Annotated in this window: 86 protein-coding genes (1 of these 86 only partly in view); 39 read left to right on the forward strand and 47 right to left on the reverse strand. The window is 63.4% G+C overall.

Annotation, left to right across the window (positions count from 1 at the left end):
- Positions 1-304, reverse strand: partial view of a shikimate dehydrogenase gene (gene aroE, locus EH209_RS21545; RefSeq protein WP_126664875.1) — the beginning only. Its footprint begins 497 nt before the window's first position; 304 of the gene's 801 nt are visible here — the first part of the coding sequence; its start codon is at positions 302-304; its stop codon lies off the left edge, out of view.
- Positions 305-2,677: 2,373 nt separating this feature from the next.
- Between aroE and EH209_RS21550 the strand changes: the two genes are divergently transcribed.
- From EH209_RS21550 to gfo6, 8 genes are all read left to right on the forward strand, one after another.
- Positions 2,678-4,210 carry a family 43 glycosylhydrolase gene (locus tag EH209_RS21550; protein WP_126664876.1) on the forward strand — a complete coding sequence of 511 codons (1,533 nt, stop codon included), beginning with the start codon at positions 2,678-2,680 and terminating at the stop codon, positions 4,208-4,210.
- Positions 4,211-4,489: 279 nt separating this feature from the next.
- Positions 4,490-5,362 (forward strand): fumarylacetoacetate hydrolase family protein, encoded by an 873-nt coding sequence (locus tag EH209_RS21555; RefSeq protein WP_126664877.1) that lies wholly within the window; start codon positions 4,490-4,492, stop codon positions 5,360-5,362.
- Between the two features lie 204 nt (positions 5,363-5,566).
- Positions 5,567-6,850 (forward strand): extracellular solute-binding protein, encoded by a 1,284-nt coding sequence (locus tag EH209_RS21560; protein WP_126664878.1) that lies wholly within the window; start codon positions 5,567-5,569, stop codon positions 6,848-6,850.
- A gap of 66 nt (positions 6,851-6,916) precedes the next feature.
- On the forward strand, positions 6,917-7,879 hold the full coding sequence (locus EH209_RS21565) for a carbohydrate ABC transporter permease (protein WP_126664879.1): 963 nt from the start codon (positions 6,917-6,919) through the stop codon (positions 7,877-7,879).
- Positions 7,880-7,881: 2 nt separating this feature from the next.
- Positions 7,882-8,814, forward strand: coding sequence for a carbohydrate ABC transporter permease (locus EH209_RS21570; protein WP_126664880.1), 933 nt, complete (start codon positions 7,882-7,884; stop codon positions 8,812-8,814).
- 3 nt (positions 8,815-8,817) lie between these two features.
- Positions 8,818-9,963, forward strand: coding sequence for an ABC transporter ATP-binding protein (locus EH209_RS21575; RefSeq protein WP_126664881.1), 1,146 nt, complete (start codon positions 8,818-8,820; stop codon positions 9,961-9,963).
- A gap of 1 nt (position 9,964) precedes the next feature.
- Positions 9,965-11,110: an ABC transporter ATP-binding protein gene (locus EH209_RS21580; protein WP_126664882.1), complete on the forward strand. Its 1,146-nt coding sequence runs from the start codon at positions 9,965-9,967 to the stop codon at positions 11,108-11,110.
- Positions 11,111-11,860: 750 nt separating this feature from the next.
- Positions 11,861-12,934, forward strand: a complete 1,074-nt coding sequence (gfo6, locus tag EH209_RS21585) for a D-xylose 1-dehydrogenase Gfo6 (protein ID WP_126664883.1) — start codon at positions 11,861-11,863, stop codon at positions 12,932-12,934.
- 202 nt (positions 12,935-13,136) lie between these two features.
- Here gfo6 and EH209_RS21590 read toward each other — a convergent pair whose 3' ends face one another.
- Complete coding sequence (locus tag EH209_RS21590; protein WP_126664884.1) at positions 13,137-14,648, reverse strand: family 43 glycosylhydrolase; 1,512 nt, start codon at positions 14,646-14,648, stop codon at positions 13,137-13,139.
- A 517-nt stretch (positions 14,649-15,165) separates the two neighbouring features.
- Here EH209_RS21590 and EH209_RS21595 point away from each other — a divergent pair.
- Positions 15,166-17,598 carry an alpha-L-arabinofuranosidase gene (locus tag EH209_RS21595; protein ID WP_249038878.1) on the forward strand — a complete coding sequence of 811 codons (2,433 nt, stop codon included), beginning with the start codon at positions 15,166-15,168 and terminating at the stop codon, positions 17,596-17,598.
- A gap of 140 nt (positions 17,599-17,738) precedes the next feature.
- On the opposite strand, the gene EH209_RS21600 is transcribed toward EH209_RS21595, so the two are convergent.
- Entirely contained in the window at positions 17,739-18,566 is an 828-nt protein-coding gene (locus EH209_RS21600) for an SDR family NAD(P)-dependent oxidoreductase (RefSeq protein WP_126664885.1), read from the reverse strand.
- Positions 18,567-18,770: 204 nt separating this feature from the next.
- Between EH209_RS21600 and EH209_RS21605 the strand changes: the two genes are divergently transcribed.
- Positions 18,771-19,928: a sialidase family protein gene (locus EH209_RS21605; protein ID WP_126664886.1), complete on the forward strand. Its 1,158-nt coding sequence runs from the start codon at positions 18,771-18,773 to the stop codon at positions 19,926-19,928.
- Between the two features lie 39 nt (positions 19,929-19,967).
- Here the strand turns inward: EH209_RS21605 and EH209_RS21610 are convergent, their stop codons facing one another.
- A complete protein-coding gene (locus EH209_RS21610) occupies positions 19,968-22,643 on the reverse strand; it encodes a glycoside hydrolase family 2 protein (protein ID WP_126664887.1) in 2,676 nt (891 codons plus the stop codon).
- Between the two features lie 279 nt (positions 22,644-22,922).
- On the opposite strand from EH209_RS21610, the gene EH209_RS21615 reads away from it, so the two are divergent.
- The gene (locus EH209_RS21615; protein ID WP_126664888.1) at positions 22,923-24,026 is read left to right on the forward strand and encodes a M24 family metallopeptidase; all 1,104 of its coding nucleotides are present in this window, start codon (positions 22,923-22,925) and stop codon (positions 24,024-24,026) included.
- Positions 24,027-24,207: 181 nt separating this feature from the next.
- Here EH209_RS21615 and EH209_RS21620 read toward each other — a convergent pair whose 3' ends face one another.
- From EH209_RS21620 to EH209_RS21630, 3 genes are read right to left on the reverse strand one after another with little or no spacing between them, the layout of a single operon-like run.
- Complete coding sequence (locus EH209_RS21620; RefSeq protein ID WP_126664889.1) at positions 24,208-25,071, reverse strand: carbohydrate ABC transporter permease; 864 nt, start codon at positions 25,069-25,071, stop codon at positions 24,208-24,210.
- A complete protein-coding gene (locus EH209_RS21625) occupies positions 25,064-25,990 on the reverse strand; it encodes a carbohydrate ABC transporter permease (RefSeq protein ID WP_126664890.1) in 927 nt (308 codons plus the stop codon). Before EH209_RS21625 ends, EH209_RS21620 begins: the two co-directional genes overlap by 8 nt.
- 9 nt (positions 25,991-25,999) lie before the next feature.
- A complete protein-coding gene (locus tag EH209_RS21630) occupies positions 26,000-27,304 on the reverse strand; it encodes an extracellular solute-binding protein (protein WP_126664891.1) in 1,305 nt (434 codons plus the stop codon).
- A gap of 320 nt (positions 27,305-27,624) precedes the next feature.
- Between EH209_RS21630 and EH209_RS21635 the strand changes: the two genes are divergently transcribed.
- Positions 27,625-28,767 (forward strand): ABC transporter ATP-binding protein, encoded by a 1,143-nt coding sequence (locus EH209_RS21635; protein WP_126664892.1) that lies wholly within the window; start codon positions 27,625-27,627, stop codon positions 28,765-28,767.
- Between the two features lie 276 nt (positions 28,768-29,043).
- Here EH209_RS21635 and EH209_RS21640 read toward each other — a convergent pair whose 3' ends face one another.
- The gene (locus EH209_RS21640) at positions 29,044-30,375 is read right to left on the reverse strand and encodes a sialidase family protein (RefSeq protein ID WP_126664893.1); all 1,332 of its coding nucleotides are present in this window, start codon (positions 30,373-30,375) and stop codon (positions 29,044-29,046) included.
- Positions 30,376-30,654: 279 nt separating this feature from the next.
- Between EH209_RS21640 and EH209_RS21645 the strand changes: the two genes are divergently transcribed.
- Positions 30,655-31,116 carry a universal stress protein gene (locus tag EH209_RS21645; protein ID WP_126664894.1) on the forward strand — a complete coding sequence of 154 codons (462 nt, stop codon included), beginning with the start codon at positions 30,655-30,657 and terminating at the stop codon, positions 31,114-31,116.
- Between the two features lie 107 nt (positions 31,117-31,223).
- On the opposite strand, the gene EH209_RS21650 is transcribed toward EH209_RS21645, so the two are convergent.
- The 3 genes from EH209_RS21650 to EH209_RS21660 all read right to left on the reverse strand — a co-directional run bounded on the left by EH209_RS21650 (position 31,224) and on the right by EH209_RS21660 (position 34,475).
- Positions 31,224-31,748: a hypothetical protein gene (locus EH209_RS21650; RefSeq protein WP_249038879.1), complete on the reverse strand. Its 525-nt coding sequence runs from the start codon at positions 31,746-31,748 to the stop codon at positions 31,224-31,226.
- 436 nt (positions 31,749-32,184) lie between these two features.
- The gene (gene melA, locus EH209_RS21655) at positions 32,185-33,504 is read right to left on the reverse strand and encodes an alpha-galactosidase (RefSeq protein WP_126664896.1); all 1,320 of its coding nucleotides are present in this window, start codon (positions 33,502-33,504) and stop codon (positions 32,185-32,187) included.
- Between the two features lie 104 nt (positions 33,505-33,608).
- Positions 33,609-34,475: a fumarylacetoacetate hydrolase family protein gene (locus EH209_RS21660; RefSeq protein ID WP_126664897.1), complete on the reverse strand. Its 867-nt coding sequence runs from the start codon at positions 34,473-34,475 to the stop codon at positions 33,609-33,611.
- A gap of 110 nt (positions 34,476-34,585) precedes the next feature.
- On the opposite strand from EH209_RS21660, the gene xacF (EH209_RS21665) reads away from it, so the two are divergent.
- Together xacF (EH209_RS21665) and EH209_RS21670 are read left to right on the forward strand one after the other, a co-directional pair.
- Complete coding sequence (xacF, locus tag EH209_RS21665) at positions 34,586-36,025, forward strand: 2,5-dioxovalerate dehydrogenase (RefSeq protein ID WP_126664898.1); 1,440 nt, start codon at positions 34,586-34,588, stop codon at positions 36,023-36,025.
- 378 nt (positions 36,026-36,403) lie between these two features.
- On the forward strand, positions 36,404-37,810 hold the full coding sequence (locus EH209_RS21670; protein WP_249038880.1) for a GntP family permease: 1,407 nt from the start codon (positions 36,404-36,406) through the stop codon (positions 37,808-37,810).
- Between the two features lie 404 nt (positions 37,811-38,214).
- Here EH209_RS21670 and EH209_RS21675 read toward each other — a convergent pair whose 3' ends face one another.
- From EH209_RS21675 to EH209_RS21685, 3 genes are all read right to left on the reverse strand, one after another.
- Positions 38,215-39,444, reverse strand: a complete 1,230-nt coding sequence (locus EH209_RS21675; RefSeq protein WP_126664899.1) for a mandelate racemase/muconate lactonizing enzyme family protein — start codon at positions 39,442-39,444, stop codon at positions 38,215-38,217.
- 81 nt (positions 39,445-39,525) lie between these two features.
- Complete coding sequence (locus tag EH209_RS21680; RefSeq protein ID WP_126664900.1) at positions 39,526-40,569, reverse strand: zinc-dependent alcohol dehydrogenase; 1,044 nt, start codon at positions 40,567-40,569, stop codon at positions 39,526-39,528.
- Positions 40,570-40,702: 133 nt separating this feature from the next.
- Entirely contained in the window at positions 40,703-40,954 is a 252-nt protein-coding gene (locus EH209_RS21685) for a HalOD1 output domain-containing protein (protein WP_126664901.1), read from the reverse strand.
- 246 nt (positions 40,955-41,200) lie between these two features.
- Between EH209_RS21685 and EH209_RS21690 the strand changes: the two genes are divergently transcribed.
- A complete protein-coding gene (locus EH209_RS21690; RefSeq protein ID WP_126664902.1) occupies positions 41,201-41,974 on the forward strand; it encodes an SDR family NAD(P)-dependent oxidoreductase in 774 nt (257 codons plus the stop codon).
- A gap of 18 nt (positions 41,975-41,992) precedes the next feature.
- Here EH209_RS21690 and EH209_RS21695 read toward each other — a convergent pair whose 3' ends face one another.
- Both EH209_RS21695 and EH209_RS21700 read right to left on the reverse strand, forming a co-directional pair.
- Positions 41,993-42,865, reverse strand: a complete 873-nt coding sequence (locus tag EH209_RS21695; RefSeq protein WP_126664903.1) for an SMP-30/gluconolactonase/LRE family protein — start codon at positions 42,863-42,865, stop codon at positions 41,993-41,995.
- A 97-nt stretch (positions 42,866-42,962) separates the two neighbouring features.
- A complete protein-coding gene (locus EH209_RS21700; protein ID WP_008895716.1) occupies positions 42,963-43,724 on the reverse strand; it encodes an IclR family transcriptional regulator in 762 nt (253 codons plus the stop codon).
- Between the two features lie 704 nt (positions 43,725-44,428).
- Here EH209_RS21700 and EH209_RS21705 point away from each other — a divergent pair.
- A complete protein-coding gene (locus EH209_RS21705) occupies positions 44,429-46,339 on the forward strand; it encodes a glycoside hydrolase family 127 protein (RefSeq protein ID WP_126664904.1) in 1,911 nt (636 codons plus the stop codon).
- A 27-nt stretch (positions 46,340-46,366) separates the two neighbouring features.
- On the opposite strand, the gene EH209_RS21710 is transcribed toward EH209_RS21705, so the two are convergent.
- Entirely contained in the window at positions 46,367-48,256 is a 1,890-nt protein-coding gene (locus tag EH209_RS21710) for an ABC transporter ATP-binding protein (protein WP_126664905.1), read from the reverse strand.
- Positions 48,257-48,527: 271 nt separating this feature from the next.
- On the opposite strand from EH209_RS21710, the gene EH209_RS21715 reads away from it, so the two are divergent.
- Positions 48,528-50,036, forward strand: a complete 1,509-nt coding sequence (locus tag EH209_RS21715; protein ID WP_126664906.1) for an alpha-N-arabinofuranosidase — start codon at positions 48,528-48,530, stop codon at positions 50,034-50,036.
- Positions 50,037-50,145: 109 nt separating this feature from the next.
- Here the strand turns inward: EH209_RS21715 and EH209_RS21720 are convergent, their stop codons facing one another.
- Positions 50,146-50,610, reverse strand: a complete 465-nt coding sequence (locus EH209_RS21720; protein WP_126664907.1) for a universal stress protein — start codon at positions 50,608-50,610, stop codon at positions 50,146-50,148.
- 247 nt (positions 50,611-50,857) lie between these two features.
- On the reverse strand, positions 50,858-52,303 hold the full coding sequence (locus tag EH209_RS21725; protein WP_126664908.1) for an MATE family efflux transporter: 1,446 nt from the start codon (positions 52,301-52,303) through the stop codon (positions 50,858-50,860).
- Between the two features lie 1,040 nt (positions 52,304-53,343).
- On the opposite strand from EH209_RS21725, the gene EH209_RS21730 reads away from it, so the two are divergent.
- The 6 genes from EH209_RS21730 to EH209_RS21755 all read left to right on the forward strand — a co-directional run bounded on the left by EH209_RS21730 (position 53,344) and on the right by EH209_RS21755 (position 59,435).
- Entirely contained in the window at positions 53,344-54,897 is a 1,554-nt protein-coding gene (locus tag EH209_RS21730) for an ABC transporter substrate-binding protein (RefSeq protein ID WP_249038881.1), read from the forward strand.
- 82 nt (positions 54,898-54,979) lie between these two features.
- The gene (locus tag EH209_RS21735) at positions 54,980-55,993 is read left to right on the forward strand and encodes an ABC transporter permease (RefSeq protein WP_126664910.1); all 1,014 of its coding nucleotides are present in this window, start codon (positions 54,980-54,982) and stop codon (positions 55,991-55,993) included.
- Between the two features lie 13 nt (positions 55,994-56,006).
- On the forward strand, positions 56,007-56,999 hold the full coding sequence (locus tag EH209_RS21740; RefSeq protein ID WP_126664911.1) for an ABC transporter permease: 993 nt from the start codon (positions 56,007-56,009) through the stop codon (positions 56,997-56,999).
- A 2-nt stretch (positions 57,000-57,001) separates the two neighbouring features.
- Positions 57,002-58,054 carry an ABC transporter ATP-binding protein gene (locus tag EH209_RS21745; RefSeq protein ID WP_126664912.1) on the forward strand — a complete coding sequence of 351 codons (1,053 nt, stop codon included), beginning with the start codon at positions 57,002-57,004 and terminating at the stop codon, positions 58,052-58,054.
- Positions 58,047-59,171, forward strand: a complete 1,125-nt coding sequence (locus tag EH209_RS21750) for an ABC transporter ATP-binding protein (RefSeq protein ID WP_126664913.1) — start codon at positions 58,047-58,049, stop codon at positions 59,169-59,171. Before EH209_RS21745 ends, EH209_RS21750 begins: the two co-directional genes overlap by 8 nt.
- Before the next feature lie 51 nt (positions 59,172-59,222).
- Entirely contained in the window at positions 59,223-59,435 is a 213-nt protein-coding gene (locus EH209_RS21755; RefSeq protein WP_126664914.1) for a hypothetical protein, read from the forward strand.
- 23 nt (positions 59,436-59,458) lie between these two features.
- Here EH209_RS21755 and EH209_RS21760 read toward each other — a convergent pair whose 3' ends face one another.
- The 4 genes from EH209_RS21760 to EH209_RS21775 form a co-directional block, all read right to left on the reverse strand.
- Positions 59,459-61,657, reverse strand: coding sequence for an alpha-L-arabinofuranosidase C-terminal domain-containing protein (locus tag EH209_RS21760; RefSeq protein WP_126664915.1), 2,199 nt, complete (start codon positions 61,655-61,657; stop codon positions 59,459-59,461).
- A 523-nt stretch (positions 61,658-62,180) separates the two neighbouring features.
- Positions 62,181-63,881, reverse strand: a complete 1,701-nt coding sequence (locus tag EH209_RS21765; RefSeq protein ID WP_126664916.1) for a thiamine pyrophosphate-binding protein — start codon at positions 63,879-63,881, stop codon at positions 62,181-62,183.
- Positions 63,882-63,963: 82 nt separating this feature from the next.
- Positions 63,964-64,635 (reverse strand): carbohydrate-binding family 9-like protein, encoded by a 672-nt coding sequence (locus tag EH209_RS21770; protein ID WP_126664917.1) that lies wholly within the window; start codon positions 64,633-64,635, stop codon positions 63,964-63,966.
- A gap of 884 nt (positions 64,636-65,519) precedes the next feature.
- Positions 65,520-66,458 carry a dihydrodipicolinate synthase family protein gene (locus EH209_RS21775; RefSeq protein ID WP_126664918.1) on the reverse strand — a complete coding sequence of 313 codons (939 nt, stop codon included), beginning with the start codon at positions 66,456-66,458 and terminating at the stop codon, positions 65,520-65,522.
- A 217-nt stretch (positions 66,459-66,675) separates the two neighbouring features.
- On the opposite strand from EH209_RS21775, the gene EH209_RS21780 reads away from it, so the two are divergent.
- Genes EH209_RS21780 through EH209_RS21790 form a run of 3 tightly spaced genes read left to right on the forward strand, consistent with a single transcriptional unit; the run spans position 66,676 to position 69,343 of the window.
- Complete coding sequence (locus EH209_RS21780; protein WP_126664919.1) at positions 66,676-67,863, forward strand: UxaA family hydrolase; 1,188 nt, start codon at positions 66,676-66,678, stop codon at positions 67,861-67,863.
- Positions 67,860-68,180, forward strand: coding sequence for a UxaA family hydrolase (locus tag EH209_RS21785; protein WP_126664920.1), 321 nt, complete (start codon positions 67,860-67,862; stop codon positions 68,178-68,180). The genes EH209_RS21780 and EH209_RS21785 overlap by 4 nt, the downstream gene beginning before the upstream one ends.
- Positions 68,177-69,343 (forward strand): UxaA family hydrolase, encoded by a 1,167-nt coding sequence (locus EH209_RS21790; protein WP_211338407.1) that lies wholly within the window; start codon positions 68,177-68,179, stop codon positions 69,341-69,343. Before EH209_RS21785 ends, EH209_RS21790 begins: the two co-directional genes overlap by 4 nt.
- A gap of 111 nt (positions 69,344-69,454) precedes the next feature.
- On the opposite strand, the gene EH209_RS21795 is transcribed toward EH209_RS21790, so the two are convergent.
- The 7 genes from EH209_RS21795 to EH209_RS21825 all read right to left on the reverse strand — a co-directional run bounded on the left by EH209_RS21795 (position 69,455) and on the right by EH209_RS21825 (position 80,157).
- Positions 69,455-71,653: an ABC transporter ATP-binding protein gene (locus EH209_RS21795; RefSeq protein ID WP_126664921.1), complete on the reverse strand. Its 2,199-nt coding sequence runs from the start codon at positions 71,651-71,653 to the stop codon at positions 69,455-69,457.
- 1 nt (position 71,654) lies between these two features.
- On the reverse strand, positions 71,655-72,773 hold the full coding sequence (locus EH209_RS21800) for an ABC transporter permease (RefSeq protein WP_126664922.1): 1,119 nt from the start codon (positions 72,771-72,773) through the stop codon (positions 71,655-71,657).
- Positions 72,770-73,762 carry an ABC transporter permease gene (locus tag EH209_RS21805; protein ID WP_204749866.1) on the reverse strand — a complete coding sequence of 331 codons (993 nt, stop codon included), beginning with the start codon at positions 73,760-73,762 and terminating at the stop codon, positions 72,770-72,772. Before EH209_RS21805 ends, EH209_RS21800 begins: the two co-directional genes overlap by 4 nt.
- Positions 73,763-73,948: 186 nt before the next feature.
- Positions 73,949-74,143, reverse strand: coding sequence for a hypothetical protein (locus EH209_RS21810; RefSeq protein WP_008895695.1), 195 nt, complete (start codon positions 74,141-74,143; stop codon positions 73,949-73,951).
- Between the two features lie 80 nt (positions 74,144-74,223).
- Entirely contained in the window at positions 74,224-76,038 is a 1,815-nt protein-coding gene (locus tag EH209_RS21815) for an ABC transporter substrate-binding protein (RefSeq protein WP_126664923.1), read from the reverse strand.
- Positions 76,039-76,280: 242 nt separating this feature from the next.
- On the reverse strand, positions 76,281-78,095 hold the full coding sequence (locus tag EH209_RS21820; RefSeq protein ID WP_126664924.1) for an ABC transporter substrate-binding protein: 1,815 nt from the start codon (positions 78,093-78,095) through the stop codon (positions 76,281-76,283).
- Positions 78,096-78,345: 250 nt separating this feature from the next.
- A complete protein-coding gene (locus EH209_RS21825) occupies positions 78,346-80,157 on the reverse strand; it encodes an ABC transporter substrate-binding protein (RefSeq protein ID WP_126664925.1) in 1,812 nt (603 codons plus the stop codon).
- A gap of 208 nt (positions 80,158-80,365) precedes the next feature.
- Between EH209_RS21825 and EH209_RS21830 the strand changes: the two genes are divergently transcribed.
- Complete coding sequence (locus EH209_RS21830) at positions 80,366-81,130, forward strand: SDR family NAD(P)-dependent oxidoreductase (protein ID WP_126664926.1); 765 nt, start codon at positions 80,366-80,368, stop codon at positions 81,128-81,130.
- A 137-nt stretch (positions 81,131-81,267) separates the two neighbouring features.
- Here EH209_RS21830 and EH209_RS21835 read toward each other — a convergent pair whose 3' ends face one another.
- From EH209_RS21835 to EH209_RS21845, 3 genes are all read right to left on the reverse strand, one after another.
- Positions 81,268-81,960, reverse strand: a complete 693-nt coding sequence (locus tag EH209_RS21835) for a rhamnogalacturonan acetylesterase (protein WP_126664927.1) — start codon at positions 81,958-81,960, stop codon at positions 81,268-81,270.
- 206 nt (positions 81,961-82,166) lie between these two features.
- Positions 82,167-83,153: an LLM class flavin-dependent oxidoreductase gene (locus EH209_RS21840; RefSeq protein ID WP_126664928.1), complete on the reverse strand. Its 987-nt coding sequence runs from the start codon at positions 83,151-83,153 to the stop codon at positions 82,167-82,169.
- Between the two features lie 145 nt (positions 83,154-83,298).
- The gene (locus EH209_RS21845; protein WP_126664929.1) at positions 83,299-84,396 is read right to left on the reverse strand and encodes a Gfo/Idh/MocA family protein; all 1,098 of its coding nucleotides are present in this window, start codon (positions 84,394-84,396) and stop codon (positions 83,299-83,301) included.
- Between the two features lie 163 nt (positions 84,397-84,559).
- Here EH209_RS21845 and EH209_RS21850 point away from each other — a divergent pair, with 163 nt between their 5' ends.
- Positions 84,560-85,219, forward strand: a complete 660-nt coding sequence (locus EH209_RS21850; protein WP_126664930.1) for a ThuA domain-containing protein — start codon at positions 84,560-84,562, stop codon at positions 85,217-85,219.
- A 104-nt stretch (positions 85,220-85,323) separates the two neighbouring features.
- Complete coding sequence (gene dgoD / locus EH209_RS21855; RefSeq protein WP_126664931.1) at positions 85,324-86,499, forward strand: galactonate dehydratase; 1,176 nt, start codon at positions 85,324-85,326, stop codon at positions 86,497-86,499.
- A 56-nt stretch (positions 86,500-86,555) separates the two neighbouring features.
- On the opposite strand, the gene EH209_RS21860 is transcribed toward dgoD, so the two are convergent.
- From EH209_RS21860 to EH209_RS21880, 5 genes are all read right to left on the reverse strand, one after another.
- Positions 86,556-88,262 carry an RICIN domain-containing protein gene (locus EH209_RS21860; RefSeq protein ID WP_229380309.1) on the reverse strand — a complete coding sequence of 569 codons (1,707 nt, stop codon included), beginning with the start codon at positions 88,260-88,262 and terminating at the stop codon, positions 86,556-86,558.
- A gap of 383 nt (positions 88,263-88,645) precedes the next feature.
- Complete coding sequence (locus tag EH209_RS21865) at positions 88,646-89,920, reverse strand: pectate lyase family protein (RefSeq protein WP_126664932.1); 1,275 nt, start codon at positions 89,918-89,920, stop codon at positions 88,646-88,648.
- A 206-nt stretch (positions 89,921-90,126) separates the two neighbouring features.
- Positions 90,127-90,849: a ThuA domain-containing protein gene (locus tag EH209_RS21870; protein WP_126664933.1), complete on the reverse strand. Its 723-nt coding sequence runs from the start codon at positions 90,847-90,849 to the stop codon at positions 90,127-90,129.
- 54 nt (positions 90,850-90,903) lie between these two features.
- Positions 90,904-91,977: a pectinesterase family protein gene (locus tag EH209_RS21875; RefSeq protein WP_126664934.1), complete on the reverse strand. Its 1,074-nt coding sequence runs from the start codon at positions 91,975-91,977 to the stop codon at positions 90,904-90,906.
- A 232-nt stretch (positions 91,978-92,209) separates the two neighbouring features.
- Positions 92,210-92,362 carry a hypothetical protein gene (locus tag EH209_RS21880; RefSeq protein ID WP_249038883.1) on the reverse strand — a complete coding sequence of 51 codons (153 nt, stop codon included), beginning with the start codon at positions 92,360-92,362 and terminating at the stop codon, positions 92,210-92,212.
- Between the two features lie 691 nt (positions 92,363-93,053).
- Between EH209_RS21880 and EH209_RS21885 the strand changes: the two genes are divergently transcribed.
- Positions 93,054-94,298, forward strand: a complete 1,245-nt coding sequence (locus EH209_RS21885; RefSeq protein WP_126664935.1) for a mandelate racemase/muconate lactonizing enzyme family protein — start codon at positions 93,054-93,056, stop codon at positions 94,296-94,298.
- Between the two features lie 60 nt (positions 94,299-94,358).
- Here the strand turns inward: EH209_RS21885 and EH209_RS21890 are convergent, their stop codons facing one another.
- Positions 94,359-95,294, reverse strand: a complete 936-nt coding sequence (locus EH209_RS21890) for a dihydrodipicolinate synthase family protein (protein ID WP_126664936.1) — start codon at positions 95,292-95,294, stop codon at positions 94,359-94,361.
- Between the two features lie 129 nt (positions 95,295-95,423).
- Between EH209_RS21890 and EH209_RS21895 the strand changes: the two genes are divergently transcribed.
- The 5 genes from EH209_RS21895 (at position 95,424) to EH209_RS21915 (ending at position 101,059) form a co-directional block, all read left to right on the forward strand.
- Positions 95,424-96,557 (forward strand): mandelate racemase/muconate lactonizing enzyme family protein, encoded by a 1,134-nt coding sequence (locus tag EH209_RS21895; RefSeq protein ID WP_126664937.1) that lies wholly within the window; start codon positions 95,424-95,426, stop codon positions 96,555-96,557.
- Between the two features lie 145 nt (positions 96,558-96,702).
- Positions 96,703-98,634 (forward strand): ABC transporter ATP-binding protein, encoded by a 1,932-nt coding sequence (locus EH209_RS21900; protein ID WP_126664938.1) that lies wholly within the window; start codon positions 96,703-96,705, stop codon positions 98,632-98,634.
- An 84-nt stretch (positions 98,635-98,718) separates the two neighbouring features.
- Entirely contained in the window at positions 98,719-99,183 is a 465-nt protein-coding gene (locus tag EH209_RS21905; protein WP_126664939.1) for a universal stress protein, read from the forward strand.
- Positions 99,184-99,262: 79 nt separating this feature from the next.
- Positions 99,263-100,099 (forward strand): NAD-dependent epimerase/dehydratase family protein, encoded by an 837-nt coding sequence (locus EH209_RS21910; protein WP_126664940.1) that lies wholly within the window; start codon positions 99,263-99,265, stop codon positions 100,097-100,099.
- A gap of 108 nt (positions 100,100-100,207) precedes the next feature.
- Complete coding sequence (locus EH209_RS21915) at positions 100,208-101,059, forward strand: MBL fold metallo-hydrolase (protein WP_126664941.1); 852 nt, start codon at positions 100,208-100,210, stop codon at positions 101,057-101,059.
- 339 nt (positions 101,060-101,398) lie between these two features.
- On the opposite strand, the gene xacF (EH209_RS21920) is transcribed toward EH209_RS21915, so the two are convergent.
- Positions 101,399-102,850, reverse strand: a complete 1,452-nt coding sequence (xacF, locus tag EH209_RS21920; protein WP_126664942.1) for a 2,5-dioxovalerate dehydrogenase — start codon at positions 102,848-102,850, stop codon at positions 101,399-101,401.
- 142 nt (positions 102,851-102,992) lie between these two features.
- Between xacF (EH209_RS21920) and EH209_RS21925 the strand changes: the two genes are divergently transcribed.
- The gene (locus tag EH209_RS21925) at positions 102,993-103,262 is read left to right on the forward strand and encodes a hypothetical protein (RefSeq protein ID WP_126664943.1); all 270 of its coding nucleotides are present in this window, start codon (positions 102,993-102,995) and stop codon (positions 103,260-103,262) included.
- Positions 103,263-103,393: 131 nt separating this feature from the next.
- Here the strand turns inward: EH209_RS21925 and EH209_RS21930 are convergent, their stop codons facing one another.
- On the reverse strand, positions 103,394-103,828 hold the full coding sequence (locus EH209_RS21930; RefSeq protein ID WP_126664944.1) for a PPC domain-containing DNA-binding protein: 435 nt from the start codon (positions 103,826-103,828) through the stop codon (positions 103,394-103,396).
- A gap of 158 nt (positions 103,829-103,986) precedes the next feature.
- On the opposite strand from EH209_RS21930, the gene EH209_RS21935 reads away from it, so the two are divergent.
- Positions 103,987-104,988 (forward strand): Gfo/Idh/MocA family protein, encoded by a 1,002-nt coding sequence (locus EH209_RS21935; RefSeq protein WP_126664945.1) that lies wholly within the window; start codon positions 103,987-103,989, stop codon positions 104,986-104,988.
- Positions 104,989-105,054: 66 nt separating this feature from the next.
- On the opposite strand, the gene EH209_RS21940 is transcribed toward EH209_RS21935, so the two are convergent.
- The 6 genes from EH209_RS21940 to EH209_RS21970 form a co-directional block, all read right to left on the reverse strand.
- Positions 105,055-106,143, reverse strand: a complete 1,089-nt coding sequence (locus EH209_RS21940) for a lactonase family protein (RefSeq protein WP_249038884.1) — start codon at positions 106,141-106,143, stop codon at positions 105,055-105,057.
- Between the two features lie 25 nt (positions 106,144-106,168).
- Positions 106,169-108,640 carry a methyl-accepting chemotaxis protein gene (locus tag EH209_RS21945; protein ID WP_249038885.1) on the reverse strand — a complete coding sequence of 824 codons (2,472 nt, stop codon included), beginning with the start codon at positions 108,638-108,640 and terminating at the stop codon, positions 106,169-106,171.
- Positions 108,641-108,860: 220 nt separating this feature from the next.
- Positions 108,861-109,928 carry a Gfo/Idh/MocA family protein gene (locus EH209_RS21950; protein ID WP_126664946.1) on the reverse strand — a complete coding sequence of 356 codons (1,068 nt, stop codon included), beginning with the start codon at positions 109,926-109,928 and terminating at the stop codon, positions 108,861-108,863.
- A gap of 793 nt (positions 109,929-110,721) precedes the next feature.
- A complete protein-coding gene (locus EH209_RS21960) occupies positions 110,722-112,278 on the reverse strand; it encodes a glycoside hydrolase family 28 protein (protein ID WP_126664947.1) in 1,557 nt (518 codons plus the stop codon).
- A gap of 251 nt (positions 112,279-112,529) precedes the next feature.
- Positions 112,530-113,960, reverse strand: coding sequence for a family 4 glycosyl hydrolase (locus tag EH209_RS21965; protein ID WP_126664948.1), 1,431 nt, complete (start codon positions 113,958-113,960; stop codon positions 112,530-112,532).
- An 85-nt stretch (positions 113,961-114,045) separates the two neighbouring features.
- Entirely contained in the window at positions 114,046-114,228 is a 183-nt protein-coding gene (locus EH209_RS21970; protein ID WP_126664949.1) for a hypothetical protein, read from the reverse strand.
- A gap of 347 nt (positions 114,229-114,575) precedes the next feature.
- Here EH209_RS21970 and EH209_RS21975 point away from each other — a divergent pair, with 347 nt between their 5' ends.
- Positions 114,576-114,806: a hypothetical protein gene (locus EH209_RS21975; RefSeq protein WP_126664950.1), complete on the forward strand. Its 231-nt coding sequence runs from the start codon at positions 114,576-114,578 to the stop codon at positions 114,804-114,806.
- Positions 114,807-115,343 lie beyond the last annotated feature (537 nt).

A 115,343-nucleotide genomic window follows, 5' to 3' on the forward strand; every position in this document is an offset into this window, starting at 1 on the left:
TCATGTCGGTGTTGTACCCGACGGGCCCGCTTTCGGTGAAGTCGATCGTGTTGACCGCTCCGACCCGGCGGATCTGTTCGTCCGGCTCGGTGAATTCGAAGGCGTCGTGTTTGAACGGTAGCGTGACGGTCAGACCGTCGATCCCGAGTGCTTCCGCGCCGCGGAACGCCTCCTCGATCCGGTCCGGATCGGCCTCGAAGGTGACGTACTTGGCGTCGATTCCGCGCTCGCGAAAAGCGGCTTCGTGCATCGGCGGCGACAGTGAGTGCTCGACGGGACTCCCGATGATACCGTAGACGTCCATACGACCCCTGCTATGGCGAGAAAAATAATCATGACGATTTGCCGTGATGGGGAGCGAAACGGCGACTGTCATTCCTTAAACCATCAAAGCCGATCCTTTTCTGATAGGTAGTCCCCATAATATTCTAACATTTGGGCCAGCATAGAAACACACCTTTGTAGAGATATTGGAAGATACCACAGATAAGATCCAAAGCACTTAGTTACAAATCATTCCTCGAGATATCGGTGGGTCTTGTGCTGTGTTATTTAGATCGACTGATTCCACCAGTACGCGTAGCTTTACGATCACATCTCGGCAGTTGATGGATCGACGTCCCTGAAATCATATCCAATCTATCATATGTATCATTTTACCTCTATAGAATAACATTCGATAGCGTTTTGATTCCCACGTTTCGTATCGAAATCGGTGGTCGCGATCGTGAAGTACAGCGTTGAACCGCGGAGTTGAATTGGCGAGAACGCGGCGTCACTGGTGTCGTATTTATCATGAAACACTGAGAACAGTTACGGTATATATTGTCAATTGAGTCGAATAGAGCTAAGTATGGTGGAAACCGTTCAGTTTAGATCAATAGCGGTATACTGCCAGTAGGGCCGATCGGTGTGTCGAATCACGGTTTTGTCGAGCGCTACGTGAGTTTGCCGTCTTCCACCCGCTGGCTACGAATTAGCTTTCCGCATCAGTTATGATCTGTCGACCGTGCTCGTTCGACACCGACACATCGGATATGTGTCTAGTATTTATATATGATGGTTTCACAAATACCCAATTGCCTCAACTCGCGCGGTGTCACCTCGTGCTCTACAAAATCTACCCGAATCGAAAGTAGACGGCGCCACTCACAAGCCACATGACAGGATGTCACGAGACGACTGCGACAGCGGAGCCTCGTCGCTATCCTCGCCTGAATTCGGCTGCTTCGACCCGCTCGAGCGTTTTCTCCGACCCATGGAGCAGACGGATATCGCTTCGATGTTGTCGAAGCGGCGGCTCGAACGGTGGCCATCGCAGCGGCGCCGAAAATCGGCTGTTATCGATCAGTTCGGCCGGTTTGGAACGAACGCAATGGGAACACTACTGACTCCGGTAATCTCACCGTACTGTTCTTGGCGCTTCGTCCGTCAGATACGCGATGTCGAGATGGACGAATCACTAGTCGGCACCGCGTCGTGGCGGATGTCCGCAGTGCGGGCAACTCGAGGGGTGCTGTCGGAGCACGATCGATTGGGAACATCGGGAGCACTTGTACTCCATATCGGCGGAAACATCGGCAATCACTAAAGTGTTACTACGACAATCGTCGTATTCAGAGCGATTGACCAGTGTTTGGGCCCGACTTCCGCCCGTCGATAGCATCTCTCGGAACGAGACGATGGTGACGCAGCGTAGCGACTGAGCGAAGCGTGAATATCCGTGTCCGAACCGGCAGCTAGTGTGCGTCGGTAGTGTGCCGCGAGCGAGTTGCGACGTCGTGATGGTATCTGTCCGGACTGGATTTGACGCGTTCGGTAGCGAGCGATGAGCCCGGTTAGCGAGTTGGGTCGTCAGAACATCGGTTCGATGAGCTACGACTGCGTGTTGTTCGCGAGTACGATGAGATGTGCACCGATCTTCGACGACCCTACCGTAGGGGGTCGGCGAATACCTATGAACATGCCGATTCTCGGTGCATCTCGTTTCGATGGGCTGACTCGAGTTAGTCGTCCGAGCACAGTCGGTCGGGATCGATCGATGCGACTTGATCGAGCACGCGCGACGATCCTCGTTGGGTCAGTTCGTCCATCCTGGCTACCCTCGCTCGTACCCATCTTCCGGTTGCCTCTCCGTTCATCGTGTCGATACAGGTCATATAGAGAATGGCGTTCTATATTCCAGAGTTCTTGTTCAGAATATCTTAACGCATCGTATATGGGCGCATAAAAATGTCAACACGGACACGCCCCCTCTCTTAGTGAGACAACGACTGATCGGCATCGATTCATTACACCAATACGGTTGTAAAACAGTACGTATTACGGTGAGCACCGGCTTTCACTGAATATCGCAATCGGACTTCGTCAAGCTCGGGCTGCCTCCACCTCTAGCGCACTGTGAAGCGTTTGATCGACCACGTCGTTGATCGTCGTATACTCAAATTGATTGATGGCAGGTAACATGCCCCGTGGCATATTACTCGCTTCTGTTCTTTGTATGAGAATACTGCACTCTGATGGAGAATCTCTTGGCGCTCGTTTGGAGAGCCGATCTCTCCGAATAGGGTGAATCCCTTAAAATATATACTCTGTATTTCTTAATACTATCTGAACTAAATAAATTATTGCATTGTTATATAATCTATAAGTGTCTGAATGTGCGATATCGATTCGCATGACGGAGACTCATGATTGCAATGAACCGAATCGACGCAGCGTACTACGAACACTCGGCGCCGGAGCGATCGGCACCGCGGGCATCCTCGGAGCTAGCGGATCGGGAAGTGCCGATCACGGCGGAGACCACTACTACAACCCGCTGTACGAGCCGCATTTTCCGGATCCGGAAGTCCACCGCGCCGCCGACGGTACGTGGTGGGCGTACGGAACGAACATGAATCGAGAGAACACCGAGGACGAGTTGCTCGTTCCGATCCTCTCCTCGACGGATCTGGTGAACTGGACTTACGAGGGCGAGGCGTTCGACACGCGACCCGGTTGGACCGATGGCTCGATCTGGGCCCCGGACATCCACTATTACAACGACGAGTGGATCATGTTCTACTCGCTCGAGCCGCGGCCGTGGGAAAGCGGCGAGTTCGGTATCGGCCTCGCGACGTCCGAGACGCCGAGGGAGCCGTTTACCGATCACGGACAGGTCATCGGGGACGGCGATACGGGCGGCGGAACCATCGACGCCTACTTCGTCGAGTATCAAGGGACACCGTACCTCTTCTGGGGGAGCTTTCAGGGGATCTACGTCGCGGAGCTTACGCCCGACCTGCGGGACGTCGATATGACGACGGTCACGCAGGTCGCTGGCGACGCCTACGAGGGGACGATTCACCACGAGCGCAACGGCTATCATTACCTGTTCGTTTCGACGGGGACCTGCTGTGAAGGCCACAGCAGCACGTACGAGTACGAAGTCGGTCGCTCCGAGTCGTTCTTCGGTCCGTACGTCGACCAGAACGGCGTCGACCTGATGGAGTACGACAAGCACAACCAAGGGACGCCGGTCCTCACCGGTACCGATCGGTTCCCGGGTGCGGCCCACGGGGACATCACGACGTACGACGACGGCTCGGAATGGCTGCTCTATCACGCGTACGACGCGGACGATCCGGAGTTTATCGACGGCGTCCCGCGGCGCGTGCTCATGATGGATCGGATCGACTGGGTAGACGGGTGGCCGGTGATCGGCTGCGACGGGACGCCGAGTGAGGTCACACCGGTACCGGGCAGCGGCACGCACTGCGGCGATACTGGTGACGGAACGCTCTCTGCGGGAACGTACCGAATCTCGAACCAAAACAGCGGGCTGTTGCTGGAGGTCGGGGATGCAGACACCAGCGAGGGAGAGAACGTCAACCAGTGGTCGGATACCGGGCATCCGTGCCAGGAGTGGGAGCTAATCGAACACGGCGACGGGACCTACCGGCTGGAGAACGGCCACTCCGGACACGCGTTGTCGGTGGCGGACGGGTCGACGAGCGAGGGTGCGACGCTGGTCCAACGCGCCTGGGCGACCGCCGCCGATCAGCGCTGGCATCTTATCCAGGCCGCCGACGGCTCGTATCGACTCGAGAACGACGCCAGCGGATACGTCGCGGACGTGCTGGAGGCATCGACTGACGACGGCGCTGACGTCATCCAGTGGAGTTGGCTGGGTGGCGATAATCAGCGGTGGCACTTCGATCCAGTCTGACCGATCGGCGGCTCTCGACTCACCTATTCCCACCCCATCGGTCTTCCGTGCGATCTGGAACGCCGTGCTCCGGAAGAGTAGTGCGGTTTCAGACGGTCAGCGCAGAACCACTCCGTACGTCCCAGACGGAAACTCGAGGCGGACGCCGTTGAATGGGGAAACTGAGGCACGATGGCGAGAGAGGGTCGTTTTCCACGTACCCGTGTCGTACGTGGATAGTCTCAACTCGAGGATCCTGGCACCAGAGCTAATACCGTCGGGTAGAAAGGACGTAGCGACATGCGTTACTACCAGCTCCGCGAGGGAAGCGCCCCTCGTCTCGTCGTGAAAACGGAAGGATCGCTGTACGATCTCACCGCCGCAACGGACCAGCTACGGACGTTCGAGGATCTCCTTCGGGCAGCGGCGATCGCGAAGGAATCGATCGACGCGATCGCCGACCGACTGCGCGGGGATGCGACCGTTCTCTCGTCGGACGTCTTGGACGAAACCGCTCCGTCAACGCCCGTTTCGTCGGGTGAGGTGTGGGCGGCAGGCGTCACGTACCGTATCAGCGAGGAGGCGCGCAAAGCCGAAAGCGGGATGCCGGAGATGTATCTCGACGTCTACGAGAGCGACCGTCCGGAGGTGTTCTTCAAGGCGACGCCGAGTCGAACCGTCGGCCCCGACGAGTCGGTCGGCATCCGCGGCGACTCCGAGTGGGACGTCCCCGAACCGGAGCTGGGGGTCGTCCTCTTCGAGGACGAGATCGTCGGCTACACAGTCGGAAACGACATGAGCAGCCGATCGATCGAGGGCGAGAACCCGCTCTACCTCCCGCAGGCGAAAGTGTACGACCGGTGCTGTTCGATCGGGCCCTGCGTCCGTTCGGCCGAATCGATCGACGATCCACACGATCTCGAGATGTGGATGACGATCAGCCGCGACGGCGAGGTGCTGTACGACGAGTCGACGCGGACGAACGAGATGGAACGCTCCGTCGAGGAACTGGTTGACTGTCACGTTGCACACGACGCCGTTCCCGACGTTTCGGTCCTGCTCACCGGGACGTCGTTGGTTCCCGACGAGGAGTTCACGCTCCAGGAGGGCGACGAGGTCAGTATCGGCCTCGAGGAGATTGGCACGCTCTCGAACACCGTCGTCGAGGTCTGAACGAATGACGTCGAACGTCGAATGAGTAGCCCAGCCGATCGAATCAGCGGAGTGCACCGTCGTGACCTCGTTCGTGCCCTTTCGCGTTTCAATCTGAAATCCGCGAAACGCCGCCGATGAGGCGCTCTTATTTGCGCCTTTATCGGAGTAGAATACACTTGGCCCGATAACTTTATTAATGTGTGTGAAAACATGTCGATTAGCATGGTCAAGAATAACAAACTGACTAATGGACTCGATAGACGAACGTATCTCGGTGGGATTGCGGCGGGTGCTGTGGCCGGATTAGCGGGCTGTACGGATAGCGAAGACGACGGACTCGAGGTGCTTCACGGCTGGACCGGTGGCGACGGAGCGGCTGCGATCGAGACGCTTATCGAGGCCTTCAAGGAGGAACACTCCGATATCGACGGGACCTTCGAACCCGTCGGCGGCGACGGGAACGTCGAACTGAATACAGCCGTCCTGCAGCGGTTGACGAACGAGAACCCGATGAGTTCCTTCGCCAACTGGCCGGGCAACAACCTCAAGCGGTACGAGGGCGTCCTCATGGATCTCGAGGAGGACGTCTGGGAGGCAGAGGGACTGAAGGAGAACATGCAGGAGCGCGCCGTCGAACTCTGTACGTACAACGATAAGATGCCGGCGGTGCCGATCGGCTCCCATCGGATGAACAACCTGTTCTACAACACGGCCGCCTTCGACGAGGCGGGGATCGATGCAGAGAGCCTCGATAGCATGTCCGACCTCATGGACGCCCTCGAGACGATCGATCAGGACACCGATTACATCCCGTTCGCTCACGGGATGCGGTCGGCGTTCCTCGGCTTGCAGACGTGGGTTCAGATCCTCTCGAGCCAGTCCGGAGTCGACGCCTACACGAACTTCATCGAGGGCAACGGCGACAGAGACGCCGTGATCGACGCGCTGGAAACGCTCCAGGAGATTCAGGAGAACTACATCTCCGACGACGCGTCGTCGATCGGCTACACGCAGGCCGCCCAGAAACTGATCGCTGGCGAGGCCGCGTGTATTCACGGTGGGAACTGGCAGTACGGGATGTATCGGTCCGACGACTACGACTTCGAGTTCGGCGAGGACTGGGACTGGATCCCCTTCCCCGGAACCGAGGGAACGTACTTCTACCACCTCGACTCCTTCGTCGTCCCCGACGACAATCCGAGCTCGGAGGAGACAATCGAGTGGCAGAAATTCATCGGCACAGCGGAGGCGCAGGTCGAGTTCAACAACCTCAAGGGATCGGTGCCACTTCGGACGGACATCGAACCGGACGAGTTGACGGACTTCCTGGCGATAACCTACGAGGACCTTCTCAACTCCGAAGAGTATCCGCCGACGCTCGCACACGGCCTCGCGGTCGAGCCCAAACAGCAAAACAACTGCGAGGGGGCGATCGGCGACCACTTTATGGATCCGTACGACGCCGACGCAGCGGCGGACGCCCTGCTCGATGCCGTCTCCAAATAACGGAACTCGCGCTATGAGACTGACACGCCACAACAACCGTATTACTAAACCGAAGGAGAAAGGTAGATGACAACACACAACACAACTGAAACTACGGAATCGGCGGCGGATCCGTCTGAGGAGGGGATCGATTGGCAAACGAAACTCCGGTATTTCCTCAACAGCGACTTCGTTCGTTCATCGCCGTACTGGGGGATCCCGTTTATTATCATGGGGATTGCCGTGTACGGCGGAATCGGCTACAACCTCGCGATTTCCTTTACAGACTACGCGGGAATCGCCCGACCGTCGTTTTCCAGCCTCGATCTGGAGATGTACCGGAGAGCGCTTGCGGACGAATCGTTCCGGGCCGCTGCGTTCCAAAACTTCGTCCTGCTCGTTGGCTTCACGTCGATTTCACTGGGGCTTGGACTGTTCCTCGCGGTCCTCCTCGATTACGGGATCAGATACAAGGAGACGATTCAAACGATCTATCTCCTTCCGATGGCCCTCTCGTTCGTCGTGACGGCACAGCTCTGGTTGTGGATGTACAGCCCCGGGAACGGCGTGTTGAACGTCTTCGTCACGGCGCTCGGATTCGACTCGATCGACTGGTTGGGAGACCCGCGGATCGCGCTCGCAGCCGTGATCTTCGCGCTGGTCTGGCAGTTCAGCGGGTACGCGATGGTCGTCTTCTTGGCCGGACTCCAGTCGCTTCCCGACGACCAGTTCGAGGCGGCGAAAGTCGACGGCGCGAGCACGACTAAGACGTACATTCGGATCATCATTCCCCAACTCAAGCAGGCGTCCGTCGGCGCCGCCGTCGTCCTGATGTTGTTCGCTCTCAAGGCGTTCGACTTCCTGTACGCGATCACCGGCAACTACCGACCGCCGAACGGGACTGACATCCTGGCGACGCTGATGGTTCGCGAAGCGTTCCAGTACGGACAGTGGGCCTACGGTGCGGCGATCGCGACGATGCTGCTCTTACTCTCGCTCGCCGTCATCGCGCCGTATCTCATCTTCCAGCACCGACAGGGGTCGCTCTGACAATGTCACAATCAACATCCGACACCAACCTCGATGTCGCATCGGTCGTCGAAGACGTTAATCTCAGACGAGTCGGCCACTACACGATAGTCATCCTCTTCCTCGGGTTCTTCCTCCTCCCGCTGATAACGGGGATCATGACGGCACTGAAAACGAGCACCGCCGTCGCCAACACGCTCCCGTTCATGCCGCCGCTGGGCGACGGCTTCACGCTGGCAAATCTCGAGTACGCGTTCAACCGCCTCTCGTATGCGTTCGTCAACTCGCTGCTGATGGCGATTCCAGCGACGATCATCAACGTCTTGCTCGCGAGCATGGCGGCGTTCGGACTCACAATGGTCCGATGGCGCGGCCAGCTGGGGATTCTAGTCCTGTTCCTGATCGGGATCTTCGTCCCGTATCAGGCCGTTCTGGTGCCGCTGGCGCGGTTCTGGAACAACATCTTCCCGATCGCGGACATGCTGGAGCCGGTGTTTGCTATCGTGCCGCTGATTCAGGGCTATCACTCGGCTCTCGTGCCGCTGATCATCACGCACGTCGCCTACGGGATCCCGATCTGTATGCTCCTGTTCCGGTCGTATTACCAGAGCCTCCCGAACTCGCTGGTCGAGGCGGCCAAAATCGACGGTGCGAGCATCACGAAGATCTACCGACGCATCATCCTGCCGATCTCGAAACCGATGTTCGGCGTCGTCTTCATCTACCAGTTCACGCAGATTTACAACGAGTTCCTGTTCTCGTTTACCCTAATCACGAGTGCGAACTCGTCGGAGGCGCCGATCACGCTGATCATTCCGACGATCGGGACGTCGACGTCCGGTATCGACTTTGGGATTCGGATGGCGGCGGCGTTCCTCGCGGCGCTGCCGACAATCATCCTGTACGTCGCGTTTGCCGAGCAGTTCGCGAAAGGACTGGAAACGGAGAGTGCATAATCCATGGGACGAATCCAATTTGATTACCTGACGAAGCAGTTCGGCGAGACGGTCGCCGTCGAAGACCTGACGTTCGACATCGAGGACAGCGAATTCCTCGTGTTGGTCGGCCCCTCCGGCTGCGGGAAGTCGACAACGCTGCGGATGTTGGCCGGCCTCGAGACGCCGACGTCCGGGGACCTCTACATCGCCGACGAGCACATGAACTATCGCGTTCCGCAGAACCGCGATATCGCGATGGTGTTCCAGGATTACGCCCTCTATCCGCATATGACCATCCACGAGAACATCCGGTTCGGTCTGGAAGAGGAACCGGGATACACCGAGGCCGAGCGGGACGAGCGAGTCGAGGACGTCGCCGAGACCCTCGGCATCGACGACCTGCTGGATCGAAAGCCGGGCGAGCTCTCCGGCGGCCAGCAACAGCGGGTCGCGCTCGGGCGAGCGATCGTTCGCGATCCCGAGGTCTTCCTGATGGACGAACCGCTCGCGAACCTCGACGCGAAACTCCGGACCCAGATGCGGACGGAACTCCAGCGCCTACAGGAGGAGCTGGACGTGACGACGGTCTACGTGACCCACAATCAGACGGAAGCGATGACGATGGGCGATCGGATCGCCGTGTTGAACGACGGTCGGCTCCAGCAGGTGGGCGAGCCGCTCGAGCTCTATCACGCGCCCGAAAACCAGTTCGTGGCCGGCTTCATCGGCGAGCCCATGATGAACTTCCTCCACGGGGATCGATCCGAGGAGGGATTCGTCGGTGAATACATCGAGTATCCGTTCGACGAGCGCCTCGATCGGTCCGTCGGCGATACCGACGACCTCGTCCTCGGGGTTCGACCCGAAGCGATCGACGTTCGCCACGCCGACGAATCAGCGTCGCAGAGCCTCGGCCCGCACGAGTTCCGGATGACCGTCACCGTCACCGAAACCCACGGCGACCAGAACGTCGTGACCCTCACGCACCCTGAGGACGAGGCGAACCACGGCGCCGTCTGCGCCGTCACCGACGGGATGCACATCGTCAACGCCGGCGAGTCGGTTATCGTCACCGTCGAACCGGATGCCGTTCACGTCTTCGACGGCGAAACCGGCGAAGCGCTTTGCAACCGGCGGCTCGAAACCGCGCGCGAACTCACGATCTAACATGGCACGCTTAGAAATCGACGACGTAACCAAGGAGTACCGGAGCGGAGAGTCGAGCGTCGTTGCCGTTCAGGACATCGCCGTCGAGGTTCCCGACGGGGACTTCCTCGTCCTCGTCGGCCCCTCCGGCTGCGGGAAGTCGACGACGCTGCGGATGATCGCCGGCCTCGAGGAGATCACCGAGGGGGAGATCAGACTCGGCGGCCGAACGCTCAACGACGTCTCGGCACAGGAACGGGACATCGCGATGGTCTTCCAGTCGTACGCGCTGTACCCCCACAAAACCGTCCGGTCGAACATGTCCTTCGGGCTCGAGGAATCGACGGATCTCTCCGATTCCGCGATCGCCGAGACGGTCGAAGAGACGGCGGCGATGATGGGAATCGAAGACCTGCTCGACCGCAAGCCGGGCGAGCTTTCGGGCGGCCAGCAACAGCGGGTCGCACTCGGCCGAGCGATCGTTCGGGACCCGGACGTCTTCCTCATGGACGAACCCCTCTCCAATCTCGACGCGAAGCTGCGCGCCGAGATGCGAACGGAGCTCCAGCACCTGCAGGAACAGCTGGACGTGACGACGGTCTACGTGACCCATGACCAGACGGAGGCGATGACGATGGGCGACCGGATCGCCGTCCTCGACGAGGGCGAACTCCAGCAGGTCGGTACCCCGCTCGAGTGTTACCACGAGCCGAACAACCTGTTCGTCGCGAGTTTCATCGGTGAACCGTCGATGAACTTCTTCGACGGAACGCTCGAGAACGACGCGCTCGTCACCGACTACTTCGAGTATCCGTTATCCCAGGAGTCGCGCCGCGACCTCGAGTCGGGAGGCGATCTCGTCCTCGGCATCCGGCCGGAGGACGCCCGAATCGGCGACGCCCAGCAGAGCGACCGGCGGTTCGAGGCCGAGGTCCTCGTCGTCGAACCGATGGGGAACGAGAACATCATCCACCTGCAGTTCGACGGCATGGCAGTCGACGACGAGTTCGTCGTGACGACCGAGGGCGTTCCGAACGTGAGCGCCGGCGACCGCGTCGGCGTCGAGTTTCCCGAACCGGCGATCCACCTCTTCGACGGCGCCAGCGGCGACGCGATCAAGAACCGGGACCTCTCGTTCACCGGGACCCCGGATGCGGTGCTGCCGTAGCGCCGGATCCTCGAGACGCTCGTTTGGCGAGCGCCTCGTCGGTTAGCGTGCATGCGCAATAGGTAGCTATTCTTTCGCGTTCACCTCGATGACCGAACTCGAGCGGCGCGACCGCACGAACTGCCAGGAAGGATAGGGGCAGTCAAGCGGAAATTTCGTCACCAGGTTTTGATAGCAGGTTTACAGCAATTGATCAGTTATCTCTAGAGATCGCTGTTGTCGGTTCAACCACGGCTTCTATAGAGACCCAGACAGAACGGTTTGTAATGATCGATCAGTAGGTAACAGAACTATAGTCAGCTTCCTTCAGATCCCGTTCTCTATAACTGGACTATGGTTCTCGGTACCACTTAGTAGACTTTCCCGGTAGTGTCGGTCCATCCGTCTACTGAGACCAGTTATTTACAGTAGTACTACTGTATATGTTGGTGGTTGTCTTCGTACTGCGAACGTTCCGCCCCTGAGAGTGCTCCTAGCCCCACAATTTGTGAAAGAGGACTACCACCCATACCAGCGGAACACTGTTCTATATAGTAGAACCGCTGTAGTCTTACACGCCGTTTCGATTGTGCGCTCGGTTCCAGACGCTGCGCGGGGACCGCCGGCGCTGATCGGCGTCTCGGTCAGGTGCCTCGAGACGCACCCACCGGTCTCGAGTTTGTCGTCAGGACCGGTGCGACGATATCGCTGTGTACCCCGCTACACAGCCCTACCGGGCGTTTTTTATCGGATCGGGAATTACCGTGTGCCATGATCGATTGGATCGATAGTTACGAAGACCGCACGTGGCAAACGACCGACGATGGAACCGTCAGATACGCCCTCATCGGACTGGGCTGGTGGACGATCGACGTCGCGCTTCCGGCGATCGAATCCTCCGATCTGGGCGAGGTCACGGTCCTCGTCAGCAGTTCGACGGAGAAGGCCTCACGGCTCGCCGAGGAGAACGACGTTCCGGAGGGGATCAGCTACGACGAGTTCCACGACGGCGCGGCCAGCGACGAGTACGACGCCGTCTACATCGGGACACCGAACGCCTATCACCTCGAGTACGCCGAGACCGCGGCCGAACTGGATAAGGCGATTCTCTGCGAGAAACCGATGGAATCGACTGTCGAGCGCGCCGAGTCGCTGGTCGAGACCTGCGAGTCGGCTGACGTGCCGCTGATGATCGCCTACCGGATGCACACCGATCCGGCGGTCCAGCGGGCGCGCGAGCTGATCGCGGACGGGTTCATCGGCGAGCCGGTATCGGTCTACGGGCACAACAGCCAGCCGCTGCTCGAGATGATCCCCGATCCGGACCAGTGGCGCCTCGATCCCGACCTGAGCGGGTACGGGACGTCGGTGATGGATCTCGGCATCTACTCGATCAACACGACCAGATTCCTGCTCCGCCGGGATCCCGTCAGCGTGCAGTCCCAGATGGTCTCGAACCACGAGGCGTTCGACGACGTACCAGACGAGCGCTCCTCGTCGCTGTTCGTCTTCGAGGACGACGTCCAGATGATCTCGACGTCGAGCCAGCACGCCCACGAGGACACCCACCTCAAGATCACGGGCACGGAGGGACAGATCGATCTTCGGCCCGCCTTCCACGGCAAGTGTTCGCTGCACCTCTCGCGGGGCGACATCTCGGTCACGATCGACCACGAGAGCTTCGACGCCGAACGCGAGATGGAAGAGGAGTTCGACTACTTCGCCGACCGACTCCTCGGCGACGCCGAGATCTACCCCGACGGCCGTCACGGCCTACAGGACATGCGGATCATCGAAGCCGTCCACGAGTCCGCCGAGCGGGGCGAACCGGTCGACATCGAGTGAACGTACGCGGTACGGCGGCCGGAAGACGGCGGTAGCCGGACGGTCGGCGGTCGACGGCGGGACGCCGTCCCGCCTCGTCGCGCTTGGTATTCTATTTCGTTCTCGCGGTCGGACGAACGCGTCTCAAGGAGGAGGGGGAGGGCTCAAGGCTGGGAAAACGACTATCCGCGGCGACGTCGCGGGTTCCGCGGAATCGGTGCCGTTACACCAGATCGAACGTCCACCGCTGGTTCGCGCCGCCGTTCCACGACCACTGGATGACGTCGGCGCCGTCGTCGGTCGACGCGCCGTCGACCTCGGCGACCTTTCCGCTGTTCGCGTTCTCGATGCGGTAGGTGCCGTCGCCGTTGTCGATAATGTGCCAGTCCTGGGTCGCGTTCCCGGTGTCGGCGTACTGCTGGACGGTCGCCCCGTCGCTCGTGTCGGCGCCGGCTACTTCCATGAGCTTGCCGCTGTTGACGTTTCGAAGGTGGAACGTCTCGTGGTCGTCCGTCTCGACCACGTCCCACTGCTGACAGGCGTGGCCGGTATCGACGTACTGCTGGACGTTATCGCCGTCGCTCGTCCCGGCGCCGGCGACCTCGAGGCGCTTGCCGCTGTTGACGTTCGTGATCGCGTAGGTTCCTTCGCTGATTCCGATACCGCTGGTGACGTTGCCGCAGTCGTAGTAGCCGGTGCTCGGCATCGGGCTCTGCGTGCTCGGTGTCCCGTCGCAGGCGACGACCGGCCAGCCGTTCTCCCACTGGATTCGATCGATCATCATGGTTCGTGTCTCCCGGTCCGCCGTGGCCTCGACGTGGTAGAGCATCCACCAGTCGCCGTTCTCGTCCCGAATCGCGGTGTTGTGACCCGGACCGGTGAACTCGTCCGTTCCGTTGAGGACCGACACGCCGCTTCGGTGCTCGTTCAGGTCGCGCAGGTCGGTCCCGTTCTGGTTGTAGTAGGGACCGAAGAACGACTCGGAGCGGCCCACTTCGACCTCGTAGGTACTGTCGTACCCCTCACAGCAGTGGCCGGTCGAGTAGAACAGGTAGTAGTAGCCGTTCTCCTCGATGACCATCGGACCTTCGCGGTTGTCACCGGCCAGATGGAACGTCGTCCCCGGGACGTAATCCATCCCGTCGTTCGTGAGTTCGACGCCGTAGAACCCGTAGAAACTCCCCCAGACGATGTAGGGGGTTCCGTCGACGACGCGGAACTCCGAATCGATGCAGTTGGTCATCCCGAGATCTTCGGCCCTGAACACCGGTCCGTGGTCCTCGAACGGGCCGTCCGGCGTGTCCGAGGTCGCGACGCCGATCCCGGGGTTGTTCTGACTCCCCCACGTCGAGTAGGAGTAGTAGAGGTAGTACTGGCCGTTGTAGTAGTTGATGTCGGGCGCCCAGACCCCCGCGTCCGGATCGTCCCGCCAGTCGGGGTAGCTGTCGAACGCCGAATCGATGTACGTCCAGTTCACTAGGTCGTCCGAAGTCGCTATCGGAACGATGTCCTCGGGCGTCTCGGTCCCGTACGCATAGTAGGTGCCGTCGCCGGCCTGAATGACGGTCACGTCGCCGAACCCGACTGGCCCGACCGGATTGTGGTAATGAGTCGAACTCTCGTCGGCGACCGTCGTCCCGCTCGTCGCGACGACGCCCGCGCCGAGCGCACCGGCGCCGATCGTCTTCAACACGTTTCGTCGATTCAATCCTGCGTGATCATGACTATCAACCATGCGGGACTAGGTATCCGAACCTATCTATAATAATTTTTTTCTCATAGCATAGACAAGAAGAACTGACGAGAGATCCGACGGTTCGCCGTCGAAATCCGCAGACCTCGCGGCGATCTGCGGCCGTCTTCAGTCGGTCGACGTCGGCCGGGCCGATGGCGACGTTCTACTCTCCGTCGAGAAGCACTCTCGAATTCAGAACGGCTAATTTCGCCTCACAGTCGATTAGACGATCGTAGAGGGCGTATTTTGTTCGATCGATTGCGATCGCCGCGACACGGGTATGGAGAGAACAGCGTTTGATAGAACGAACCGATTTCACTACTCGGCTCGAATATCTCAAGCATACGCTGACTGTTCAGAATACGTATGGTAGTCATTGGAACACGCAGCCGGCAGGGGTGTACAATCGATGGAAACCGACGATGGAGACGTGTATCTTTGATAATGTTTCTTCCGGTAATACCTAAAACATATACTTTCGAAGAATACTTAATGAATGGCAATGGAGAATGTTTTCATGGTTCGTGGTAACAACCACAGATCCGCTGGCAGTCGTACCGACGCCGATGACAGTAGCGGGATCGTCTCCCGTCGACGCTTCCTGACGCTCCAGTCGATGATCGTGGCCGGTGCCGCGACCGGAACGGCGGCGGCCGATTCCCACACCAAGTCCGGCGAGGGAATTCAGAACACCGTCTCGCTGGATCTTTCGGAACGAACCGAAGAAACGGTTTCCGACCAGTTGTTCGGCCGGCTCTGCGAGCACTACGAGTCGGGGACGATCTACCCCGGCGTTTACTCCGAGCACGTCAAGAACAACTCGTTCTATCCCAGAACGTGGTCGGAAGACGATCACTTCGGCCCGAAGACGCGCTTCGATCCCGACTCGATCGCCCGCCACGAGAACGTCCCGTTCCCGTGGGAACCCATCGACGGCTCCGGCGTCTCCTTCGAGCAGCCCGAGGGCGGCGTCGCCGCCGTCGATACGACGAATTACCAGCGGATTTCCCTCGAGGATGCCCGCGGGGGAATCTCACAGAAGATCGTCCTCCCGGACTTCCGCACGCTGGGCTACGATCTCTCCGTCTCGGTGCGCGGTGACGGTCTCGAGTCGGTCACCGCCGCCATCACGACGCTTGACGGCGAAACTCTCGCGACCGCCGACGTCGACGTCACCGACGACTGGACCCGCCACGAACTCGCGCTCGAACTGAGCGAGGCCAGCGGCGATCAGTACGTCGCCGGCTCGGTCGCGAACGTCGACACTCCCTACGGGGAGTACGTCCTCGAGTTCACCGCCGAGGGGAGCGGCCGCGTCGATCTCGACTGGATCATGCTCGCGGCCGACGACGCGATCAACGGCAAGTTCAACCCGTCGACCGTCGAGTTGATGCGCGAGCAGAACGCGACCTGGTTGAAGTGGCCCGGCGGGAACTTCACGAGCCAGTACAACTGGCGCGACGGTATCGGCCCGCTCGAGGAACGGCCAATGCGGTTCAATCACGCGTGGGGTGGCGTCGATCCGAACTACTTCGGCATCGACGAGTACCTCGAGCTGTGTGAGATCGCAGATCTCACGCCGCGACTGACCGTCGGCTGGTGGGATAATCCGGGCGAATGGGCCTCCGAGAGACAGATCCTCCCCGAGGACGCCGCCGACTGGGTCGAGTACTGTAACGGGTCGGCGGGGACGGAGATGGGCGCGCTGCGCGCCGAGAACGGTCACCCGGAGCCGTACGACGTCGAACACTGGGAGGTCGGTAACGAGGTGTGGGGGCCGTGGCAGCGCGGCCACACGGCCGATCCCTCGGAGTACGCGAGCGGCTCCGAGGAGCGGATCGGGTTCAACGAGTACTACGACGCGATGATGGCGACCGACGACTCGATCACGATCCTCGCGGACGGGATGGATCCGGGCTACGACGAAGCGGAGACGCCGGATCCCGACGAGTGGAACAGCACGCTGTTCGAGGAGTCGGGCGACCGCCTCGACGGACTGGACCTGCACCGCTACAACTGGGGCATCGAGGACCAGGACGCGAGGGACGCGTGGTTTGACGAGAACGACGCGGACGCCATCGACTACAACGAGGTACTGGTCATGTTCCCGACGCAGTTCGGGGCGTTGATGGACGACCTCAGCGCCGAAGCCGCCGACGCGGGGATCGAGGACTTCCGGATCAACGTCGGCGAGTACGGACTCTTCCCGTCGGTCGACGAGGGCGATCCGTACCCCGGCCCGGAGACGATGCCGGGAGGCTCCTATATCGCGGGCATGCTCAACTCGTTCATCCGGCAAAGCGAGACGGTCGTCGAGGCGTCCCAGACGTGGGTGCCCGTGCGCATGTTCCCGCCGGAGTTCACCGATGCGCCGTCGGATCCGAACCCGCTGGCGCCGGCGGGATCGGTGTTCGGCCTCTACTCGGCAGTGTTCGAAACCAACGCCGAGTGGCACGCGATCGAGACCGAGATCGACGGCGACGGCCGGGACATTCCCGACACCGGCCCGCGCATCGACCCCATGGCGGACGTCCCCTACGTCGACGCCGCCGCCATGCAGAACAAGCGGGGCAAGGAGTTGTGCGTCTTCCTCACGAATCGGAACCTCCGGGAGCGCGGCAAGGTCACGATCGAGCTCCCCGAGAAATACGCCGGTAAGTCCGTGGCGATCACGCGCCACCGGGCGACCGCGTCCGAGCGACCGCTGCCACACGAGTTCCAGGAGTCGTGGGAAGAACCGGACGTCTACGAAGTGGTCCAGTCCATCGAACGCGTCGACCGCGACGGCTCCCTCACGCTCGAGGTCGAGCCCGCGTCGGTCGTCCGACTCCTCGTCGACAACGACCACGGCCGTCCCGCGACGTTCGGCAACGACGGCGTGTGGTCTGGCCTCAACGGCAGCGACGATGACCGCCATCGGCCGGGCGAGGGAGTGGACTGCGGTCGATAGCTGTTCGACGCGTACGACTGGTCTCGAGGCCGAAAGTCACACGACGGGTGAACGCCGACCGTCTCAGCGGCTGACGAGTACTGGGACATCACTCCCCGAAGAATCGCTCCAACGAATCGAGTACGGACGCTACGAACCGATTACAGGATCTGGTAGCCGCCATCTACGTACAGGAGATGGCCGGTGACGTAGCTAGCCTCGTCGGAGGCGAGGAACAGGTACGACCCCGCGAGGTCTTCGGGAGTCCCCATGTGGCCCATCGGAATCTCGGGATCGATCCCCTGGGCGTTGAGATCCGGGAGGTCGGCGTCGTTGAGGATGAACCCGTCGCCGAGCTCCCGGTCGAAATCGGGGTTGCCGGCGCCGAACGTCGTTTCGATGATCCCCGGGGCGACGGCGTTGACCCGGATGTCGTGGCGGGCGAGCTCGAGCGCTGCAACGCGGGTGAGCATCATGACCGCGCCCTTCGAGGCGTCGTACATCGAGTGGCCGACCTGTGCGTACTCGGAGCTGATCGAGGCCGTGTTCACGATCGAGCCCGGCTCCTCCCGTTCGAGCATGTCTCGAGCCGCCGCCCGACAGCCGGCGAAGACGCCGCGGACGTTGATCGCGAACACCTGATCGAACGCGTCGGCGTCGGTTTCGATGAGCGACGCCTCGCGGTAGATGCCGGCGTTGTTGACCATCACGTCGACGCCGCCGAACTCCCTGGCGGCCTCGACGACCGCGCCGACGTCCTCCGGATCGGAGACGTCGGTCTCGACGAACTCGGCTCGGCCGCCGTTGTCCTCGACGAGTTCGTGGGTCGGCGCCGACTCGCCGTCCTCCTTCGGTTCTTCGCGGATGTCTGCGACGATCACCGTCGCGCCGGCCTCGCCGAATCGGCGAGCGACTTCGCGGCCGATACCGGACGTTCCGCCGGTCACGATCACGGTCTCGTCGGAGAAGTCGTACGTGATTTTTCCCATACCCTATGCTGTCGTTACCAGTCACTTAATTATTACTTCGACCGATCGAGGGCTCCCGGACTCGAGTCCCGATCGTCGATAGCTGTCGTCGATATCACTCGAATTTATGTAATCGGAGGCGAATGTAGACGTCGTGAGTCAACCGAGTAAACGGATCGGAACCGATCCGGCAGTACCGACTGCGAGGGGACGGGTGGGATCCAGATGACGATCGACGGGAACCGAACCGGGAACGCGCTCTACACGCCGCCGCCGGACGCTCCTGGCGTCGGTGCGATGTACCCTCGCGTCGTTCGCTTGGACTGCGACGACGCCGAGGGCGAGACGCTGCTCGCGACCTTCGAGCAGTACGGGACCGGCGACGACGAGTCGGAGCAGCCGTACTTCCCGCTCTACCGCAGCGAAGACGGCGGTCGAACGTGGTCGCGGTTCTCCGAGATCCGTGACACGCAGAACGGGTGGGGGCTCCGGTTCCAGCCGACGCTGTTCGAACTCCCCGAGTCGATCGGGCCCTGGTCGGCGGGGACGATACTGGCCGCGGGGAACGCCATCCCGGAGGACCGATCGCGGACGAAAATCGACGTCTACGCGAGCGAGGACGGCGGCCGGAACTGGTCATACGTGAGCACGGTCGCGACGGGCGGGAAAGCCGTCCCGCGGGTCGGCGCGACGCCGGTCTGGGAGCCCGAGTTCGCGATTGACGCCGACGGGGACCTCGTCTGCTACTTCGCCGACGAACGACACCGCGAGGAGGGATACAACCAACTCGTCGGCCACCGGGTCTCCGGCGACGGCGGCCAAACGTGGGGCGAGGAGACGTTCGACGCGGCGATACCCGACGGCGAGCAGCGCCCGGGCATGCCCGTCGTGACGAAACTCCCCGACAGCCGCTACGCGATGGTCTTCGAGATCGTCGGGCCGAAATACGAGGGCGGGATCTTCATCAAGACGTCGCCGGACGGCCGCGACTGGGGCGATCCGGCCGATATCGGCTTCCCGGTGCAGACAGAAGAGGGGTACCAGCTCACGAACGGTCCCTACATCACGTGGACGCCCGCCGGCAGCGACGAGGAGACCGTGCTCGTCTCGGGGAAGACCCTGCGCGATTCGGACGGGAACCAGGCTCCCGGAAGCGGCCGGACGCTCCTCGCAACGACCGATTTCTCTGAATTCGACTCGTGGGAGGCTGTGTCCGCGCCGCTCCAGTTCGAGGACGCGATCGACGTCGGCCACGAGACAGTCGGGTGGACGACGCCGTTACTGCCGTCGCCGGACGGTGACCGGCTCCTGCAGCTGACCTCGACGTCTGTCGAGGGTGAACGCTGCGAGATCAGCTACGCCGCCGAGTCGCTCGAGTTCTGACGCTCGAGCGTTCGGTTAGAACGGAAACAGGGGGCGGACTCAGCTGCACTCCTCAGACGCGAGGTTCTCGAATAGTGCGGCGAGGGCCGCCGTCCCGACGGGCTGTGCTCCGTACGCGTCCGTGATCCGGAACGTGAACGCGCCGACGCGGCCGTCACCGACCTCGCGAACGGCGATCGCCGCCGATCGGTTCGCGATCCAGCCTTCGACGTAGCCGATCGACACGTCCCCCGCCGAGACGTCGGCGACCACGTCGTAGGGGTAGAGCCCGTCCAGTTCCCAGCCGGGGACGGTACCCACGTACTCGGCGAGGGTCTCGTCGGCGCAGTAGAACAGCGACGCCACGAGGTTCCAGCTCTCGTCTTCCGGCAAACTGCGGTACTCGAAGAACTCCTCGTCCGCCATATGGCCGCTCTCGTCGGGGATGAGTACGGCGGTACCGCCGCTTTCGACGTACGCTCGAACGGCGGCATCGGGACGGACCACCAGCGACACGTCGACGGTCTCGTCGAGGCTCGAGACGACCTCGAAGCCGGTTTCGGCTAGACCGTCAGCGAGTCCCTCGGCGTCGGTGTACACCGTCGTCTCGCCGTCGACGCTGGAATCGGGGTCAGGAACGACGGTAATCGGTTCCCCGTTCGTCGGCGCGCTCGGCAGCGAGACCGTCAGTTCGTCCTCGTGGACGCCGTCGACGGACGGGACGTCGACCGTAATCGCGTTTTCGACGCGTTCGACGCCGAACCCGTCGAGTGCCACGTCGACCGTGCCCGATGCTCCGAAGACAGACCACTCGAGCGAACCCTCGACGGCGTCGGTGGTGTCGTTGCTGACGACCACGTCGGCGGTCAGCCTCCCGCCCGACGAGACGGCGTGAGCGTCCGGCTCGACGCTGACGAGGACCGCGTCGTTTATCCGAGCGAAATCGTCGTGGAACGCCTTCTCCTCGCGGCGGTAGTCCAGGACCCCGTTGAACTCCCATTCGATGTCGGAGAACTCGGTGAGCACGTATCCGGCGACGTCCTCGCGGGTGCGCATCCGTTCGATGACGTCCTTGATCGAACGGAACTCGCGGCGCTGCCACGCCTCGGCCATCGCCGACCAGTCCTCGAAGGCGTCCGAGAGGGCCGACTCCTCGAACCGGTCGGACGCTCCCGCGGGACGCTTGATCGGGTCGTCGAAGAACTCGTAGTCGAGCCACGGCGGTTCGCCGCCGTAGTACTCCTCGATCGCGGGCAGATCGCACATCCCCCACGTCCCGAACTCGGAGACGATTCGGGGCGCATCCGCCGGATCGGTCTCCGTCGCGCCGTAGTTGGCCGCCGGATCGGACGCCATCGACTCGAGGTCGTCTTCCCACGCGGCCGCGCGGTCCGGGCTGACGAAGTACCGGTGGTAGTCGTTCACGTCGGTCGCCACGTGGGCCCAACCGGAGTTGTCGCAGATGAGCCGCGTGGGATCTCGTTTCCGGGTCGATTCGTAGAGCTCTGCGAGGTACCGCTGTTTCGCTTCGTCCACCCACAACGACGTCTCGTCGTCGAGTCCTTGGGGGTTTCCGATCCCCCATTCCTCGTTGTACAGACTCCAGATGATCACGCTGGGGCGGTTGTAATCCCGGTCGATCATGCCCTTGATCTGCTCGCGGACCTCCCGCCTCGAGCGATCGGTGTGAACCGTCGGATTCGCGGGCTCCTCCCAGACGAGGATCCCGAGCCGGTCCGCGAGTTCCAGAAAGTCGGGGTGGGCCGGCTTGATGTGCTTTCGAAGCAGGTTGAACCCGAGGTCCTTCGCCGTGCGGATCTCGGCTTCGAACACGTCGTTGTCGAACGGTCGGTAGAGCGTCTCCGGGTAATACCCCTGGTCGAGCGCCCCCCGCACGGAGAGCGGGTCGCCGTTGAGGTACAGGCGACCGTCGCAGGACTCGACGCTCCGCATGCCGAAGTAGTCCTCGTCCCGATCGACAACTGCGCCGTCGTGGGACAATTCCACGACGATATCGTACAGCACCGGCGTCTCAGGCGTCCAGTACTCGGGGTCGTCGATGGCCAGCACTGCGGTTCCCGAACCCGCGTCTACGTCGACGTCCGATTTCGCGACTACCGCTTCATCTCGTTCGATCGTCACGGCGGCGGTCAGGCCGTCCGCGCCCTCGGGCGCCGCCTCGAGATCGATCCGTACCGTGTCGTCCTCGAGATTCGGCGTCGCGCGAACGTCGGTGACGCGCCGCGTCGGGACGGTCGCCACCGCCACGTCCTGCCAGATCCCGCTGACGCGCTGGTACCACGGCGCGCCCTGCTTGCCGTGGGGGAGCTCGCTGATATCTTCGGGATCGGTCACCGCGACGACGACCGCGTCCTCACCGTCGGTCACCGCCTCCGTGATATCCAGCTCGAAGGGCAGATAGCCGCCACGGTGCTCCCCGACTCGCTCGCCGTTTACCCATACCGTCGCCTCGTAGTCGACGGCGCCGAATCGGAGGATCGTGCGGTCGCCGTCGGATCGCGGGAGGGCAGTGTACCGGCGGTACCACGCGGACCCGGTGTACTCGCGGTACTCGTCGTGCTCTTGCCAGCTGTGGGGAACGTCGACGGTGCAGCGCCGATCGGGCCAGGTCGCGTCCGGAGCGTCCCAGCCAGCGGCGCGTCCGTTGGACGCCGGGTCGGTGACGAACTCCCACAGCCCGTTTAGCGTTCTCGTTTCTCGGTAACTAGCTGTCATCGGTGGTCTGCGTCCGTACTATCGAACCGGCTGCGGGTGGTTGTCCAACGTTCGGGCGTCCGGTTCGTCCATCGGGAAGATAGCGTGTCACAATCTAACATTCACGATCATCGTTTGCGCCACGGTCCCATATATCTCTTCCTCCGCCGTCCGTACTGAGAAGCCGCGGTCTCGCGATCGGACTAGGCACAGAATACGTTCTCGAGGCCGATTGGTTGGCTACAACTCGAACGAGCCGTATCCACAACGATTTATTGGCCGCCCCTCGTTGCGAGGGATATGACGGCGGTACGCGACCAGAAACTGACGCGCCTAGACGAGTACATGACCGAGCGGGAACTGTCCGAACTCTGGTTCCTGCGGCCGGCGAACTTCGCGTGGCTGACCGACGGCGGGAACTCGACCGTCGATCGCGCGGCCGACGTCGGCGTGGCCGCGCTCGGCTACGACGGCGACGCGGTGCGAGCGCTCACATCGAACAACGAGGCTGATCGATTCCGCGAGGAGGAACTCCCGTCAGGGGTTCCCGTGGAGACGTTCGACTGGCACGAGTCCTCGCTCGGCGAGGCGGTGGCGCGTGCGAGCGCCAACGGAGCCGGCGCGGACGTCCCGACGGTACCGGGACTCGAGTCGATCGACGCCTCGCAGCTGCGGCTTCCCTTTACCGATCGCGACCGGCAGGTCCTCGAGCGGGCTGGCCGAGCCACCGCCGACGCGGTCGAAACGGTCGCCCGCGAGGTATCGCCGGACGACACCGAGCGCGCCGCGGCGGGACGCCTTCGCGACGAACTCTGGGACCGGGGCCTCGAGTCGCCCGTCGTCCTCGTCGGCGGCGCCGAGCGCTCGCAACGGCACCGCCACTTCACGCCGACGGACGAGCCGCTGGGCGACTACGCGCTGCTCACCGTCGTCGCGGTCGGACGCGGCGTCAACATTGCCGTCACCCGGACCGTCGACTTCGACGCGCCCTCGTGGCTGCGCGAGCGCCACGACGACGCGAGCCGCGTCGCGGCGACGGCGATGGCGGCGACGCGGGACGCGGCGACGGCCGACAGCGACACCGCCGGCGACGTCTTCGCCGCGATCGAGCGGGCGTACGCGGCCGTCGGCTGGAAGGGCGAGTGGCAGCAGCATCATCAGGGCGGGTCGATCGGGTTCGAGAGCCGGGAGTGGATCGCAACCCCGTCGAACGACGCGCCGGTCGAAACGCCCGCGCCGTACGCCTGGAACCCGACCGTCCAGGGGGCGAAGACCGAGGACACCGTCCTGATCTCGTCGACCGACATCGACGTGGTCACCGATACCGGCTCGTGGCCCACCGCGGAGTACGCGGCCGTCGACGACGATCTGCGCCTCGAGTTACCGACGCCCCTCTCCAGATAAGCCACGGCGCTCATGGAGCGGTTCTCAGCGGATCCGGCATCGCGTAACGACCCCGCGAGTCCATGTTTTGCGGACGGAAAATTCGTCGAGTGACGGTCCGATCGGGAACGTCAGTTCAGTTCAGTTCGGGCACCGCGTGAAAACGGGAACAGGAGCCAGTGAACGTCCGGGAGAGTACCACTTACCCGGTCGTACCGGTCCCCTGAATTTGGACGGCGCGGACGATCTCCCCCTGGAAGAAGAGGTAGACGATGAACAGGGGAAGCGACGCCAGCACCGTCACGGCCATGTGGAGGCCGGGCGTCGTGATGTTTCCTTGGTAGAGGTTCACCAGCCCGATGGGAAGCGTGTACGCCGCCTCGTCGGAGAGGACAATCAGCGGCCAGAGGAACGCGTTCCAGTTGTAGACGAACATGAACAGCGCCAGCGAGGCGAGGATGGGTCTGGCGAGCGGCAGGACAATGCGGTAGTAGATCTGGAACGTCGAGAACCCGTCGAGGCGCGCGGCCTCCTCGTACTCGTCGGGGATGTCCCGGAAGAACTGGTACAGGAGGAAGACGCCGAGCGGACTCGCGACCGCCGGCAGGATCACTCCCAAGTAGGAGTTCACCAGGCCGAGATCGGAGACGACCGTGTACAGCGGGACGATGTTCATGTAGTACGGCACCATGAAGCTCGCGAGGATGACGCCCATGACGATCGACTGGCCGGGCCAGTCGAGTCGCGTGAGCGAGAACGCGATCATCGAGTCGATGACGAGGATGATGATCGTCGCCCCGCCGGCGATAACGAACGTGTTTATCGTCCACTGGACGAACAGCGACTCCGTCAGGAGGTACTGGTAGTGGTCGAACGTGATTTCCGGCGGGATCCAATACGGCTGTGGGTCCGTCAGGTACCGCCGTGGCTGGAACGACCGCGAGATCGTGTACAGGTACGGAATCGCCATCAGGAGGGCGACCCCGTACAGCACCGCGTGGGTGCCAAGCGACTGTAGCGAAACGTCGTCGAATCGGCTCGTCTGTTCTGTGGTAGCGTCAGTCATTGGTTCCGATCACCTTGAAGTTGATAAGCGCGATGACCACGAGAATCATGACGAGAACGTAGCCGATCGCGGCGCCGTAGCCGTACTGGTGCTGGGAGAAGGCACTCCGGTAGAGGTAGTAGACCAGCGTGTCCGTCGAGCCCCTCGGACCGCCCGAGGTCAACACGAACGGCTGTGCGAACACCTGGAACTGGAGAATGAACTGAATGATGACGACGAAGAGGATGGAGTTTCGCATCTGCGGGAGCGTGACGTCTTTGAACGCACGCCACGTGCTCGCACCGTCGAGTCTGGCCGCTTCGTAGAGGCGTTCCGGAACGCCCTGTCGAGCCGCCAGGAAGATCACGAAGTTGAATCCGACCAGCCACCAAACAGTCATGAACGCGAGCGCCGGCATCGCTAAATTCGTCGACGTCAGCCAGCCGGGCGGGTCCGACATGACGAATCCGAGGTAGTAGTTGATGAGGCCGTATCCCTCGGAGTAGACTTCCGACCAGATGAGCGTGACGACCGCAACGGTAAGGATGTACGGACTGAAGTAAATCGCCCGGAGGACGGTTTTCCCCTTGACGTTCTTGTTGACGCCGAGCGCCAGTCCCAGTCCGAGGAGGACGAGCAGCGGGACGGAAAGTGCGACGAAGTATATCGTCCCCTTCATCGCGTCCCAGAAGACGGGGTCGTTGAACAGTTCGATGTAGTTCTCGAGCCCGATGAACTCGGACTCGGAGGGAACGAACGGGTCCCAGTTGTGAAGGCTCATGTAGAAGCCCTTCAGCGCCGGCCAAATGAGGAACACCGAGAACACCGCTAGGTACGGAAGCGACCATGCGATCCCCTCGACCGTCTCTTTCCGGACGCCGAATACGGTCTGCTGGGCGCGCTCGTTTTCACCGGTCGTGAAACGATTTCGTAGTCCCATGGTCGTCAGTTACTCCTCGAGGCCCTTATTGACCATCGAAACGCCGTCGTTGAGTGCCTCTTGGGAGCTCTCGTAGTTGTGGCCCCACATGTCGAGCAGCCACTGGTACCAACTCTCCGAGTTGGGGTCGCCGTTCGGCACCTTCGGATGGTAGAAGTACATATCTTCCTCGGCCATCTCGAGGTATTTACTGAGGGTTTTGTCGTAGAACGACGCGTTTTGGAACACCTCGGATTCCCGGATGTCCGCAGCGGCGGGCAGGTGACCTGCTCGGGCACCCCACTCAGGGTTTTCCGTCGTCAACCAGTGGGCGACCTCCGCCGCGATTTCGGATTTTTTGTCGTCGCGGTCCTGGCTCCGGGGCATCACGATCGTATGCCCGTCCGTCCAGACCTGATCTTGGGTCTTGTTGGGAGCGATGGTCGGCTTGAAGAAGCCCCAATCGATGTCCGACTCCTCGAGGGTGGCCACGTACCACGTCCCGTTCATCGTCATGCCCAGATCTCCGTTCTCGAAGGCGTTTGCACCCCAGTCCGCCTCGGTCGTCTGGGGGGACCACTCCATATCGCCGGTCATATTCCAGAACAGTTCGGAGGTATCCTGGCCCGCCTGGCCGTCGAACGTCGGGTTCCAGTCGCTGTCGAAGAGTTCGCCGCCCTGCTGCTTGACGAACGTACTCCACGTTCGCCACGTCCCGAAGCCGTCGTTGTACGGGGTCTGGCTGAACGCCCATTTATCGGTTTCTTCGGCGATGGCGTCCCCTGCGGCTTTGAACTCCTCCCAGTTCGTCGGCGGGGACTCGGGATCGAGGCCCGCTTCCTCGAAGATCGCTTTGTTGTAGTACATCCCGACCGGATGCAGGTCCATCGGAAGCGCTCGCGTCTCGCCTTCGACCGACACGAGGTCCCAGTGGTTGTCGAGGTAATCGCCCTCGATTTCACCGGTATCGATGTAGTTGTCCATCGGCACGATGGTTTTGTTCCACGCGCGCAGGTACGCTGCGTGCATAACCGCCAGATCAGGTCCGCTACCGCCAGCGAGCGTCGTGTACAGGTTATTGTAGTACTGATCCCACGGCGTCCGCTGGCGGTCGATCGTCACCTCCTCGTCCACGTCGAGCGGCTGTTCATCGTTGAACTTCTGAACGATATCCTCCATCACGGGGCCTTCGCCGCCGCTGAATAGTTCCCAGAACGAGATGGTGTAGCCGCTGGAGCCGCCGCCGATGCAGCCGGCGATCGAGGCGGTGCCCGCGACACCGGCAGCTTTGATGAATCTACGACGTGATTTCGACGATATTCGGTTACTCGTCATGCTTGTTCCCAGTAGTCATGGATAGCTGCATCATGATAAATGTTCGTGATTGGGAGGATGGTTGTATCACTGAGCCCGACAATCATCCACTGAGTAGTAAATTTCGCTGAATAGTACGGAGTTTTCACCGTCACACACCGAGCGCGAGCCTCGGAACGACCCGCTGTTGCGTCGATGCGCTGCAGCGTTCGTCACGCCGGGCTGTACTGCATCCAGTAGAGACGGCTCACGACCCGACGTATCGTCTCTTTTCGCCACCGCCCGTTCTCGAAACCCGACCTATCCAAAGGGTTATTATACGTTAGAAGTAATCCTACCCCATGGGTCGTGTTAGTATTGAGAACGTGTCAAAGTTCTATGACGGGAGTAGCGACGGCGAAGGAAAAATTGTGGCAGTCGACGATGTGAGTTTCGACATCAAGGATGGCGAATTCCTCACCATCGTCGGCCCCTCCGGGTCGGGCAAGTCGACGCTGCTACGGATGGTCGCGGGTCTCGAAGACATCAGCGAAGGCCAGATCCGTATCGGCGACCGCGTCGTCAACAACATCCAGCCCCAGGACCGCGGGGTCGCCATGGTGTTCCAGAACTACGCGCTCTACCCGCACATGACCGTTCGGGATAACATGGCCTACGGGCTGAAGCTGACCTCGGACCTCAGCAACGATGAGGTTCAGAAACGCGTCGAGGACGCCGCCGAGATGATGGGTATCGAAGGCCAACTCGACAAGAAACCCGGCAGCCTCTCCGGCGGCCAGCAGCAGCGGGTTGCCACCGGCCGCGCCATCGTCCGCGATCCGGAAGTGTTCCTCATGGACGAGCCGCTGTCGAACCTGGACGCGAAACTCCGCGCCCACATGCGGACGGAAATCCAGCGCATCCACGAGGACCTCGGAACCACGTTCATCTACGTCACCCACGACCAGGAGGAAGCGATGACGATGTCCGACCGCGTCGCCATCCTCGATCAGGGGAACGTTCAACAGATCGGGACGCCCGACGAAGTCTACAACGAACCCAAGAACCTCTTCGTCGCCGACTTCGTCGGCAGCCCCGCGATGAACCCATTCGACGTCGAACTCGAGGGAACGACGCTCGTCGGAGCCGACTTCCAATACGAGATTTCCGAAGAGTACGCGGAGCGAGTACGGGAACGGACCTCGGACGGGGAATCGCTCGTGCTCGGGATTCGACCCGAAGATATCTACATCGCAGACCCTTCCGACCGGAACGCCATCGAGGCCTTCCTCGACGTGCTCGAACCCGTGGGATCGGACAACTACCTCTACCTCGACATGGCAGGTATCGACGAGTGCCGAGTCCGGGTTCCCGGCGACGTGAAACCCGAGGAGAACGATTCGCTGACCATCTCCTTCGACGAGGACGACATCCACCTGTTCCGAAAATCCGACGGTCGGAACATCCTAGCGGAGAAACGCGAGAAGCAGGAAGTCACCGCGTAATTCGGCTGTTGGCGCGGTCGGTCGGCAGCGACGAACTGTAGCGAATTCCCGTCGATCGAACCGGAACGCGACGGGAGCGGGTGTTCGATTCTACGACAGACGGTATTCGATAAAAGACGAACGTCCTCGAGGAGGGACACTTCTTCCTCGCACCATACGGTGACGGTTGCGGTGCCGGCGAATCGACGAGAGTCCAATGAGAAATGCGACGCGAACCGGCGTCTGGGCGACCGAAAATAAATGAGATGGTAACAGTTGCCTAGCCAGCCCGCGTTCTCAGAGCTTGTTCAACTTCAACGGACGCTCCGCGTACCGGATCTCGCAGAGTTCATCGTTCATCGCGGTCGAGGTCATCTGGAGGAGTTGTTTGCCGTTCGGGGACGGGAGAATCGGCGTCGTCCACCCGACGAAAATCCGGCCGCCGAGTTCGCTCTCCGTTTCGAAGGACAGCGGCGCCTCGACCGGGGTCCAACTGCCGCTCCCGTCGAGGTTCGTGTTGGCGAGGAGGACCTCGCCGTTGCCGTCGGCCAGTTCCCGGTTCCCGTCGACCAGTTGCTTGGCGGAGACGAGAATCGTCCCGTCGGGTCCACCTCTCGGCGTCCACGTGATGGACGGGCCGTTGATGAAGCGCCGCCCGTCGTCGGTGACGACCTGTTGCCCGAGATCCGTCGGATCGCCCCAGTCGCGACCGTCGGGTGATGTTTTGACTCTCACTTCGCCGTTCACGGTGTCGGAGCCGACGACCTCGTAGGCGGCCATATAGGTGCCGTTCGGTAGTTCGACGACGCCCGGCATGCCGGGCCGATCGGTTCCGTTCGGAACCGCGGTCACGAACTCCTCGTCATCCCACGTCCGACCGCCGTCGGTCGACGCCTTGAGGCCGACGAGTTGGTTGTAACCGTCGTCGTCCGCCTGTCGTTCGTCGGCGAAGTAACAGACGAGATTTCCGTCCGCGTCCAGCTGTAGTTCGGGCTCCCACACAGGGCTGTGGCCCGCGTGCGGATACGCCGGGCCGCCGGTTACGACGGTGCTGACGTACTCCCACGACTCTCCGTGGTCGGTACTCGCGTACAGGTCGATACTCGTGTCGCCGAGTTCGCCGGTTTCACCCTCCTCGACGTCGTCGGGGTCGTCGAGAATCGGAATCGCGTTCCCGGCGGCGAGGACCGTCCCGGCCGGCCACGGCCCGGTTTCCTCGGGGAGTTCGTACAGCGTCGGCTGGTACCGCAATCCCCAGTCCTTGCCGCTCTGATCGTGAATTTCCGAGAACATCGACCACGTCTGGCCGCCGTCCGTGCTCCGATAGACCGGGAAGTACGGTTCCGAACCGCCGCTCATCGACGGATAGTACTCGAACGTCGCGAGCAGCGTCTCGTTACCGCCCGGACTGAACTCGAGGCGTTCGACGCGAGGGTACATCGCACCCGGCGCCGGCGCTCCCTCCGGCGGGGAATAGAGCGTGTCTCCGCGGTGTTTGTTACCCGAACTCTGGCAGGCTTTCGTTACGGGGACGCTGCCGGCCGTGCCGAGGCCGACGGCAGCGAGCGCTCCGATCGCTTGCAGGTGCTCTCTACGCGTACAGTCGTCGCCGGTCGCTGGATTCTTCATACATTCGTCACCGCAGTATCTCCATTACTATTTGTATATAATAGTCTTTCCCCGAAGTAGCCGAACCGCATCGGCCGTCGGAGCTGCTGTCGGTCGGCGACAGCGTCCCGCTGACGCCCGAACGAATCTCGGCTCAATCGGACGGGTTGAGACCGGACTCGAGTCGAGGCGGATCGATCTCGCTCGTCGCTCCGAACTGCATCACGGAGTGCCACGTATCACAGCGGAGTCTCCCGATTCGGGAGCAATATTTATGAATACCTGTACAAATGGTATCGTATGTCGTTCAATACGATACTGATCGGAATCGGTCCCGGTGACCGCGATCGAATGACTCGCCTCGCGACCGAGACGATAGATGTCGCGAAGCCAACCGGCGCGATGATCGTCCTGCTGCAGGTCTTTTCGGAGGACGAGTTCGACGACACGGCTGGGAAACTGGAGTTCGACCCGTCCGAAGAGGACGTCGACGTGGACATGGTCGCGCGACGGAATATGACGATCCACGAACTCATCGAGAAGTTCGAGCAGGCCGGCGTCGACTACACGATTCGCGGCGAAATCGGGAAGCCGGAGGAGGAGATCATCAGGGTCGCCGAATCGATCGACGCCGACCGCGTATTCGTCGGCGGCCGGAACCGAAGCCCGACCGGGAAAGCGGTCTTCGGGAGCGTCTCGCAAGCGGTGATGCTCTCCTCGCCGTGTCCGGTGACGTTCGTCCGCCACGAACTGGACGACTGATCGGGAGGTACCGGTACCCTACCGAAGTCGAAGCCCACGCGCGCAACGCGCGTCGTTTCGACAACGCCGTCCGATCGCGACGACCCGTTACGAAGCGCCGTTCTTCGTCACCTCTCACGCTCGGCGACGACGGCGACGTGGAACGTGAACAACAGGAACGGGAACGCCAGACACACGGTAACGGTGAGAACGACGCTGACGACGAATAACCCAATGCTGACGAAGCCGAGGAGCACGGTGTCGAACGGATGGATAGTGGTCCAGGAGTAGCCGCTCGTAACCGCATCGTAGACCGCGTTTCCCTCCGCTAAGCGGACGAACGCCACGACGAGCACGGCGCTGAGGTGAGCGGTCAAGTAGCACGCGACGACCGCGAGGGCGCCCGACTGTACGGCTCCAGTCAGAATGTAGTTGGTGGCGTAGCCGACGGTGACGGCCGCGAAGGCGACGAACACGCCGCTGAGGAGCACGGAATTATGCCAGTGCTGTGAAAGGGTAGAGGCGACCGCGTCGCGGTCGATCTCTCCCTCTTCGCGGAGCGTCAGTACGGCCTTGTAAGCGGCGAGCGTGGCCGGCCCGATAGTGATGAGCGGGAGGGATGCGACGAACCAGAGGAGGCTGACGACGACCATCGTACTGCTGTTATCGTACGCGGATCTGAACGCGACCCCGAGCCCGTGGTGGACCGAACGGATGTCGTCCGACGTGTTCATCGTCGCACCCGTGAGGCGAACGGTCGCGTCGGTTTCCAACAGACGGTCGCCGTCGTCTCACCGTCTCCGATACGAGCCGCTGACTGACCGCCCAGCCGGCAGTTACGCGACTGCGGTCGGTCGGTCCAGCGGCTCGACCGGTTCGCCGTTCCGTCGGACCCTCGTCGAGCGTGCATTTTGTACTAGACTCGAGTTGCCCGTAATGAGTGTTACCGTCCCGTCGGCACCCGGTCGGTCGCGCGGTGGCCGCGTTCTTCTCGGGAGCCGCTCGTTACTGACGCCCGTACTGGACGTACGAGCGGGCCTCGATCGGTGACCGGCCGCAGAATCGTCGAGAGGCGACCGATCGGGAGCGTCAGTTCAGGTTGGGTAGATACTCGGCGTTCGCTGCCAGCAGGTCGTCGACCATCTCGTCGATCGTCTCGAGATCGAGCGCGGCCGCCGTGAGCGGATCGAGCTTCACGGCCTGGCGCAGCGCGGTCTCGTCTCGCTCGAGTATCGCGGTCACCGTGCGTTCCTGAACGGCGATGTTCGTCCGATTCAACGCCGCGAGCTGCGGCGGCAGGTTTCCGACGGAGCAGGGGTGAACCCCTCGCCCGTCGACCAGACACGGTACCTCGACGCACGACTCGTCCGGAAGGTTCTCGATGGCGCCGGTGTCGTTCCGGAGGTTGATGTTCATGCGCCGCTCCTCGTCGGTCTCGATCGAGTGGACGATTCGCGAGCCGTACTCCGGGGAGCGCTCGAGCGCGACGTCGTCTTCAGTGACCTCGAACTCGCCCTCGAGATCCGGCTGGTAGGAGCGCCAGTGTTCCAGATACCGTCCCGTTGGCATCCACTCGACCGTGTAGTGGCCGAACGCCTCTTCGGGAGTCAACTCGTCGATGACGTCCTGGTCCGTCCGGAAGTACGGGAGGTACTCGCTCAGGTGGTGGCTCGATTCCGTGATGAACGCCCCGAAGTGGTCCATTACGTCGAATCGGACCGGATCCTGCGCGTAGATGTCGGGATCGTCCGCTGCGTCTCGAAGCGCCGGGTAACAGTCTTCCCCCTCATGTTCTAACTCGAGGTACCACGCCATGTGGTTGATGCCGGCCACCCAGTGTTGGAGCTCCTCGCTCGGGACGTCGAGATACCGGCCGATAGCCGCGGTCGTGTGCTGGACGCTGTGACAGAGGCCGACCATGTCGACGTCCGTCGCTTCGTCGACCGCCCAGCAGAGGATCGCCATCGGGTTCGTGTAGTTCAACAAGAGCGCGTCGGGACAGAGTTCCTCCATGTCCCGGGCGATATCGATCACCGTCGGAGCGGTTCGCAGCGCACGGAAGATGCCGCCGGGACCGAGCGTGTCGCCGACGGCCTGCTTGACCCCGTACTCCTCGGGAATCCGGATCTCGTTCTCGAACGGTTCTTCGCCGCCGACGTTGATCATGTTGAAGACGTAGTCGGCGCCCTCAAGGGCGTCGCGCCGATCGGTCGTCGCGCGGATCTCCCCGGGGAGATCGTGGTGATCGACGATCGCCTCCCCGATCTCGGCGGTCCGCGCTACCCGATTCGGATCGATATCCATCAGCGTGATCGTGCTGTCTTGCAGCCGCTCGAACGAGAAGAGATCCGTCAGCAGGTTCTTCGCGAATACGACACTCCCGGCGCCGACGAAGGTTATGTTCGGCATGATCCAAAACGGTGTTCAGTAGCTTCAGTCTCGGGTATCCGCGCGCGACACCAGTTTCGTTCAGGTTTCGTCGAATCGTTCCGTACGCGCGTCCTCGGCGTGACTCACACTTCGACGACGGTGTTGACGAGTTCGCCGATCCGATCGATTTCGATGCGCACCTCGTCGTCCGGTCGGAGTGTGAACCCTTCGTCCGGGACGAGCGACGTTCCCGTGAGGAGCACGCCGTTCTGCGGAACGGAGTTGTGATCGCACCAGTACTCGACGAGTTCCTCGCAGGAGCGGTCCATCTCGCCGGTCGAGGTTTCGCCCTCGTAGAGCGTCTCCCCGTCGCGGCTGATCTCCATCGTCATCGTCAGCTCGTGGGGGTCGCCGACGCTCTCGGCCGACGCGATGCAGGGCCCGAGCGAACAGCACTTGTCGTACACCTTCGCCTGCGGGAGGTAGAGCGGGTTCTCGCCCTCGATCGATCGGCTGCTCATGTCGTTGCCGACCGTGTAGCCGACGATCTCGCCGTCGTAGAGGACGATCCCCAGCTCCGGCTCCGGGACGTCCCACGCCGAGTCCGCGCGGATGCCGACCGACTCATCGGGTCCGACGGTTCGGCTCGGCGTGGCCTTGAAGAAGATCTCCGGCCGCTCGGCCTCGTAGACCTGCACGTACATCTCCGGCATGCCGCTTTCGGCCTCGCGAGCTTCCTCGCTGATCTCGTAGGTGACGCCGGCCGCCCAGACTTCGTCGGGAACGATCGGCAGCGCGCTGTCGGCTAAGGCCTCGCGGTCGACCGTCGGCGCGGTCTCCGCGAGCGTTTCCGCGAGCTTGTCTACTCTCGTGTCGGCGACGTTTGCCGCCGCGGCGAGCTCGGTGAATCCGTTGAGACGAGGTTTAACCGCCGTCAAATCGTAGGCAGCGTCTCCATCGTCGGCAATCAATCTATACCCGTCTCCATCGGGAAGGCGATGATACCGCATGAACAGTCAAAGTAGCTTCTTGATAATAAAACTCCCGTCCGTGGCAGATGTCGGGGCAGCCCTCGTCGAATCACAAAACGTTATCAGACCATAGTCCGAACTACGGGTGTATGCCTGACGACCGCTTGAATTACATCGACGGCGAGTGGACCGAATCGCACACCGGCGAAACGTTCGAAACGACCGACCCGGCGAGCCCGGAGGAAGTCGTCGCGACCTATCCCCAGTCCGACGCCGAGGACACGGAACAGGCCATCGAGGCCGCCGACGCGGCGAGCGACGACTGGGGGACGACCCCCGGCCCCGAGCGCGGGCGAATCCTCACCGAGACCGGTTCGCTGCTCGCCGACCGAAAGGACGACCTCACCGAACTGCTCGTCCGCGAGGAGGGCAAGACCTGGAGCGAGGCTGGCGGCGAGGTACAGCGAGCGATCGACATCTTCCACTACTACGGCGCCAAAGCCAGCGACCTCGGCGGCACGGTCAAAAGCTCCAGCGCCCGCAACACGAACCTCTACACGAAGAACGAACCGCTCGGCGTCGCCGGGCTGATCACGCCGTGGAACTACCCCATCGCCATTCCGGCCTGGAAGATCGCGCCCGCGCTGGCCGCGGGTAACACGATCGTCATCAAGCCGGCGACGCTGGCACCCGGCGTCGTCCACGAGATGGCGTCCGCCCTCGAGGAGGCCGGCCTCCCCGACGGCGTCATCAACGTCGTCACCGGCCCGGGCAGCACGGTCGGCGACGCGATCGCCGGTCACTCCGCGGTCGACGCCGTCTCCTTTACCGGCAGCACGCAGGTTGGGAACGCCGTCTACGACACCGCGACCGAGGACGGCAAGCGCGTCCAGCTGGAGATGGGCGGCAAGAACCCCACCCTCGTCACCGACAGCGCGGACGTCGAGGAAGCGGCCGATATCGTCTCCGCGGGCGCGTTCGGCGTCACCGGGCAGGCGTGTACGGCCGCGTCCCGCGCTATCGTCGACGAGGAGATCTACGACGAGTTCGTCGAGGCAATCGTCGAGCGCGCCGAGGCGATCGACCACGGCCACGGGCTGGACGACCCCGGCATGGGGCCCCACGTCAGCGAGTCCGAACTCGAGAGCACCCTCGAGTACGTCGACATCGCCGAAGACGAGGGCGCGACCCTCGAGTGCGGCGGGAACGAACTCGACCGCGAGGGCTACTTCGTCGAGCCCGCCGTCTTCTCCGACGTGGACAACGACATGCGCCTCGCACAGGAGGAGGTCTTCGGACCGGTCCTCGCAGTCATCCCGGTCAGCGACTTCGACGAGGGTATCGAGGTCACCAACGATGTCGACTTCGGCCTCTCGGCCAGCGTCGTCACGGACGACCACACCGAGGCGAACCGCTTCGTCGAGGAGGTCGAGGCGGGCGTCGTGAAGATCAACGAGAAGACCACCGGCCTCGAGCTGCACGTCCCCTTCGGCGGCATGAAGGACTCCTCGAGCGAGACCTACCGCGAGCAGGGCGACGCCGGACTGGACTTCTACCAGATCAGCAAGACGGTCTACGACAACTACTAACGGGGTTGGCGGGGCACGACGCCACGTCATCCGCGTGAACTGACTCCTGCCGTTCTCGTTTCGGAACGACGGAAGGGGCGATCGACTTCCGACGTCGGTCGCTCTTCGAATGCGATCGATTCATATTGAACTCGACTCGTAGCGCCGACTGAACAGGGTTCTGTCAATCACAAGGTGACACCGCGAGAACTCTACGCTGACCGCCGGCCGTTATTCGGCTCGCTTCGCCGACCCCTCAAGTACACTCCGATCCAGACGTTCACCTGAGACGCCGCGAGTACGCGCATCCGGCGCTCTACGAGTCGAACCAGACTCACGCTACGCGACTTATGTCACAGCGAATTGAATCTAAAACACACAAAAAAATAAAGAAGGACCATGAGTGACGATACGGTGATGGTCAACAATACAGTACTGCAACTTGGCGGTCAGGCACCGCTCGTCGCTGTCATAGCAGGGATTATAGCCATCCTCCTGCTACTCGTCGTCCTCGACCTCCCGGCGTTCGTTTCGCTCGTCGTCGCCGGGTTTACGGTCGGCCTCGTCGCGCCGGCGATCGCGTTCGCCGACGTGCCCGGAGAGTTCGCGGCGGCCTTTGGCGACAACATGGCCGGCATCGGTATCCCCATCCTCATGGCGGCGATCATCGGGAAGGCGATGGTCGAAAGCGGCGCCGCGAACCGTATCGTTCGGGCGTTCACGAGCCTCTTCGGCGAGGACAACACGGAGATTTCGCTGTTCGGCAGCAGTTTCATCATGTCCGTCCCCGTGTTCTTCGACAACGTCTTCTACCTGCTCGCGCCGCTGGCGCGATCCGCTCGCGCACGCGACGGCAAGAACTACGCGCTGTACATCGTCGCCATGGGCGCCGCCGGCGTGGTCACGCACGGCTTCGTTCCGCCGACTCCCGGACCACTGCTCGCCGTCGACCGGCTCGATGCTGACCTCGGAAGTACCATCCTGATCGGCGTCCTTGTCGGCTTTCCGACTGCGCTCATCTCGGGACTGGGCTACGGCTACTGGATCAACCAGCGAATCGAAATCCCGCTCCGAGACACGATGGGAACGACGGTCGAAGAACTCGAGGAGCAAAACCAGATCGAGACGCATCAGCTCCCCGGATTGCTCGAGTCACTGCTCCCGATTCTGCTCGCCGTCCTCCTCGTGACCGCGGACACGACGACGCAGACGGTCCTCGGAGAGGACGCGTCGATAGGCGGTATTACGGGCTTCTTCGGAGACCCGAACCTCGCGCTCACGGTGGCCGCGCTCGCGGCGGCGTTTACGTACTACCGGATGAGCGATCTCGACAGCGATGCGTTCTCTGACGAACTCACGGACGCGCTCAAGAGCGGCGGTAACATCGCCGCCATCACCGCCGCCGGCGGCGCCTTCGGCGCGATGCTCCAGGCGGCCGGCGCCGGCGAGTACATCGCGAACGGGCTGGAGGGAGTCGGTTTCGGACTGATCGTGACGGCGTGGGTGATCGCCGCGGGCGTCCGCCTCGTTCAGGGATCGGCGACGGTCGCGATCGTCACGACCGCCGGTATCATGGCTCCGTTAGCGAGCGGACTCGACGTTAACACCGCGTACCTCGTCATGTCCATCGGTGCGGGGGCGTCGTTCTGTTCGTGGTACAACGACAGCGGCTTCTGGATCGTCAAGGAAATCGGCGGCCTCACGCAAGCCGAGACGCTGAAGACGTGGACCGTCGCGACCACCCTCATCGGGATCGTCGGCCTACTGAGCACGCTCGTGTTCTCGACGATCCTCCCGCTGGCGTAAGCACCGACTCGTTTTCGCCGTCTTTCGTCGTGCCGTCGTTGCCAATCGTGCGATCGACGTGACTAGCCGATCGCGTACCGAATCGACACAGCGAAGCGCGCTCGAGCAGTCGCTGGCGAACGAGCAAGCGCCAGAAAACGTCAGAGACAGCGTAACGCCGCCGTCGACGGGAGTCGTCGATTCTCGACTTCCACCTCACTTCGTCCGCTCCCGCGTTCTCTCGGCCCACCGGATCGAAGCGTTGCGGACACGATGTTGCTATGGGACAGCGTGGGACAACGCTCGGAGAGTTCGACGACGGCTCACACCGCGTCAGCCAACTGCTGAGTGAATCTCAGCGAGCTCGGCGAAGCTCACGCTTCGTCGAACAACGCAAATCAGAGATTTGCGAGCTTGACGTCGGCTTACGCTTCGTCGAACATCTCGGCGCCGTCAGCCAGGTGCTCCTCGACGGCGTCGAGGTCGAGCGTGAGGCCGAGGCCCGGCTTCTCCGGCACTTCGGCGTAGCCGTTCTCGATGATGTCCTCCTCGACGAGGTCCGACCACCAGCCGAGTTCGTAGGAGTGGTACTCGACGGCCAGCGAGTTCGGAATCGCCGCACCGACGTGGATGCTCGCCATCGTCCCGATCGGCGAGGAGACGTTGTGCATCGCGACCGGCACGTAGTACATGTCCGCGAGGTCGGCGATCTTCCGCGTCTGACGCATACCGCCGACGCGAGGCACGTCAGGCGCGACGATGTCGACGGCCTGGTTCTCGAGGAGGCGACGGTTGCCGTGGTTGCGGTAGACGTTCTCGCCGACCGTGATCGGCGTCGACGTCCGCTTGGTGACCTCCTCCTGCACGTCGTGGTTCTCTGGCGGGATTGGGTCTTCGAGCCACCAGACGTCGTACTCCTCCAAGCGCTCGGCGAGGCGGTGTGCGCTGCCGGCGCTGAACGACCAGTGACAGTCGAAGGCGACGTCGGCGCGGTCGCCGACGCGCTCGGTGACCTTCTCGACGATCTCGGCCTTGTGTTCGATCTCCGGGTTCCGAAGATGGCGGTTCGCGCGGTCCTTCTCGTGGCCCGAGGGAACGTCGAGGTCGAACTTCAGGGAGTCGTAGCCGAGATCCTCGACGACGCGCTCGGCCTCGTCGGCGCAGGCGTCGGGGTCGGCTTCCTCCTCGGTGTGGCAGTCGCAGTACATCCGCATCTCGTCGCGGTACTTGCCACCGATGAGCTGGTAGGCCGGCACCTCGAGAATCTTCCCGGCGACGTCGTGCAGTGCGAGTTCGATCCCCGAAATCGCGGAGATCGCTTTCCCGGCGATCGATCCCTCACCGGAGAGCTTCTGGACGAGGTGTTCGTAGAGGCGGTCGATATCGAGCGGGTTCTCTCCCTCGAGGAAGGGCGCCATGCGCTCGATGATCTCTCGGTCGCCGGCGCCCCAGTAGGATTCGCCGTTGCCGACGATGCCGGCGTCGGTGTACACGCGGACCAGCGTCCACGGGTAGTTCCCGTCGACGATGGTCGTCTGAACGTCCGTGATCTCGACGTCGCGCGGCCCGCGGGAGTTGGTAATCTCCATCGTCTCCGAGGAGAGGTCTCGCATCGTGTACTCTGCGTTCGGATCGGATAGCTGTCTGTAATCCATCTACAGTGGTAGATTACAACAGGCACTACTAAAACTTCCGTCTCAAGCGATCGCATCCGACGAAAAAATCCCGCGGGGTCCTCAGTCGCGCAGTACCGAGACGTCGAAGACCGGCTTACAGGTGCCGCCGCCGACGAACGTCTCGAAGGCTTCGTCGGCGTCCAATAGCGAGAACCGGTCGTCGATGAACGTCTCGGCGTCGACGTCGCCAGTGTCGATCAGGCGCAGCGCGTTCTCGAAGTCCTCGTACTTCGACGCGTAGGAACACTGCAGGTCGATTTCCGAGCGGACGAGGGGCGAGTAGGGCATCGTCGTCTCGCCGGTCTGTCCGATGAGGACGATCTGGCCGCCCTTCCGGACCTCGTCGACGGCCGACGGTAGTCCCGACGGGTGGCCCGTCGTGTCGAAGACGACGTCGTAGCCGATGCCGTCGGTCAGTTCCTCGCGGGCAGCGTCGAGATCGTCCTCGGCGATGTTGAGCGTCTCGAAACCGAGCTCTTCGGCGAGCGGGAGGCGGTACTCGGCGTCCTGGCCGACGCCGCTGACGACGACCTCGCCGCCCTGTGCGCGGGCGACCTGGGCGGTGAGGAGCCCGATCGGGCCGGGCCCCTCGACGAGGACTCGCGTGCCGGCGCGTACACGAGAGTTTTGGATGACGGCGCGGGTAGCGATGCTGGTCGGTTCGACCATCGCCGCGTGTTGCTGTTCGACGCCGTCGGGGACGGGGTGGAGCGCGTCCTCCGGGACGGCGATGTAGGGCTCGTAGGCGCCGTCGTGGTCCACGCCCGTGATGACCGAGTTCTGGCAGACGTTCGACTCGCCGATCTCGCACTGGTAGCAGTCGCCGCAGCCGCGGATGGGGCGCTCGACGACCCGGTCGCCGACCGAGAACTTCGTCACGGCGTCGCCGACTTCGACGACGCGACCCGAGTACTCGTGACCGATGACGGTCGGCATGGTCATCCGCTCGAAGGCGGATTCAAACTCGTAGATACCCGCGTCGCTGCCACAGAGACCCGCGTAATCGACTTCGATCAGCGCCTCGTCCGGTTTCGGTTCCGGACGGTTGCGCTCGATAAGTTCCATGCCTCCTTGGCTGCGACTAGTCTTGGCTAATCCACGCATGGTACCGAATCGTTCGCCCGCAGTTATAATTCTGTGGGGTTTGCCGACAGCCCGGCGCAGAGAACGTGACGAGTTCGGCCGAATCGAGATGTGCGCTCCCGATGACTAGCGGTTACGACAACCTCGTCTTGTGCTAACAGTCCTCTCTTTCGACGAGAACGGCTCCGGATTCAGTGATACTAACCTGACAGCCTGAGTACGTGAATTGGCACTCCAGCGCTGACTCGTCCGTCGCGGCCGAATCGATAACGGCGTCGAGTGCCTCCGGATCGATCGTCTCGTACAAGGGCGGTAACTCGGTCACCGTACGGTCCGTGACTGCCGCAACACGCTGGATGACCTTCGTCGACACGGCGGTCTCTATCGATCGGGATGCATTGCTCATGTGTTGCTCAGGCTTGACGCTAGGGAGACGTAAAAGTATTTCTGGGAAAAGGGGAGAGGGTCCGTTCTTTTCCGGTCTTAGCCCGCTTATCTGAACGATTCCGTTCCCGTCCCCCCTCGGATACGAATCACCGACGGATGCGATCGACAGAGGCTGTCAATCGCAATTGACCGTCCCCCTCCGCGCTCACCGCCGGGCTCGCTCGAGAGGGTAAACATAATGAGGGCGCACGGTCTCGCTTGCCGTATGGTCGATTACCAACACAGCCCGGTGACCGTCAGTGGCAAACGAGCCGTCGTCATCGGCGGGACGAGCGGGATCGGACAGGCGATCGCCCTCGGCTTCGCCGAGGAGGGCGCCGACGTCATCGCGACGAGTCGCAGCGAGGAGAAAGTCGACGAAACTGCCTCGGCGATCGAAGACCGCGGCGTCGTGACAGCGCGGGTCACCTGCGACGTCACCGACGCCGACTCGCTCGAGGCCGTCCGCGAGACGGCCGTCGACGAACTCGGCGGCGTCGACATCGTCGTCGCCTCGCAGGGAGCGATCTCCCGGAAGTCGGTCCAGGACATCTCCGACGAGGACTGGGATTTCGTCACCGACGTCGCGCTCGACGGCGTCCGCCGGGTGACCCAGGCCTTCGCGCCGGCGATGGACGAAGGCGGGTCGATCATCAACATCTCCTCGCTGACGGCGCGGCTCTCGATGGCGAACCTGCCGGCGTACACCGCCGCCAAGGGCGGCGTCGAGGCCTTCACCCGTGCGTCCGCGAAGGAACTCTCGCCCGACATCAGAGTCAACGCGATCGCGCCGGGTTTCGTCATCACGCCCCAGAACGCGGACACGTACGCCGAGGGTACCGAGAAACGCGAGCGCATCGACGAGCGAACCCCGCTCGGCCGAGTCGCCGAGCGCGAGGAGATCGTCGGCGCGGCGATCTACCTCGGTAGCGACGCCAGTTCGTTCGTAACCGGCGAGATCGTCACGATCGACGGCGGCTTCGCCGACAGCGCGTTCTGACCGCGTCCGGCACCTGAATTACTCCGTTTTGATTCGCGACCGGAACGCTTCGCTGCCGCCGGTCTCGAGCCCCGTCGCTCGGAAGAGCGCGCCGGCGCCGTCACCTTCTGCCTCCCGATCGCCGCCCTCGAGCGCCGTCGTCAGGTACAGGTCGTCGTATTCGGGACCGGCGAAGGTGACCGAGGATACTTTGCGTGCGGGAACGGTGAGTTGGTCGACCGGGTCACCGGTCGGATCGTACCGAACCGCGCGACCGCCGTTCCACCGCGCCGACCAGACGTAGTCGTCCTCGTCGACGGTCAGCCCGTCCGGAATCCCGTCGTCGGCGGGCGTCTCGACGAACGTCCGTCGGTTCGAGAGCCCCCCAGTTTCCCGGTCGTAGTCGAACGCGTAGATCCGGTGGGCCTCCGACTCGGTGAAGTAGAACGTCTCGAGGTCGGCGGTAAAGCCCATACCGTTCGCGATGTCGACGTCCTCGACGACGGTCGTGACGGTAGCGTCGACGTCGAGCCGGTAGAGATCGCCCAGCGAATCCTCGTCGGGCATCGTCCCGCAGAACACCCGCCCCTCGGGGTCCGCGATGACGTCGTTAAAGCGCGTGTCGACGTCGACGTCGGTGACGAGCGTCGCCGATTCCGAACCCGGCTGCCAGCGACTGACTCGACCGTTCTGGAAGAGCAGTAGCGAGCCGTCGGCCTGGATCGTGAAGCCGCCGATCGGCTGGTCGCCGTCGGTTTCGTACGCGAGCGTATGCGTTTCGGCGTCCGGATCGAACCGATACAGTTTGCCCGCCGGGATATCGACCCAGAACAAACAGTCTTCGTCGGGGTGCCACAACGGTCCTTCGCCCGTGTCGTTTTGCGTGTCCGCGACACGTTCGAGTCGGGTCATACTCTGTTCGTGTCGCCGCGATCACTTCAAGATATCTCCGCGCGAAACGGCATCGAACGCGGAAACGGCCGGCGAGAAACGGTCCGGAGACAGAGGGTTACGAGTAGTTGTGCTCGAGTTCGATGACGTTCGCGGTGCCGAGGACGGCGTCCGGAAGTTCCTCGTAGAACCGCTCCTCGCTGATCCGGTGGACCGGACAGGCGACGCTGATGGCGCCGATGCTCCGTTCTTCCCCGTTCGTAATGGGCGCGGAGACACAGCAGAGGCCGGCGAGGCGCTCCTCGTTGTCGACCGCGTACTTCTGCTCTCGGATCTGGTCGAGTTCGTTGAACAGTTGATCGCGGTCCGTGATCGTCTGCTCGGTCATCTTGGGCATCCCGTGCTTGTCGAGGATCTCGGTGACTTCGTCGCGGGGTCGGAAGGCAAGAATCGACTTGCCCAGTCCGGTGCAGTGCAGCCTGACCTGCTTTCCTTCGTGCGTATCGAGCTCCACGGCATTTTGGCCCTGCGCCTGGTAGAGGTAGATCCCCATCCCGTTTTTCTCGACGAGGAGGTTCGCCAACTCGCCGGTTTCGTTGGCGAGTTTGTCGATCTCGGACCGGGCGGTCTCGTAGATCTGGGTCCGGTCTCGAGCGTACGCGCCGAGGCCGAGGAACGAGAGGCCGATCTGGTACTCGTCGCCCTCCTTGACGAGGTACTCCCTGTTCACGAGCGTGTTCAGGTGGTTGTGAACCGCGCTTTTGCCGATATCGACCTGCTCGGCGATCTCGGAGACGCCTGCGCCGTCGAGTTCCTGAATGATCTCCACGATCTCCATCGCCCTGTCGACCGTTCGGACCGGGTGTTTCGGTTCTGCCATGGTTTCCCTATGCACCGAACCAATATAATTTTTGTTCTGGTTGAGACGCGCCACTTTCTCAAGGGTTCGCCGAAGCTTCTCTATCACTGAACGACAGTGGACGGTATCGCTGCCGTAGGGACAGACAGTACACCGTTCTCCAGAAGCGCTTAGTTTGCTAGGTATAGAGAACGGTTTTCAACTATACGGAACGCCGTATCGCCGAGGCAAATAGCCCCATATTACGGTAGTACTACTGTAAATACACTCGCTATTCCGGTATTCGAACCGGTGTGTGACGAAGAGACACTGCGTTATTCGCCGCTGTAGCGGCCCACCGATTCGAACCGTCCCTCGGTAACTGTTACCACAGTATATCCAGTTTTAGAGATGGTCGTTCGAATATAGAGAATGGTGTTGTGCTCTACGGAACGTTACAGTCGCGTGACCGGTAGTTTCGGCCCGACGGTAGAACGAGCGTGCCCACAGCACCACACCCACTGGTTCGCTGCGCCGTGCGGGCCCAGCGTGAGCGAACAGACGGACTCGACGACGAATTACCTGATCGCATCCCGTCGCCATCGTCGCTCGTGTGCTCGCCCGCGACTCCCTCGAGCGCTCGAGTTCCGACTCTCACGCGCAGCGTTTCGGTCTCCGGAGCCGCCCTGTCGCTTCGATAACCTTTATTACCAACTGGCCGATACGAGCGGGTGGGAACTACACGCATGGGTCCACGAGATGCAGTTAGCGACGGAATTTCGCTCTCCGAGGTCACGATCGACGACGACTTTTGGTCGCCGCGACGGGAGCGAAACAGGGACATAACGATCAGCTATCAGTACGACCAGCTCGAGGAGTCCGGGACGCTCGAGAACTTCCGACGCGTCGCCGACGAGGAGTCCGGCGGGTTTCAGGGGATGTGGTTTCAGGATACGGACGCGTACAAGTGGATCGAGGCCGCCTCGTACGTGCTCTCTCAGCGCGAGGATCCCGAACTGGAGGCGAAGGTCGACGAGGTGATCTCGCTGATCGCCGACGCACAGCAGCCCGACGGCTACCTGAACACGTACTTCTCCCTCGTCGAGCCCGAGAACCGGTGGACGAACCTCCACATGATGCACGAACTCTACTGCGCCGGACATCTCATCGAGGCCGCGGTCGCCCACTACAGGGCAACCGAAAAGGAGACGCTGCTCGAGGTGGCGGTCGACTTCGCGGACCGTGTCGACGACGTCTTCGGCGACGAGGTCGATGGCGTTCCCGGCCACGAGGAGATCGAACTGGCGCTCCTGAAACTCTACCGGGTCACCGACGAGATGCGGTATCTCGAGCTCGCGAAGTACTTCATCGACCTGCGCGGGAAGGAGGACCGCCTGGCCTGGGAGATCGACAACCCGGAGACGCTCGGTGGCGCCGAGTACGACGACGGCGAGGTCATTTCCGCCGCACGGGACGTCTTCACCCACGAAGACGGCTCGTACGACGGGCGCTACGCTCAGGCCCACGAGCCACTCCGGGACCAGGAGACCGTCGAAGGCCACTCCGTCAGGGCGATGTACCTGTTCGCGGCCGCGACGGACCTCGCTATCGAGACGGACGAAGACGAGTTGATCGAGTCCCTCGAGCGCCTCTGGACGAACATGACGACGAAGCGGATGTACGTCACCGGCGGACTCGGGCCCGAGGAGGCCCACGAGGGGTTCACGACGGACTACGACCTCAGGAACGACGCCTACGCCGAGACCTGCGCCACAATCGGGAGCGTCTACTGGAACCAGCGGCTGTTCGAACTCACCGGCGAGGCGAAGTACGCGGACCTCATCGAGCGGACGCTGTACAACGGCTTCCTCGCCGGCGTCTCGCTCGACGGAACCGAGTTCTTCTACGAGAACCCCTTAGAGAGCGACGGAGACCACCACCGGAAGGGCTGGTTCACCTGCGCGTGCTGTCCGCCGAACGCAGCCCGGCTGCTCGCGTCGCTCGGCGAATACGTCTACAGCCAGCGGGAATCGGCGCTGTACGTCAATCAGTACCTTGGCGGTAGCGTCGAGACGACGGTCGACGGCGCGACCGTCGAGCTATCCCAGGACAGCTCCCTCCCGTGGTCGGGCGAGGTCACCATCGATGTCGACGCCGAGGGGTCGTCGGTGCCGCTTCGCCTCCGAATCCCAGAGTGGGCCGAGTCGTCGACGGTGACGGTAAACGGCGAGTCGCTCGACGCGCCCGCCGAGGGCTACCTCGAGGTCGAACGGGAGTGGGACGACGACCGGATCGAGCTGACCTTCGAGCAGGCGGTCACGCGGCTGGAAGCCCATCCGGCGGTAGCGGCCGACGCCGGTCGCGTCGCCCTCAAACGCGGGCCGCTCGTCTACTGTCTCGAGGCGGTCGACAACGACCGGCCGCTCCACCAGTACGAGGACCCGGAGCCGACCTCGACGACGCACCGACCGGACCTGCTCGAGGGCGTCACGGTCATCGAAGGTGAGGCGAGCGTGCCAGACCGGCAGGGCTGGGACGGCGAACTGTACCGGCCGGCCGACGAGACGGCTCGAGAACGGACCGAGTTCACGGCGATTCCCTACTACGCGTGGGACAACCGCGAACCGGGAGCGATGCGAGTCTGGCTCCGGTCGTAGCGGCCGCCGACCCGACCTCGGCTCGCCTCAGTTGTTCTGCGTGATGCGCTCGACGAACGTTTCCGGGAGTTCGTTGATCTCGCCGGCCTGGACCTTCCAGAGGTTCGCGTAGAGCCCGTCCTGCTCGAGCAACGCGCCGTGACCCCCTCGCTCGACGATCTCCCCGTCGTCGAGGACGAGAATGGTGTCGGCATCGCGGACCGTCGACAGTCGGTGGGCGATGACGAACGTCGTCCTGTCGGCGGTGATCTCCTCGATCGAGCGCTGGATGAGCATCTCCGTCTCGGTGTCGACGTCGCTGGTCGCCTCGTCAAGGACGAGGATCTCCGGATTCGAGAGGATGATACGCGCGAGCGCGATCCGCTGGCGCTGCCCGCCGGAGAGTTTGACGCCCTCCTCACCGACCTGGGTGTCGTACCCGTCCGGAAGCTCCTCGATGAACGTGTGGGCCTGTGCGGCCTCGGCGGCGTCGACGACCTCCTCGTCGGTCGCGTCGAAGGTCCCGTACGCGATGTTCTCCCTGACGGTGCCGCCGAAGAGGTAGTTGTTCTGACTGACGTAGCCGATTGTCTCCCGGAGACTCGCCAGCGTCACGTCGCAGACGTCGTGGCCGTCGATCCTGACCTCCCCCTCGTCGGTCTCGTACATCCGCATGAGGAGGCGGACGACCGTGGACTTACCCGCGCCGGTCGGCCCGACGAACGCGACCGTCTCGCCCGGCTCGACCTCGAACGAGATGTCCTCGAGGACGTACTCCTCGTCGGGGTCGTAGGCGAAGCTCACGTCGTCGTACTCGACGCGGCCGTCGACGTCGGTCAGCTCCGTCGCGTCCTCGCGGTCCTCGATGGCGACGGGCATGTCCATAAGGCCGACGACGCGTTTGCCGGACGCGCGGGCGTTCTCGTACTGTTCGATGATGAGCGCGATCTGCTTGAGCGGACCGGTAAACCGCTGGCTCATAAAGAGGAAAGTGACGAGCGAGCCGACGGTGAGCGTCCCGCTGAACAGCGGCGGCGGCCCAATGACGACCCAATAGCCGCCGATGATGAACGTCGCCGCGAACGACGCGTTCGTGATGAAGTTACTCCCCGGATGGTACAGCGTGTTGAGCTTGATCCGCTGCCAGTTCGTATCGAAGTAACGGTAGGAGACGTCCGTGACGCGGTCGGACTCGTAGGACTCCGTCGTCATCGTCTTGATGAGGTGGATCCCGCCGAGGTTGTTCTCGAGGCGGGTGTTCATGCCGCCGACGCTCGATCGAATCCGGTCGTAGACCGGCTCGACCCGGCGCATGAACCACAGCGTGAACGCGGTGAGCAAGGGGACTGCCCCCAACGTCACGATCGCGAGCTGCCAGTTCAGATAGACGAGTATCCCGGTGATTCCCAGGAGGACCGTCCCGATCCGGACCGCCCGGGTGAGCGCGTCATCGAAGAACTGCTCGAAGTTGGAGATGTCGTTGTTCAGGATGCTCATGAGTTCGCCCTTCTCGTGACCGTCGAAGAAGCGAACGTCCAGCTGTTGCATCTTGTCGTAGGTGGACGTGCGAACGACGTGCATTAGGTGGTGTGAGAAGTAGTCGACCGAGAGCATCCGCACCGTCGCCAGCAGCGCCGTGAACACGTAACATCCGAAGATAAGCGCAAACGAGAACCAGAGCTGTCCTTCCGTCGTCGCCGGAATGGTCCCGGCCGGGACGAGCGGCAGGTCGTACGCCGTCGTCTGGTTGAAGACGGCGTCGATAGCGACGCCGAGAACGAACGGCGGGACCAACGACGCGAGCCGCTCGAATAAGCCGGCGAGGAGTCCGATCGAGAACCAGTGACGCCGCTCCTGACTAAAGCGGACGAAGAGACGGACCAACGGCCATTCGACTGCATCACGATACCCCTCCAATCGATGTTCTCTGTTGGACACTGTCTCGGTGATTCTCGAACCCGATCCGTCAAATAGTTTGGTACTCTGTGATGATTTCAATCGGCCGAAAGAACGGATCGTTAGGCGCTTCGTCGCAGCGACTCTCGTTCGTCCCTCGACATACGGGCGATAACGCGGTCGCGACCGGCCGCCGAATACCGCAATTGCAGTCTTCAACTGCCGGTCGGTATTCCCGCACTGCGGGTTTTGCCGGGTTTAGCGTGACATAAACCGGGGAACTTATAACACTTTAACGGAAAGGGAAGTGTGGATGGCTAACGCACGGATCACAGTTCATACTGCAGCGGATATCGACCGCATCGAACCCGAGGTCCACGGTCACTTCTCCGAACACCTCGGACGATGTGTCTACGAGGGTCTCTGGACCAGCGACAGCGCCGACGAGGACGGGTACCGGGAGGACGTCGTCGAACTCCTCGCCGACCTCGAGATTCCCGTTCTTCGCTGGCCCGGCGGCTGTTTCGCCGACGACTACCACTGGGAAGACGGCGTCGGACCCCAGGAGGACCGACCGCGGCGACGGAACCTCTTCTGGGCGCAGGGTCCCGAGGACCTCCCCGAGGAGTCCAACGCCTTCGGCACCGACGAGTTCCTGCAACTCTGCGAGCGAATCGGCACGGAGCCGTACCTCGCGGCCAACGTCGGTTCGGGTAGTCCGCAGGAGGCCGCCAACTGGGTCGAGTACTGCAACTACGACGGCGACACCGAACTCGCCGACCGGCGACGCGAGAACGGCCACGAAGAACCCTACGGCGTCAAGTACTGGGGTCTCGGTAACGAGAACTGGGGCTGTGGCGGTCAGATGTCGCCCGAACAGTACGCTCGCGAGTACCGCCGATACGCCACCTATGTCGGCACCCAGTCGAACCTGATGTTCGACCACGACATCGAGCTCATCGCCTGCGGGTTCGAGGGCCACGAGTGGAACCGCCGCTTCCTCGAGGAGATCAACCAGTCCCGGTGGGGCGTGGAGTTCCCGCTCGACCACCTCACGCTGCACCACTACTACGGCCGCGGGATGAACATCGACGAGGCCGACGAGGACCAGTACGACCGCATGCTCGTCGAGGCCCTCGAGATGGAACGACACATCGAGCGGATGGCCGGCGCGATCAACGCCGTCGCGACGACCCGCGACATCGGCGTCATCATCGACGAGTGGGGGACCTGGCATCCCGAGGCGACGGCCGACAACGGGCTCGAGCAGCCGGGGACCGTCCTCGACGCGCTCTCCGCGGCGGCCGTTCTGGACGTCTTCAACCACTACAGCGACGTCCTGACGATGACGAACATCGCACAGACGGTCAACGTCCTGCAGTGTCTCATCGAGACCGACGAGGACGAGGCCTGGGCGCGTCCCACCTACCGCGTCTTCGATCTGTACGCACAGCACAAGGGTAGCGAGGCCGTGCAGACGTCGGTCGACACGCCGACGCGCGAACTCGCCGACGACGACGAGGACCGCGAGCTGCCGCTCGTCGGCGCGTCCGCGTCGGTCGACGACGACGAAACTTACGTGACCGTCACAAACCTCGACTGCCGCGAGGAGAAGACGATCGAAGTCGCCCTCGAGGGCGTCGACCTCGACTCGGCGACCGTCGAGGCCGAGTTGCTGTTCGCGGACCACGACGCCGACGCCGAGGTCGACGCAGACAACGCCGAGGAGTTCACCGCCGAGGAACTCGACGTGTCGGTCGACAGCGACACTCTGATCGCCGAGCTGCCGGCGTCGACGGTCGCTGGAATCTCGATCCAGTAACCCGACGCTCCGCGCTCGAGATTTCGAACGTTTCGAACATTTCGAAGGGACTCGAGGAGTCCTGAACGGTATTATCTCTTTTCGGCGAAAAAGCGGAATCTGGGGGAGATCAGTCCATCTTGATCGTCACGGTGCCGTCGAAGTTGAGCAGGATGCGCTGGGCGAAGTCGCCGAACAGCGCCTTCCCGGTCGGCGACCGTCGCCGGCCGACGACGAAGAGGTGGTCGCTGCCGAGGTCCTCCGCGGTGGCGATGACCTCGTCGGCGCGCTCGCTCTCCTCGACGACGATGCCGTCGGTGGCATACTCAACCGACTCGTCGAACGAGTCGAACACCTCCTCGGCGATCTGTTGGGCGAACTGCTCCGCGGTGGAACTCGAGTCCGGCTCGCTGTACGACGTCCCCTCCATCTGCTCGATTACTTCCAGGTTGTCCGCCGTCTCGTTGACCTGATCTGGCGTGATCCACGCGAGCACGGTCAACTTCGCGCCCGTGTCGTGAGCAAGCTGGCCGGCTTCCGCGAGCAGTTCTCGGTGAGCGTCCGTGTCGTCGATGACGACGAGTGCGTGATCCATGCCCCCGTCTTGAGTAGTCATCAAAATAAGTGTACTGCCCATGTCTTTCGTTATCTGTTGACAGTGTGTTCTACTGTGGTGTCTATTCGGCTCAAAAACCGCTGTCGGGAGCGATCGAGAACCCATTTCGAATCCTCAACCAGCGTGTAGGCTCGTTCGGTCCCGCTATCGACACCCGCACACTCACTCGAAGAGAAAGGGTGAATCCCGATTACGACGGCGCGAAACGAACGACCGTCGTCGCGTCTCAGTCGTCGCCGGCCGCGACGTCGGGTCGGTACGCTTCGCTGATGGATTTCCACTTATCGGTCCGAAACCGCCAGTAGTTGATCGCGGCGGGAATCGTCGTCTCCGCGGTGAACGCGAGGTACAGTCCCCAGTATCCGAGCGCGGTCGTCGCGCCGAGGTACGCGAGCGGAATCGAACCGAAGAACATCCCCAGGAATTGGCTGGCAAACGGGATCCGCGTGTCGCCGCTCGCGTCGAGGGGCCCGGCAGCGGCGCCGGAGACGCCCTGGAAGACGACCGCGGCGCAGGCGGCGTAGATGAGGTCGACTGCGATCGGAATCTCCGGACTCGTCGGATCGCTCGCGAACAACACGACGATCTGCTCGGCGAACAGCGCGATGAGGATCGCTGAGAGGGCGTACGTCGCCACCGCGAAGCGGATGATGTCGCGTCCGTACGCTTCGGCGGTCGCCTCGTCGTTGCGTCCGAGAGCTTGCCCTACCAAGCTGGAGGAGGCGAGTCCGAACCCCCAGCCGGGCGCGTTCATTACGCCCCAGATGCGGCGGGCGATGACGAACGCGGCGACGGTGTTCTCCCCGAAGATGTCGAGGATAGAGAGCATTGGGAACTCGGCGACGGTCCAGACGAGGTTCCGGGCGCCGATCGGGAGTCCGATCCGGATCAGATCGCGGATCGTCCCGGGGTCGAGATACGTTCCCAGCGGATCCACCTGAACCGGAAACTCGCCGATCCCGGGGAAGCGACCGCAGCTGATCCCGATCGCAAACGTCGCCGTCACGACGACGTTCGAGAGGACCGTCCCGAGCGCCGCGCCGGCGACGCCCCAGCCGAATCCGAAGATGAACACGGCGTTCAGGCCGATGTTGGCGAGGGCCCCGCCGGCCCGAACCTGCATCGCGATGTAGGAGTCGTCGGCGCCGACGAGCGTCCGGCTTCCGACGAGGTTTAGTCCCGCGAAGGGGATGCCGAACCCGACGACTTGCAGGTACGTCGCTCCGTACTCGATCGCCCGCTCGTTGCTGCTCAGCACCGAGATGAGTTCGTGCGGAACGAACCAGAACGCGACTGTGACCGGGACGCTCAACACGACGATGAGCAGCGTGCTCGAGCGGACGGCGAGTCCTAGTTCCTCGGTGGCGTCCGCCCCGTACCGCTGGGAAACGAGCGCGATAGCGCCGCCGGCGACGCCGCCCCCGATCGCGAAGGCGAGTCCCCAGAACGGTCCGGCGAAGCCGACGCCGGCGACGGCGGCGGTGCCGACCGCCACGCCGACCATCGCCACGTCGACGGCGTTTTTCGACATCCGAGCGATCCCAGTAACGATCCGCGGCCACGCGAGGATGGTCGTCTGGACGGCGCGGTCGCGGTCGATGAGACCGGCCCGCGCGAGCGCGAGACCGATGTAGAGGATCACCAGACGGAACGGATTCGGAAACCGGGTCACGGGCGTTATCGACCTATAAGCGAATGCGGTCAAAGGTGTTTTGTTCTGGGATGTACCGGAGACGGAGAAGCGATCGATACGATCGCCCGATCTAGCCAATTTGCTCATCGCCGCGGCGGATCGGCATACTCGACAGTAGCGAACTAGCGGTCAGTAGTCCCGGAACACGCCTGCGCCTCGAGCAACCTCCGAACGAGACTTCCGTTGGATAGACTTCGCCAGGGAGTCGTTCGAACCCGAAACTGATGCAGGTGGCCATCGGTCGCGCTCGATTGATCGCTGTTCTAGCTGAGAAGAGAATGTGAGTGTTCGTACACAGAACGAGTCTCCTATTCTCGACTGAGACCGTCGGGTGAGATCGGTGATATCGTTTGTCACAACGTCACCCGGGAGAGTCGTCGGAAGCGACGGGACGAAGCGGACGTTGCCGCTCGAGACAGCTACACCGATACCACGTCGGTTCCGTCGGGACGAGGGACCGGCCGGGACTAGCGATACGGTGAATTCCACTCTATTTCTATACTACTTCTATGTAGTGATACAGAACAATAAACAGATAGAGTGAGAGGAGATTTCTGTTAGTGCCATCTATTCGAGGCCCCTAATTAGCGCTTAGAAGCGGTAGAGATTCGGTGTAGGGGCTAAAACCGGCAGCGGGACTGCGTCGCTTTGCTATCCTGCCGTAACATGCGGAAAATTAGTTTTTAGTGTTTTATCAAACAATAGGAAACGATCAGTTTCCAACGGCGGTTGAAATGCCAATTCGTCAATGGTACAACGTCTCCATAATGTTTTTTATCCCGTAATATGAATGAGTTCCTATGCCATCACATGGCAAGGGAAAATTGGGTAAGTCGAACCGGCGATCGATCTCGCGCAGACATCTCCTTCGCGGCGCAGCGATGGGGGGCGTGGCTGCGATGGCCGGCTGTCTCGGGGGGGCTGGAGGGGACAATAAAACGTTCGTCGAGCCGATAACGGTTGATCCAACGAACTATCAGTTCAACCATCTCAATCTGCAGAATCCGTTCTCGCACAAGATGCAGAGCGACCAACTGCAGCGGTACTTCATCGACAAGGAAGAGTTCGAGTCGTACGCGGTCACCATCGAGGAGTTCGAGGGCAATACTGCGGTGCTGAAGGTTCGAGACGAACTCACCTGGCACAACGGCGACCCGGGCGATCCGGTCAACGCTGACGACCTCTACACGAAACTCGTCACCGACGCGATCATCGGTGACACGATCTCGACCCTTTGGACAGATATCCAGCGGGACGGCGACAAGTCCGTCAAACTCACCCTCGAGGGGACGGTCAACGAGCGGCTGTTCAAAGACGGACTGAACTACTACTGGCTCGAGACGCCACACCGGCTGTACAAGGAGTACGTCGAGCGATGGGAGGACGCGACGACTGACGACGAGATCGCCGACATTCGGAGCGACCTCCGCAACGACTCGTTCGACGAGTCGAAGGTGAAGGGGAACGGCCCTTTCCAGTTCGAGGAACGGGACAACCGTCACCTCAAGATGAGCCTGTACGAACACCACCCCGACGCGGACAACATCAACTGGGAGAACTGGGAGCTCCACAAGGTTTCGACCGACACTGCGAGCGTGCTTCTCGGCGGCGAGGTCGACGGGATTCGGAACTACTCCGCACCGGAAACGGTCTTCGAACAGGCGCCCGACGACCTCCTGAACGCGCAGCTGCCCGCGCTGTGGGGACACTCGCTGCCCTTCAACCACGAGGACGACGACTTCAGTAATATCCGGGTTCGACAGGCCGTCAGCGAGTTCATCGACAGGCAGGCCTGTGCGGACAACTACGGTCGGCTCGGACAGCCGGTCGAGGCGCCGAGCGGCCTCGTCGGGAACATCGACGGCCAGAACGAGCCGAGCAGTCGGTGGGAGAACAAAGTTTCCGACGAGATGGTCGAACAGCTCCACCGATACGACGATCCGGAGCGCGGTCGGGAACTGCTGCGCGGGGAAGGGTACCAGAAGGACGACGGCACTTGGTACCGTCCCAACGGCGATCCGTTCGAGATGACGATCAAGGTCCCCGCAGGACTCACCGACTGGCATCCGGTCTACGAGACGATCGTCGATAACCTCGAAAACGAGGGCATCGGAACCGAAATGCAGCGAATCGAGGAATCAACGTACTGGGCCGATCACTACACCGCGGGGGACTACAAGGTGGCGTCGACGGGATGGACGCTTCAGCGATCCAGTCCGTACTACGTCTTCGACATGTACTACAACATCGATACAGAGTTCATGAATCTCGATCCCGAGAACCTCGAGGCGCCGCCGATAGGCGAACCCGACGGCGAACTCCAGTCGGTCGATCCCCGCGGGCTGATGGACGAACTGCTCGTGGCACAGGACGAAGAGGAAGCGACCGATATTACCGATCGGCTCGCGTGGATCACGAACCAGACGGTTCCCATGCTCCAGCTCGACGAGATCAACGACCCGGTCTGGTTCTACACGGACGACTGGGAGGTTCCGGACCCGGACTCCTCGAAATACCAGTCGAAGTGGCCCCTCTGGTGGTTCCCGCGAAACGGTGAGCTGCAGGCCAAGTAACTGATCGGTCACCGCTTTTAACCAGTTGGTCAACTAAAACGCAATTATTATAAGGAAACACTCGCCACATATACGTAAATTAATGTACATACTCAAGCGGCTTGGACAAGCATTCGTTACGTTCATCGCAGTAATTACGGTGACGTTCGGGCTAATACGGGCGATACCGGGTGGACCGGCGGACCACATTCGGTCACAGGTCATGCAGAATCGAGGGTCGGAGAGCGTGAATATGGCCGAGATACACGCGCTGACTGAGACGTACACGAATATCGATACCTCGGCCCCGTTGCACGTCCAGTACTACAATTACCTCACGAGCGTCCTGCAGGGGGATATGGGGCAGTCGATAGAGTTCGGTGGCAGAGACGTCAGCGCTCTCATCATCGAGGCCGCCCCGTGGACGATCTTCCTGCTCACGATTTCGATCCTGCTCACGTTCGCGATCGGGATCGTACTCGGTGCGATCATGGCGTACCGAGAGGGAAGTCGGTTCGACATCGGATCAACGGTTATCTCGATGTTCCTGAACTCCGTCCCCTACTACGTCGCGGCGATCTTCCTGGTATACGTTCTCTCCATCCAGTTGAGTATCTTCCCGCAGTCAGGGAACTACGCCATCGGGTTGGAACCAGGACTGACGCCAATCTTTATCTCCGACGTATTCTACCACGCGACGCTCCCGGTCGCGTCCCTCGTCATCACCGGGTTCGGCGGGGCCGCGATTACGATGCGAGGAAACGCGGTCCAGGAGATCGGAGAAGACTACATTCGGGTGGCGCACCTCCGAGGCGTCCCCGGACGGCGGATCGCGGTCCGGTACGTCGGTCGGAACGCGCTGTTGCCGATGTACACGAACCTGATGATCTCCGTCGGCTTCATGTTCGGTGGCTCGGTCATCCTGGAACAGATCTTCGCCTACCCCGGCCTCGGAAACTACCTTCTGCAGTCGATCCACGCCCGTGACTATTCGCTCATGATGGGGATCTTCATCGTCATCACCATCGCCGTTCTGATCTGTATCCTGATCGCGGATCTGACCTACGGGCTAATCGATCCGCGAGTCAGCAAAGGCGAAGGGAAGGAGGCATACTAAGAGGTGACATTCGATGGCTGAAACCAATTCAACGTTCGACGCGACCGACGATCACGAGGGCACGAGCGACGGATCGACGGCAACCCGTTCGGAACTGTACAAGGAGTGGCTCGACGTAGCCGTCCTCGCTCCCGTGCGGATCGCCTGGAACGACTGGCGAACGAAGCTCGGATCACTCATCATCGCGTTCTACATACTAATGGGGACGGTCGGTCTCTATCTCGTTTCCCCGCCAAATCAAGGGCAGGGACCCCAACACGCTGCGCCCTTCGAAAGTATGGCGTACCCGCTCGGAACGAACCACATGGGGAGGAGTCTCCTCTCTGAAATCGTCTACTCGACGCCGCCGGTGCTGAAGATGATCCTGGCTGGCGCGGTGTTCTCGACGATCATGGCGACGATCGTCGGGACCATCTCGGGCTACAAGGGAGGGTTCGTCGATAGCGTCCTCACCACCCTTACGGACATCGCCATGACCATCCCCGGACTACCCCTGATCATCCTCCTGGTCGCCGTCTTCGAACCGGAGAGTCCGTACGTGATCGGGATCTTCCTCACGATCAACTCGTGGGCCGGTCTTGCGCGGTCGATCAGGTCGCAGGTGCTCTCGATCAGGGATCACTCCTACGTCGAAGTCTCTCGAATCATGGGTGCGTCCACGCCGAAAATTATCGCCGACGACGTCTTGCCGAACATCATGCCCTACGTGCTGGTCAACTTCGTCAACTCCGCACGCGGGGTCATCTTCGGCGCGGTCGCGCTGTTCTACCTCGGGATCCTCGGCGGCTTCTCGAACAACTGGGGAATCACGCTTAACGAGGCCTACACCAACGCAGCGATCTACTCGTTAGACAGCATTTACTGGCTACTTTTCCCGATGATAGCGATCGTCGGCCTCTCATTCGGGCTGGTGCTGTTCGCACAGGGAACGGAAAAACTGTTCAATCCGCGTATCCGGGCGCGCCACGCGGACACTGTCGATGACACTGCGCCCCACGAGGAATAACAATGCAGCGAAAACGCACGAAAACCGTCGCCGATCCGATCTTCGAGGTTCGGGACACGACCGTCTCGTTCGACATGGAACGGGGGGAATCGAAAGTACTGAACGAAGTGAATATCGACGTCGACCGGGGTGAAGTCCTCGGCGTCGTTGGGGAAAGCGGGAGTGGAAAATCGATGTTCGCCTCCGCGCTGCTCGACGCGGTGGTCGATCCCGGCGTCCTCACCGGCGACATCACCTTCCGCCCCGAATCGGGGGAGCCCATCGATCTGCTCGATCTCTCCCAGGAGCAAATCAAGCAGATTCGCTGGGAGGAGATTTCCATGGTGTTCCAGGGAGCGATGAGTTCGTTCAACCCGACGATGTCGATCGGGGATCACTTCCGAGAGACCCTGGCCGTCCACGACTACGACGTCGAGGAGGGGATGGAACGCGCCGAAGAACTCCTCGCGGATCTCTACCTCGAGTCCGAGCAGGTGTTAGACTCCTATCCGCACGAGCTGTCGGGCGGAATGAGTCAACGCGCGCTCATCGCACTCTCGCTGGTGCTCGAGCCGGAAGTGCTGGTGATGGACGAGCCGACGGCCGCGCTGGACCTGCTGATGCAGCGCAGTATCATCCGATTGATCAGGGAGATCGCGGACGAGCGCGACCTGACGATCGTCTTCATCACCCACGACCTGCCGCTGGTCGCGAACCTCGCCGACCGAATCGCGGTGCTGTATGCCTTCGAGTTCGTCGAGGTCGGTCCGGCCTACGAGGTGCTGACGGCGGCGAAACACCCCTACACGCGAGCGTTGCTCAACTCGACGCCGAACTTGGAGACGCCACGCGAGCAGATGCGACCGATCGAAGGCGCGGCGCCGGATCCGGTGTCGGTTCCGAACGGGTGTTCGTACCATCCGCGCTGTCCGCTGGCCGACGCGACTTGCGAGCGCGACGATCCGCCCCTCGAGTCGGACACCCCGGAGGACGGTCACGTCGCGGCGTGTCACTACGTCGAGAGGGTCCCCGAGACGGTTCCGCTGACCCTGCAGGAGGTGAAGGTCAATGAGTGATGACCACCTTGTCTCGCTGCGGGACGTGGAAGTGCACTTCGAGTCCGAGCAGTCGCTGCTCTCGAAGATAAAGGGCGAGACCGACGTCGTCAAGGCCGTCGACGGCATCTCGCTGGATATCTCCGAAAACGACGTCGTCGCGCTGGTCGGCGAGAGCGGTTGCGGGAAGTCGACCCTCGGAAAGACCACCATCGGCGTCCAGCGTCCGACCAGCGGCACGGTGACGTACAGAGGGCAGGATATCTGGAAGGCCAAGGACAAGGACGGAAACGTCGAGATCCCGTACGACGAGATCCGTCAGTCCCTCCAGATCATCCCTCAGGATCCGGGCGCGTCGCTCAACCCCAACAAGACGGTACAGCACTCCCTCGGGGCGCCGCTCAAGCTTCGGCATCCGGAGATGGACGCGTTCGAACGGCGAGAGCGGATCAACGAAATGATCTCGCGGGTCGGGATGTCGCCGCCGGAAGACTACGCCAAGCGGTTCCCCCACCAGCTGTCGGGCGGCGAGAAACAGCGCGTCGCGCTGATCCGTGCGCTGTTGATGAACCCCGATCTCATCCTCGCCGACGAGGCGGTCAGCGCGCTCGACGTCTCCCTGCGAATCGACATGATGGACCTCATGCTCGAGTTGCAAGCGGAGTTCAACACGTCGTTCCTCTTTATCAGCCACAACCTCTCGAACGCCAGCTACGTCGCCGGGAAATCCGACGGTCGCATCGGCATCATGTACCTCGGCGAACTCGTCGAGATCGGTCCCATCGACGAGGTGTTGGCGAACCCGAAACACCCCTACACGAAGGCGCTGGTGTGGGCGACACCGAACCTCGATCCGGACGTCGACGACGAGACCGAAACGCCGCTCCGGAAGATCGACGTTCCGGATCCCCGAAACCCGCCGTCGGGCTGTCGGTTCCACACGCGCTGCCCCAAGGCCCGCGAGGCCTGCAAAGGGAACACGCCCGAGTCGGTGTCGGTCGACGGAGACGAGGACCACACGGTGACCTGTTTCCGTGAGATCGACAATCACGAGTACTGGGACAGCCCGAAACTCGTAGACGAATCGTCGGAGAACGAGTCCGAACCGACCGCACTCGAGGACGAACCGGTCCAGTAGCGGTCTCCCGTTCCAATACATCTATTACGCCGTCGCCGAAACACGAGCCCAATGGATACGAGCGAAGCCGTCTTTCGGGCGCTCCTCTCGATCACGCTGACGCTGGCGATTATTCTCCTCGCGTTGTTCCCGTTTCAAGAGCCCGGATCGGCGGGTCGCGTCGTATCGATCCTGGCTCTGAGCATTCAGGCCGTGATAATCGTCATCGCCGCGACGGGACTCTACTTCGGCTGGGAGCCGTTCAAGTTCCTCGACGGAACCTAGTTCGCGGTGACGCCGGGGCGCCGTCAGTCACGATCGCAGTCCTCGGTCAGCCGAACCAACGAGTACGGCGGAAGCGATACCGTGACGGTCCCGTCGGCGACCGCCGCGCTGTCGGTCGTCGGCACGATTTTCTCGGGCTCCTCGAGCGTGTTCGTGTCGTACATCGTCTCCGCCGAGAGCCGATCGACCGTCACCTCGTCGAGCGATTCCAGCGGGCCGCCCGAGACCGTCACCTCGATGGTGTCCACCCCCGCATCACGGTGGACGAGCACGACAGCGAGATCGTGTTCCTCGGCGTCGGTCACCGCCATCGCGTCGATCGCGGGTTCGTCGGTCACGGGCTCGAGTTCACCGAACCACTGGCTCGTCTCCGTCCCCCACGCGGTTTCGGTCGAGAAGGTGTGAGACGTGACGTCGACGCCAATCGGAGTGCCGCCGACAAGTCCTGACTCGAGTTGCTGGCCGTAGTAACAGGGATCGGCCCACACTCGCCCCTGGGACTTCCGGAGGCCGCCGCCGTGGTTCCCGACGCCGGAGTGGGTCACCATGTCGACGGTCCCGCTCCGGATGCACTCGTGGATGATCGTAGCGTCGAAGACGGCCTCGGTGACGCTCTTGTTCGTCGGGAGCGTCTCTCGGCTCAACCGCTGGTCCGCGCTCTCCTCGTCTGCCGGCTCACCTTCGTCCGTCTCGTCGTCCTCGGGCTCGTCGAAGCGAGTGAACAGCTGCAGTTCCGTGATCGCCTGCCGGACGTCCTCGAGACCGGCGTCTCGGCAGTCGGTGGCGACCGCCTCGTACTCCTCTCGGAGTTGGCTCGCGAAGCCCGAGTGCGCGTTGAACAGTTCGACCGGGTCGGTCTCCGGATCGGCGTGGCACTCGAGGAGGACGTGGTCGGTGAGCCAGTCGTCGGACTCGAGTTGCTCGTAGAGCGGCTCGTTCCAGTCGGTGTGGCGGTTCCCGCAGGCCATCACCTCGATCGAGTCGTCGACGGCCTCCATCGCCGCCTTGAACCGGCGGAACCGGTCGGCGTTGCCCGTCGGCGTCGTCCAGCCGATCTGCCACGAGCCGTAGAGCTCGTTGCCGATCTCCCAGTAGGTTACGTCGTACGGTTCGGGATGACCGTGTTCGGCCCGCAGCGCGCCCATCTCGGTGTCGGTCGAGCCGTTGCAGTACTCCACCCACCGCGCCGCCTCCTCGGCCGTCCCGCTGCCGGCGTTCACGCAGATCATCGGCTCGCAGCCGACCGCCTCGCAGAGCGCGACGAACTCGTCGGTGCCGAAGAGGTTCGTCTCGAGGGCGTCCCACGCCGGATTCGGCTCGGTCGGCCGCTCCTCGATCGGGCCGACGCCGTCCCGCCAGTGGTAGCCCGAGACGAAGTTGCCGCCGGGCCACCGGAGCACGGAGAGGTTCAGGTCGGCGAGCAGGTCGACGATTTCGGGGTCGGCCGTGGCGACGTGGTCGTCGGGGTAACAGCAGACCCGGTCGACGACGATGTTCGCGTCATCAACCTCGGTAGTCACACTGAATCCGAACAGTCGCTCCGACTCCTCGAGGTCCGCCTGCGGTAGTTCCAGCGAGAAGTCAACGGTTCGGTCGTCGGTTCGAGCGGTCACGCTGGTTTCCGCAAGTACAGACTCGAGCGTTCCGTCGTCGGGATCGACGTCGTGGACCGCGAGCCGGACCGACGTCTCCGCGGCGGCGCGAAGCGTTACCGTGCCCTCGAAGGCGTTCGTGCGGTGGACCGGTAGGTGACACCATTGCGCGAGTCCAGTGTAATCGTCCGTCGACTCGGTCTCGAACCGCTGTGCGCGATCGTCGGCCGTTCCGACGTCGGGGCTCGTCCGGACCGCGTCCGGATTCCCGTACGGAAACCACCACAGCGCCGTCCCGTCGCGATAGGCCGTTCGGAGCCGCTCCGCGTCCGGAATCCCGTGCGTCTCGGCGTACGTGTCGATCCGATCGTCGATCTCGTCGGGATCGAAGGCGGCGCTGTTGCCGCCGTCCGGACCGTACTGCTGGCTCCCGAACTTCCAGGAGCCGAATGTAGGATTGTACAGGGCCTGTGCCTCCAGGACGTTCGTCACGTTTCGAGGCGTGTAGAGGTGTTCGCCGAACTTCGAGTAGAGTTCGGGGTTCACCGTCTCCCCCTGCCGCGAGGGGTCGAGACGAACGGCCGCCCGCGATTCGCAGTCGTCGCTGGTGTGCGTAAAGAGAGCTGTCATGGTCGTCGACACGATATCGTTCCGTGCGTGTGATAAACGTGGGGTTGGCTGCCGGAGGACGCTCGGTATCGACGGACCTATTTCGCGGCGCATCCTCGATCCGAGCCCTCTCAACCGTGATCGCGATTCAATCAACCGCGCGTAGGCGCCGCGTTTGGGACCGAGTACGCGACGGAGCGACAGCGACGATCCTCGGTCCCACGAAAGTTGTTCTGTAATACTAAACCAAATTCTGTTTTCGAGGGTAAATATACGGATCGGAAGTTAGAGATCTGCAATCATATTCCGATAGAGAATATACATAACATTAGTTAAGGCAGGTTAGGCGAGAATATTCCAACCGTATTAGCATATATCGTAATAATTCACCATACTACATTCGATCACGCATAGAGAATTTGATTTAATCGTACGGAACAGTATAGCTGCACGGCTCGAGGATGTCGTCAGTCGAGAACGTCGGGGTCGCTCGATCGAACAGACCGACGAACCACGCGACCGAGTTGGGTTCCGCGCGAGCCGTTCAGAACTCCAGTTCGGAGTCGTAGTCGGCGAACGCCGCGGCCGTCGGCTCGTCCGGATCGACACGCACGTCGATCAGTTCGGGGCCGTCGGTCCGCGCGAGTGCGGCATCGACGGCGTCCTCGAGTCCCGAGAGCGTCTGCACCGTTTGGCCCCGACAGCCGAATCCCTCGGCAATTGCGGCGAAATCGGGCGAAGACCACTCGAATCGGTGGCCTTCGGCGTACTGGTCGATGGCGGGCGACTTGCTGATGATCCCGTAGTCCTCGTTGTTGAAGAGGATCGTGAGCACGTCCAGATCGTACGCCGCGGCCGTATGGAGTTCCTGCAGACACATCATGGCCCCGCCGTCGCCCGTCAACGCGACGACCGGCCGTTCCGGTCTGGCGAGTTTCGCGCCGATCGCGGCCGGGATCCCAACGCCCATCCCCGCCCAGGAGCCCGAGGTGACGTAGGCCTCCGGCTCGTCCGCTTCGAAGGTCTGCTTTGCCCAGAGCCGGAAGCCGCCGATATCCGTCGTCACGACGGTCTCGCGGGGTAACACCTCGCGCAGGGTCCGGAGCGCACCCGCCGTCGCGATCGGCACGTCGTCCTCGAGCAGGCCGCGGTCCTCGAGTCGGTCGTCGTACTCCGCGCGGACGCGTCGGCCGACGGCCGCCCCGTCCCACGCACCGTCGGGTCGCTTTCGGGATCCCAAGCTGTTTCGAAGCCGATCGACCGCGCTGCCGATGTCGTCGACGATCGCCACGTCCGATTCGTAGGCAACGTCGATCCGGCTCGAGTCGAGGGTGACGTGGACGAGCGTCTCGCCCATGGGTAGCGACCAGTCGGCGGTCACCACCCCGTCGAACCGAGCGCCGAGCGCGAGCACGACGTCGGCGGCCTCGAGCGCGCGTATCGCTCCCGCCGGGAGGTGACTGCTCGTCACGCCGAGCCAACGCGGATCGTCCTCCGGGAAGACGCCCTTGCCCTTGTAGGAGGCGACGACCGCGGCGTCGAGCGTTTCGACGAGGGTGCGGATCGACTCCGGGTCGCCCGTTCGGCGGGCACCGACGCCGAGGTAGACGACCGGTCGCTCGGCGTCGGCGAGCAGTCGCCGTGCGGTCTCGTACTCCGCGTCGCCGTCGAACCGGCTCGTCGGCGGATCGATCGTCACCGGCGGCGAGCGGAACTCGGCGTCGAGGAGCGGCTTCGGGACGCCGAGCCGGACCGGACCGCACGGCGGCGTCAGCGCGGTCTCGATCCCCGAACGGACCGCGCGGTGGAACTCGGTCGGGCGCTCGATGGCGTAGTTCTCCTTGACGACGTTGTCGAACGTGTCGGGTTCTATCTCGTGGATCGGTCCCTTCCCGCGGTCCGCAGGATCGGCGTCCGCGGCGATGTGGATCAGGGGAACGCGGTCGTCGAGCGCGTTCTTCAGCCCGTGCATCGCGTTCGTATCGCCGGGGCCGGGGACGGTCAGCGTCGCGGCGACGTCGCCGCCGGCCTCGTAGTGTCCCCACGCGACGTGGGGAATCGCGGTCTCGTGGCGGGCCATCACGTACCGGATGTCGTCGCGCCGGTCGACGGTTCGATCCAGCGGCAGCGTCTGCGTTCCGGGAAGTCCAACGAGGAGGTCGATCCCGGCGTCGACCAGCGCGTCGTAGAGCTGTTCGCTACCGGCCGCGGTTGGCGGGCCGCCCTCGGGGTCTGTCGGCGTCATTGCGTGCGACTACGGCGGTGCAGCGGCATAAATGCTGTCGGTCGTTCACAACCGCAGCGGTGCGCTCGAGCCATCGACGCCGCTACTCGAATCGAATCCGACCGAAGTACTCCGGCGAGTGGTAGTCCGGCTCCGGTTTTTCGATCGGGTTCCACGTCGCCTTCTGTGCGGTCGGGACGCCGCTCCGGTAGAAGTTTCCGCGCCACTCCGTCCCCGAAGTCGGCGCGAGGGTCACGCCAGTGAGCGCCTCGAGCGCGTCGAAGGGGAGCGCGGCGGCGAGCCACCACTCCTCGTCGTCCGGGTGGGGATCTTTCGTCGGGCCGGGAACGGACGTCTCCACGTCGACGGTCGCGGCAACGTCGCTCGAGACGAGGTCGCGGCCGATTCCGCGCGCTTCCCAGTCGCGCTCCTGCCAGGCGAGTTTGAACTGGCCGCAGCAGTTGGGCTCGAAGTTGAAGTACCGCGAATCATCGTCCGGGGTCGGATCGGCGAAGAACTCGACCGAACTGTCCCGGTAGGTCGGGCCGTTGAGTTCGGTCACCGAGGCGGCGATGTCGGTGTCCTCGGCGTGATACTGCAGATAGATCGCTCGATCGTCGTAGAGAGCCCGCCCCGTCGTGAGCGGTTTCGGCCCGCCGTCGTGCCAAGAGAATTCGTCGATTCGGAACGCGACCGCGTCCGCCCAAGGCGTCCCGGAAACCGTTCCAGCAAGGGGAACGTCGACTGTCGTTCGATTGACCGTGTACTCCCTCATGTACGGTCACCTTTGACCGATTCGGTGATAAATACGTGCGATCGTCCCCGCGCAACGGCGCTCGACACATCCCTACCGAGACCCATCGAACCAATCAGGTAGACGAAACGAGTGCGGAGCGGCCTCGAGACCGCCGTCGGATGAGCATCAACGCGCTGGTGGTCGGCGATAACGAATTCGAGTTCCACGAGTTCCAACCGTTCATCGCGTCGGTCGAATCGCTATTAGCCTCGGTGGACCATTTCGGGCCCGTTCGCATCAGTTTCTTCGCCCGATTCGACGTCGTCGGATAGTTCTCGACGAGTTACCGGGGAGAGTCGTTACGAACCGGGGTCGTGATGGGTTCTCACACCGGGAACAATTACATTCGTACCGTTGTCAAAAATAGAGGTAGGAATATGCGAGTTAGTATCAAACGACCCGAATCGAGGTCGAATCGAGCTCTTGTGTGAAATTCCTCGACGGCTATACGCGCGGTAACTGCACGAAGAGCTCCTAATACTAATGATTCCCGATACGCGAATCCAAGTTGCCGAAGACGCTGTCTCGAATCAGAAGTGATGACCATCGAAGCATAGAACTCGTCGGCTCGAGACGGCAGCTACCGACCAGTTCTGCGGATACGTCGCCGGAGACGAGGAATAGGGGCTCTCTTCGGCGGCGACCGTTGGTCGTGCGGCCATCATCGTGTAAATCCGGATGGAACTGGACGTGTCAATCGCGACAAATTTGTTCCCTTCTACGGAACTAACTACTGATGATCGACCCGAATGCCGTAGAAACGACTCGTACTCGTCCCGTGAACGACCTTGCTAGTTGTAAAATGGTGGCACTTGGAAATGCGGTACTACCGACCGCTGTTCGCTTCGGGGATCGCTCTCGACTCAGTCGATGAGGGATTCGATGTCGTCCTCGAGTTGGTTGTACAGCCGTTTGGCCTTCCGCTCCTCTTCGGGCCGGAGCGTGCGGATCGGTTCGCGGACGTTGCCGCCGTGGAGACCGGCGAGTTCGAGCCCCTTCTTGACCGCCGAGACGCTGATCGCGCCGGCGATTGCGTTATCCTGCCCGGTTTCGTCCCGGAAGTTCTGGTAGGGCAGGCAGATATTCCGGAGTTCGCAGGCGCGCTCCCAGTCGCCCTCGGAGAGCGCGTCGAACAGTTCGAGTCCGATCTCCGGGCGGAAGTTGCTGACGCCCGCGGAGAAGCCCTCGGCGCCCTCCGCCCAGTACGAGACGGCGTAGGGTTCCGCGAGACCGTCGACCCAGACGACGTCGTCGGCACCGGCCTCGACGGCCGCGCCGAGCTTGACCGGATCCTTCAGCGCGTACTTGATCCCGACGACGCCGTCGACGCGGGTGAGGCTGGTGAGGTAGTCGACGGACGGATCGAAGCCACGGACGTAGGGAACGAGCGGCGCCTCAGTCGACGAGGCGAGGTTACGATAGTACTCCAGCAGTCCCTGTTCGTGGAGATAGGTGTGGTCCGGCGGCATGATCATCATCGCGTCGACGTCAATGCGATCGTACGCCTGAATCAGCTCCGTGGCGTTGTGCGTGCTGCCGCCGACGCCCGCGAGGACGCAAGCGTCCGACGGGAGCGCGTTGACGCTCGCCTCAGCGACATCGACGCGCTCGCTCGCCGACAGCGAGTGATACTCGCTGATGTTCGCGGTCGCCAGAAACGTCCGTATCCCCTCGCCGTACAGCTCCTGTGCGTTTTCCGCGATTTTCTCGTGTTCGATCTCGAGGTCGTCGTCAAACGGGGTCAACAGACCGACAGCAACGCCACGGAGACGGCTCCGTACCTGCTCGGCTGGCAATGACATAGAATTTCGATGTATCGCGAATAATATAAATCCATCGCCTAAAGCCGATCTTTCGCGACTGGGTTCGGTCGAGGAGCGGAACGAACCGTCACAGCGCCCTCGAAATCGCCGATTGCTCGGCGACGAACAATAGCCGTCAGCCTCTCGGAGCGGGCACCGAGACGGATCGTCGGACGCTCGGCAGAAGAATAATGCCGATTCCGCTTGAAGAACGCGTATGGAAACGTTTTCCGGGTACAGACGCGACGACGGACGGATCGGCGTCCGCAACCGGGTCGCCGTTCTGCCGACGTCGGTCGCGGCGAGCGCGGTCGCCGATCGGATCGCAACCGACGGCGGACCGCGCGTGACGGCGACGCCCCACCAGATGGGAACCGAGCAGCCGGAACCGGCTCGCAGACGCACCGAACGAGTGCTCGCCGGAATCGGCCGCAACCCGAACGTCGGCGGCGCGCTCGCGGTCGAACTGGGAACCGAGGCCGCCGACGCGTCGGCGATCGCCGACGAGATCGTAGCGGACGACACGCCGGTCGAGACACTGTCGATTCGCGACGCCGGCGGCACGCGCGGGGCCGTCGAACGCGGCCGCGAGGCCATCGACTCGCTCCTCGAGGAGGCGGCGCGCGCTCGCTTCGAGAGCGCGGACGCGAGCGAACTCGTCTTCGGCGTCGAGTGCGGCGGCAGCGACGCTACGAGCGGGATCGCAGCCAATCCCGCGGTGGGAAACGCCTGCGACCGGCTCGTCGAGGCCGGCGGGACGAGTTGCTTCAGCGAGACGCCGGAGTTCATCGGCGCCGAGCACGTCCTCGCGGAGCGTTGCGTCGACGAATCGGTCCGCGAGCGACTCCTAGAGTGCGTCGACAGGCGCGAGTCCGTCGCCGACCTGATGGGCGTCGACCTCAGGGGAACCCAGCCCACGCCGGGCAATCAAGAGGGCGGACTGACGACAATCGAGGAGAAGAGCCTGGGCGCCATCGCGAAGGGCGGCACGGCGCCGATCCGCGACGTTGTTGACTACGCGGATCCGCTCCCGGTCGGCGGCGGGCTGGTCGTGATGGACACGCCCGGCTACGACGTCGAGAGCGTCGTCGGCAAGGTCGCCGGCGGCGCGCAGGTGATCGCCTTCACCACCGGCCGCGGCAGCACGACCGGGAACCCGATCGCGCCGGTGATCAAGGTCACCGGCAACCCCCAGACGGCCGAGCGCATGGCGAACAACATGGACGTCGACGCCAGCACGGTCTTGGACGGCGAGTCGGTCGAGGCCGTCGGCGAGCGCGTCTACGAGACGCTGCTGTCGGTCGCCGACGGCGACCGAACCGAAGCGGAGCGTCGCGGGATGGCCGAGTTCGCGATCAACGAACTCCAGCCGCGGGAGCTGGCGTCGCTGGGTGATCCGACGTGAAGGGGATCGTACTCGACGAGGCGGCGGTGCTGCTGGCCGACGGCGACACCGTGGCGACGGCGATCGCCGACCTCGAGGCCGGCCGCGCCATCGAAACCGAGGACTTGCCGGGCGATCGAACGGTCCTCGAGGTCGCCGAACCGATCGCGTTCGGCCACAAGCTCGCCGTGACGGCGATCAACGCCGGCGAGCCGATCGCCAAGTACGGCGAGGTCATCGGCAGCGCCACCGAGCGGATCGAGCCGGGCGAGTGGGTGCACACCCACAACTGCGAGAGCAACCGCGGCCGCGGCGATCTGGCGGAGGGGTCGGCGTGACTCGAGAGCGCGACGCCGACGCGGAGACGGACTCGGCGATCGGGAACGCCGCGGCGACCGAACCCGGCGCGGGAACCGAATTCGAGGCCTACGATCGGGACCGCGACGGCGTCGGGGTTCGGAACCGCGTGCTGGTGGTGCCGTCGGTCATCTGCTCGCACACGGTCGCAGACCGGATCGCCGACGCGGTTCCCGGCGCCGTGAGCGCGCCCCACGACCACGGCTGCGGGCAACTGGGCGACGACAGCGAGCGGACCGAGCGGACGCTGGTCGGCGTGGCGGCGAATCCGAACGTCGCCGGCGCGCTCGCTGTCGGGCTCGGCTGCGAGACGGTCCAGAGCGACCGCCTCGCCGGATCGATCGCCGACCGAGGGGTTCCGGTTGAGGAGGTCGCGATCCAGCGCGAGGGCGGTACCGACGCGTGTCGCGAGGCGGGGATCGATCTCGCGACGGCCCTCAGGGCGCGGATCGAGACGGAGCGCGAGCGGGTCGGTCTCGAGGCGGCGACGGTCGGCGTCGTCAGCAGCGACTGTCGGCCCTCGTCGCTGGAGTCGGCGGACCCGCTCGTCGGCCGCGTCGTCGAGCGGATCGTCGACGCCGGCGGCCGCGCCTTGATCGCGGGCAACGAACGGATCCACGCCCACCCCGACGCCGTTCGCGAACGGGTCGCTACGTCCGACGCGCGGGAGCGCCTCGACGGCGTAGCTGACAGCGCGTACGACTCGCCGGTGGCCGTCACCGCGACGCGAAAGCGCGCCGCGGACGCGACGCCGGAGCAGGTGAGACGGCTCTGGGGCAATCGTCCCGTTCGGGACGTCCTCGAGTATGGAGAGTGGGCCGCCCACGAGACCGGCGTCGCGCTGGTCGACGCGCCGTCGGCGTTCGATGAGGCAGCCACGGCGCTGGCCGCCGCCGGCGCGCAGGTCGTGATCCACGTCACCGCTGACGGGATCCCCACCGGCCACCCGATCGTTCCGGTGCTCACGGTCACCGGCGACCGGAACACGTACGCCGCGTTGCGCGACGACCTCGACGTCGCCGGAGCGACGACGGCCGACGAACTGCTGATGTCGTTGCGGGCGGTCCTCGACGGCGAACCGACGAGTTCGGAGCGCCACGGCGTGACGTCGTTCGCGATCACGCGCGTCGGGCCGTCGGTCTGAGACGAGCCGCGGCTTCTCTCGGTCGGTGAGTCGATTCGAAAACTGGCGCAGAACGGATCGTCGATCGAACGGTGGAACGCTATTCTCGAGGTGAAAACGATCCGGCGACGATCAGTCGTCGCCCTGTGCGATCAGTTCGTCGTCGTCCGTGATCGACTCGCTGTTCCAGTACTCGTGCGTGTCGTCGACGCGGAAACACGCCGCCTCGTGTAACTCGTCGTCGGGGACGTCAAACGCCGTCGGATCCTGGCTCCGGCAGACCTCACGCGCGTTCGCACAGCGCGTGTGGTAGCGACAGCCACTCGGCGGGTTCGTCGGGTCGGGAATGTCGATCTCACGGATCGGCGACTCGTCGTCGTTGTCGGCGCCGAGCTCCGGCGTCGCCCAGCACAGCGCCTTCGTGTAGGGGTGCTGGGGGTTGTGGATGATCTCGTCCGGCGGGCCGATCTCGACCAGTCGGCCGAGATAGACAACGCCGATCCGACCGCCGGTCTTCTCGGCGATGTACCGCGCGTTCGAGAGGTCGTGGGAGACGAACAGGTACGACGTGTTGAACGTGTCCTGAAGCTGGATCATGAGATCCATCATCTCGACACGCAGGGAGACGTCCAGCGCGCTGACCGGCTCGTCGGCCATGATCACGTCGGGGTTCATCAGCATCGCACGGATCAACGCGACGCGCTGTTGTTCGCCGCCCGACAGCTGATGGGGGTAGCGATCGATGTAGTCCTCCGGCGGCGACATCCCGACGTGCTCGAGCAGGCTCAGGATGCGCTGTTTCCGATCGTTCCCGTCGAGGTCGTCATCCCAGCGCTTGAGCGGGGCCTCGAGGCTCGCCTTGACGCGGCGGTGGGGGTTCAGGGCGCCCCCCGGATCCTGGTGGACGATCTGGAGCGACCGGCGGACTTCGTCCCACGAGATCGAGCCGTCACCGTCGCCCGCCTTGACGTCCCAGATGTCGTGACCGCGGTAGTTGACGCTCCCGCCGGTCGGCTCCTGGAGCCCGACCGCCGTCTTGCCCAGCGTGGTCTTGCCGCAGCCGGACTCGCCGACGAGGACGACCACGTCCTTCTCGTAGATATCCATCGAGACGCCGTCGACGGCCTCGACGACGTCGGGCTCGTCGAACATGTCGAGGAAGCCCTTCTCCTTCTCGAAGTGGACCTCGACATCGTCGAGCGAGACGACCGGTTTGGCCGACGCGGTCCGCGAGGGCGTGTCTCCCGTGCCGATCTTCGCCGTCTCGGAGCCCGCGTCGATCGACTCGAGGTCGTACGACATCGGGATCTCCTCGCGGGCCGACTCCCAGTGGTGACAGTGGGAGACGTGGCTCCCGCCGGCGTCGTACGGGCCGGGATCGACGTCCCGACACTCCTGGGTGGCCAGCGGACACCGCGTGTGGAACGAACAGCCCGACGGAACGTTCACCGGGTCCGGTGCCGATCCATCGACGGGCTGCATCGTCTCGATCGGTGCCTCGAGGTTCGGCGTCGACTTCAGGAGCAACCGCGTGTACGGGTGGGCGGCGTCCTCGAGGATCTCCTCGGTCGGCCCGAGTTCGACGAACTCGAAGGCGTAGAGGACGCCGATCCGATCGGCGATGTCCGCGACCAGCGGCAGGTCGTGGGTGATAAAGACGATCGTCAGATCGTACTCCTCCTTGATCTCCTGGATCAGCGAGATGATCGACCGCTGCATCAGCAGGTCCAGCGCGGCCGTCGGCTCGTCCATCACCAGCACTTCCGGCTCGAGCACCAGCGAGAGCGCGATCAGCGCGCGTTGTTTCATCCCGCCCGAGAGCTCGTGCGGGTAGGAATCGAGGACGCGATCGGGGTCCAGATACAGGTCCTCGAAAATGCCCTCCGTCCGTTCTATCCCCTCGTCGATATCGTAGTCGTGGGCGTCGAGCGTCTCGACGAAGTGGGTTCGGATCTTGCGGACGGGGTTGAACGAACTCATCGCCCCCTGGAACACCATCGAAATCTCCTCCCAGCGGAGTTCCTTGAGCCCCTGCTTGTCGAGATCGAGGATGTCGATCGGGCTGCCGTCCGGGGGGTGGTACGTGATATCCCCGTAGAGGACGCCCGGGTCGACAATCGCGTCGAGCAGCGCGGAGGCGAGCATCGATTTGCCGCTGCCGCTCTCGCCGACGACGCCGAGGATCTCGTTTCGCTCGATGTCCAGGTCGACATCGTCGAGGACACGCGATTCGCCGCGGTCCATGTCGAACGTGACGGACGCGTTGCGTATCTCGAGAATCGAATCGCCTTGTTTCGGTTCGGGTTGGTAGTCGGTTTCGGAAACGGTCATGTTAGACACCCATTGCATCTTGCGTCTGCGTTTCGCCGTCGCCTTCGCCCTCAACGTCCGCGGTCGTCTTCTCGTGTCGGGCCCGGACGCGGGGGTTGAACACCCGGTCTAAGGACTGCCCGAGCAGGGTCAGTCCGACAGAGATGAACACGATCGCGAACATGGGGACCAGAAACCAGTGGATCGCGTCGGGACGGGCGTGCGCGTTCGCCCCGTAGGCCTGGTTCAGGATGCTTCCCCAGTTCAGGTCCTGGAAGGGAAGGATCCCGAGGTAGTACAGGGCGACCGCTTCGAAGATGACCTTCCGACCGGCGTTCGTGAGGTTGATCACCACGAACGGCATCAGGTGCGGAACGATCTCCTTGAAAACGATCGTCGATGTTCCGATTCCCATCGCCTGCGAAGCCTCGACGAACGACTCCTCTCGGAGCGTGAGCATCTGTGATCTGATCGCCCGGGCGAGGCCGCCCCACGACGCGACGCTCAGCAATATACCGATCGCGTACGGATTGCCGAGGATTTGGTCGTCGAACATGAGCCCCAGCACCATCACGAGCGGGAAACCGGGGATGTTGATGAACACGTCGGTGATCGAACTCAGGACCGTGTCAGTCATGCCGCCCTTGTAGCCGGCGATGGAACCGACGATCGTCCCGATACCGACAGTAAACACCGCACCCGAGAGGACCATCTTGAGAATCGTCGACGTCGAGTGGACCGTCTGGGAGAGCAGGTCGCGTCCCTGGTTGTCCGTCCCGAGGGGGTACTCCATGGTCTCGAACGGCGCGGCGAGCGCTGGCCCTTCGGTCACGCTCGTCGGTTCGACGATCAGCGGTCCGACGATCCCCATCAACAGGTAGATCGCGACGATCGTGAAGCCGATTCGAGCGCGCCAATCGCGCCAGATGATGGAGATCGGCGCGTGGACGTACGCGTCGTACAGCTTGCGGTAGCGGTCGCGGCGCGTCTCCTCGTACTCGGAGACGACCTCGAAGGGCGTACCGACGCCGCCGTCGGTCTCGATCCGCTCGTTGGCGTCCGTATCGGAGTCGCTAACGATCGCGTTCTCGAAATCCATCCGTTCGTCGTCGTCCGTTGGTGTCTCTGAATTTCGCGTCATTGTGACCTCCGTGCTCGCGGGTCGACGTATCCGTAGGTCAGGTCGGCCAGCAGTAGGGAGATGACCATCGCCACCGTGATGACCATGAATCCGCCCATCATGAGCGGATAGTCGCGCTGGTGGGTAGCGGACAGCATGTACCAGCCGACCCCGCGGTACTGGAACACCTGCTCTAGCACGATCGAGCCGCCGAACATCTCGCCGATGCTGATCAGTAGCGTCGTGTACATCGGCAGGACGGCGTTGCGGGCGACGTACTGGGTGGAGATCGTAATGTCCGAGAGACCGCGGAGACGGGCGACGCGGAGGTAGTCCTCACCGAGGACGCGAATACTGTTTCCGCGCATCCCCAGCGAGGCGACGCCGGAGGCGACGAGCATGGAGAGGACCGGTAGTGCAGCGTGGGTGACGATACCGCTGATGTACGTCAGATTGAATCCCGGATCGGTAGCGATCGGCTGGCGACCGCCGGTGGGGAACCAGCCCAGTCGGTACGACAGGAGGATCAACAGGAGGATCGCGAGCACGTAGAACGGGATCGACCCCATCATGATGGCGTACGACGTTAGCCCGATGTCCAGCTTTCCGCCCTCCCAGTAGGCCATCAGCGCGCCGATGGTGATGCCGATAAAGAAGCTGATGAACACCGCCCAGCTCAGGACGAACAGCGTCCACGGAAGGGCCTCCGCGAGGACGTCCACGACTGGCCGACTGTAGAAGACGGATTGTCCCAGGTTCCCCTGCAGCGTTTCCGAAACGTAGGAGAGGTACGCGGGCAAGAGCGGTGCATCGGGATCGATCGTCATCCGGTATTCAACGAGTTCACGGGCCCGTGCCGGGTTGATACCCTGTCGGGCCAGTCTGGTAATCATTGCACCCATCATGTTCCCGGGCAACATCCGTACCAATGCGAATGAGAGCGTAATCACGGCCCACACCGTGAACACCGCTTGCCCGAGTCTCCTGATACGCCAGTCTATCGTTACCATAGTGGATGCGTATTTATTCAGAATGGTTCATTATCAAGGTTTCCCATCGTCATCGAAATTTGACAGGCGTCGACAGGATATCAGTACGAAAAAATGACTGTCTGCTTGATGGGACTGTTTTCCACCGCCCCGACAGCCATCGGACTCCCAGTGGCAGCCGGATCGAACGCCGGTCACGACCGCCGACTAGAACGGATCCCAGCCGGTATAGATCACCGCGACGCTCGCGACGAGCGAGAGAACGACGGGAATGAGCGTGAGTACTGCGACGACGTACGGACCCGTCCCTGGCTCGAGGAAGAGAAACGAGAACCCGAGCAGTACCAAGAACAGGAAATTGACACCGAGAACGACTTGCGAAACGGACCGAAGGAATCCCATATGGGCTAGTTCGCCGAGACGCTCTTAAATCTTGGTCTGCGGGAACTATTGTCGTCGTCGCGGTCGGCGTCGACACGGCGTTAGCCGATGTACTCCATGCTCGCCTCGTCCGTCTTGGGGATGAGGTACAGCGCGTCCTCGGTCCCATCGATGATGCCGTCGGGCGCGTCGAGTTCCCAGTTGTCGGCGTTGTAGGCACCGGCGTCGGGCTGGAACATCACTTCCATCTGCGGAACCGTCTGGTTCCACCACCACATCAGTTCCTTGTGGAACTGGTCGTCGTCGGTGACCTGCCACTCCCGGATGTGCTCCTCGACGTTGATCGTCTTCGTTCCCTCGGAGCCGTCGGGGTCGCCGACGGGCATCGGGATTTCCGCTTCGGGTTCGAAGTGCGAGATCGACTGGACCCAGTTCGGCACGAGGTCCAGCGCCCACAGCGCGCGGATCCCGTTCGCGGACGAACCGTCGGGCATCATGTCGTACTCGCCGTTCTGTCGGCGCTCGTCGAACGTCGCGTCGTCGACCTGCTCCTGGTTCGTCTTGATACCGAACTCATTCAGATTGTCCTTGAGAACGCCGAAGTCCTTCCGCTCGGAGCCGTTCATGATATTGATCTCGAACTCCTCGCCGTCCGGCGTGTACCACTGTCCGTCCTCGAGCGTGTAGCCCTCCTCCTCGAGGAGTTCGGCGGCGCGTTCGGTGTCGTTCTGGCCGTACTTGGTGAAATCCTGGACCCAGTCTGCGGCGTCGTGGGTACCGCTGTCCAGCACGTTGCCGGGGACGCGACACGGCGCCCAGTCGAACATCCGATTGACGCCCTCGAGGACCTGGGTGACCTGCTGACGGTCGAAGACGTGACAGACCGCCTTGCGCACGTTCGCACTCGAGAACGGCGTGTCGTAGGAGACGTCGTGCCCGCAGTTGAACGTGAACAGCTTGTTCGTCGAGAAGCTCTCCTTGATGAGCGTGTGTCCCTCGGGGAGTTGGCTCTTGACGTCGTCCTCGACCGGGAACTGGGTGTGCGCGGCGTCGACCTCGCCGTTGGCGTAGGGCTGGGTCGGGTTGTTGTTCTCGTAGAGGTGGAACGAGTACTCGCTGAAGTTGATGTTGTCGGCGTTCGGGTGATCTTCGTACTTCTCGAAGACCATCACGTTGTCCCCGATGTCGGCGACCTGGAACGGACCGTTCCCGTTCGCGTCCTCGAGCAGCGGGTACGATTTCGTCGTGAGTTCCTCGAGGATGGAATCCATCTCGGAGTCGTCGGCCTCCATGAGCTGGCTGTGCCACTCGCTCCACTGGTCGTCGGAGGAGTTGGTGAAGATGCCGCGACTCTCGTCACCGACGAGGTCGGCGGTGGCGTTCTGGACTGCGACCGTCTCCGAGAGCGGGTCATAGAGATTGATCCGCGCCGTGTACTCGTCGGGCGCCTCGGCGGACTCGAGGAACTGGTGTGGTCGCTCGCCATCCTCGGCCTGGTACTCGAGAATCGCGAGGGACATCTGCAGCTGCATGACCCAGTCCTCGGCGGTGAGGTCGTCGCCGTTGTGCCAGGTCCAATCCTCGCTGAACGTCATCTCCAGCGTGGTGTCGTCGGCCATCTCCCAGTCGGTCGCGATCAGCGGATAGACCGCGTCCTCCGCCGGGCTGTACATCACGGGCCGGTCGAAGATGAGCGCCCCCGGATGCCACGTCCCGCGCTGGGTCGGCTTGTAGGGGTTGCAGTGACGCTGCGATGGCAGCGTCCCGCTCGTCTCCGCGTCGAACACTCGGAATCGATCTGTGCTACCGCTCCCACCCAGACATCCGGCAACGAGGGCTGTACCCCCCACAGCGCTGTATTTCAGGACATCTCGCCGGCTAGGACCGCTGTTCCGCCAGTTGTTACCCTCTGGCATACTCCCTAGTCATAGAAGGCGATATATATAATTAACCATTAGATGGTTTCCAGCGGCTGACGGGCCAGTTTATCACGCGCTCGATCGCTGCGGTCCGTCAGCGATCCAGACACGTTCGGAGCCGGAACCGACCTGTCGTCCGGCGTCCTTCGAACGAATTCGCGACGACGGGGACGGAGTCACCCCTGAAACCAAGCCGTCGATAGCGATGGGTCGACGAAGGATCGGGCGACGGACCCCGATCAGCCCGTGTACTCCATCGTCGCCTCGTCCATCTTCGGGATGAGGTACAGCGCGTCCTCGGTCCCGTCGATGATGCCGTCGGGCGCGTCGAGTTCCCAGTTGTTGGCGTTGTAGGCGCCGGCGTCGGGTTGATACATCGTTTCCATCTGCGGAACCGTCTGGTTCCACCACCACATCAGCTCCTTGTGGTACTGATCATCGTCGGTGATCTGCCACTCCCGGATGTGCTCCTCGACGTTGATTGTCTTCGTCCCGCTCGAGCCCTCGGGATCGCCGACAGGCATCGGAATCTCCGCTTCGGGATCGAAGTGCGTGATCTGCTGGAGCCAGCCCGGCACCAGATCCAGCGCCCACATCGCCCGGACCCCGTTGGCCGAGGAGCCGTCGGGCATCATGTCGTACTCGCCGTTCTGCCGGCGCTCGGAGAGCGTCGCGTCATCGACCTCCTCCTGGTTCGTCGCGATGCCGAACTCGTTCAGATTGTCCTTGAGAACGCCGAACTCCTTCCGTTTGGTTCCGCCCAGGACGTCGATCTCGAACCGGTCACCGTCCGGCGTGTACCACTCGCCGCCGTCGCGCTCGAATCCCTCCCGTTCGAGGAGTTCGGCGGCGCGTTCGGTGTCGTTCTGGCCGTACTCGGTGAAGTCCTGGATCCACTCCGCGGCGTCGTGAGAACCGCTGTCCAGCACGTTGCCGGGGACGCGACACGACGGCCAGTCGAACATCCGATTGACACCCTCGAGGACCTGGGTGACCTGGTCGCGGTCGAAGACGTGACAGACCGCCTTGCGCACGTTCGCACTCGAGAGGGGCGTGTCGTAGGAGACGTCGTGCCCGCAGTTGAACGAGAACAGCTTGTTCGTCGAGAAGCTCTCCTTGATGAGCGTGTGTCCCTCGGGGAGTTGGCTCTTGACGTCGTCCTCGACGGGGAACTGCGTGTGTGCGGCGTCGACCTCGTCGTTGGCGTACGGCTGGGTCGGGTTGTTGTTCTCGTAGAGGTGCATTGAGTACTCGCTGAAGTTGATGTTGTCGGCGTTCGGATGGTCCTCGTACTTCTCGAAGACCATCACGTTGTCACCGATATCGGCGACCTGGAACGGACCGTTCCCGACCGCGTCCTCGAGCAGCGGGTACGATTTCGTCGTGAGTTCCTCGAGAAGGGTCTCCATCTCGGAGTCGTCGGCCTCCGTGACCTGGCTGTGCCATTCGCTCCACTGGTCGTCGTCGTGTTTGGTGAAGACCCCGCGACTCTCGTCGCCGACGAAATCGGCGATAGCGTTCTGAACCGCGACCGTCTCTGAGAGCGGGTCGTAGAGATTGATCCGCGCCGTGTACTCGTCGGGCGCCTCGGCAGACTCGAGGAACTGGTGCGGTCGCTCCCCGTCTTCGGCCTGGTACTCGAGAATTGCAAGCGCCATCTGCAGTTGCATGACCCAGTCGTCGGCGACGAGTTGATCGCCGTTGTGCCAAGTCCAATCCTCGCTGAACGTGAACTCCAGCGTGGTGTCGTCGGTCATCTCCCAGTCGGTTGCAACGAGGGGATAGACCTCGTCTTTCGCCGGACTGTGGATAGCGGGGCGGTCGAAGATGAGCGCCCCCGGATGCCACGTCCCGCGTTGGGACGGGTTGAAGGGGTTGCAGTGACGCTCCGACGGCAGCGTCCCGCTCGACTGCGGGTCGAAGACGCGGAACCGATCCGTGCTACTGCTCCCGCCGAGACAGCCGGCAACGAGGGCCGTTCCACCCGCAGCGCTGTACTTGAGCACGTCTCGTCGATTCTGATCGCTACTCCACCAGCTGTTACCTTCCAGCATACTCGATAGCCATAGCAGTCAGGACACATATATTCAATGATTATTTTCAGTGATAGATGGCCGGTTCAGCAGCCGGTCGTCCGATACTGTCCGGTAGCACCCGTACTCGTCCGAAGAGAGACCGAACTGCTGGCCTGCGCGGAGTCGAACGGGTTCGAATCGGAGGAGTGTGGGTCGACTCGAAACTGCGACCGATGCGCCGACTGCGGCGGTCCGACGGGATTGTCACTCGAGTCGGCGAACGCCGAAATCAGCCCGTGTACTCCATCGTCGCCTCGTTCGTCTTGGTGACGAGATAGAGCGCGTCGTCGACGCCGTGGACGATGCCGTCCGGGCCGTCGATCGTCCAGTTGTCGCCGTTGTAGGCGCCGGCGTCGGGCTGGAACATCGCCTCCATCTGTGGAACCGTCTGGTTCCACCACCACAGCAGTTCCCTGTGGTACTGGTCGTCGTCGGTGATCTGCCACTCCCGAATGTGCTCCTCGACGTTGATTGTCTTCGTCCCCTCGGAGCCGTCGGGGTCGCCGACGGGCATCGGGATTTCCGCTTCGGGATCGAAGTGCGTGATCTGCTGGAGCCAGCCCGGCACCAGATCCAGCGCCCACATCGCCCGGACGCCGTTGGCCGACGACGTATCGGGCATCATGTCGTACTCGCCGGCATGGCGACGTTCGTCGAACGTCGCGTCGTCGACCTGCTCCTGGTTCGTCGCGATGCCGAACTCGTTCAGATTGTCCTTGAGAACGCCGATGTGCTTCTGCTTGGAGCCGTTCATGATGTCGATCTCGAAGCGCTCGCCGTTGGGCGTATACCACTCGCCGTCTTCGAGGGTATACCCCTCCTCCTCGAGGAGTTCGGCGGCGCGTTCGGTGTCGTTCTGGCCGTACTCGGTGAAGTCCTGAATCCACTCCGCGGCGTCGTGGGAACCGTCCTCCAGCGTAGTTCCCGGAACGCGACACGGCGGCCAGTCGAACACCTGATTGACGCCCTCGAGGACCGAGACGACCTGCTGACGATCGAAGACGTGACAGACCGCCTTGCGCACGTTCGCGCTCGAGAACGGCGTGTCGTAGGAGACGTCGTGCCCGCAGTTGAAGGTAAGCAACTTGTTAGTCGACAGGTTTTCCCTGACGAGCGTGTGCCCGTCGGGGAGTTGGCTCTTGACGTCGTCCTTCACGGGAAACTCGTTGTGTGCGCCGTCGACCTCGCCGTTGACGTACGGCTGGGTGGGGATGTCGTTCTCGTAGAGGTGGATCGAGAACTCGCTGAAGTTGATGTTGTCGGCGTTCGGATGGTCCTCGTACTTCTCGAAGACCATGACGTTGTCCCCGATGTCGGCGACCTGGAACGGACCGTTCCCCACTACGTCTTCGACCATCGGATACGACTCCGACGTGAGTTCGCCGACGAGGGCCTCCATTTCGGAGTCGTCGGCCTCCATGAGCTGGCTGTGCCACTCGCTCCACTGGTCGTCGTCGTGTTTGGTGAAGATCCCGCGAGCCTCGTCGCCGAGGATGGCGGCGGTGGCGTTCTGGACCGCGACCGTCTCCGAGAGCGGATCGTGGAGGCTGACCCGCGCCGTCTGCTCGTCGGGCGCCTCGACGGACTCGAGGAACTGGTGCGGTCGCTCGCCATCCTCGGCCTGAAACTCCAGCATTGCGAGCGCCATCTGCAGTTGCATGACCCAGTCGTCGGCGACGAGCTGATCGCCGTTGTGCCAGGTCCACTCGTCGCTGAACGTAAACTCCAGCGTGGTGTCGTCGGCCATCTCCCAGTCGGTCGCGATCAGCGGATAGACTTCGACCTCCGCCGGACTGTATATCACGGGGCGGTCGTGGATGAGCGCCCCCGGATGCCACGTCCCACGTTGGGTCGGATTGAACGGGTTGCAGTGACGCTGGGACGGGAGCGTCCCGCTCGTCTCCGGGTCGAAGACGCGGAACCGATCCGTGCTACTGCTCCCGCCGAGGCAGCCGGCGGCGAGCGCTGCGCCGCCCGCGGCGCCGTATTTGAGGACGTCTCGTCGATAGGGTCCACTGTCTTGCGAATTGTTATCTTGCACCACGAGCAGCAGTTACACGAAGCTCTATTTATAATTTAGTGACGGAGGCGATCGCGACGCGAATAGCCTCGCGGTGACTCGCCAACGCGGACGCTGTCGCGGCGTCACTACCGAAGCGGATCGGTCCGGGACGACGATCGACAGCCCGTCGGATCGCGAACGGTGTGACAAACGTTTTATCGACGTTCCGAGACGAGTACGATATCGCATGGACGACAGTACCGTCATCGTCACCGGCTCGAGCAAGGGGATCGGCAAGGCACTCGCGGAGCGTTTCGCCGCGGAGGGCGCGAACGTCGTCGTGAACTCCCGAGACGGCGCCCGCGCCGAGGCCGTCGCCGAGGAGATCGTCGCCGACGGCGGGACCGCCGCGGGGATCGAAGCGGACGTCAGCGACCGCGACGAGGTGCAGGCCCTCGTCGACGGCGCCGTCGATGCGTTCGGCTCGCTCGACGTCATGGTGAACAACGCCGGGAACACGGTGATCGCCCCCGCGCTCGAGATGGATCCCGACGACTGGCGGAACGTGATCGAAGTGAACCTGACCGGCGTCTTCTTCGGGATGCAAGCCGCGGGCCAGCGAATGGTCGAACAGGGGACTGGCGGACAGATCGTCAACATCAGCAGCATGATCGGCCAGCAGGGGTTCGCACAGCGGGCCCCCTACTGCGCCTCGAAGGCCGGCGTGGACAATCTGACCAGGGTCTTCGCGACCGAACTGGCGGACCACGACATCCAGGTGAACGCGCTCGCGCCGGGGTTCATCCGCACGGACATCACCGAACAGACCCAGGACGCGGCCGGCTACACCGACGAGGACGTGCATCGACGGGCGCCCCTCGGCCGGTTCGGAACGATGGAAGAGGTCGCGAACTGCGTTCGCTTCCTCGCCGCCGGCGACCACTACATCACCGGCGAGGTCCTCCGCGCCGACGGCGGCTGGATGGCCGACGCCTGGGGTCCCGACGAGTAACGCTCGCGTCTCGAACTGCGCGCTCGACTCCGCGAGCGGCGTCGGAATCGTTGCTTCGGTCACTCGGCGTTGCGAGTACGGCTCGCTAGTAACTCGAAGACGACTCGAGGATGACTCGAGCGGTCAGAACGGACCGCTCACCGATCGGCCGGGACGACGCGGGAAGCCAACTCGTGGTTCAGTTCTTCGATCCCGTCGAGGATCAGTTCGGCCATCCGTCGAGCCCCGTACTCGCTGAAGTGCGTGTCGTCGGTCGCGCCGTCGGGGTAGTTGGGGTGTTCGCCCGGCGACAGGTGAAGGTAGAGGGATTTCGACGCCTCGGGACCCAGCTCGCCCAGGAGCGACCGACTCCGCTCGTCCGCGTCGATAAGCGGCACGTCCCGATCGCGCGCGACCTCCCGGGTTAGCTCCGAATAGGTCTGATGCGTGTCTTTCGGGATCCCCGATTCGTCGAAGTCACGGCGCGCGATGGACGTGAGCAACACCGGCGATGCCCCGCACTCGCGCGTCTCTTCGACGAACGTCTCGAGGTTGGCCGTGAACTCCGCCTCGGCCGTGTACTGCTCTTTCGAGGGGACCTCGTCGTTGTGGCCGAACTGGACGAACACGTAATGGGTCTCGGCCAGGTCGCGGACGACCGGCTCCCAACGGCCCTCCTCGAGGAAGGTGCGCGTGCTGCGCCCGTTGCGGGCGTGGTTCGCCACCGTTACCGACTCGTCGAAGCGGTCGGCGAACGGCGTCCCCCAGCCCGTTTCAGGGCGAGCGCTCGCCTCTTTCTCGGCTATGGTGGAATCCCCGATCAGGTGGACGGTGATCTGCTCGGACGACATTCAGGTACTGGTAATCGGGTTGAAATATATAAACATTGGTACTGACTGATCTATCCCGTCGCACCACGACGAGCGAGGAATCACGCCCTGATGGGCAGCTAGAGCCGTTGGCGGGACTCGCGGGACGAAGAATCCAGTGCGGACGCCGCCCGCGACGGACGGCGACGAGACGGGACGGCTCGGAAAGAACCGTTCGACGGAGCCGACTAGTTGAACTCGGGGATGACCTCCTCGCCGAACAGGCGGATCTGATCCTCGACGAGGTCCTTGGGCATGCCGGAGTGGTGGAAGCGCAGAGTGAGTTCGTTCAGGGGGAACCGCTCCTGAATGGCTTCGATCTGCTCGACGATCTGCTCGGGGGTCCCGTAGATGAAGCGGTCGTCTGCGAGTTCCTCGAAATCCTCGACGCTGTCGGCGTTCATCAGCGGATGGGAGAACTCGCCGCCGTACTCATCGAGGTAGGTCGTGTGGAGGTACTCCTTGCGCTCCATGACCTCGTCTTCGGTCTCGGCGATGACCGCCTCGCGCATCAGCGGGTGGGACATCCCCTCCCAGTCCTGGTCGGTCTCTGCGACGCGTTCTTTCTGGAGTTCCTTGCGGTCCTCGACGGTGGCGAGGTCGGCGACGACGCCGGGCACCCACGCGTCGGAGAACTTCACGGAGCGGCCGATCTGCTTGTCGCCCCAGCCGCCGATCCAGACTTCGGGTCGGGGCTGCTGGACCGTATCGGGGAGCGGCTGCCAGTCTTCGACCGAGAAGAACGGACAGTCGTAGGAGATGGGGCCGTCGGACTCGAAGAACTCCTTGATGAACTGGACGCCCTCGATCATCCGACCCGCGCGCTCGTCCATCGGGACGTCGAACGCTTCGAACTCCTCCTCGACGTAGCCGAGCCCGACGCCCAGGGTCAGCCGGCCGTCGGAGATGTTATCGAGCATCGCCGCGCGCTGGGCGACCTCGACTGGCTTGTACAACGGCAGGATCAGCACGCTCGTCACGAGCTCGAGGTCCTCGGTTCCCTCCGCGATGCTGGTCAGGCGCGTCAGCGGCGCGGGCCAGTAGTTGTCGCCCTCCGTCGCCTGGTGATCGTTGACCCAACAGGTCTCGAATCCGACCGCTTCGGCCACCTGGCACTGTTCGACGACGCCCGTCCATCGACTTCCGCCTTCGATGGGGAAAATCCCGAATTTCATGCGTTACAAGAATACAGTGCGGTCAGCTACTATATACATTTTCTGTTGCTTACCTTCCGCGCGGCTGTCCAGTTTTTGAAAACGGTGTTCGGTTCAAGACAACTCTGCCCCGTCACGAGTTGACCGACCCGGTGGCCGCGGTCAGTCAGTTCCCGATCGACTCCAGGAACGTCGGCGGCAGCGGGTCGGGACGCTCGACGCTCGTCTCGAGGGAGACGTGGGCGTCGTCGTCCGAGGCGGCGCGTATCCCGTCAAGGATCTCGAGGACGTGCTCGGCGAGGGCGCCGCTCGTTCGGTGGCTCCAGTCGCCCCGGACGGCGGCCGCGAGATCCGCGACGCCGGCCCCCCGACCGGCGGTGTACTCATGGGTCGGCTCGACGTCCGTGGTCGTCCCGTCCGCCGAGTGAATTCGAACGGGTCCCTTGAACCGGTTCGGATCCGGAAGCTGGAGCGTCCCCTCGGTCCCATAGATCTCGAACGCGGGGGAGCCGAACGTCGATCGGCCGGGCGCGTCGAAGCTCGTCAGGACGTTCGCGATCGTCCCATCGGCGAAATCGATAACTCCGGACTCGTGAGTGGGAACCTCAACGTCGATAGTCTCTCCGCGACGGGGGTCGCTCGTAATCGTCCGCCGTTCGAACGTGCGGGCGGTCGATCCGGTGACCCGACTGGCGGGACCGAGCAGGGAGACGAGCGCGGTCACGTAGTACGGACCCATGTCGAAGAGCGGACCGCCACCGCGCTGATAGTAGAGGTCGGGCGACGGATGCCAGCTCTCGTGTCCGCCCGACGTCCAGACGGCCGTCGCGCCTACCGGCTTGCCGATCCGTCCGTCGTCGACGACCGACCGAGCGGTCTGTAACCCCGCGCCCAGCACGGTGTCAGGGGCCGACCCGACCAGCAATCCGTTGGCCGCCGCAGTAGAGCGGATCGCCTCGGCGTCCTCGAAGCTAGCAGCGAGGGGTTTCTCGACGTAGACGTGCTTGCCCGCCCGCAGGATGTCGCGGCACGTCTCGCGGTGGACCGACGGCGGCGTCAGATTGACGATCAGTTCGACGTCGGCGGCGAGTAGCTCGTCGGGCTCGCACGCTCGCAACTCGTACTCGTCGGCCGTTTCTCGCGCTCGCTCCGCGTCGAGATCGGCGCAGGCGACGACATCGAAACCATCGAAGCGGTCGTCCGCGTCGAAGTACGCGTCGCTGATCGTGCCGCAACCGAGAACGCCCGTTCGAACTGAATCCATACGTTCCGTCTCGGTAATGTTGTGGAAAAAGAATTCGATCGAGACCGTTCTGCATTGGCGGCCGGAAAACGGCGCGTTCAGGTATCGAAGCGATCGGTCGCATTCGGCTTGAATCGCCCCTCGAGGAAGTAGAAATAAGTGGCCTCGACCGAACTCCGAAGGTATGGCAACCGACAGACAAGCGCTGATCGTGGGCGGGAATCGGTTTCCGTTCCACCGGCTCGAGCGAATGGGACCGCCGATCGAGGACGCGCTCGCCCCGGCCGGCATCAAGGCCGAGCTGACGACCGACCGAGAGTCGTTGACCGATCTCGACGGCTACGACGTCCTCGTCGACTACACGACCGACAGCACGCTCACCGACGCGCAGCGCGAGGGTCTCCTGTCGTTCGTGGACGCGGGCAACGGCTACGCGGGCGTTCACTCCGCGTCGGACCTGACGACCGTCGACGGGGAGAACCGGGACGAACCCACGCCCGAACTCCGAGAGCTGATCGGCGGCCACTTCCTCACCCATCCGGCGCAGGGGGCGTTCGACGTGAACATCGTCTACAGCCACCACCCCGTCTCGGCCGACCTCGAGGACTTCCGCGTTTGGGACGAGCCGTACGTCCTCGAGTGCGACGACGACCTCACGGTGCTCGCGAGGATGGACCACCCTGAGATCGGAGATATGCCAGTCTCGTGGGTGAAGGAGTACGGAGACGGACGCGTGTTCTACTGTTCGCTCGGGCACGATCGGCCGGCGATCACCACCGACGGGACGCGGGCGCTCCTTCGAAACGGCGTGCGCTGGGCGGCCGATAGCTCGGCCGGCGAGTAGCGGCCTGCAGCCGAGTGTCGGCGACGGTCGAGACGGAACGGAGCGGCTCTCGATCCTCGAATCGTCGGAACGTTCAAGAGCGAACCGGTCACATCCCGCACTGGATGCACGTTACAGACTACGAGCTCTACGCGGTGCCGCCGCGCTGGCAATTCCTCAAACTCGAGACGAGCGACGGGCGCGTCGGCTGGGGCGAGGTCTACACCAAGTGGCACTTCGCGGGCGACAGCGAACCGGCGACTCGGAGCGCCGTCGACCAGTTGCTGCACCAGTACGTCCTCGGCGAGGATCCGAGTCGGATCGAGTACCTCTGGCAAGCGATGTACCGAAGCAGCTTCTACCGCGGCGGACCGGTTCACATGAGCGCGATCGCCGGCATCGACGAAGCGCTGTGGGATCTGAAGGGGAAGGCCGCCGGGATGCCGGTCTACGAACTGCTCGGCGGTCCAGCTCGCGACCGCGTCCGGCTCTACCAGCACGTCAGGGCCCACAGCGCCGACGACGTGGCGGATCCGGCGGCCGCGGCCGCCGACGAAGCGCGCGAGCACGTCGAAGCGGGCTACACCGCTGTGAAGCTGGTTCCCACGGGCGGTCTCGAGATCATCGATACGTCGGCGGCCGTCGGTGAAGCGCGCGAAATCGTCGGCGCGGTCCGCGACGCCGTCGGCCCCGAGATCGACGTCGCGCTGGACTTCCACGGCCGTGCCTCGAAGGCGATGGCCCGCCGACTGGCGACGGCGCTCGAGGAGTTCCAGCCGATGTTCGTCGAGGAGCCGGTCACCCCCGAGCACGACCACGCGCTGCCCCGAATCGCCGAGGCGACGACGATCCCGATCGCGACCGGCGAGCGCCTCTACTCCCGAGGCGAGTTCCGACCGCTCCTCGAGGCCAATGCGGTCGACGTCGTCCAACCGGACGTCTCGAGCGCCGGCGGGATCACCGAGACGAAGAAGATCGCCGACATGGCCGAGACCTACGACGCCGCGATCGCGCCCCACTGCCCCATCGGCCCGCTGGCGCTGGTCGCCTCGCTGCACGTCGATGCGGCCGCGCCGAACGCGCTGATACAGGAGCAGGTGGTCGTCGGCGACGAGGACGCGATGCGCTACGTCGAGAACGACGAGCTCTTCGAGCCGACCGACGGCTATCTAGATCTGCCGGCGGAGCCGGGACTCGGAATCGACGTTGACGAGGATCGCGTCTGCGAACTCGCGGGAACCGACCTCGGGTTCGACCGCTCGCCGGGGCACCGGGCCGACGGGAGCGTCGGAGAGCGCTGACCGTCGACCGACGCGGAAACCGCGGTTCGACGCCGCTCTACCGCGTCGATGTCGTTCTATACAGAATCGAACGTCCAGCGCTGGTTCGCGCTGCCGTTGTCGGGCCACTGGAGCACGTTCGCTCCGTCGCTGGTCGACGCCCCTTCCACGTCGGCGAGTTTGCCGCTGTGGACCGCCTCGAGCGTATACTCGCCGTTGCCTTCGTCGTTGATGTGCCACCGCTGGCAGTCACAGCCGGAGTCGGCGTACTGCTGGACGTTCGCTCCGTCCGCGGTCGAGGCGTCGGCGACCTCGAGACGGAGACCGCTGTTGACGTTCTCGAGGATGTACTCGCCGTTCCCGGTATCCTCGACGTACCACTGCTGCGTGGCGCTCCCGGTCACGGACCACTGCTGGACGTTCGCGCCGTTCGCAGTCGAGGCGTCGGCGACCTCGAGACGGAGACCGCTGTTGACGTTGGCGATCTCGTAGGTGCCCGTCGAGATTGGACCGCTGCTGCTTCCGTCGTCTCCGCCGCTCCCGCCGTCGGGCGGCGAACTCCCGTCCTCGACGGCTCGGGCCCAGTCGGCGAGCCACTCGCGGAGGCCGCTGCCGGGGACGTCGAGCGAGTGAGTGTTCACCGGCAGTTCCGGATAGCCGCCGACCTCGTCGTGGTGACCGACCCAGTAGTCGTACGGCGAGTCGAGCCGATCGTTACCGGCGCGATCGGCGATCTCCTGGACGATCCGCGCGTCGTTTTGCGTTCGGTCGGCCGGCCGCGCCCCGGCGTTGGCGAGGTTGTGGCTCTCGACGTCACCCGACGGCATCTCCTCGAGGCCGCTTGGCCACAGCGGCGGCGAACTCTCGCTGTCCATGCTGGCGAAGTCAGTGCCGTCCAGCGACGGGTCGGCGGTGTAGTTGTCCGCGTAGTAGGCCGTGCCGTCGCCCTCGATGATCTGGTCCTGATCGTCGGTCAGCCCCGTATACGCGTTGCCGACGAACGACGTTACCGCCGAACTATCGATGTTCGCCGACTCGTCGAAGAAGTACGCGAGGTTGTTGACGATGACCGTCTCGGTATCGCTCTTGAGTCGCGGAATACGAGCACGGGTCTTGGCCCAGACGTTGCCCGCGAACGTGACGTTCGAAGCGCCGTCGCCGATCAGAGTGGCGTAGTTGTGGTCGGCCTCGTCGCCGTAGGGGTCGTACAGCCCCTCGTAGATGAGGCAGTTGGTCACTGTCGTATCCTGCGTGTCGTAGCCGACCGAGAGACACTCGTCGGTCCCCCACGAGGCGCTGACGTGGTCGACGACGTTGTTCTGGGTGTCGTCTGCGGTGTTGAAGGCGTCGTTGCTCTGAATCGAACCGTCCGAGCCGGGGCCGATCCGCGACCGGATATGCTGGACGACACAGTTGTTCGCGCTGATCCGGACCTGCCCGTTGATGAACGTGATCCCGGGCGAGGGCGCGGTCTGGCCGGCCACCCAGCAGTAGTCCTCGGTGATCGCCAGGTCGGTCCCGCCGAGGTCGATGGTCCCGCTCGTCTCGAAAACGACCACGCGTGGTCCGCTGGCGCTGAACGCCGATTCGACCGCGCTCCGCGTCGGTTCGGTAACCGTGTGTACGTCGACGTCGTCGTTGAACCACGACGTATCCGCGAAGCCGGTCTCGAGGCCGAAGTTCGATTCCGCCGCCGCCGAACCGGAGAGGCTGCTAAGCGCGCCGATGCCGATCAGTGCCGATGCCGCCGTTCCTTTCAAGTAGGTGCGTCGTGTCTGTTTCATGCTACCCAAACACAACAAATGCAATCACTCATAAGTAACTTTCCCTACTAGAACAATATAAATATAGCCAGAATATCGAGAATAGAACTGTAGTAGCGAGAACGACGCGAGGCGTGTCACTATTAACGGGAGCCGGTTCGTCTGGGAACGGACTCGAGCGGCGATGCCCCCGTCCAGACGGGTCTCTACAAAAGGTGAGCCAACAAAAAATGCCGCACCTCGACGCCACCGCCGATCTCGAGCAGCGGCGCTAGTCGTCCAGCGGTTCTTTCGGTTCGACCTCGCCCCGGACGGCGTCGGCGAGCGGTGAGTCAAATGGACGACGGTTACTGTGATACTCGAGGAAGTATTTCGGCGATGCTATCGGTGACGTTATTCCCGGGCTAGGCGTCGGAACCGTTACCGGATCTTCCGCACGTGTCGGACGGCGACGCACCCTGCTCGACGCGTCGTGCCTTCGCTGAGAGCCACTGTCGACGCCCCGACTCGGGGACGGTAAGCGAGTGGGTATTCACGGGAAGTTCGGGATAGCCGCCGACGTCGTCGGGGTGAGCAAGCCAGTATTCGTAGGGATCGTCGAGTCGGTCGTTGCCCGCGCGGTCGCGGATCTCCTGAACGATTCGGTCGTCGTTGGCGGTGCGGTCGGCGGGTCGTGCGCCCACGTGAGCCAAATTGTGTGCTTCGACCCGCGAGGACGGCATCGCGTCGAGACTACTCGGCCACAGCGGGGGACTCGACAGTTCGTTGGTCCCGCCGGTCAGCGGCGTCGAACTGGGCTCCGTGACGTTGTCCTCGAGGTAGGCGTTGCCGTCCTCGATGGGCGTGTCCTCGACGTCCTGGGGAACGTAGAGATTGCCGACGATCGAGGCCGCCGAGTCCCCGCTCATGTTGGTCGCCTCGTTGAAGAAATACATCAGGTTGTTCGCGACGACGCTGCGGGTGCCGCCCTTTAACCGGGGGACGCGGCCGCGGACCTTCGCCCAGATGTTGCCAGCGAGGGTGACATTCTCGGCGCCGTCGCCGATCAGACTCCCGTAGTTGTGGTCGGCCTCGTCGCCGTACGGATCGTACAGTCCCTCGTAGACGAGGCAGTTAGTGACCGTCGTATCCTGCGTGTCGTAGCCGACCGAGAGACACTCGTCGGTCCCCCACGAAGCGCTGACGTGGTCGACGACGTTGTTCTGGGTGTCGTCTGCGGTGTTGAACGAGTCGTTGCTCTGGATCGAACCGTCCGAGCCGGGACCGATCCGCGAGCGGATGTGCTGGACGACGCAGTTGTCGGCGTCGACTTGGAACTGGCCGTTGACGAACGTGATACCGGGCGAAGGCGCCGTCTGTCCGGCCACCCAACAGTAGTCCTCGGAAATCGCCAGATCGTTCCCGCCGAGGCCGATGGTCCCGCTCGTCTCGAAGACGACCAGGCGCGGTCCGTCGGCGTGGAACGCTTCCTCGACGGCTTCGCGCGTCGGTTCCGTGACCGTGAACACCTGTACATCCTCGCTCTCGAGCCACGACGTGTCCGCAAATCCGGATTCAGGGCCGAAGTGGGACCCGGCCGCTTGTGCCGTGGCCGACCCGGAGAGGCCGGCGAGCGCTCCTGCACCGATCAGTGTCGGTACTGCCGTCTCTTTCAGGTACGTTCTTCGCGTTTGTTTCATGTTACTTCACCACAATCGATTACGGAGTTACAAAAAAGATTACGCATGCGTCTCAGCGATTGATTCCAGGTTACTCATCGCTGGCCGCTCACGGCAGTATCGAGGATCGTGGCTCTACCGAGCGCGTCGCAAAAATGCGGCCCTCGACTCGCTGGACGATTGCAGCAACGAGGAGTTGATAACGCTTCGATACTCGAGCAGCAGCGCTAGTCGTCCAGCGATTCCTTCGGTTCGACCTCGCCCCAGACGGCGTCGGCCCCCTCCGTCGGCGCCGCCCAGGCGACGGCGTTGTCGAGTACCGTCCGGATCTCGTCCTGGAAGAAGATCGGGTACTCCTCGTGGCCCGGCCGGAACGCGAAGATCCGGCCGCGGCCGCGGCGGTAACAGACGCCTGAGCGGAACACCTCGCCGCCCTCGAACCATGAGATGAAGACAGTCCGGTCGGGTTCCGGGATGTCGAAGGGCTCGCCGTACATCTCCGTCGAGGGGACCTCGAACGACTCCTCGAGGCCGTCGGCGATCGGGTGGCCGGGGTCGGCGGTCCAAATCCGTTCGGTCTCGCCGCCGTGGCGGTACTTGATGTTACAGGTGGTGCCCATCAGCCGTTTGAACGGCTTGGAGTTCTTCCCCGAGTGGACCGGGATGAAGCCCATCCCCTCGTGGACGCGGTCGACGACGCGGTCGGCGATCTCGTCGGCCACCTCGTCGTTGGCGCAGTGCGACCACCAGAGCAGGACGTCGGTGTTCGCGAGGACATCTTCGGTCAGGCCGTGTTCCGGTTCCTGCAGCGTGGCCGTCCGGACGGACCGGTCGTCGCCGTCCACCGCGTCCGCGATAGCCCCGTGGATGCCGTCGGGATACCGTTCGGCGACCGCTGGCTCCTCGAGTTCGTGGACGTTCTCGTTCCAGACCGTGACCTGTAGTGGCATGTGCGGTTCGTTTCAGGCGATCCGGGATAAGTCCTCTGTCCTCGAGCGTGACGATTACCGTTTCTCGAGACGGCTCTGTGGGTCCCAGCCGTCGAGGACGGCCTCGATCGTGTACTGCTCGGCCTCCGTTTCGCTGAGCTGGTGGCTCCAGTCCGCGCGCTGATTGGGCGTATACCCCGGTCCGGAATTGTCGTACTCCGCGAAGAAGGCCGTCTTCGTCTTGTCGCCGTGCTCCGGTTCGTCCCACGGTTCCCAGCCCTGCGGTCGGATGTGGTCGCCGAGGTCACAGTCGATGTAGACGGTCTGTCCGTACGGCTCCCACGGTCGGCCGAGGTAGACGGATTCGCTCGGCGCGTCGCCGACCACGTCGCAGTCCCTGAACACGAACCCGTGCGCTACGTCTTCCGGCTGCGCGGGCGCTGCAATGAATCCCTCGCCCTTACAGCGGATCTCGCAGTCCTCGAAAAACACCGTCGCGCGACCGAAGATGAAGTCCACGTCGCCTTCGATGTAGCAGTCCTCGAAGTACTGGCGCGTCCTGCGACCGTAGTTGTAGAGGGTGTCCTGATTGCCGAGGAAGCGGCAGTTTTCGAAGGCGACTCGGTCGGCCTTGATGCGAATCGCGACGGCCTGGGCGACGTCGGGAGCGGCGTTCTCGAAGGTAATGTTCTTCGCGGTGAAGTCCGGTCCGTAGACGAAGAAGCTCGACGACCCGCTCGTCCCAATCTCCTCGCCATCGTCGCCGATCTTATCGGCGTGATCGTCGTACGTCAGTACTGTCTTCTCGACGCTCTCACCGATAAACGTCACGTCGGTCCGGTCGGCGGGGAGCTCTAGCTTCTCTTTGTAGCGTCCCTCCTTGATGTACACCCGCGTCTCCTCGGACGTGTCCGACGGAACTGCGTCGATGGCGGCTTGGACCGTCTCGTAGTCGCCGCTGCCGTCCTGTGCGACGACGATATCGTACTCGTTGCTCGCGGAACAGTCCGTCGCCCCGCTCGTCACGGAACTCGCCTTTCCGTCGCCGCTATAGCCCGCTACTGTGCCGAGCAATCCCGTGCCGACGAGGCCGATCATTCGTCTGCGCACTACCGTCCGTCTGCTCTCTCGAGCATTGGTATCAACCATGATGTTTGCGCCAACACTACTGATATTAAATCTTATTATAATTAAGATTTCATTATGTCTGGGTTCGTAGTCCACTATCGGAACGGAACCCGACAGTTTCCCATCACTAGGCACGGTGTGACGGGTATCGCGGGTCGGTGGTGGCCGCTCAGAACCCGACCGACCGTCTCTCGAGGAGTCGTCTACTCCCGCCAGACCGTCGGACGTGGCCGATGCCAAACGGCAAGGCCGATTACAGTCGATCGAGTCCTCGGATCTGGCGGAGTTCCTCCCGTTCCTCGTGATCGATCTGCTCCCGTGGCGGCAGGACGGTGTCGTGCTCGAACACGCCTTGCATCTTCGCCTCGCCCGCCTCGAGGACAGTCTCACCGCTTGCTCGTGGCATATCCGTTCCCCGTTCGGGAATATTACATCCGTATGGCTGTAAGGTATGATTACAGCAGTACGGGAGTAAATACATAGTGTGTGAATCGATACCGCGGTCCGGTCGATCGACAGAGGGACGGGCTCATCGACGAAAGCCGGATTGGAACGGCTCATGATGCCCGAAACCGGCCGATTCGCAGCAGGGAAATCTCGATCAGGGCCATTTCTCGCAGCGTCGGAATCGACCCCTTGGAAGCGTCGCTCACAAGGGTAAAACGGGTCGCACCGCGGGTCACTCGGCGTTCCGATCCGAGACTTGACGACTGTTGCGGGAGAATGCCAGTGGCGCGTTCGTTGTTCGCGAATGGCTCAAATCCCCGAAATACCGCCGATCGGCCGCTTTCAGCGGTTCGGCTAACCGCGCTGGCGGCGATCCGAACGGTGTTCCTTTCGTTCGACGGAATCCGTCCGAACGACTCCCCAATTCCCGTGGCGGGAACAAAATCCGCTCTTCTCATGATCTCAATAACAGGTTCCGCGGAGAGGCGTCCGTCGACCGATCACCTCCGTACGACGGCCCAGTAGCGACGCTCGGTACTCGGACGATGGCACGCACCGAGGCGTCGGAACCGAGTCCCGTCGTCTCCACGACCGAGACTCCGTTTCAGTCACTCGGATGATTTATACGGTCGGGTGAAAATAGGACGGATATGGATATCGCCAACGTCAGCGGGTACGCTCTGTCCTCACCGATCGATCCGGTACAAGAACGGCCGTTTCATGGCGGCGTCCGACGCCTTCGCAAACGGGACGTCGTCCTCGTCGTCGTGGAGACCCGAGACGGGCAACAAGGGTTCGCGACGGCGGGCGCGAGCAGCTCCACGATGCGAGAGTACTTCGAGGGCGACTCGCAGGGGACGTTCGCCGACATCGTCGAGGAGTCCGTCGCCGACGCGCTCGAGGGCGAGTCGATCGACGAGATCTCCGACGCTCACGGCCTGATCGCCGAGACGGATCTCCCGGCCCACCTCCGAACGGAGGCGATCTCGGCCATAGATGTCGCGCTGTACGACATCCGCGGGAAGGAACTCGGCGCGCCGATCTACGAGCTGCTGGCCGACGAGTACGGCACCGAGCCGACGACCGAGCTGCCGCTGTACGCCAGCGCCGGAATGTATATGGAGCCGGAGGGATACGTCGAACAGGTCGAGGCGCTCGAGGAGTTGGGCTTTTTCGGCTACAAGTACCGACCCGGGATCGGGCCCGACGGCGACCGGCGGACGGTCGACCTGCTCGCCGACGCGGTCGACGACATCGAGATCATGCTCGACGTCCACACGTGGTGGAAACTCGGCGAGGCCTACGGCGGCGACACCGTCCGCGAACTGGTCGCACACGCCGCTGAGCGGGGCGCCTACTGGATCGAGGAGCCAGTCGAACCCGACGACCACGCGGGCTACGTCGAACTCGCCGAGACCGGTGCGCCGCTGGCCGGCGGAGAGAGCGAGGAGTCGCCGGCTGGACTAGTCGAACTCGGCGAGACCGGCGCGGTCGACTTCCTGCAGGGTGACGTGCGCCACCACGAGGGCTTTACCGGCTGCCGGGGCGCCATCGAGTACTGCGACGGTCGCGACGTCGAGTTCGTCCCGCACAACTTCGGCACCTGGCTCGGGCTGCAGGCCAACGCCCATCTCGTCGCCGCGGCGCCGGACGTGCGGCTGCTCGAGTACCCCGTCTTCGAAGCGGATCCGGCGCTTCCGGACGCGGAGATCGATCCCGGCATGTACCCGTTCGAACTCGCCTACGACATCATCGAGGGGCAGCCGGCCATCGAAGACGGGCACCTGACCGTCCCGGACGGCCCCGGACTCGGCATCGACGTCGATCTCGACGTCCTCGAAGAGTACCCGTTCGTCGACGGGCCGTGGACGGAGTTCCACTACGACGACGAGTAAGCCACAGAACGACGCTTTTCTCGGAGGGGTTCGGCCGTCGGCTATCGCTGTACCTCCGTCTCAGGCCGCTTCCAGCAGCGGCGCCGACTGCAGGGTTTCGTAGTGCTCCTCGAGACGCGCTGCGTCGTCCGCGGAGAGGTCGACCAGCGGATCGCGCACGGGACCGCCCGTGTAGCCGGCGAGGTCCATCCCGTGTTTGATGACGGGAACGTTATTCGCGGCCGAGAGCGCATTGCCCTCGCCGGGCTCCTCGCGGAGGTCCTCGATCGGTCGGAGCAGCCGCTGGATCGATCGAGCCCGTTCCCAGTTCTCGTCCTCGACGGCGTCGAACAGCGCCAGCGTCGCCTCCGGCGCGAAGTTGCCGAGACCGGTGGTGTATCCCTCCGCCCCCTCGATGGCGAAGGAGAGTGCGTACCGCTCGGCGATGCCGTTGATCCAGGTCACCTCACCCGGAGCGTCGGCGACGGTCTGGGAGAACTCCTTGACGTCGTTGACGGCAAACTTCACTGCGACGACGTTCTCGCGCTCGGAGAGGTCGACGAGGACCTCACGGGGGACCTCCGGGCCGCGCTTGTAGATGACGACGCCGAGGTCGGTCGCGTCGCAGATCCGGTGGTAGTAGTTCGCCAGCCCGCGCCGGTGCAGGTAGGTGTGGTCGGGGTGCATCACCATGATCGCGTCCGCCCCGGCGTCCTCGTAGGCGTCGGCGAGCCGTTTTACCTCCTCGAGACTCCCGGCGACGCCACCGGCGATCGTCGCCTCGTCGCCGGTCGCCGCGACGTGGGTTTCGACGATCTCGATCCGCTCCTCGTCGGTCAGCGAGTAGTACTCGCCGGTGTTGCCACAGGGGATAAACAGGCGCGCGCCGGCGTCGTACTGTTTCGCGAGGTTGTCCGCGAGGGCGTCGATCAACACGTCCGATCCGGCGTCGCCGAACGGGACGGCGGTGGTGAAGGCGACGTCCTGGAAGCGCTTGCTAAGGGCAGCTCTAGCCATGTCGTGATCGGTACTACGAGGAACTGCAGTGATAAGTGTATCCCCGGTACCCGTCCGCGGCCGGCGGGCTCGTCGGCGGGCACTCGAGGCAACGCAAGCTATATTGGACCCGAGTCTGTCGCATTCGCTATGGAGATCACGGACGTTCAGGCGATTCCGCTCGCACACTCGTTGCCCGACGGAGAGGGGCTCGGCGACGCGCGAGGGTTCGGGACCGACCGCGGGACGACGCTGGTACGCCTCGAGACCGACGACGGGACCGTCGGCTGGGGCGAGGCGTTCGCCCCGGGGCCGATGGCGACGGCGACGATCGAGACGATGTTCGCCGACGACGTCGTCGGCATGGACCCCTTCGAGGTCGAATCGCTCGCCGAAAACTCCTACACCGATCCGTATCACTTCGGCGGCGACGTGGTCGTCCAGAGCGCCGTCAGCGCGATCGACGTCGCCTGCTGGGACATCATCGGGAAGAGCGTCGGCCGGCCGGTCCACCGGCTGCTCGGCGGCACGCGCTGCGAGGAGCTGACGCCTTACGCCTCGACGATGTACTTCACCGAGGCCGACCGGCCGATCGAAGAGCCGATCCGCGATGCCGTCGAGGAAGGATTCACTGCCGCGAAGATCAAGATCGGCGCCGACCCCGAGTCCGACGCCGAGCGCGTGCGCACGGCGCGGGAGATCCTGGGTGACGACGCCGACCTGATGGTCGACATGAACGGCAACTACCGGCCGCATCAGGCCGTCAAGTCCGCGCGGGCCATCGAGGAGTACGACGTGACCTGGATCGAAGAGCCAGTTCCGCCGGAGAACGCGTCGGGCTACCGCGAACTGCGCGGAAAGATCGATATCCCGATTGCCGCCGGCGAGGCCCACTACGGGCGGTTCGAGTTCAAAGACCTGATCGACGACCGGACGGTCGACATCGTCCAGCCGAATCTGGGCCGCTGCGGCGGCCTCTCGGAGGCGCGCTTGATCGCCGGCATGGCCTCGACCGAGAACGTCGCCGTCAGACCCCATATCTGGAACAGCGCCGTCGGCATGGCCGCCGCGGTGCAGTTCGCCGCCAGCATCTCGAACTACCCCCACACGCGCAACGTCCCCGAACCGATGCTGATCGAGTTCGACCGCAGCGAGAACCCGATGCGCAGCGAGTTGCTCGAGACGCACTTCGATCCCTCCGGCGGCACGATCGACGTCTCGCAGGAGCCGGGGCTGGGCATCGAGATCGATCAGGACGCGCTGGAACGCTACCGCACTGACTGAGCCAGCGGCAGTCATCCGCCGCGACGACCGCTATCGATTCTCGGAGACGCGTTCGCTCGATACGACAATACGCGTGAAGGGAGCGAACGTTTCCGTTTCACGGCCCCTTATCCGGCCGGCGACTGGAGCGTGCGGCCACGAACGCATGGATTCATCAGACGCACACGGAAGCTTCGAGGACATTCGGGACGAGGTCGACGGGAATCCGATGCTGAACGCCTTCCGATACGCCCTCCCGTACTGGGTGCCGTTAGCCGTCGGCGTCGGTTCGACGATGATCAACCGCGCAGCGCGGCTGTTCCCGGCGCTGATGATCGCGGCCGCGATCGACCTGGTCGTCACGCAGTCGGGATCCGGAGACGGGATCCTCGCCGTGATCGGACTCATTCCGTCCGAACCGGTGCCGGCGGAGCAGGTCGACCAGCGGCTGAACCTCCTGTACTATCTGGGCGGACTCACGGTGATCGCCTACCTCGTGCAGGCGGTCAGCCACTACTGCTCCCGGTACTTCTTCCAGACGACCGCCCAGCGGCTGCAACACGACCTCCGGCTGGATACCTACGACCACATGCAGCGGCTCTCCTTAGATTTCTTCAACAACCACCAGACCGGCGGGATGATGTCGATCCTGAACAGCGACATCAACCGCCTCGAAGACTTCTTCAACGTCGAGATCCGCCAGATCACGGAAGCGGTAATGATCCTCACGCTCGTCGGCGGCTACATGTTGTACACGGCTCCGCGGCTCGCCGCTCTGGTGTTGCTCCCCGTCCCGATCATCGCGCTCGTGACGGCCAAGTTCATCATCTGGATCGAACCCAAGTACAAGCGCATCCGCGAACTCGTCGCGCGGCTGAACACGCGGCTGGCGAACAACCTCGGCGGCGCGGCGATCGTGAAGTCGTTCGACCGCTACGAGGTCGAGAACCGGCGGGTCGCCGAGCAGAGTCGCGGCTACCGCGACGAGAAGATCGACGCGATCACGGTCCGGAAGGCGTTTTTTGCGTCCCTGCGCCTGATCGTCGGAGCGATGTTCGTCACGATCCTCATCGTCGGCGGCCGGGACGCGATCACCGCGGGCGGGCTGTCGACCGGCGCGTTCGTCGCCTTCTTCGTCTACCTCCAGCAGCTCGACGGTCCGATGACCCGGATCGGCAAGACCGCGAACAACTACCAGAAGGCCAAGTCGAGCGCCGAGCGCGTCTTCGGCGTGCTGGGCTACGAGGCCGACATCCAGTCGCCGGCCGACGGGACCGACCCCGTTTCCCTCGACGGCGACGTCGCCTTCGAGGACGTCACGTTCAGCTACTCGGACGACGGCGAGCGGATCCTCGAGGGCGTCGATCTCGAGGTCGAGGCCGGCGAGACGATCGGCTTCGCAGGGACCAGCGGCTCCGGCAAGTCGACGCTCCTGAAACTCCCCATGCGGTTCTACGACGTCGATACGGGTTCGGTGACGATCGATGGCGACGACGTCCGGACGTACTCGCTGCAGACGCTCCGCGACCGGATCGGCGTCGTCGAGCAGGACCCGTACATGTTCTCCGGGACGATCCGCGAGAACATCGCGTACGGCGACGGCGACGCGTTCAAGACCGTTCTCGAGGCCGGCGCCGGTGAGGTGCCTGACGACGTCGAGGCGCGAATCCGGAACGCGGCGATGGCCGCCGGCGCCCACCGATTCATCACGGAACTCCCGGAGGGGTACGACACGATGGTCGGCGAACGCGGGGTCAAACTCTCCGGCGGCCAGCGCCAGCGCGTCTCGATCGCGCGGACGATCCTCAACGATCCCGATATTATTGTCCTCGACGAGGCAACCAGCGACGTCGACACGGAGACTGAGAACCTCATCCAGCAGAACCTCGACGAGCTCACGGCGGACCGGACCGCGTTCGTCATCGCCCACCGGCTGTCGACGATCCAGAACGCGGATCGAATCGTCGTCATGGACGACGGTGAAGTGATCGAGACCGGTACCCATCGGGAACTGGTCGAGGACGGCGGCGTGTACGCCGATCTCTGGGTGTCTCAGACCGGCGGCGAGGAAGCGGAGGCGACCGAGGCGGACGACTGAGAGCGGAGCGGACGGCGTTTCGCGAGCGTTCCGCGGACCTCGATCGGAGGTAGCTTTATCAGACTGTCGGCCGAGGTGTGTGGTATGCAACGTGCGCTCGTCGTCATCGACGACACCGAGGCTCACAGACGACTCCTCACCGAAGCCGGCGAGTTCGCCCAGAACGGGAACGCGGAACTGGTCGTGCTGGCGTGGACGACCCCTGAAGCGGCCGAAGAGGGCAACGATGCGATCGAATGGGTCGAGCGGATGGAGGGGACCAAATTCGAGGAAACCGACGCGACGGCGATGACCCGTCGGTTCGCCGAGGAGTTCAGCAAGGACGTCCTCAGCGGTATCGATCCGGACATTGACGTCCGGGTCGAACCGATCATCACCGAGGAGGGCGACCTCCACGACGAAATTCTGTCGACGGCCGAACGGCTGGCCTGCGATCACGCGTTCCTCGTCGGCCAGAAGCGCTCGCCGACCGGGAAGGCGATCTTCGGCAACCTCGCCCAGCGCGTCCTGCTGAACTTCGACGGACCGGTGACCGTCCTCATGGAGTGAGCGCGCCGACGGCCGATCGCGCCGCGGAAATCCGCCACACGACCGATATTTTGATGGTCTCCGCGGAAGGGGTAGACGTATGGACGTACTAGTGACCGGTTCGTACGGCCGGTGTGGCACCGCGATCATCGATCACTTGCACGACGACGATCGGTACGAGTTCACCTACTTCAATCGCTCCGACCGCGAGGAGGGGCCCTACGCCGAGTACGAGACGGTCGTCGGCGACGTCGCGGACTACGACGCGCTCCGCGAGGCCTGCGAGGGACAGGACGCCGTCGTCCACCTCGCGGCCTACCCCTACACCGACGGCGACTGGACCGACATCTTCCAGCCCAACATCGTCGGCATGTACAACGTCCTCGAGGCCGCCCGCGAGGCCGAAGTCGAGTCCGTTATCTTCGGGTCGACCAACCACGTGATGGGCATGTACGAGATCGAGAACGCCCCCGAGATCTACGAGCGCGACCACGATCTCGTCATCGATCACACCGACCCTGTCCGGCCCGACTCCTATTACGGCGCCTCCAAGAGCTTCGGCGAGGACCTCGGGCGGTACTACATCGAGGGCTGCGAGTACCCGAAGCGGTTCTACGCGCTCCGGATCTGCAGCGTTCGCGGCGAGGAGTACGACCACCCCTACGGCGACGCCGAAATCGGCGTCGAGGAAGGCGACTGGGAGCGCGGCAGCGACGAGTACGAGGAACAGGTCGCGCGGATGAAGGCGACCTGGCAGTCCCGCCGGGACTTCGCCCACCAAATCGACTGCTGTCTGCAGGACGAGGACGTCGAGTTCGACATCTTCAGCGGTGTCAGTGATAACCGCCGGCGCTGGTACGACCTCGAGCACGCTCGCGCGCGGCTCGGCTACGATCCACAGGACGACGGCGAGAAGTGGGACGCACCGCCGGAGTAGCGACGGTTCCGGCCCGAACGGCGTCGAAAGGTTTAGGCTCCCGCGAGGGGATCCGTTCCGCATGGACCGTGCTAGCGAAACCGACAGCGCGCAGTGTCGGGTGAGTCGATGACGATCACCAGCGACTGGGGCGAGTGGTGGATCCGGGAGGAGATCAACGGCGCCGACGTCGACGGCGTCTCGCTGTGGTTCCTCGGCGTGGCCGGCTGGGCAATCAGAACGCCCGAGACCGCCGTCTATATCGACCCCTACTTCAGCACCGAGCGGGACCGCGAGTACGTCGCCCGGATACCACCAGTGCCGATGGAGCCGCAGTGGGCCGACACCTGCGACGCCGTGTTCTGTACGCACGACCACCGTGATCACTTCTGGCCGCCGTCGTTCGGGCCGCTGCTGGACCACGGCGGCTCGGTCCACGCGCCGGCCGAGTGTTACGAGAACCACGACGTGAGCGAGATCGCGGACGACCAGCAGACGGTCGTCGAACCCGGCGACAGCTACGCAGTCGGCGACCTGACGATCCACGTTCGGGACGGCCGCGATCCCGACGCCGACGGCAGCGTCACCTACGTGCTCGAGCACGAGGCGGGAACGATCTTCCACGGGGGCGACAACCGCCCCTGCGAAGCGTTCCGCGAGATCGGCAAGGAGTTCGACATCGACATGGGGATGCTCTCCTACGGCACCAGCGGCCGCATCAGGATGGACGGCAAAGTCGAGCGTCGGAAACTGTACAACGATGCCCAAGACATCATCGAGGCCGCCAACGCCCTCGAGATCGATCGGCTGGTCCCGGAGCACTCGCGGCGCTGGCGATCGATCCAGGCCGATCCCGGCGCGCTCTCGAAGGCTGCAACGACCTTCGAGTACCCCCGCATCATCGAGGAGATCGAGGTTGGCGACCGACTCCGACTCGGTCAGCCCGGGATCGTCCCGCCAGCCTACCTCGAAGACGAGTGAGGAGCGGGCTCGAGCCGCGAAACGGTGGGATCGCGGTCGTCTCGCTCGTCGCGGGCGGCGTTCACTGGAACACGCGGTTCGTTCTCTAACGAGAGTCAGTAATTCGGTACCGTTCTGTCAGTCCGCCGATCGCCGGCGGAGTCGATCGCACGACTGCGGTCCGGTCAGCGCGTGAACGGATACGGTCGAGCCGAGAGAATCGCCGCCTCGAGCCGAAACGACCGAATCGAGCGACCGATCGACCGATGCCGAACGGTGCCGGCGTCGAACCGAACGACGAGTTGATCGCCGAGAAGAACCGAACTCGAACCGCGCGCTACGGGAGCGGTCGACGGCGGATCAGTAGTTCATGTAGACCGTCTTCGTCGACGTGAAGAAGTCCAGCCCGGCGTCGCCCTGTTCGCGGTAGGTGTCCGTCGAGGACTCCTTGTAGCCGCCGAAGGGCACGTGGAGCTCGAGACCGGTGGTCTTCTCGTTGACCTTCGCGACGCCCGCTTCGACGTTCTCGGCGAACTGGTTGGCCTCGGTGAGGTCGTCCGTGACGATGCTCGCCGAGAGCCCGTAGTCGACGTCGTTGGCGAGCTCAAGGCCTTCCTCGAAGCTGCTGACCTTCAACACGGCCAGCACCGGCCCGAAGACCTCCTCCTGGGCGATGCGCATGTCGTTGTCCACGTCGGCGAAGACCGTCGGCTCGACGTAGTAGCCGTCGGCGTACTCGCCCTCGGTGAGCCGCTCGCCGCCGGCGACCAGTTCCGCTCCCTCGCCTTCGGCGACGTCGATGTACTCGAGGCTCCCCTCGAGTTCGCTCTCGGTCACGTGGGGGCCCATGTCCGGATCGTCCGTTCCCGGCCCGACCTCGATGGTCTCGGCGTAGTCGGCGATGGCGGCGACGAACTCGTCGTAGATGTCCTCGTGAACAATCGCGCGGGAGGCCGCAGTACAGGACTGACCAGTCGTCCCGAACGCGCCGGCACCGACGATGTCGACGGCCTCGTCGACATCGGCGCTGGGCATGACGACCGTCGGGTTCTTCCCGCCCATCTCACACTGGACGCGTTTGAGGTCGTCCGCAGCGGCCTGAGCGACGGCGGTCCCGACTTGCGTGCTCCCGGTGAACGAGACCGCGTCGACGCCCTCGTGGTCAGTCAGCACGCCGCCGACTTCGCTGCCGGAGCCGGTGACGTAGTTTGCGACGCCGTCGGGCAGTCCCGCTTCGTCGAGCGCCTCGAGCAGTTTCCAGGAGACGGTCGGCGCCGCCGAGGCGGGTTTGAGAACGGTCGTGTTGCCCGCGGCCAGCGCCGGTGCGAGCTTCCAGGCCGGGATCGCGATGGGGTAGTTCCACGGCGTGATCAGCGCGGCAGTTCCCAGCGGCTCTTTCTTCGTGTAGAGGTTCTTGTCCTCGCCGCTGGGGGACTTGACGGTGCCGCCGAGGTCGCTGGCCTTCTGTGCGTAGTAGTAGAAGATGTCGATCGCACGCTGGACCTCGCCGCCGGCTTCGCTGAGCGTCTTCCCCTCCTCCTGGGTCAGCGTCTCGGTCAGGTCCTCCTTCTGGTCCTCGAGGATCTGGGCGGTTTCCTTGAGGATCGCGCCACGGGCCGGACCGGGTGTCGACGCCCACTCGTCCTGGGCGGCGACCGCGGCCTCGACGGCCGCCTCAGCGTCCTCGGTGGTCGACGACTGGAACTCGCCGACGACCTCGGTCGTGTTCGCGGGGTTCAGTACCTCGAACGTCTCTCCGGAACGCGATTCGACCCACTCACCATCGACGTAGTTACGATGCGCTGTCGGCATTCGGACTAGTCGTTTCGGTGTTCTCCACACCAACCTTCGTTTTCCGGCAAAATTCCCAGCGCGTACCGACGATCACCTGCTGATTGAAGCGCAACCGCCGAACCCTAACTAATTTATACAGGAGACGCGAAGTATCGTGGTAATGGGTTCCACGCAACGAGCGAACGATCCGGAAACGACGTCTCGGTTTCGAGAAACGGTCCTCAATTCGATCTTCGACTCCGTTCTGCTGCGAATCGCGGCGGCGGGCGCCGTCTTCGTCGCGCTGGGCGCAGTTCTGAACGGGATCACGTGGGGGTCGGGAGACGGCCAGCTGATGGGGATCTGGGCGGCGATCTTCGCCGTCTGGGGATCCGGACTGATCCTCACCGGACTAGGGCTCTACAGCATCATTTGGTCGCGACGACGGTGAGTCCGCGACCCGAGACGGCGTCACACACTCAATCGACACTGCTCTACCGACGCGTTCGCGATCGGTAACGGCGACGGGCGAAAACGACCGACTCCGCTCCACGCCGATTCGCAGCGAATCGAACCGCTCCGTCAGCGCCGGGTGAGCTGCGACACGTTTCGCTCGCCCGGCCGTCGCTCCACGGAGAGCCCGTCGATTTTCCGGATCGTTATCTCGCCGAGGACGTTGATCTCGCAGCCCTCCTCCAGGTGGCCGCCGACGGTCCGGTCGCCGTCGAACGCGGTCACGTGAAGGTGGGGGTCGCCGTCCGCGATGACACCGTTGACGTCGGTGACCTCCCAGGCGCCCTCGAGTTCGAGGTCGACGTTGCGATCGGACTGGTCGTCAGGGAGATCCGTCCGGTCGACATAGTGGATGTTCAGCGTGCTGAACGTGCCGATGCCGGTGACGACGGCGCCGGTGTCGACGTCGTGGTCCTCGCAGGCCCGCTCGATCGACTCGAGAGCCATATCGCCGCGATCGAGACGGACGATCACGTGTCCGTCGTCGGATTCGAACGATTCCATGTCACCCCGTGGAACGGCAGACGGAATAAACCTTGACGCCCCGGCAGGGGACGGGCGGATGATCGGCTGGCTGGTCTCTCGACGACGAGATCGAGTTGCCGGCGAGGACGCCACGGAACCTAGTTTGAAGTACGGACGGGCAGTCGGTACGGTATCGCATGGACACGGAGACCGTTAGATACGGAATCGTCGGTGCAACGGGATACGGCAGCAACCACGCGGACGCGATCGACGCCGTCGACGGCGCCGAGGTCGTCGCGGGCACGGCCCGAAGCGAGGAGTCGATCGCGCCGTTCGAGGCGACGTACGGCGCGACCGGCTACACGGACTACGAGGATCTGCTCGAGCGGGAGGCGCTCGACGCGATCAGCATCTGTACGCCCTCCGGAACCCACGCCGAGATCGCGGTCGCCGCCGCCGAGGCCGGGGTTCACGTCCTCTCGGAGAAACCGCTCGACGTCTACCTCGAGCGCGTCGACCGGATGATCGAGGCCGCCGACCGCAACGACGTTCGACTCGGCGGGATCTTCCAGCGCCGGTTCGCGCCCGAGCGGTGGACCGCCCGGCAGTGGGTCGAAGAGGGACGGTTCGGCGACTTGCTGCTGGCCGACACGGCCGTCAAGTGGCACCGGCCGCAGCGCTACTACGACGATCACTGGCACGGGCAACGCGACCTCGACGGCGGCGTCCTCATGCAACAGGCGATCCACTTCGTCGACCTGCTTCAGTGGCTGACCGGCGGCGTCGAGCGCGTGACCGCCGAGACGGCGATGCTGGCCCACGAGATGGAGTGTGAGGACGTCGCGGTCGTTAGCCTCCGCTTCGAGAACGGCGCCCGCGGTACGATCGAGGCCACGACCGGCGTCCGCGGCGGGCGCGAGCGGGTCGAACTGAACGGTACCGAGGGCTCGTACAACTCGGGGACGTTCGTTCTCGAGGACGAGGAAGTCGAGCCCGACCTCGTCGAGCCGCCCTGCGGGACGGGACTCGAGGGACAGATTCGGGACTTCATCGCGGCGGTCCGCGAGGACCGCGACCCGATCGTCAGCGGTCGGGACGCCCGCGACGCCGTCGAAGTCGTCCTCGCCGCCTACGCCTCGGCGGAGCTCGATCGGCCCGTACGCGTCGACGAGGTGCGCGACCTGCAGGAGCACACCTGATCGGCGATTCCCGCCCGACAAACGGTGTTCAAACGGTCGGTTGTGGGAGGATCGGGAAGGGAAACGTTACGCTGACTCAAGGAACGTCGCACAGACCGGTTTCGGCACGTCGAATTCCGCGAGCGGCTCGAGGCGCCCAGTCTCGTCGATCGCGAAGCTCGCGACCGCGTCGCCGTGCTGGTTGCTCGCGAGGAGCAACGCGCCGTCGGGAGCGAGCGCGATGTCGCGGGGCGTCTCCCCGCGTGTCGGTTCGCGGGCGAGTGGCTCGAGACGGCCGGTCGCCGCGTCGACCGCGAAGACGGCGACGCTGTCGTGACCCCGGTTGGAGACGTACACCCACCGACCGGACGGATGGACGTGAACGTCGGCTGGCTCATTGGTCCCGTCGAACGCGGACGGCAGGGTGCTTGTCCGATCGATCGCCGCGAGCCCGCCTGTCTCGGCGTCGCGCTCGTACGCGGTCACCGTCGACTCGAGTTCGTCGACGACGTAACAATACGGCTCGGTCGGATGGAAGGCGATATGACGCGGTCCTGCGCCCGCACGGACGGTCGTCGGTCCGGCCTCGGCCGGCCGGAGCGCCCCTGACTCGTCGGCGCGATAGATCTCGATGCGATCGGTCCCGAGGTCCGGCGCGTACCGGAACCGATGCTCCGGCCCGGAAGCGATCGCGTGCGGGTGCGGAGTCACCTGACGCTCCGGGTCGGGACCGGAGCCTTCGTGGGCGACGACGTCGGCGACCTCGCCGAGCCGACCGTCGTCCGCGAGCGGATACGCCGCCACGGTCCCGCCCTGGTAGTTCGCGACGAACGCGTACTGGCCGAGAGCGTCGACGCTGACGTAACAGGGACCGGCGCCCTCGCTCGAGCGATCGTTGAGCCGCTCGAGTCCGCCGGTCTCGGCGTCGATTCGATAGGCCGACACGCGCCCGCCGTCGACGCGCTCGACGGCGTACAGGGTCTCCCCGTCGGGACGGAGCGCCAGAAACATCGGATCCGGCGCGGACGTGCACGCCCGTTCGGTCGGCGTTCCGTCGGGCGCCACCGCCACGGTGACGATACCGTCGCCGTCGCTTCCGGCCGAACAAATGAACGTCTGATACGGACCGTCTCGAGTCACGGTCGAACGAAACGGGCGGGCGGACCTTGGGTCCACCGGAACCGATCATCCGGCGGGTCGCCTACTCGTCGGGTGCGGGATTCGACTGCCCGTCTCGGTCGGCGCCGGCGTCCGCGGCCGTCTCGTCGGTCTCGTCGTCGGAGACGTATTCGAACACGTTGTCCGCGGAGTCCTCGCGGTCGTCGGTCGCCTCGTCGTCGACAGCGGTGTTGGTTTCGATACCGGTGTCAGTGCCGATGTCGGCGTCGATGTTCTGCAGTTCGTCGGCGACGACCCCGTCGGGCTCGGCGTCGACCGCCGTGTCGAATCGGTCGAGGGTGTTGCTCAGCTGTCCGGCCTGTTCGGCCAGTCGGCTGGCGTTGTGTGACACCTGGGTCAGCGCCGACGTCTGTTCCTCGGCGGAGGCGGCGACCGATTCCGTCTCCTGAGACGTCTGCTCGCTGATCATCGCGACGTCGTCGACCATGCTGGCCGTCTCGCTGACCGCGACGGCCTGATCGTCGGTGGCCGTGCTGATCTCCTGGATGCCCTCGTTGGTCCGCTCGGCGTAGGTGGCGATCTCCGCTAAGGCCTCGACGGCCTCTTCAACGGTGTCGACGCTCCTCGTGACCTGCTCGCTCGTTCGCCCGACGACCGTCGCGGCGTCGTCGGCCGCCGACTGCAGGCTGGCCAACTGCTGTTCGATCTCGTCGGTCGCCTCTCGAGTCTCCTGGGAGAGCTGCTTGACCTCCTTGGCGACGGCGCCGAACCCGTCGCCGCCGTCGCTGTGGGTTCTGGAGGCCTCGATGTTGGCGTTGAGCGCGAGCATGTTAGTCTGCTCGGCGATCTCGTCGATGAACTCGGTCAGCTCGTCGATCTGTTCGATCTCCCGCTCGAGGCGTTCGAACTGCTCGACGACGTCGTCGGTGTCATCGGCGACGACGGTCATCTCTTCGGCGGCCTGGTTGGCCGCCTCTCGACCGCGGTCCCCAGCCGTCGCGGTCCGTTCGGCGATGTCCGCCACGGCGTCGGAGGAGGACGCGATCTCCTCGGTCGTCGAGGAGAGCGTGTTCAGTTCGCTCGTCGCCTCCTGGACGTGTTCGTGCTGGCGCTCCGCGCCGTCGGAGATGCGCTGGACGGACTCCGTCACCTGCTCGCTCGCGTTCCTGACTTCTTCGGAGCTGGCGGTCACCTCCTCGCTGGCGGCCGCGACCTCCCCGGCGAACTGCTTGACGTGTGCGGTCGTCTCCTCGATGGCGCCGATCATCTCGTTGAACTCCCGGGCGATCGACTCCATCGCGTCGTTGTCGGTGTCGGGATCCATCCGCTGCGTGAGATCGCCCCGGGCGCACTCGCGCATGACCCGACTGTACTCGTCGGCTTTGCGTTCCAGTTGCTCGTTAGTGCGCTGGGCCTCCTGTTTCGCCGTTTCGGCCGTCTCCCGGGCCGTTTCGGCCTCGCGGATCTGGTCGCGCAACGCGTCGCGCATCGAGCCGAACCCGTCGTAGAGCTGTCCGATCTCGTCGATCCGGGACGTCTCCAGATCCACGTCGAGCTGTCCCTGCTCCATCGTCCGGGCCTTGTCTCGCAGTCGCGTGAGTGGTCCCGACGTCTGGCGCCCGATGACAATGGTGATTCCGAATAGTGCGATCAGCCCGACGCCGACGACACCGAGCATGGACTGACCGACGATATTTGCGGTCTGGAATGCGACCGATTTCGGGACCGTCGTGACCAGCAGCCAGTCGGTGCCGACAATCGACGTGACCGCGTGGACGTGCGAGTCGCTCTCGAGCGTTTCGACCGACTCGATGCCCGGCTGGGCCTCGCCGTTGCGTACCTCGGCCGGGAGCGGCGCGTCCTCGGCCCCGGCGATCACCGAGGCATCGTCGGCGCTGACGATCGTCGTCTGTTGTTCGTCGAACGGCTGGTGGAGTCCCAGCACCTGCTCTTTGATCCCGCCGACGAGGACGACAACCCTGTCCTCGTCGCCCATCACCGGCGTGGAGAAGTAAACGGCGCGACCGTCGACGGCCTCGTACGAGGGTTCGCTCATGTCCACCTGGTACACCGAATCGCTGATGTCCCGATACTGCGAGGCGTTCGCCCACGGTTCGTCGATCTCGTCGAGCGTTTTCCCGCTCGAGCCCTTCGAATGGGAGGCGACGAGCGTCCCCTGCTCGCGGTCGATCACGTGGACTTCCCTGACCGATTGGGGCATGTTATTCGATCTGGAAATCAGCTGCCCTTCGACGGCTTCGGAGTCGTTGGCTTTGAGCGCGTCGTCGGTGGCTAACGCGCTCGTCTGACGTTTCATCTCTTGGATCCAGTCGCCGGTCCCGTCGCTCTGGATCGACGCCACCGACTCCATCTGTTGGTCCGCGTTATCCTCGACGGAGTTGTTCGCGCGGACGTAACCGACGCCGCCGACGAGCGCGAGCACGACGACGACGACGAACAGCAACACGCCCAGTTTGTACGCGAACCGCCGTCGAACGACCGACGGCATGATCGTCCGAGCGATCCGTCCCCCGATCGACCGGTCGCTACTCACCCCGAACCGCCTCCACTGACCAGACTACGTTCATATCCCACCTCGAAATATTCCGCTCCTAAAATAAATCTTGCTAGAAGACATGATAATAGACCATTATCTTTGAACAATGATGAGATTTACTGTGGAAATCGATCGGCATGTCGGCGACGCTCGCAGGATCGATTCGTGGGAAATCTGTCGCGACGGACGAAACGAACGGCGAAGAGAAGGAATCGATTCAGTCGAGCAGTCCGTCGCCGACGAACGAGTACCGCTCCGCGAGATCGATGCGCTCGTCCGCGCGACCGGACTCGTAGGCAGCCATCGTCACGACCAGCGTCCGGAACGCGTCCCGGACCGAGATCGGCGGCTCGGTGCCCTCGAGGACGGACTCGGCAAACGCCTCGGCCTTGGTCTCGCGGCCGTGGTAGTCGAGGTGGCGGTCGTGTTCGGTTCCCTCGGCATCGATCGTGTAGCCGGTGCGTTCGTCCCACTCCCGACCCTCGAGGTAGACGGCGCCGTCGTCGTCCCAGATATGGATGTGCTCCCGGGTACACGCGACGATTCCGGTGTCGGAGAAGTTGGCGATGGCCCCGTTGTCGAACTCGATGGTGATCGAGGACTGCTTGTCGAAGAGCTGCTCGTCGTCGTGGAACTCGACGTTGGCGTTGACGTGGGTCGGCGTGAGGCCGGTCACCCAGAGGATCGCGTCGATGACGTGCGAGCCGACGTTCAGCAGGTGGCCGCCGCCGCTCAGTTCGGGATCCATCCGCCAGTCGTCCATGTTCTCGTAGTACGACCGCCAGTCGTGGGTGATCTCGCCGGTGATGAACGTCGGCTCGGCGTCGCCCTCCGCCCACCGCTGGCGGGCGTTGATGAACGCCGGGTTCAGATGCCGCTGGTAGCCCAGCATCATCACCCGATCGGTCTTCCGATCGCGCCGGTAGAGGTCGCGGGCGTCCTCGAGGTTCGTCGCCAGCGGCTTCTCGCAGAGCACGTGGAGATCCCGCTCGAGCGCGGCGACGGTCTGATCGTAGTGGAGGCCGTTCGGCGTGGCGATCGCCGCCGCGTCGAGATCGGCCTCGTCGAGCATCGTCTCGTAGTCGAGATACTGGTTCGAAGACGCGACCTCGAGTTCGCTGCCCGCGTCGGCCAGGTTCGCCTCGCTGACGTCGGCGATCGCGGCCAGTTCGGCGTCGGGCACGGCCTCGAACTGTCGTCCGAGTCGGACGCCGAGGCTCCCAAGCCCGACGAGTCCGACGCGGAGATCTGCTGCTGATGAATCGACCATGTCGTAGTCACGCATACAGGCAAACCGACTATAATTGTTTTGTTCGCTCGACCCCCGCAGGTCCTCGAAGGTTCACGCGGTCTGCGAGCCAGTTGCCGCTCCACCGCTCGGCCCGCCCGTCGTCGTCCTCGGCGGCGGTGTCGACGAAGTTCCCGCCCTCGCCGGCGGAGGCATCGAGGAGTGCGTTCGCGCAGCCACGTCCGTCTCGAGACCGATCACCGCAATGAACGGGGCCGGCAGCGATCGTCGGGATCAGCGCGTTCCGCTTCGGGATCCGCCAAGACGCTTGAGTCGCCCGCCTCGATCGACGAGTAATCAGCTCGAGAGTATATATCTGTTATTGATATATGATGGCAGTCGGACACGTGCGGCAGTCCGGACTGGGAAACGGTGCGATCGGCAGTCGGGAGCAGAAACCGGGTTGAAAACGGTGGACTCGGTGAGAGATGACTCGAACTTGAAGTCGGTGCTAGCGGCTGAGCAGCGGTATCAGGTTCCGGGGCCGACGAACATCCCTTCTACATATGGATTGTTTTAATTTCGTTCCATTATGACGAATTTTGGTGTGTGTATAGAGAACGGGAATCACAATTACCGACGTTCTTGTCGATTGAATTGTACGGTCGAGGTCACGAGTCGCTATCGCAGTTGCCGATCTCGAGTCGAAGGCGAACAGACCTGCGCTGATCGGACGAGCGGCGATACATCTCTTCAGAGAGATAGAATAACAAGCGCATCAGCGTTGCAACATGTGGGACGCGCCGATCCGATATCCGTCCAAACCGGCTGGTGGGAAGTCGGGGAGCGTTCAGGAGCGCTCGAGCGTCGCGTCGCTGTCGTCGGCGATTTCGACGGCGGCGGCCAGCGATCCGTGGTTGCCGGCGAGCGAAATTTCGTGCGTTTTCGGCCCGCTGGCCTCGAGGAACGGTCCCTCTGATTCCGACTGGGGCGCGCAGCCGCGAACGCGAGTCCGGCCGACGTTCGTCAGTGAGACGACGGGCGCGCCCTGGTCGTCCGGGACCCGCAGGCCGTCGATCGTCACGTCCTCGGTCTCCTCGAACTGCATCGCCGGGCCGCCGGGGGTTCGGATCCGAACGTCGGTGAACGAGATGTCGGCGATGGACTTGCAGAACAGGGCGTGGGTCTGCTCGTAGTCGTAGGCCATCGCGGGATCGAGGTCCGTCGCGTCGAGCGGTCGGGTGGCGTCGATCAGCACGTCGTTGAACGAGATCCCCTCGAAGTACTGCTCCGGGAGGCCGGCGAAGAAGCCGGCGGTCTCGACCTGGCGGGCGGTGATGTTGGTAAAGGAGACGTTCCGCACCATCGGCGTCCCCTCGTCGACCGGTTCGGCATCGCTGTCAAGGGGCATGAAGTAGTAGCCGTTGATGGTGAACGGGCAGGCGATCCGCCGCATGACGATGTTGTCGAACCGGAGGTCCTCGACGACGCCGCCGCGGTCGCGCGCGGTCTTGATCCGGACGCCGCGGTCCGTGTCGGTGAACGTGCAGTTGGTGACCGTCACGTCGCGGACGTCGCCGGACATCTCGCTGCCGATGACGACGCCGCCGTGACCGGCCTCGACCGTACAGTTGGTGACGGTGATCTGGGACGCCGGTTCGCCGACCTCCCGGCCCTCGGCGTTCTTTCCGGACTTGATGCAGATCGCGTCGTCGCCCGCATTGATGTACGTGTCGCTGATCCGGACGTACCGCGAAGAGTCGATGTCGATCCCATCGCCGTTAGGCGCGTCGGCCGGGTTCGCGATGTTGACGTCGGTGATCGTAACGTTCTCAGAGTAGACGACGTGGGTGTTCCAGAACGGCGAGTTCTCGAGGGTTACGCCCGAAACGGAGACGTTCTCCGAGTCGTAGATCTGGAACAGCGGCGGCCGGTGGGTGAAGCTGCTGACGTCGTCCTGCTTCTCGTTTTTCTCCTCGAATTCGGCCAGTCGCTCCTGGAGCCCGTCGGGAATCTCCGACTCGGGAGCGTCGTAGAACTGCCACCAGTACTCGCCGCCGCCGTCGATCGTCCCGCGGCCGGTGATCGAGACGTTCTCGGCGTCGTCGACGAGCAGACACGGGTGGAAGCCGTACTGGTCCCACCCCTCCCAGCGGCTCTCGACCGTCGGGAACGCCACGTAGTCGCCGACGAACTGGAGCGTCGCCCCCGTGTCCAGATGCAGGGTCGTCTGGTCGCCGACCCGGAGCGGACCAGTCACGTACGTTCCCGACGGGACGTACACCGTCCCGCCGGACTCGGCGCACTCGTCGAGCGCCGCCTGGATCGCCTCGGTGTCGGGCTCGTCCGAGCCGCCGCTCGCGCCGTACTCGCGGATGTCGAATCCGTCCGTGTCAGGTGCTGCCATCGTCTGGATATTTCGGAGTGAGGAAATAAACGTTGCGTCGTCGGCGGTTCGCCGTCGGCCGGCGATTCCGCTCCTCGGTAGCGACGACGGACCAGCGGACGAGATGGCGGCCGCCCGCTGAAACTATAGCAACACAGGTGCGATAGTGATACTAGCGAGGCGGTGTTGACCTCGAGCGTGGAGTCGTCACCGGCCTCCGCCTGGCTGGCGTGATGAGGCCGTTCCCGTTGTGGCTGCAGTCGAAGATGCACTCAGCGCGACGTCGCGAGGACGTCGGCGTCCTCGAGGTCCCACGCCTCGAGGTAGTCGCGTTCGCGGTCGACGAGTTCGGCGAAGAGGTCCGCGGCGGCATCGCGTTCGATTGAGACGAGCGGATCGTTGAGGAACGCCCGGAACGCCCGATCGAGGTCGCCCTCGAATCCGGCTTCGACGAGGGTCTCCTGATTGTTCACGTGGGTCATCACCATCGATCGAATCTCGCGGGGGAGCGAGCCGGCGACCAGCGGCGAGACGTCGTCGCCGGTGAGCAACGCGTTCGTTTCGACGACGGCGCCCTCGGGCAGCCCCGCGACCTGACCCTCATTGGGATAGTTCAGGTGGGTCTCGATGGGCTCGAGTCCCAGCAGGGCGCGGAAGATGTCGACGGCCTCCTCGCCGGATTCGTAGAACTCGAACGCCTCGTCACCGGAGAGGTACCGCTCGGTCTGTGTCGGCCCGTCGTCGTCGGGGAGACGAGCCGAACTCGGCGTGAACCGGATCCCCCACCGATGGAGGTCCCCGGGGTCGTCAAGCTGGAGGTACCACGGGACGAACTCGACGAGGTGGCGGTCACCGGCCGCGCCGAGCAGTCCGAACCGGTCGTAGAGGTCGAAAGCGACGTTATAGTTGTTGACCCAGTAGGACGCGTCGGACATCGAACCCGGATCGAAGTCCTTCAGCGGTTTGTGCTCCTCGAGTTCGGCTTCGAGGTAGCTGAACAGGTCGGTATCGCGCCATCGGGCCTCGTCGATCCACGTGAAGTGGTTGATCCCCTTGACGGTGACGTGGATCTCCTCGCGGACGACGTCCTCGGCGTCGTCGACGTACCGTTCGGCGATGTCGGCGAACTGCTCCTGGAACTTGAACACCTCGTGGCAGAGCCCGATCGCGTTGATGTCGGAATACTCCTCATAGAGCGTCCGCGTGCAGACGGTCATCGGGTTCGTGTAGTTGACGACCCAGGCGTCGGGGCACTGCTCGCGAACCGTCGCCGCGATCTCGCGGTACTGCGGGATCGCCCGCATCGAGCGGAGGATCCCGCCGGGACCGACGGTGTCGGCGACCGGCTGGTGGATGCCGTATTCCTTGGGAATGTCGATGTCGTGGACGAATGTCTCCGCGGGTGGGTCCTGGATCGAACAGACGACGAAATCGGCGTCCGCGAGCGCGTCGTCCAGCTCGCGGTAGGCCTCGAACGTCCAGTCGCCGTCGGCGTCTTCGCGCTCGACGACCCGGTTGCCGAGTTCGGCGTTCTTCGTCGCGGCCGCGTGGTCGACGTCGTACAGCGCCACCGATCCGGCGACGTCCCCGCACTGCGCGAGGTCGTTGATGAGGGTGTGGGCCCACCCTTGGCTGCCGCCCCCGACGTATCCGATCTTCACGCGAGGGGGCTCTTCGATCGAACGACTACCGAGTTGATGCATACGTCTCTCGCACGGATGGTACGTGGCAAAAGTATTGGCATTCAGTGACAATTCTGCCGGCTCTCGAATCTCTTGGACCCCCGTCCTACACGCCGCCCTCGGGCGATCGTCGATCGCCGACCGGCGTCGGAAGCTCCGCGCGGTCGTCGCCGCGTAACGCCGCCGCCAGGTGAAACAGCGCCAGCGGGATCGGATCCTCAAGGACGATCCGGCCCTCGACGTCGACGAACAGCCCGTTGACCATCGCGGGGAACCGCTGGGCGAACACGGTCGCTCACCACCCCCAGCTCAAGAGCGGCATGAGTTCGGTCGTCACGAACAACGTGAGGTACAACTTCGGGCGCGCACTCAATCTCGGCGGCGTCGACGACGAGACGACCGCGAGCATCGTCGGCAACCACTACCGCGCGGGGCCGCGGACGCCGACGGACGACGCCGTCGTCGGGACGACCTACACCGACGCGAAGGGGCCGATAACCGCCTACATCGCGTGCAACGAGACCGATCCGTCGTCGATGCCCGTGACCGGAACCGGGAGCGGTATCACGATGGCCTCCCAGCGCCCTCTGGCCCGACGAGCTGAAAACGGTCCGCGGAGGGCAGGCCTACGACGCCGTGCTTTCGGGCGTCGGCGCCCGCCCCGCCGATCGCACCGCCCACGACGAACGGATCCTCGAGCACGTCTGCGAGGGCACGGGCGCCATCATCGACAGCCAGAAGGACGTCGCCGGCTACCCCGACTTCGAGGAGACGACACACACGCTCGACGTTCCCGACAACGGATTGGACGAGTGGCTCGCACAGTGGGCGCGGGTCGTCGAAGATCCTGCCGCGAGTCCTCCCTGACCGCGCGATTTCTGGCGTTCCGCTCTCGTCCCCGTTGCGACTGATATCGGAAGACGATACATCCGAATCCTCGTTCTGATCCCGAGACGCCGGCGATCTTGATTCGGGCCGCTCAATAGCCACGCGGCCGCAGCCGCGGCGACGCACAGCGAGCACTCTCGGATCAACCGCACGCGTTCGGATGGTTCGTTCGGCGAGACGAGCAGGCACTGAGACCCGTCGCGGAACCGTTGGGGACAGCATACGGTTCCCGCTCGCCGAATTTTACAACAGTACCTTTGTAATAAAGAGAGCACTATGTGTGACGATAGTACACATGTAAAGGAAGATGCGTTTCGATTATCCACCAGTATTGTTTGATGCCTATATCGTGTCTACAGACACAGACAATCCCGTATCCGAGGTTTTATCCAGTGTTCGCGTGTGGGAAATACTGGATCAGGTCTCAGTGAGCCGATCGTGACAACCGATCGGACGTTTCCCGATGGTCTGCGACTGAACACCTACCGATAGCAAGTGACACACCCATACAAGACG

Origin of the sequence: Haloterrigena salifodinae (genome assembly GCF_003977755.1) — an archaeon.
Taxonomy (GTDB): Archaea; Halobacteriota; Halobacteria; order Halobacteriales; family Natrialbaceae; genus Haloterrigena; species Haloterrigena salifodinae.

Coding starts and splice junctions, on each gene's coding strand:
- EH209_RS21780 (WP_126664919.1), top strand. CDS start 66,676: ATGGAAACGTTTTCCGGGTACAGACGCGACGACGGACGGATCGGCGTC.
- EH209_RS21750 (WP_126664913.1), top strand. CDS start 58,047: ATGAGTGATGACCACCTTGTCTCGCTGCGGGACGTGGAAGTGCACTTC.
- EH209_RS21685 (WP_126664901.1), bottom strand. CDS start 40,954: ATGAGCAATGCATCCCGATCGATAGAGACCGCCGTGTCGACGAAGGTC.
- EH209_RS21890 (WP_126664936.1), bottom strand. CDS start 95,294: ATGGCTAGAGCTGCCCTTAGCAAGCGCTTCCAGGACGTCGCCTTCACC.
- EH209_RS21635 (WP_126664892.1), top strand. CDS start 27,625: ATGGGTCGTGTTAGTATTGAGAACGTGTCAAAGTTCTATGACGGGAGT.
- EH209_RS21650 (WP_249038879.1), bottom strand. CDS start 31,748: ATGGTCGTCGTCAGCCTCCTCTGGTTCGTCGCATCCCTCCCGCTCATC.
- EH209_RS21835 (WP_126664927.1), bottom strand. CDS start 81,960: ATGTCGTCCGAGCAGATCACCGTCCACCTGATCGGGGATTCCACCATA.
- EH209_RS21615 (WP_126664888.1), top strand. CDS start 22,923: ATGACGGCGGTACGCGACCAGAAACTGACGCGCCTAGACGAGTACATG.
- EH209_RS21575 (WP_126664881.1), top strand. CDS start 8,818: ATGGGACGAATCCAATTTGATTACCTGACGAAGCAGTTCGGCGAGACG.
- EH209_RS21715 (WP_126664906.1), top strand. CDS start 48,528: ATGGCTAACGCACGGATCACAGTTCATACTGCAGCGGATATCGACCGC.
- EH209_RS21625 (WP_126664890.1), bottom strand. CDS start 25,990: ATGGGACTACGAAATCGTTTCACGACCGGTGAAAACGAGCGCGCCCAG.
- EH209_RS21740 (WP_126664911.1), top strand. CDS start 56,007: ATGGCTGAAACCAATTCAACGTTCGACGCGACCGACGATCACGAGGGC.
- gfo6 (WP_126664883.1), top strand. CDS start 11,861: ATGATCGATTGGATCGATAGTTACGAAGACCGCACGTGGCAAACGACC.
- EH209_RS21675 (WP_126664899.1), bottom strand. CDS start 39,444: ATGGATTACAGACAGCTATCCGATCCGAACGCAGAGTACACGATGCGA.
- EH209_RS21895 (WP_126664937.1), top strand. CDS start 95,424: ATGGAGATCACGGACGTTCAGGCGATTCCGCTCGCACACTCGTTGCCC.
- EH209_RS21840 (WP_126664928.1), bottom strand. CDS start 83,153: ATGAAATTCGGGATTTTCCCCATCGAAGGCGGAAGTCGATGGACGGGC.
- EH209_RS21555 (WP_126664877.1), top strand. CDS start 4,490: ATGCGTTACTACCAGCTCCGCGAGGGAAGCGCCCCTCGTCTCGTCGTG.
- melA (WP_126664896.1), bottom strand. CDS start 33,504: ATGCCGAACATAACCTTCGTCGGCGCCGGGAGTGTCGTATTCGCGAAG.
- EH209_RS21885 (WP_126664935.1), top strand. CDS start 93,054: ATGGATATCGCCAACGTCAGCGGGTACGCTCTGTCCTCACCGATCGAT.
- EH209_RS21745 (WP_126664912.1), top strand. CDS start 57,002: ATGCAGCGAAAACGCACGAAAACCGTCGCCGATCCGATCTTCGAGGTT.
- EH209_RS21610 (WP_126664887.1), bottom strand. CDS start 22,643: ATGACAGCTAGTTACCGAGAAACGAGAACGCTAAACGGGCTGTGGGAG.
- EH209_RS21660 (WP_126664897.1), bottom strand. CDS start 34,475: ATGCGGTATCATCGCCTTCCCGATGGAGACGGGTATAGATTGATTGCC.
- EH209_RS21805 (WP_204749866.1), bottom strand. CDS start 73,762: ATGGTAACGATAGACTGGCGTATCAGGAGACTCGGGCAAGCGGTGTTC.
- EH209_RS21680 (WP_126664900.1), bottom strand. CDS start 40,569: ATGCGTGGATTAGCCAAGACTAGTCGCAGCCAAGGAGGCATGGAACTT.
- EH209_RS21690 (WP_126664902.1), top strand. CDS start 41,201: ATGGTCGATTACCAACACAGCCCGGTGACCGTCAGTGGCAAACGAGCC.
- EH209_RS21605 (WP_126664886.1), top strand. CDS start 18,771: ATGACGATCGACGGGAACCGAACCGGGAACGCGCTCTACACGCCGCCG.
- EH209_RS21950 (WP_126664946.1), bottom strand. CDS start 109,928: ATGCGTGACTACGACATGGTCGATTCATCAGCAGCAGATCTCCGCGTC.
- EH209_RS21620 (WP_126664889.1), bottom strand. CDS start 25,071: ATGACTGACGCTACCACAGAACAGACGAGCCGATTCGACGACGTTTCG.
- EH209_RS21795 (WP_126664921.1), bottom strand. CDS start 71,653: ATGACCGTTTCCGAAACCGACTACCAACCCGAACCGAAACAAGGCGAT.
- EH209_RS21865 (WP_126664932.1), bottom strand. CDS start 89,920: ATGAAACAAACGCGAAGAACGTACCTGAAAGAGACGGCAGTACCGACA.
- xacF (WP_126664942.1), bottom strand. CDS start 102,850: ATGCCGACAGCGCATCGTAACTACGTCGATGGTGAGTGGGTCGAATCG.
- EH209_RS21565 (WP_126664879.1), top strand. CDS start 6,917: ATGACAACACACAACACAACTGAAACTACGGAATCGGCGGCGGATCCG.
- EH209_RS21735 (WP_126664910.1), top strand. CDS start 54,980: ATGTACATACTCAAGCGGCTTGGACAAGCATTCGTTACGTTCATCGCA.
- EH209_RS21930 (WP_126664944.1), bottom strand. CDS start 103,828: ATGGAATCGTTCGAATCCGACGACGGACACGTGATCGTCCGTCTCGAT.
- EH209_RS21905 (WP_126664939.1), top strand. CDS start 98,719: ATGCAACGTGCGCTCGTCGTCATCGACGACACCGAGGCTCACAGACGA.
- EH209_RS21645 (WP_126664894.1), top strand. CDS start 30,655: ATGTCGTTCAATACGATACTGATCGGAATCGGTCCCGGTGACCGCGAT.
- EH209_RS21550 (WP_126664876.1), top strand. CDS start 2,678: ATGACGGAGACTCATGATTGCAATGAACCGAATCGACGCAGCGTACTA.
- EH209_RS21870 (WP_126664933.1), bottom strand. CDS start 90,849: ATGCCACTACAGGTCACGGTCTGGAACGAGAACGTCCACGAACTCGAG.
- EH209_RS21720 (WP_126664907.1), bottom strand. CDS start 50,610: ATGGATCACGCACTCGTCGTCATCGACGACACGGACGCTCACCGAGAA.
- EH209_RS21560 (WP_126664878.1), top strand. CDS start 5,567: ATGGTCAAGAATAACAAACTGACTAATGGACTCGATAGACGAACGTAT.
- EH209_RS21960 (WP_126664947.1), bottom strand. CDS start 112,278: ATGGCAGCACCTGACACGGACGGATTCGACATCCGCGAGTACGGCGCG.
- EH209_RS21910 (WP_126664940.1), top strand. CDS start 99,263: ATGGACGTACTAGTGACCGGTTCGTACGGCCGGTGTGGCACCGCGATC.
- EH209_RS21820 (WP_126664924.1), bottom strand. CDS start 78,095: ATGCTGGAAGGTAACAGCTGGTGGAGTAGCGATCAGAATCGACGAGAC.
- EH209_RS21755 (WP_126664914.1), top strand. CDS start 59,223: ATGGATACGAGCGAAGCCGTCTTTCGGGCGCTCCTCTCGATCACGCTG.
- EH209_RS21915 (WP_126664941.1), top strand. CDS start 100,208: ATGACGATCACCAGCGACTGGGGCGAGTGGTGGATCCGGGAGGAGATC.
- EH209_RS21860 (WP_229380309.1), bottom strand. CDS start 88,262: ATGAAACAGACACGACGCACCTACTTGAAAGGAACGGCGGCATCGGCA.
- EH209_RS21630 (WP_126664891.1), bottom strand. CDS start 27,304: ATGACGAGTAACCGAATATCGTCGAAATCACGTCGTAGATTCATCAAA.
- EH209_RS21845 (WP_126664929.1), bottom strand. CDS start 84,396: ATGGATTCAGTTCGAACGGGCGTTCTCGGTTGCGGCACGATCAGCGAC.
- EH209_RS21670 (WP_249038880.1), top strand. CDS start 36,404: ATGAGTGACGATACGGTGATGGTCAACAATACAGTACTGCAACTTGGC.
- EH209_RS21850 (WP_126664930.1), top strand. CDS start 84,560: ATGGCAACCGACAGACAAGCGCTGATCGTGGGCGGGAATCGGTTTCCG.
- EH209_RS21770 (WP_126664917.1), bottom strand. CDS start 64,635: ATGAGGGAGTACACGGTCAATCGAACGACAGTCGACGTTCCCCTTGCT.
- EH209_RS21730 (WP_249038881.1), top strand. CDS start 53,344: ATGCAGAGCGACCAACTGCAGCGGTACTTCATCGACAAGGAAGAGTTC.
- EH209_RS21695 (WP_126664903.1), bottom strand. CDS start 42,865: ATGACCCGACTCGAACGTGTCGCGGACACGCAAAACGACACGGGCGAA.
- EH209_RS21570 (WP_126664880.1), top strand. CDS start 7,882: ATGTCACAATCAACATCCGACACCAACCTCGATGTCGCATCGGTCGTC.
- EH209_RS21760 (WP_126664915.1), bottom strand. CDS start 61,657: ATGACAGCTCTCTTTACGCACACCAGCGACGACTGCGAATCGCGGGCG.
- EH209_RS21580 (WP_126664882.1), top strand. CDS start 9,965: ATGGCACGCTTAGAAATCGACGACGTAACCAAGGAGTACCGGAGCGGA.
- EH209_RS21705 (WP_126664904.1), top strand. CDS start 44,429: ATGGGTCCACGAGATGCAGTTAGCGACGGAATTTCGCTCTCCGAGGTC.
- dgoD (WP_126664931.1), top strand. CDS start 85,324: ATGCACGTTACAGACTACGAGCTCTACGCGGTGCCGCCGCGCTGGCAA.
- EH209_RS21595 (WP_249038878.1), top strand. CDS start 15,166: ATGGTTCGTGGTAACAACCACAGATCCGCTGGCAGTCGTACCGACGCC.
- EH209_RS21925 (WP_126664943.1), top strand. CDS start 102,993: ATGGGTTCCACGCAACGAGCGAACGATCCGGAAACGACGTCTCGGTTT.
- EH209_RS21600 (WP_126664885.1), bottom strand. CDS start 18,566: ATGGGAAAAATCACGTACGACTTCTCCGACGAGACCGTGATCGTGACC.
- EH209_RS21830 (WP_126664926.1), top strand. CDS start 80,366: ATGGACGACAGTACCGTCATCGTCACCGGCTCGAGCAAGGGGATCGGC.
- EH209_RS21965 (WP_126664948.1), bottom strand. CDS start 113,960: ATGCATCAACTCGGTAGTCGTTCGATCGAAGAGCCCCCTCGCGTGAAG.
- EH209_RS21640 (WP_126664893.1), bottom strand. CDS start 30,375: ATGAAGAATCCAGCGACCGGCGACGACTGTACGCGTAGAGAGCACCTG.
- EH209_RS21700 (WP_008895716.1), bottom strand. CDS start 43,724: ATGGCAGAACCGAAACACCCGGTCCGAACGGTCGACAGGGCGATGGAG.
- EH209_RS21775 (WP_126664918.1), bottom strand. CDS start 66,458: ATGTCATTGCCAGCCGAGCAGGTACGGAGCCGTCTCCGTGGCGTTGCT.
- xacF (WP_126664898.1), top strand. CDS start 34,586: ATGCCTGACGACCGCTTGAATTACATCGACGGCGAGTGGACCGAATCG.
- EH209_RS21880 (WP_249038883.1), bottom strand. CDS start 92,362: ATGCCACGAGCAAGCGGTGAGACTGTCCTCGAGGCGGGCGAGGCGAAG.
- EH209_RS21810 (WP_008895695.1), bottom strand. CDS start 74,143: ATGGGATTCCTTCGGTCCGTTTCGCAAGTCGTTCTCGGTGTCAATTTC.
- EH209_RS21875 (WP_126664934.1), bottom strand. CDS start 91,977: ATGGTTGATACCAATGCTCGAGAGAGCAGACGGACGGTAGTGCGCAGA.
- EH209_RS21590 (WP_126664884.1), bottom strand. CDS start 14,648: ATGGTTGATAGTCATGATCACGCAGGATTGAATCGACGAAACGTGTTG.
- EH209_RS21900 (WP_126664938.1), top strand. CDS start 96,703: ATGGATTCATCAGACGCACACGGAAGCTTCGAGGACATTCGGGACGAG.
- EH209_RS21800 (WP_126664922.1), bottom strand. CDS start 72,773: ATGACGCGAAATTCAGAGACACCAACGGACGACGACGAACGGATGGAT.
- EH209_RS21935 (WP_126664945.1), top strand. CDS start 103,987: ATGGACACGGAGACCGTTAGATACGGAATCGTCGGTGCAACGGGATAC.
- EH209_RS21765 (WP_126664916.1), bottom strand. CDS start 63,881: ATGACGCCGACAGACCCCGAGGGCGGCCCGCCAACCGCGGCCGGTAGC.
- EH209_RS21815 (WP_126664923.1), bottom strand. CDS start 76,038: ATGCCAGAGGGTAACAACTGGCGGAACAGCGGTCCTAGCCGGCGAGAT.